Origin of the sequence: Acinetobacter sp. YH12086, from assembly GCF_013419345.1 — a bacterium.
In the GTDB taxonomy this organism is placed as follows: domain Bacteria; phylum Pseudomonadota; class Gammaproteobacteria; order Pseudomonadales; family Moraxellaceae; genus Acinetobacter; species Acinetobacter amyesii.
In genome coordinates this window covers 576,717-664,559 of the sequence record NZ_VPAF01000001.1, presented here as the reverse complement: position 1 = coordinate 664,559, position 87,843 = coordinate 576,717, and the positions used below count along the sequence as shown (strand labels likewise).

Annotated in this window: 85 protein-coding genes, 1 rRNA gene and 1 riboswitch; of the genes, 45 read left to right on the top strand and 41 right to left on the bottom strand. The window is 39.1% G+C overall.

Going from position 1 to position 87,843, the window contains the following annotated elements; all coding sequences use genetic code 11:
* Positions 1-4 precede the first annotated feature (4 nt).
* Positions 5-119 (top strand): 5S ribosomal RNA (gene rrf, locus FTU29_RS03230).
* A gap of 252 nt (positions 120-371) precedes the next feature.
* On the top strand, positions 372-812 hold the full coding sequence (locus FTU29_RS03225; RefSeq protein WP_180107217.1) for a hypothetical protein: 441 nt from the start codon (positions 372-374) through the stop codon (positions 810-812).
* Positions 813-823: 11 nt separating this feature from the next.
* On the opposite strand, the gene FTU29_RS03220 is transcribed toward FTU29_RS03225, so the two are convergent.
* The 10 genes from FTU29_RS03220 to FTU29_RS03175 all read right to left on the bottom strand — a co-directional run bounded on the left by FTU29_RS03220 (position 824) and on the right by FTU29_RS03175 (position 9,759).
* Complete coding sequence (locus tag FTU29_RS03220; RefSeq protein ID WP_180120330.1) at positions 824-1,255, bottom strand: roadblock/LC7 domain-containing protein; 432 nt, start codon at positions 1,253-1,255, stop codon at positions 824-826.
* A gap of 10 nt (positions 1,256-1,265) precedes the next feature.
* Entirely contained in the window at positions 1,266-1,802 is a 537-nt protein-coding gene (locus FTU29_RS03215; RefSeq protein ID WP_180120328.1) for an ATP/GTP-binding protein, read from the bottom strand.
* A 9-nt stretch (positions 1,803-1,811) separates the two neighbouring features.
* Positions 1,812-2,771, bottom strand: a complete 960-nt coding sequence (locus FTU29_RS03210; protein WP_180120326.1) for a hypothetical protein — start codon at positions 2,769-2,771, stop codon at positions 1,812-1,814.
* A 52-nt stretch (positions 2,772-2,823) separates the two neighbouring features.
* Positions 2,824-3,183, bottom strand: a complete 360-nt coding sequence (locus FTU29_RS03205) for a hypothetical protein (protein WP_078193877.1) — start codon at positions 3,181-3,183, stop codon at positions 2,824-2,826.
* 481 nt (positions 3,184-3,664) lie between these two features.
* Positions 3,665-4,249, bottom strand: coding sequence for a lytic transglycosylase domain-containing protein (locus tag FTU29_RS03200; RefSeq protein WP_111884299.1), 585 nt, complete (start codon positions 4,247-4,249; stop codon positions 3,665-3,667).
* 342 nt (positions 4,250-4,591) lie between these two features.
* Positions 4,592-5,077, bottom strand: coding sequence for a GNAT family N-acetyltransferase (locus FTU29_RS03195; protein WP_180120325.1), 486 nt, complete (start codon positions 5,075-5,077; stop codon positions 4,592-4,594).
* Between the two features lie 88 nt (positions 5,078-5,165).
* Positions 5,166-6,365, bottom strand: coding sequence for an acyl-CoA dehydrogenase family protein (locus FTU29_RS03190; protein ID WP_180120322.1), 1,200 nt, complete (start codon positions 6,363-6,365; stop codon positions 5,166-5,168).
* Positions 6,366-6,394: 29 nt separating this feature from the next.
* The gene (locus FTU29_RS03185) at positions 6,395-7,681 is read right to left on the bottom strand and encodes an acyl-CoA dehydrogenase family protein (protein ID WP_180120392.1); all 1,287 of its coding nucleotides are present in this window, start codon (positions 7,679-7,681) and stop codon (positions 6,395-6,397) included.
* A gap of 241 nt (positions 7,682-7,922) precedes the next feature.
* On the bottom strand, positions 7,923-9,296 hold the full coding sequence (locus FTU29_RS03180; RefSeq protein WP_180005577.1) for an AarF/ABC1/UbiB kinase family protein: 1,374 nt from the start codon (positions 9,294-9,296) through the stop codon (positions 7,923-7,925).
* Positions 9,297-9,453: 157 nt separating this feature from the next.
* Positions 9,454-9,759, bottom strand: a complete 306-nt coding sequence (locus FTU29_RS03175) for a hypothetical protein (RefSeq protein WP_078193872.1) — start codon at positions 9,757-9,759, stop codon at positions 9,454-9,456.
* A 311-nt stretch (positions 9,760-10,070) separates the two neighbouring features.
* Here FTU29_RS03175 and prmB point away from each other — a divergent pair, with 311 nt between their 5' ends.
* The 3 genes from prmB (at position 10,071) to FTU29_RS03160 (ending at position 13,049) form a co-directional block, all read left to right on the top strand.
* Complete coding sequence (gene prmB, locus FTU29_RS03170) at positions 10,071-11,081, top strand: 50S ribosomal protein L3 N(5)-glutamine methyltransferase (protein ID WP_180120320.1); 1,011 nt, start codon at positions 10,071-10,073, stop codon at positions 11,079-11,081.
* Between the two features lie 13 nt (positions 11,082-11,094).
* Positions 11,095-12,189, top strand: a complete 1,095-nt coding sequence (aroC, locus tag FTU29_RS03165) for a chorismate synthase (protein WP_168378684.1) — start codon at positions 11,095-11,097, stop codon at positions 12,187-12,189.
* Between the two features lie 647 nt (positions 12,190-12,836).
* Positions 12,837-13,049, top strand: a complete 213-nt coding sequence (locus FTU29_RS03160) for a hypothetical protein (RefSeq protein ID WP_180094097.1) — start codon at positions 12,837-12,839, stop codon at positions 13,047-13,049.
* Positions 13,050-13,153: 104 nt separating this feature from the next.
* Here the strand turns inward: FTU29_RS03160 and FTU29_RS03155 are convergent, their stop codons facing one another.
* Complete coding sequence (locus tag FTU29_RS03155) at positions 13,154-13,681, bottom strand: hypothetical protein (RefSeq protein WP_180120318.1); 528 nt, start codon at positions 13,679-13,681, stop codon at positions 13,154-13,156.
* Positions 13,682-13,855: 174 nt separating this feature from the next.
* The gene (locus FTU29_RS03150) at positions 13,856-14,629 is read right to left on the bottom strand and encodes a hypothetical protein (RefSeq protein ID WP_180120316.1); all 774 of its coding nucleotides are present in this window, start codon (positions 14,627-14,629) and stop codon (positions 13,856-13,858) included.
* Between the two features lie 230 nt (positions 14,630-14,859).
* Positions 14,860-14,950: riboswitch (glycine riboswitch) on the top strand.
* Between the two features lie 134 nt (positions 14,951-15,084).
* Between FTU29_RS03150 and FTU29_RS03145 the strand changes: the two genes are divergently transcribed.
* On the top strand, positions 15,085-16,326 hold the full coding sequence (locus tag FTU29_RS03145; RefSeq protein WP_180120314.1) for a D-amino acid dehydrogenase: 1,242 nt from the start codon (positions 15,085-15,087) through the stop codon (positions 16,324-16,326).
* Between the two features lie 75 nt (positions 16,327-16,401).
* Here FTU29_RS03145 and FTU29_RS03140 read toward each other — a convergent pair whose 3' ends face one another.
* Positions 16,402-17,052 (bottom strand): hypothetical protein, encoded by a 651-nt coding sequence (locus FTU29_RS03140; RefSeq protein ID WP_180120312.1) that lies wholly within the window; start codon positions 17,050-17,052, stop codon positions 16,402-16,404.
* 100 nt (positions 17,053-17,152) lie between these two features.
* Here FTU29_RS03140 and ispF point away from each other — a divergent pair, with 100 nt between their 5' ends.
* Positions 17,153-17,641: a 2-C-methyl-D-erythritol 2,4-cyclodiphosphate synthase gene (gene ispF, locus FTU29_RS03135; RefSeq protein ID WP_078193864.1), complete on the top strand. Its 489-nt coding sequence runs from the start codon at positions 17,153-17,155 to the stop codon at positions 17,639-17,641.
* Here ispF and FTU29_RS03130 read toward each other — a convergent pair.
* The 3 genes from FTU29_RS03130 to FTU29_RS03120 all read right to left on the bottom strand — a co-directional run bounded on the left by FTU29_RS03130 (position 17,629) and on the right by FTU29_RS03120 (position 20,320).
* Positions 17,629-18,147 carry a protein tyrosine phosphatase family protein gene (locus tag FTU29_RS03130; RefSeq protein WP_180120309.1) on the bottom strand — a complete coding sequence of 173 codons (519 nt, stop codon included), beginning with the start codon at positions 18,145-18,147 and terminating at the stop codon, positions 17,629-17,631. The two genes, ispF and FTU29_RS03130, sit on opposite strands and share 13 nt — an antisense overlap.
* Positions 18,148-18,204: 57 nt before the next feature.
* Positions 18,205-19,296 (bottom strand): 3-deoxy-7-phosphoheptulonate synthase, encoded by a 1,092-nt coding sequence (locus FTU29_RS03125; RefSeq protein ID WP_143221612.1) that lies wholly within the window; start codon positions 19,294-19,296, stop codon positions 18,205-18,207.
* Between the two features lie 127 nt (positions 19,297-19,423).
* Positions 19,424-20,320 carry a sulfite exporter TauE/SafE family protein gene (locus FTU29_RS03120; protein WP_180120307.1) on the bottom strand — a complete coding sequence of 299 codons (897 nt, stop codon included), beginning with the start codon at positions 20,318-20,320 and terminating at the stop codon, positions 19,424-19,426.
* A gap of 754 nt (positions 20,321-21,074) precedes the next feature.
* Between FTU29_RS03120 and lpxB the strand changes: the two genes are divergently transcribed.
* On the top strand, positions 21,075-22,247 hold the full coding sequence (lpxB, locus tag FTU29_RS03115; protein WP_180120305.1) for a lipid-A-disaccharide synthase: 1,173 nt from the start codon (positions 21,075-21,077) through the stop codon (positions 22,245-22,247).
* Between the two features lie 10 nt (positions 22,248-22,257).
* On the opposite strand, the gene FTU29_RS03110 is transcribed toward lpxB, so the two are convergent.
* Entirely contained in the window at positions 22,258-23,202 is a 945-nt protein-coding gene (locus FTU29_RS03110; RefSeq protein WP_180120303.1) for an AraC family transcriptional regulator, read from the bottom strand.
* 181 nt (positions 23,203-23,383) lie between these two features.
* On the opposite strand from FTU29_RS03110, the gene FTU29_RS03105 reads away from it, so the two are divergent.
* Entirely contained in the window at positions 23,384-24,589 is a 1,206-nt protein-coding gene (locus FTU29_RS03105; RefSeq protein ID WP_180120301.1) for an alkane 1-monooxygenase, read from the top strand.
* 460 nt (positions 24,590-25,049) lie between these two features.
* Here the strand turns inward: FTU29_RS03105 and FTU29_RS03100 are convergent, their stop codons facing one another.
* The 7 genes from FTU29_RS03100 to FTU29_RS03070 form a co-directional block, all read right to left on the bottom strand.
* Positions 25,050-25,994 carry a phosphatidate cytidylyltransferase gene (locus tag FTU29_RS03100; RefSeq protein ID WP_078191012.1) on the bottom strand — a complete coding sequence of 315 codons (945 nt, stop codon included), beginning with the start codon at positions 25,992-25,994 and terminating at the stop codon, positions 25,050-25,052.
* Positions 25,994-26,644, bottom strand: a complete 651-nt coding sequence (locus tag FTU29_RS03095) for a lysophospholipid acyltransferase family protein (protein ID WP_180120382.1) — start codon at positions 26,642-26,644, stop codon at positions 25,994-25,996. The genes FTU29_RS03100 and FTU29_RS03095 overlap by 1 nt, the downstream gene beginning before the upstream one ends.
* Before the next feature lie 61 nt (positions 26,645-26,705).
* Entirely contained in the window at positions 26,706-27,134 is a 429-nt protein-coding gene (locus FTU29_RS03090) for a hypothetical protein (protein WP_180120299.1), read from the bottom strand.
* A complete protein-coding gene (locus tag FTU29_RS03085; RefSeq protein WP_373423557.1) occupies positions 27,131-28,483 on the bottom strand; it encodes a phosphatase PAP2/dual specificity phosphatase family protein in 1,353 nt (450 codons plus the stop codon). The genes FTU29_RS03090 and FTU29_RS03085 overlap by 4 nt, the downstream gene beginning before the upstream one ends.
* Positions 28,484-28,501: 18 nt before the next feature.
* A complete protein-coding gene (locus tag FTU29_RS03080; protein ID WP_180120295.1) occupies positions 28,502-30,256 on the bottom strand; it encodes a bifunctional alpha/beta hydrolase/class I SAM-dependent methyltransferase in 1,755 nt (584 codons plus the stop codon).
* A 47-nt stretch (positions 30,257-30,303) separates the two neighbouring features.
* Positions 30,304-30,939, bottom strand: a complete 636-nt coding sequence (locus FTU29_RS03075) for a CDP-alcohol phosphatidyltransferase family protein (protein ID WP_180120293.1) — start codon at positions 30,937-30,939, stop codon at positions 30,304-30,306.
* 81 nt (positions 30,940-31,020) lie between these two features.
* Complete coding sequence (locus FTU29_RS03070) at positions 31,021-31,923, bottom strand: acyl-CoA thioesterase II (RefSeq protein WP_180120291.1); 903 nt, start codon at positions 31,921-31,923, stop codon at positions 31,021-31,023.
* A 154-nt stretch (positions 31,924-32,077) separates the two neighbouring features.
* Here FTU29_RS03070 and ybaK point away from each other — a divergent pair, with 154 nt between their 5' ends.
* On the top strand, positions 32,078-32,545 hold the full coding sequence (gene ybaK, locus FTU29_RS03065; protein ID WP_180022788.1) for a Cys-tRNA(Pro) deacylase: 468 nt from the start codon (positions 32,078-32,080) through the stop codon (positions 32,543-32,545).
* A gap of 112 nt (positions 32,546-32,657) precedes the next feature.
* Here ybaK and FTU29_RS03060 read toward each other — a convergent pair whose 3' ends face one another.
* Positions 32,658-33,149, bottom strand: a complete 492-nt coding sequence (locus FTU29_RS03060) for a hypothetical protein (RefSeq protein WP_180107185.1) — start codon at positions 33,147-33,149, stop codon at positions 32,658-32,660.
* 355 nt (positions 33,150-33,504) lie between these two features.
* Between FTU29_RS03060 and FTU29_RS03055 the strand changes: the two genes are divergently transcribed.
* The 15 genes from FTU29_RS03055 to FTU29_RS02985 all read left to right on the top strand — a co-directional run bounded on the left by FTU29_RS03055 (position 33,505) and on the right by FTU29_RS02985 (position 51,551).
* Entirely contained in the window at positions 33,505-33,774 is a 270-nt protein-coding gene (locus FTU29_RS03055) for a hypothetical protein (protein WP_111884321.1), read from the top strand.
* 584 nt (positions 33,775-34,358) lie between these two features.
* On the top strand, positions 34,359-36,143 hold the full coding sequence (locus FTU29_RS03050) for an IucA/IucC family siderophore biosynthesis protein (protein ID WP_180120289.1): 1,785 nt from the start codon (positions 34,359-34,361) through the stop codon (positions 36,141-36,143).
* A complete protein-coding gene (locus FTU29_RS03045; protein ID WP_180120287.1) occupies positions 36,136-37,593 on the top strand; it encodes a lysine N(6)-hydroxylase/L-ornithine N(5)-oxygenase family protein in 1,458 nt (485 codons plus the stop codon). Before FTU29_RS03050 ends, FTU29_RS03045 begins: the two co-directional genes overlap by 8 nt.
* Positions 37,593-39,428, top strand: coding sequence for an IucA/IucC family siderophore biosynthesis protein (locus FTU29_RS03040; protein WP_180120285.1), 1,836 nt, complete (start codon positions 37,593-37,595; stop codon positions 39,426-39,428). The genes FTU29_RS03045 and FTU29_RS03040 overlap by 1 nt, the downstream gene beginning before the upstream one ends.
* Before the next feature lie 54 nt (positions 39,429-39,482).
* Positions 39,483-40,115, top strand: coding sequence for a GNAT family N-acetyltransferase (locus FTU29_RS03035; RefSeq protein ID WP_180120283.1), 633 nt, complete (start codon positions 39,483-39,485; stop codon positions 40,113-40,115).
* Entirely contained in the window at positions 40,112-40,504 is a 393-nt protein-coding gene (locus tag FTU29_RS03030) for a hypothetical protein (RefSeq protein WP_180078912.1), read from the top strand. The genes FTU29_RS03035 and FTU29_RS03030 overlap by 4 nt, the downstream gene beginning before the upstream one ends.
* Positions 40,480-41,751: an MFS transporter gene (locus tag FTU29_RS03025; protein ID WP_257226891.1), complete on the top strand. Its 1,272-nt coding sequence runs from the start codon at positions 40,480-40,482 to the stop codon at positions 41,749-41,751. Before FTU29_RS03030 ends, FTU29_RS03025 begins: the two co-directional genes overlap by 25 nt.
* A gap of 15 nt (positions 41,752-41,766) precedes the next feature.
* Positions 41,767-44,013 (top strand): TonB-dependent receptor, encoded by a 2,247-nt coding sequence (locus FTU29_RS03020; RefSeq protein WP_180120279.1) that lies wholly within the window; start codon positions 41,767-41,769, stop codon positions 44,011-44,013.
* 111 nt (positions 44,014-44,124) lie between these two features.
* Positions 44,125-45,345: an MFS transporter gene (locus FTU29_RS03015; protein WP_180120277.1), complete on the top strand. Its 1,221-nt coding sequence runs from the start codon at positions 44,125-44,127 to the stop codon at positions 45,343-45,345.
* Between the two features lie 235 nt (positions 45,346-45,580).
* Entirely contained in the window at positions 45,581-47,752 is a 2,172-nt protein-coding gene (mtlD, locus tag FTU29_RS03010) for a bifunctional mannitol-1-phosphate dehydrogenase/phosphatase (RefSeq protein WP_180120275.1), read from the top strand.
* 190 nt (positions 47,753-47,942) lie between these two features.
* Positions 47,943-48,617: a 2'-5' RNA ligase family protein gene (locus FTU29_RS03005; RefSeq protein ID WP_373423556.1), complete on the top strand. Its 675-nt coding sequence runs from the start codon at positions 47,943-47,945 to the stop codon at positions 48,615-48,617.
* Positions 48,614-49,135, top strand: coding sequence for a bifunctional adenosylcobinamide kinase/adenosylcobinamide-phosphate guanylyltransferase (gene cobU / locus FTU29_RS03000; RefSeq protein ID WP_180120273.1), 522 nt, complete (start codon positions 48,614-48,616; stop codon positions 49,133-49,135). Before FTU29_RS03005 ends, cobU begins: the two co-directional genes overlap by 4 nt.
* A complete protein-coding gene (gene cobT, locus FTU29_RS02995) occupies positions 49,132-50,184 on the top strand; it encodes a nicotinate-nucleotide--dimethylbenzimidazole phosphoribosyltransferase (RefSeq protein WP_180120271.1) in 1,053 nt (350 codons plus the stop codon). The genes cobU and cobT overlap by 4 nt, the downstream gene beginning before the upstream one ends.
* Complete coding sequence (locus tag FTU29_RS02990; RefSeq protein WP_180120269.1) at positions 50,185-50,808, top strand: histidine phosphatase family protein; 624 nt, start codon at positions 50,185-50,187, stop codon at positions 50,806-50,808.
* Positions 50,805-51,551 carry an adenosylcobinamide-GDP ribazoletransferase gene (locus tag FTU29_RS02985; RefSeq protein WP_180120267.1) on the top strand — a complete coding sequence of 249 codons (747 nt, stop codon included), beginning with the start codon at positions 50,805-50,807 and terminating at the stop codon, positions 51,549-51,551. The genes FTU29_RS02990 and FTU29_RS02985 overlap by 4 nt, the downstream gene beginning before the upstream one ends.
* A 69-nt stretch (positions 51,552-51,620) precedes the next feature.
* Here the strand turns inward: FTU29_RS02985 and FTU29_RS02980 are convergent, their stop codons facing one another.
* Both FTU29_RS02980 and FTU29_RS02975 read right to left on the bottom strand, forming a co-directional pair.
* The gene (locus tag FTU29_RS02980) at positions 51,621-52,331 is read right to left on the bottom strand and encodes an LrgB family protein (protein ID WP_180023606.1); all 711 of its coding nucleotides are present in this window, start codon (positions 52,329-52,331) and stop codon (positions 51,621-51,623) included.
* The gene (locus tag FTU29_RS02975) at positions 52,328-52,780 is read right to left on the bottom strand and encodes a CidA/LrgA family protein (protein ID WP_180120265.1); all 453 of its coding nucleotides are present in this window, start codon (positions 52,778-52,780) and stop codon (positions 52,328-52,330) included. Before FTU29_RS02975 ends, FTU29_RS02980 begins: the two co-directional genes overlap by 4 nt.
* Positions 52,781-52,877: 97 nt before the next feature.
* On the opposite strand from FTU29_RS02975, the gene FTU29_RS02970 reads away from it, so the two are divergent.
* Together FTU29_RS02970 and FTU29_RS02965 are read left to right on the top strand one after the other, a co-directional pair.
* On the top strand, positions 52,878-53,777 hold the full coding sequence (locus tag FTU29_RS02970; RefSeq protein WP_180120263.1) for a LysR family transcriptional regulator: 900 nt from the start codon (positions 52,878-52,880) through the stop codon (positions 53,775-53,777).
* Between the two features lie 149 nt (positions 53,778-53,926).
* Entirely contained in the window at positions 53,927-54,406 is a 480-nt protein-coding gene (locus FTU29_RS02965) for a helix-turn-helix domain-containing protein (RefSeq protein WP_078191046.1), read from the top strand.
* An 82-nt stretch (positions 54,407-54,488) separates the two neighbouring features.
* Here FTU29_RS02965 and FTU29_RS02960 read toward each other — a convergent pair whose 3' ends face one another.
* The 4 genes from FTU29_RS02960 to tusD are packed head-to-tail and all read right to left on the bottom strand — an operon-like array spanning position 54,489 to position 55,915.
* A complete protein-coding gene (locus FTU29_RS02960) occupies positions 54,489-54,800 on the bottom strand; it encodes a TusE/DsrC/DsvC family sulfur relay protein (RefSeq protein WP_078190987.1) in 312 nt (103 codons plus the stop codon).
* Between the two features lie 48 nt (positions 54,801-54,848).
* Positions 54,849-55,136: a DsrH/TusB family sulfur metabolism protein gene (locus FTU29_RS02955; protein WP_078190986.1), complete on the bottom strand. Its 288-nt coding sequence runs from the start codon at positions 55,134-55,136 to the stop codon at positions 54,849-54,851.
* A gap of 14 nt (positions 55,137-55,150) precedes the next feature.
* A complete protein-coding gene (locus FTU29_RS02950; protein ID WP_180035730.1) occupies positions 55,151-55,501 on the bottom strand; it encodes a hypothetical protein in 351 nt (116 codons plus the stop codon).
* A 45-nt stretch (positions 55,502-55,546) separates the two neighbouring features.
* Positions 55,547-55,915: a sulfurtransferase complex subunit TusD gene (gene tusD, locus FTU29_RS02945; protein WP_078190984.1), complete on the bottom strand. Its 369-nt coding sequence runs from the start codon at positions 55,913-55,915 to the stop codon at positions 55,547-55,549.
* Between the two features lie 301 nt (positions 55,916-56,216).
* On the opposite strand from tusD, the gene FTU29_RS02940 reads away from it, so the two are divergent.
* The 5 genes from FTU29_RS02940 to FTU29_RS02920 all read left to right on the top strand — a co-directional run bounded on the left by FTU29_RS02940 (position 56,217) and on the right by FTU29_RS02920 (position 61,588).
* Positions 56,217-56,813 (top strand): phosphatase PAP2 family protein, encoded by a 597-nt coding sequence (locus FTU29_RS02940; RefSeq protein ID WP_180120261.1) that lies wholly within the window; start codon positions 56,217-56,219, stop codon positions 56,811-56,813.
* A 517-nt stretch (positions 56,814-57,330) separates the two neighbouring features.
* Positions 57,331-58,338 (top strand): SDR family NAD(P)-dependent oxidoreductase, encoded by a 1,008-nt coding sequence (locus tag FTU29_RS02935; protein WP_078193831.1) that lies wholly within the window; start codon positions 57,331-57,333, stop codon positions 58,336-58,338.
* Positions 58,339-58,533: 195 nt separating this feature from the next.
* Entirely contained in the window at positions 58,534-59,928 is a 1,395-nt protein-coding gene (gene fumC, locus FTU29_RS02930) for a class II fumarate hydratase (RefSeq protein WP_078193830.1), read from the top strand.
* 362 nt (positions 59,929-60,290) lie between these two features.
* The gene (locus FTU29_RS02925; RefSeq protein ID WP_078193829.1) at positions 60,291-60,782 is read left to right on the top strand and encodes a hypothetical protein; all 492 of its coding nucleotides are present in this window, start codon (positions 60,291-60,293) and stop codon (positions 60,780-60,782) included.
* 203 nt (positions 60,783-60,985) lie between these two features.
* Positions 60,986-61,588 (top strand): nitroreductase family protein, encoded by a 603-nt coding sequence (locus tag FTU29_RS02920; protein ID WP_180120259.1) that lies wholly within the window; start codon positions 60,986-60,988, stop codon positions 61,586-61,588.
* A 155-nt stretch (positions 61,589-61,743) separates the two neighbouring features.
* Here FTU29_RS02920 and FTU29_RS02915 read toward each other — a convergent pair whose 3' ends face one another.
* Entirely contained in the window at positions 61,744-63,531 is a 1,788-nt protein-coding gene (locus tag FTU29_RS02915; protein WP_180120257.1) for an acyl-CoA dehydrogenase, read from the bottom strand.
* Between the two features lie 122 nt (positions 63,532-63,653).
* Here FTU29_RS02915 and FTU29_RS02910 point away from each other — a divergent pair, with 122 nt between their 5' ends.
* Complete coding sequence (locus FTU29_RS02910) at positions 63,654-64,640, top strand: GlxA family transcriptional regulator (RefSeq protein ID WP_180120255.1); 987 nt, start codon at positions 63,654-63,656, stop codon at positions 64,638-64,640.
* A 7-nt stretch (positions 64,641-64,647) separates the two neighbouring features.
* On the opposite strand, the gene FTU29_RS02905 is transcribed toward FTU29_RS02910, so the two are convergent.
* From FTU29_RS02905 to FTU29_RS02885, 5 genes are all read right to left on the bottom strand, one after another.
* Entirely contained in the window at positions 64,648-65,847 is a 1,200-nt protein-coding gene (locus tag FTU29_RS02905) for an MFS transporter (RefSeq protein WP_373423555.1), read from the bottom strand.
* Positions 65,831-66,277: a MarR family winged helix-turn-helix transcriptional regulator gene (locus FTU29_RS02900; RefSeq protein WP_180120253.1), complete on the bottom strand. Its 447-nt coding sequence runs from the start codon at positions 66,275-66,277 to the stop codon at positions 65,831-65,833. Before FTU29_RS02900 ends, FTU29_RS02905 begins: the two co-directional genes overlap by 17 nt.
* A gap of 191 nt (positions 66,278-66,468) precedes the next feature.
* Positions 66,469-67,245 carry a DUF805 domain-containing protein gene (locus FTU29_RS02895; RefSeq protein ID WP_180120251.1) on the bottom strand — a complete coding sequence of 259 codons (777 nt, stop codon included), beginning with the start codon at positions 67,243-67,245 and terminating at the stop codon, positions 66,469-66,471.
* A 139-nt stretch (positions 67,246-67,384) separates the two neighbouring features.
* Complete coding sequence (locus FTU29_RS02890) at positions 67,385-67,939, bottom strand: thermonuclease family protein (RefSeq protein WP_078193824.1); 555 nt, start codon at positions 67,937-67,939, stop codon at positions 67,385-67,387.
* Positions 67,940-68,156: 217 nt separating this feature from the next.
* A complete protein-coding gene (locus FTU29_RS02885; protein ID WP_180078891.1) occupies positions 68,157-69,074 on the bottom strand; it encodes a LysR family transcriptional regulator in 918 nt (305 codons plus the stop codon).
* 93 nt (positions 69,075-69,167) lie between these two features.
* Here FTU29_RS02885 and FTU29_RS02880 point away from each other — a divergent pair, with 93 nt between their 5' ends.
* From FTU29_RS02880 to FTU29_RS02860, 5 genes are all read left to right on the top strand, one after another.
* Positions 69,168-70,409, top strand: coding sequence for an acyl-CoA dehydrogenase family protein (locus FTU29_RS02880; RefSeq protein WP_180120249.1), 1,242 nt, complete (start codon positions 69,168-69,170; stop codon positions 70,407-70,409).
* Positions 70,410-70,519: 110 nt separating this feature from the next.
* Positions 70,520-71,641, top strand: coding sequence for a phosphotransferase family protein (locus tag FTU29_RS02875; RefSeq protein ID WP_180023619.1), 1,122 nt, complete (start codon positions 70,520-70,522; stop codon positions 71,639-71,641).
* Positions 71,638-72,336: a histidine phosphatase family protein gene (locus FTU29_RS02870; protein WP_180120247.1), complete on the top strand. Its 699-nt coding sequence runs from the start codon at positions 71,638-71,640 to the stop codon at positions 72,334-72,336. The genes FTU29_RS02875 and FTU29_RS02870 overlap by 4 nt, the downstream gene beginning before the upstream one ends.
* 19 nt (positions 72,337-72,355) lie before the next feature.
* The gene (locus tag FTU29_RS02865; RefSeq protein WP_078193819.1) at positions 72,356-73,099 is read left to right on the top strand and encodes an SDR family oxidoreductase; all 744 of its coding nucleotides are present in this window, start codon (positions 72,356-72,358) and stop codon (positions 73,097-73,099) included.
* 294 nt (positions 73,100-73,393) lie between these two features.
* A complete protein-coding gene (locus FTU29_RS02860) occupies positions 73,394-74,440 on the top strand; it encodes a fatty acid desaturase (RefSeq protein WP_180120245.1) in 1,047 nt (348 codons plus the stop codon).
* Positions 74,441-74,504: 64 nt separating this feature from the next.
* On the opposite strand, the gene FTU29_RS02855 is transcribed toward FTU29_RS02860, so the two are convergent.
* Positions 74,505-75,869, bottom strand: a complete 1,365-nt coding sequence (locus tag FTU29_RS02855) for an alpha/beta hydrolase-fold protein (RefSeq protein ID WP_180120243.1) — start codon at positions 75,867-75,869, stop codon at positions 74,505-74,507.
* A gap of 226 nt (positions 75,870-76,095) precedes the next feature.
* On the opposite strand from FTU29_RS02855, the gene FTU29_RS02850 reads away from it, so the two are divergent.
* Together FTU29_RS02850 and FTU29_RS02845 are read left to right on the top strand one after the other, a co-directional pair.
* Positions 76,096-76,812 carry an SGNH/GDSL hydrolase family protein gene (locus FTU29_RS02850; protein ID WP_180120241.1) on the top strand — a complete coding sequence of 239 codons (717 nt, stop codon included), beginning with the start codon at positions 76,096-76,098 and terminating at the stop codon, positions 76,810-76,812.
* A 39-nt stretch (positions 76,813-76,851) separates the two neighbouring features.
* Positions 76,852-77,460, top strand: a complete 609-nt coding sequence (locus tag FTU29_RS02845) for a uracil-DNA glycosylase family protein (protein WP_180120239.1) — start codon at positions 76,852-76,854, stop codon at positions 77,458-77,460.
* Positions 77,461-77,563: 103 nt separating this feature from the next.
* On the opposite strand, the gene FTU29_RS02840 is transcribed toward FTU29_RS02845, so the two are convergent.
* Positions 77,564-78,001 (bottom strand): hypothetical protein, encoded by a 438-nt coding sequence (locus FTU29_RS02840; protein ID WP_180094024.1) that lies wholly within the window; start codon positions 77,999-78,001, stop codon positions 77,564-77,566.
* A 161-nt stretch (positions 78,002-78,162) separates the two neighbouring features.
* Here FTU29_RS02840 and FTU29_RS02835 point away from each other — a divergent pair, with 161 nt between their 5' ends.
* Positions 78,163-78,807 carry a class I SAM-dependent methyltransferase gene (locus FTU29_RS02835; protein WP_180120378.1) on the top strand — a complete coding sequence of 215 codons (645 nt, stop codon included), beginning with the start codon at positions 78,163-78,165 and terminating at the stop codon, positions 78,805-78,807.
* 92 nt (positions 78,808-78,899) lie between these two features.
* Here FTU29_RS02835 and FTU29_RS02830 read toward each other — a convergent pair whose 3' ends face one another.
* A complete protein-coding gene (locus tag FTU29_RS02830) occupies positions 78,900-80,456 on the bottom strand; it encodes a phospholipase D family protein (RefSeq protein ID WP_180120237.1) in 1,557 nt (518 codons plus the stop codon).
* A 125-nt stretch (positions 80,457-80,581) separates the two neighbouring features.
* On the opposite strand from FTU29_RS02830, the gene FTU29_RS02825 reads away from it, so the two are divergent.
* From FTU29_RS02825 to FTU29_RS02815, 3 genes are all read left to right on the top strand, one after another.
* Positions 80,582-81,697, top strand: a complete 1,116-nt coding sequence (locus tag FTU29_RS02825; protein WP_078193885.1) for an S-(hydroxymethyl)glutathione dehydrogenase/class III alcohol dehydrogenase — start codon at positions 80,582-80,584, stop codon at positions 81,695-81,697.
* Between the two features lie 291 nt (positions 81,698-81,988).
* Positions 81,989-83,008, top strand: a complete 1,020-nt coding sequence (locus FTU29_RS02820; protein WP_180120235.1) for a flavin reductase family protein — start codon at positions 81,989-81,991, stop codon at positions 83,006-83,008.
* Between the two features lie 35 nt (positions 83,009-83,043).
* Positions 83,044-84,213 (top strand): acyl-CoA desaturase, encoded by a 1,170-nt coding sequence (locus tag FTU29_RS02815; protein ID WP_180120233.1) that lies wholly within the window; start codon positions 83,044-83,046, stop codon positions 84,211-84,213.
* A 95-nt stretch (positions 84,214-84,308) separates the two neighbouring features.
* On the opposite strand, the gene FTU29_RS02810 is transcribed toward FTU29_RS02815, so the two are convergent.
* A complete protein-coding gene (locus FTU29_RS02810) occupies positions 84,309-85,892 on the bottom strand; it encodes an ATP-binding cassette domain-containing protein (RefSeq protein ID WP_180120231.1) in 1,584 nt (527 codons plus the stop codon).
* Between the two features lie 700 nt (positions 85,893-86,592).
* Between FTU29_RS02810 and FTU29_RS02805 the strand changes: the two genes are divergently transcribed.
* Positions 86,593-87,675: a 3-deoxy-7-phosphoheptulonate synthase gene (locus FTU29_RS02805; protein ID WP_180120229.1), complete on the top strand. Its 1,083-nt coding sequence runs from the start codon at positions 86,593-86,595 to the stop codon at positions 87,673-87,675.
* The last annotated feature ends 168 nt before the right edge of the window (positions 87,676-87,843 follow it).

The following is an 87,843-nucleotide window of genomic DNA, read 5'->3' as shown; positions in this document are numbered from 1 at the left end:
TTGTGCTGGCGACAATAGCAAGAGTGAACCACCTGATCCCTTCCCGAACTCAGAAGTGAAACCTCTTAGCGCTGATGGTAGTGTGGGGTTACCCATGTGAGAGTAAGTCATCGCCAGCTCATTATTCTAAACACCCCCTGACTAGTCAGGGGGTGTTTTTTTATGTGCGGGGAAAAAGGGAAAGTTATCAAAATAGAAAAATAATAAGAGAAGCAAATTCAAAAAATAGGAAAACGAGAGATATTTAAAGAAAATAAAACTAAAATACTCAATCCATCTATATCATTTTAAAATCTTTTGCTAATGAAAATGTGTAATAAATCAATATAATAAAATCGTTTGTTTCATTAATAATATATAGGGTATTTAAGATGTTTTTAAAAAAATTATTAACTATAGTTTTATTTGCATTTGTTTCTTTAAATACTACAGCTGGTGTGTATCAGGATAAACTAAGTGAATGTTTGGTAAATAAAATTTCAGCAGAAGAGAGTCAGAACTTAACGGCTTGGATTTATTTGGCATTTTCAGCACATCCAGAAATTTCTAAGTATAGTAAAGTGACGTCCGCTGAGATGCAAAAGATTGATAAAAATATGGCAAATTTATTTCAAGATTTATTTACTAAACGTTGTAATGCTGAAATCAAAGCTGTTACAGAAAATGAAGGAACAAATGCTTTGGGTAAAGCATTTGAACTATTGGGGAATCGTGCAGCTGAGAACCTGATGAAAAATCCAGTTGTTGAAAAACGTATTGCATCATTTGCACAATATTTTGATGAAGATAAAATGCGTGACTCGATGAAATAAATTGAATCGGACTAGGCGAATGTATTTGACAGTTGATATTCGCTTAGTTCATTACTCACTCTTTTTAAGGAATATAATAATTGCCCTAATAATACATTTTTTGATGTTAAGACAACTAATATCATGGGGTGTAGAGGATGAGAGATAGCTGTGAGTAATGCTTTACCATTTTCAGCATCTAATGTAATGGTTTGACAACCAATTAAATTAATCTCGTTAGTAAAAGCTTGAACCATTGCTAAGATCGAACTGCTTACAGCTGCAAGTTTTCCAGAATTTTCAATATTTTTCTTTTCTATAGATTTTAATTCAAAACCATCAGTTGAACATAACATCATATATTCAATACCGGACACATCAGAAATTAACTCCTTCATGAGTTTATGTGCATGTTCAATAAGCTGTAGTGGTGCTGAACGTGTTGTACGAATTGCTGTATTCATAATATCTTCATTAGATTGAAAGTTGAACTTCGGCTTTTGCAATAAGTGCTTCTAGAATAAAAAGAATGTCTTTTTTATTTCTAGCATCGATATAAAAAATCGGGTGATGTATCTGTTGTGAATCCTGCCATTCTTTATAAAGTTTGGTAGATTTATACTGCGTACTGTCTAAATGTGTAATCGCGATGATGATGTTTTCATTATTTTCAGAAAAATAATTTAAATAATCATTCAGCTGCTGAATTGGATGGTCATGTGTATGATCAATCAAAATAATTGTACCAATCGCGCCGTTACAAATGGTATTCCATATAAAGTTAAATCTTTCTTGGCCCGGCGTACCATATAAACCAAGTTTAGTACCATCGGCGAGAGTAAGTTCACCATAATCGATTCCAACAGTAGTCAAAATTTTTTGATGCGCATTTTGATCAGTATTAAGCGCTTCTGTACTCAGTACAGGAATATCAGAAATACTTTGAATAGCAGTGGTTTTTCCGGCACCCATCGTTCCGGCAAATACGATTTTGTATTGCTGTAAAATCATAATGAAATTTTAGATTCCTAATTTTTTTCGAAGACTACGGAAAAAACTCTGTAGTGGATTTGAAGATTCTTGAGCTGTTTTTTGGCTATGATATACACTCGCCATAGCTGGTATCTCTTCTATGATTTCAGCAATGTGGCATGCAAATAAATAGCGATTGATAATGTTTTGGCTCAAATGTATTTGTTCAGCAATATATTGAGTAGAACTACCTTCCATAAAAAAAGCGGATATTTTCAATAGTGATTGTCGCTCAGCACAATGTATAGGCTGTGGCCAATGCAAAAGTTTATAGTGGCTTGTGTAATTGGGGGGAGTACCATCTACGTAATCCCAAACAAATTGCCATAATCCATGCTGTAAATTTATTGATTCCAACCCATATTTAAAAGCAACAACTGTATTTGTATCTGCTGGAATGAGTGTGATTTCAGAATTTTGTGTGATTTGAATATTTTGTTCTATCCAAAACTCATTGCTTAAGTTATCAATGAGTAAGATTGGTTTTTGATCTAAAAGCAATAGTTGACGTTGATGTTTATTTAAATCTTTAAAAGCCTGTGAGATCTGGAGTGCATTTAATTTAGGTTTTATGTCTTTAACAACAATAGGATTGGAGACATTTACAGGATTAGTATCACGGAACCTTAACGCAGCTAAATGCTCTAACCAATGCTCAAAATGATTGGTATTTGTTAGGGGTAAAAACAGGGTATCGTGTTCGATTTGATTTGCTTTCAATTCATTTTTTTTAAGTCTAAGTATGATTAAAGCTTCGTGCCTTATTTTATTTATATTCGGCAGGTCGATAAAGTCATCATTGATTAATAGGACTTGGAGTTTCGAATCTGCAATGTTTGTCCAATGAATAGTAAAAGTTTCAGATAGCTTATTTGAAATAATAGATTTAATGTCATTGATAACATTTAGATTTAAGCCAAAGACAGAAATATATAATGTGCTATTCACGAAATGGTCCAGAAAAACTGGGTTATTTCTGGTGAAATAACCCAACTTTAAATTAAGAAAAATCTAATTCTTTTTCGAAATGTTTAAGTTCATGGCGCGCCATAGCAAGGTTTGATTTACTACGGTCTAAGACGAGGTAAAGAAATAATGCTTCATTTGAGTCGAGTGGGCGGATTAAGTGATATTGTTTACCCAGAGTAATTAGAATGTCTTCGATAGAGTCATTTAAATTCAACGCTTTGGCAACTTTACGCTTTGAGCGTACAACTTCAGTATTACCAGCAGCAGCTAATTCTAAATCGATGTCGTTATTGCCTTGTGTCGCCATAGCAAGGCCACTTTCGCTGTCAACCAAAGCTGCAGCAATAAAACCGTCAATGTCTGTTAAAGCGTTTAAAGATAATTTGGCCATTATTAACCCCAATAAATTATATGTTAATCAGTAATATAGTTTTACTGACCTATATGATATTAGCTAAAAATAATGAATAAACAATGCTAAAAAAATCAGCTGGTTGATTATTGTTAATAATAAATAAAGTAAAAATGGTCTTTAAATGATTCTTGGCTGCTAATAGTTGTAGGATTGTGTAGAATATTTAAACTTTTTATAGAATTGTTGTATATGAAATTCAATTAAGGTTGTTGTTTTATAAGAGTTTTTTTATTAATAGATTTAATGTATTATTTCATTAATTTAATATGCAAAAAACGATTATGTAAGATGAAATAAATATTAAAAATATATGCTGTTTGTTTGTTTATTACTCATTAAAATACATCATATAATATTATTCTAGAATCTATATTTGTGATTTAAGTCTATTAAATTCAAGTATTTGTGATATATGTTAAAAGTTCAATCATGGGGTAATAGGATTGAACTTTACTTCTTATAATGCACTTTTTAAATTATTTCGATGTTGTTTCACTTGTTTTGCATAACGTTTGCCTTGTTTTTTCATTTTTCGATTGGTGTTATAAGCGGTAGGTCCGACATTATAGTAGGCTAAAGCTTTTGGCATGCTGCCAGCGGCATTTTTATATTTAGTTAAAATAAATGACCCACAATTAATATTGGTTAATTCGTCATATAAATCCCCAGGGCATGTTGCTTGCCAATAACGTGGCATCACCTGAGTTAAACCGACTGCACCTGCAGGTGAACTGACATAAGGGCGGAAAGTTGATTCTTGGCGAATAACAGCAGCCAGTAGTAAAGGATCTAAGTTGTATTGATCAGCAGTTTGCACAATGTAGGGTGACACTCGATTTGCAGTTTCAGGATTGACTGAATAGGCCTTTTGGATCCCTGATGAAAGTTTAACAGCACGTTTTTCTACAGAGCCACCACCGAGTGATGAACATCCAGAAATCAGGGTTACAGATATAATAACAGTTGAAAACTTTAAGCTGTGAGCGCTTAGGAGCGACGAAAGACGAGTTGAAAGGCGAGTTTTATTCAGTACATTCTGCATTTATATTCACTTTAAAATAATCATGGCTAAGTGTAATTTCTAAAGTGATAGTATGAACTGGAGACTCAGAGGTCAATATTTTCTTAAGTTGCTCTATACAGTGTAATTGTAAAAATTGATGGAAATGTACTCAAATTACATGATTGTCTAAGTGAAGAGAGAAAAGCAGATCGTGTTAATTGAGTTAGTATTTCTCTCTTTACATTCTTACTTACTTAAGATTGTGGGTTATTCAAAAGCGGAGATCTTTAATTATAAAAAACTTGAATATCCACTCATTAAATATCTCTATTTGAAAAAGCTCTAAAACCTTTTCAGCGAAATTAATTAAATCTAAGTTTATTAAAGCGTTTTAAGCATCCAAATTTCACATGCTTGGCTATGACCTGTATTGCCCTTGGGAGCTTGTAAGTGTTGAAATCCTACTTTTTCATAGAGTTTCACCGCTTGCCCAAGTGTATGTGTGGTTTCTAAATAACACGCTTTAAAATTATGATCTTTGGCAAATTGAAAACAAAGTTCTAAAATATCTTTGGCTAAACCATGACCACGTAATTCAGGCAAAAAATACATTTTTTGGATTTCTAAAATGCTTGAATCTCCAGCTAAAGGAGAAAGGCCGCCACCACCTAAAATTGTACCGTGTTGATTTTCAATAACCCAATATTGTGCATTTGCTTGTGCATAAACGTGATATAAATCATCTAAAATTGGATCTGCAACGGCAAATCCTGATTCAGGTGCTAATCCAAATTCTTTGGAAACTGTGCGAATGACATTGGCAATGCTTGCATTATCTTCAATTTGAAGTGGTCGGATTTGAAACATAATGATCGAAAAACAAAAAGATGGATTGTTTATAGACTGATCCTATAAAAAAATCCATCTCTAAGTTTAAAATTACTCAAGCAAAAAATTATTTTAATTCGCTTGAACTTTTACCCAGTTCACGACGTGCAACGATTAATTGTTGAATTTGTTGTGTGCCTTCAAATATATCGAGGATTTTTGAATCACGTGCCCATTTTTCCAATAATTCATCTTCGTTATAACCAACTGCAGCTGCGAGCTCTACACATTTTAATGTGATTTCATTACCTACACGGCCTGCTTTTGCTTTAGCGATGGATGCTTCACGTGAGTTAGGTTTTTTGTTGTCGGCCATCCATGCGGCTTTGAGCATGAGTAGACGTGCTGCTTCCCAGTCTGCTTCCATTCGGTAGATTTGTGCAGCAATATTCGAGCTTTGTAAGATCGGTGTTGAATACTGCTCATCTAATTCATCTTTAAAGATTTCTTTAATTCGCTCTAAAGATGCCTTTGCACAGCCTATAGCCATCGCAGCAACGAGTGGGCGAGTATTATCAAAAGTTTCCATAACCCCAGCAAAACCCTTTGCTACATCAATTTCAGCATTGCCTAATAAGTTTGCAGCAGGGACACGACAATCTATAAAACTAATGGCAGCAGTATCAGAAGCTTTAATACCCAATTTATGTTCTAGGCGTTCTACAGTCATTCCTGGTGTACCTTTTTCAACAACAAAGGATTTAATCGCTGCTCGACCTAATTTTTTATCTAGCGTTGCCCAAACCACCACGGAATCAGCACGCTCACCCGAGGTGACAAAGATTTTTTCCCCATTGAGAATGTATTCATCGCCATCTTTCGTCGCTGTTGTCCTAATAGCAGCAGAATCAGAGCCGCAATTGGGTTCTGTAATGGCCATAGCGGCCCAAGTTCCTTTTAAGCGTTCTAGTTGTTCATCATTGGCTACTGCGGCAATAGCCGAGTTTCCAAGCCCTTGTCGAGGCATACTGAGCAACAGACCTGTATCTCCATAGCACATCTCGATGATACTGAGGGCTGTTGACATATTGACACCGTTTTTATTACCCGTGTCTGTGTCGCCACGTTTATTGACGGCAGCACCTGCATTCATGCCATCACCGCCATCATTCATACCGTCGACGAGGGAAGACAACATGTCTAACTCTTTAGGATAGGCATGTTCGGCTTTGTCATATTTACGTGAAATAGGACGTAGAACATTTAAAGCGACTTCATGGGCTTGGTCGATCAGCAATTTAAATTTTTTCGGATTTTGTAAGTTCATGGACATTTCCTTGTTTTTATTTTGCTGAATTACGCATGTAAGCCAGATTGAAGAATCGTTGTGGCACGTAAGTCTCGATACCAACGTTCTACGGGATGTTCTTTGGTAAAGCCGTGACCACCTAATATTTGCACGCCATCGGTCCCAATTTTCATCGATTTTTCAGCACATAGCACGCGGGCTAAATAGGCTTCACGATGAAATGGCTTGCCAGCTTCGGCTAGACTTGCTGCGTTTAGGATGAGCATATGCATGGCATCAATTTCGATTGCCATATCTGCAATCATAAATGCCACACTTTGACGGTGTGAAATTGGCTCTCCAAAAGCTGTACGTTCGTTGGCATATTGAATGCAATACTTTTTCACTGCAGTTGCGGTACCAACAGCCATGGCACACCACATTAAATTGCCAAGATCGATAAATGATGTGTAGTTGAAATCTTGATCGCCTAAGCGTTGGGCAGGGGTCTGATCAAATTTTAACGTTACCGTTTCAGTGGCTTTCAAACCCATAGCAGGTGTTTTTTTTGCGCTAATGCTCTGGTCACGTTGCACAATAAAAACTTCAGGCTGCCCATTGAGCATGGCACTCACCAAGAGCACATCTGCCTGTTCACCTAAAAGGACTAAGGTTTTCTCCCCACTGATTTTATACTGCTGGCCATCAGCAATCGCGTGAGTTTTAAGTTGATAGGGATTAAATGCCGCTGTTGCCTCTTGAACCGCAAAGCTTGCACGTAGGGCTGAATCATCTGCAAATGCCGCTAAGTAGGTTGCTTGAACAGATTCTGAACCCCATTGGGTGATGGCGTTGATACAGCTAAATGTCGACAGTAAACCTGCTGTTAAACTAAAGTCACCTTCAGCCAATTGTTCAGCAATTAAGATATTGCTAATGATATTTTTTTCTGCCGCGACGCCACCCAAATCTTCAGGTAAGGCATAATAATTTAGACCTAGATCTTGGATATGTTGCCATAACACTTCTGGAAATGTTTCCTCTTGATCGGCTTGATGAGCAAGTGGATACAAGACTTCTGTGGCAAACTGCTGCATCGCATCAGCAGTCATTTGTTGTTCTTCAGTCAGGTTTAAATCAAATAATGATTTTTGTTGATTAGGCAAACGTTGCTTATGCACATCTTTGTTGGTCTGAAATACTTTTTGCGTTTGGCTCAAGGTTTTAAAACCAGCTTTTGAGCTCTGATACAAAGATTTTTCAACAAATTTGCGCAGTTTAAACTGATCGAGTACATCACTACCGGCAATTTTAGTTAAAAGTGAGAGTCCAAATCCTTGTGCCTTGTTTACCATATTGGTCATTGTTGTTTTCCATTTGCGTTGTTCTTATTTAATGCTGACATGCCAAAGATAGAAAAACCATGTCATAAATGACATGCATGATTGTCAAAGATAAACGGCGAGATTAGGTGGAATTCGATTGCTAAATGATTAATTAAGAATAGAAAAGTAAAAAGGCTTAAAAGTATTGTTATTTTAAAATTGACTTAGCTGACATTTGAGTCAGCCAAGTTTTAAGGTCTGTATTGAATGATTATTGATATTTTTGAATCATACGACGAACATTGGTTTTTGCTTCAATGACGGTCATAAAGGTATATGCACCGATAAATTTACGGCTAATAAACATAAACTCTTTAGGTGGAACTGAGAAATAGCGAGATGCCATCGATTTTGACGCTTGTTGCATCACACGGCTATGTAATTGGCTTTTTTTCCAGTCATAGCGTTGTTGTTCGTCCATAACACCAGCAGGGATGTTTGGGTTATTTTCAGTGCTACTAAATGCCTCTGTCGCTAACAAAAAGACTTTAGCCATATCAGGTTTAATACTTTGTGGAATACCATCAAAGAACTCATAACCTGTCATCGCTTTGACCATTTGCTCAGAGCTGTGATGGTAACCCGCGGTAATCAAATTACGCGCAACGCCTAATAGATGCTCATCGAACTGACGGATCGCACCAAAGTCGAGGAGAACAATTTTATCTGGCACATCCGCACCATTGCCTAAACGGACCAAATAGTTTCCGAAGTTAGGGTCGGTTTGCATTTCACCCCATTCAAAAATTTCGCGTACGGCAATTTCAAGTGATGCTTCACCTAAGGCATTACGGCGCTCTTGAGGAAGTGATAGCATTACAGGGCTATTAATCGGTACACCACGTTCAAAGGTCATACACAGTACTTGAGGTGTTGAATAACCTTCAATGATTTGCGGCACGATATAGCGTGGGTCTTCTTTTAAGCGTGCAGCAAAACGGCGAGTGGTATCTGCTTCGATTTTATAATTTACTTCACGATGCATCATTTCACGAACTTCATCAAACCACTGATCAAATTCACGGGTTTGAGGCACCATTCGTGTCAGTTTGAGCATGTTTTTGAATAGATTCATATCCGAATCGATAGCATCTGCCACACCCGGATACTGGATTTTTAAAACCAGTTCTAAGCCATCAGATTTGCGTTTTGCACGGTGAACTTGTGCCAAAGATGCTGTACCAAGTGGCTCATGATCAATCACGAGATCATCAAGCTTTGAGCCAAGTTGATTTTGTAATTGGACTTTGATGGCTGGCCATGCCAATGCAACTGTTTGATTGTTCAAGGTATTGAGGGCTTGGGTGATTTCTTCAGGCAGAAAATGTTCACCATACAACGCCATCATTTGCCCAATTTTTACAATTGAACCTTTTAATTTACCAATTTCTGCGACGAGATATTCAGCCTGATCTTTCATGGCTTTTTTACGCTTTTTCTCTTTTTCTTCCTCACTCGAAAAAATAGAAGTGGCGTTTGATGCTGCCCAACGAGTTCCCGCAAGTAGCGATGCCTTTGCGATAGATAAGCGTCGATCCATAGAAGACGTTTTCAAGTGTTTGAGCTTATCGTTCTGATCTGACATGTAAATTAAATCCTTTAATCAGCAATTCGCAGAAAAATACATTGTAGCTAATTTTAACGTTTCTTAACGTATTAAAATAGTTCAACTTACTGAATATGCAGTAAGCATTTGCAAACTTAAGCAAGATGCCACGTAGACAGGCACATTGGAAATAAAACTATAAACGATATTTGATTTTTACCGTATCGTTTTGCATCAATGCCGCTTTATGTTCTTCAATATGTTGATGAATAAGGTGTTGGACAGATTCGTCTTTAAATCCGGCAGCATAACCTTTGACAATAATAATGCTCGGTAAGCTAAAAAATAGGGTACGAGCGTTTTCTAAACTCGGATCAGGGAAAACTTGATGTTCGATCAGCAGTTGCTGAAAAAATGCCTTTTCATTTTGCACGTTTAAAGACTGAGTGTCTTCCCAATAGCTTTGACGCATAGCCATGAGGTTATTGTGCTTATAGCTCATTGGAGCCCCGCATTTAAAATTTAACTGTTTGTATGGGGATGATTTTAAGAAATTAAAGCTTAGGATCAAGTACAAATTGCTAAACAATTGAGCTTGAATTGGTTTTTATTCGTAATTTTTATCTATTAGGTTTTATAGCATGCTGAAGAAAAGCCTAAATTACACATTTCATTTCAGCGAATGTATCAGACCTCATATATACGGTTATGAAATGCTTTCAAGCGGTGAATAATGCCGTATTTTTATTATAAATAGCATCAAAACAAGGTATCATAGGGCGTTTAAAAAATTATGAACTGGAGACGCCTTAAGTGGATCGACCGACTATTAGCCCTGAACATTTACAGGAAGCAGCTGAAAACCTATCTACAATTCGTGATTATATCCGCTTTGGGGTAACAGCTTTACGTCAATATGATGCCCACTTAGGACAAGGTACAGAAGACTATTTTGCTGAAAGCTCAGCATTGGTTTTACAAACGTTATCTCTAGATTGGAATGCAGATGCGGAAATCTTAGATGCGAAATTATTGCCAAGTGAAGTTGCAGAATTTTTAGCATTGTTAGAACGTCGTATTAATGAAAAAGTTCCGACGTCTTATTTACTTAACTTATCATATTTCTTTGGTAAGCCATTTTATGTCGATGAACGTGTACTGATTCCACGTTCTCCAATCGCGGAATTGATTGAAAACCGTTTTGCGCCATATTGCTTAGGTGAAAATGGCAAAATGGGTGCTGCGGTTAATAATCTACCTGAAAATGCCAATCCAAAAACTCCTCAGCGCATTTTAGATATGTGTACGGGTTCGGGTTGTATCGCGATTGCTTTAGCATATGCATACCCAGACGCTGAAGTTGATGCAACAGATTTGTCTAAAGATGCACTTGAAGTGGCGCAAATTAACTGTGAACACCACAATAAACAATATCAAGTGGCTTTACTTGAGTCTGATTTATTCGCCAAAATTCCAGCGGAAAATCAATATGATTTGATCGTGTCGAATCCACCATATGTGGATGCTGAAGACATGGCAGATTTACCAGAAGAATTCCACCATGAACCTGAAATGGCGCTTGCTGCGGGTCAAGATGGTTTGGATCTTGTCCGTAAAATGTTGGCACAAGCTGCAGATTACCTGACTGAAGATGGCTTAATTGTGATCGAAGTGGGTAACTCAGAATGGGCAATGCGTCAAAACTTCAATACCGTTGATTTTTACTGGTTACAGTTCCAAAAAGGCGGTACAGGTATCTTTGCATTGACTGCTGCTCAATGCCGCGAATACCGAGATTTATTTATTCAATCTGTTCAAGCATAAGGAGTCGTTTGACATGGCAGGTAATAGTATAGGGCAACTCTTCCGTGTAACGACTTGTGGTGAATCTCATGGCGTTGGTTTGATGGCCATTGTGGATGGGGTTCCACCGGGTATTGAACTGACTGAAGCCGATTTGCAAAAGGATCTGGATCGTCGTAAGCCGGGCACATCTAAGTTTGCGACTCAGCGTAAAGAACCCGATGAAGTTGAAATTATTTCAGGCGTATTTGAAGGCAAAACAACCGGTACATCGATTGGTCTATTGATCCGTAACACAGATCAAAAATCAAAAGATTATGGCAACATCGCGCAAACCTTCCGTCCGGGTCATGCAGACTATACTTATACACATAAGTATGGTTTCCGTGATTATCGTGGTGGTGGTCGCTCGAGTGCTCGTGAAACTGCGATGCGTGTTGCTGCGGGTGCGATTGCTAAAAAATTCTTGTTTGAGAAATTTGGCATCGAAATTCGTGGTCATGTAACCCAAATTGGTACCGAAAAAGCAGAGAAATTGGACTGGAATGAAGTTCCGAATAACCCATTTTTCTGTGGTGATGCAGATGCCGTCCCACGTTTCGAAGCTCTCGTAACGTCACTTCGTGAACAAGGAACGAGCTGTGGCGCCAAACTGGAAATTATTGCGACGCAAGTACCAGTTGGTTGGGGCGAGCCTGTATTTGATCGTTTAGATGCAGATATTGCACATGCTATGATGTCCATCAACGCTGTAAAAGGTGTTGAAATTGGTGATGGCTTTGGTGTTGCCGAGCAGTTTGGTCATGAAACCCGTGATGAGTTAACTACGGATGGTTTCTTGGCAAACCATGCTGGCGGCATTTTGGGCGGTATTTCGAGTGGTCAGGACATTCGTGTTGCGATTGCTTTAAAACCAACAGCATCCATTACTACGCCGGGTAAAACCATTACGATTAATCGTGAAGATACTGATGTGTTGACCAAAGGTCGCCATGATCCTTGTGTTGGTGTTCGCGCGACACCAATTGCAGAGGCGATGTTGGCAATTGTGCTTATGGATCACTTCATGCGTAACCGTGCACAAAATGCGGATGTTGTCGCTCCATTTGCCCCAATTGAACCCAAGTGAGGAAACAAAGCGCTGCTTTGTTCCGAACGCGGTTGGTGAGTAGCGTTAGCGAGTCACAGTGGATAAATAACAAAGCGTTGCTTTGTTTCGAACGCGGTTAGTGAATAGCTTTAGCAAGTCACAGTGGATAAATAACAAAGCGCTGCTTTGTTCCGAACGCGATTTGGTGAGTAACGTTAGCGAGTCACAGAGGATAAATAACAAAGCACTGCTTTTTGTTCCGATGCTGTTGGTGAATAGCGTTAGCAAGTCACACTGATGAGCACATTGCTTTAAAAAAACCAGACAATTGTCTGGTTTTTTTATTTCAGTAAAATAGGCCTATGAAAATAAATAGATAAAAAATATGAATATAAGACATGCTTTACTTGATGATATTCAGCAGCTCGAAAGCTTAATGAATACAGCCTATCGAGAGAATCATCCCAAGAGCTGGACCACGGAACATCATATTGTTCGAGGAAATCGAATAAATGTCTCTCAACTCAGTCAACTCTTACAAAAAAGGATTTTCATCTATATGTGATGGAATCGTAAAATACTCAGATCATGGGGTGTATTGGTATTCAAATGCAGGGTATGAGCTGTGAAATTGGTCATTTTGCAATTCATCCAAATGAGCAACCTTAGGGCTTTGGAAAAAATTATTGCAATTTGCAGAACAACAAGTGATGTTGATGGAACCCAATGTTGAAGAATTTGTGATGTATGTGATTGATCGGCGTTTAGAATTAATAAAATATTATCAACGACGTGGCTATAACATAACAGATGAAAATCAAGCCTATCCTCTTCATCTAGAGGTGGGTCAACCGATATATGAACTGACAATTAAACAATTAATTAAACGAATAAAATAAAGATCATGTGATGTATTTGATCAATTTATAAAGCGAGATGAATAAAAAATCCCAAAAGAAAACATACACTAACTTTTGGTATTTTTATTTTAGACTATTTGAGCTTAAGAATAAGCACGTAAAAATAGTCGATAGGCATCTGAAGATTTTTGGTTTTTTAACATATAGTGTGCGATTTCACCTTGGTTGGTATTCATTATCACAGCAATATTTTTTGCGTCCCGAAATTGTTTAAGCACAGCATCTGGGATCATCACGGTATTAGAAGAATCAATCACATTTGAATTATCTAAGCGACGATAATTTGTTTGAACAATTGCAGGATAAGACAAAACTTTGCCGTCAATCACAAAAGATATTTCACTCATATCAAGCTGCTGTTGATCATAAGAATGCAGTGAAAGTGCATACTCACCTTTGTTTTTTTGCCAATCAATTGCAAGTTCAGGACATTTTTGCCCAGCTTCACATAGTAACTGACCCCGAGTAATGGTTCGTTGGATCACTTTGCTGTTTTCAACGGTATTCACACCATTTAGCTTCAAGGTTCTTGTTTCAGGTTTATTTTTAGGTACGGTAATACAACCTGTGAGTAGTAGGAGTGTAAATCCTAGAACTAAATAATTTTTCATGTGTTGTTCCATGTTAGTGTTATTTTTATGAGCAATATTTATTTTGGCGCATATTCACACAGAAAAACAAAAAAGTAAAATACATCACACTTTTCTAGTTTTGTTCGAGCACTGCTTTGATATAAGTGGTTGATATTCAAATAAATAATATTTTTCAGTGATGTTAAGCGAACTTCATAGAAATTTAGATATCTTAAGCAAAATCTGTGATTTCGCGCTATCAATCTGCTCGGGATTGGTTTGTCGAGATAATTGTTCACGTGGTTTTTCACCTAAAAAATATTTGATCCGTTCGGCATTTGCACCTGATGGATGGGGAAGTCCAGCTAAAATCTGTTGATCATTTAAATAGCCTAAGCTGCTTACATAATTTAAAACCTCATCTACACCTTTGCCTAGCGGGATATAAATTGCGTTAGGAAGCTGTTGGACCATAGGAATAAAATAATCATCAATATGTTGTTTTAATAATTCATTTTTTAGCATTGCGGGTGTTGAGCCAGCATAATTTTTTCCATTGACCAAAATGCATTGCTGTAAAACCGAGCACATTTGCACTATATCTTGATGATTGCTAAATAGCTCAGCAGTGGTCTGTATGCCTAATTGATTGTGTAATCCAATATGATCTAGCAGTTGAGTTAAATTTTTACGAATAGGGCCGCTAAAAGCGCCACTATTCTTGGCAAGTTTAAGAATGTTTTCCTCAGATACTTGCTGTTCTAAGCCGACCTTTGCTGCGATTAATGCATTACGCCATTGTTGTTGGCCTGGGCAGATGCCGACGATGACCACTTTTGCATCATGATTTATGGCCTCGAATGGTGCATAAAAACTTTGAACAGGCCCCAGAGTCTTAAGAAGGAGTAAATCACTTTGGGTTAATTCTTCAATAGAATGTGTTTTGATCACAGATGCAAAGCGAGAGAAAAGCGTAGAATCCGACATAAAACTTCAATCTTTCTAGTTATAAATTTCATTTAATATTTTAAACCTTTATTTTAAAGATGAAGTATTTAGGTGTAGGAAAAATGATTTTAAATTTATAACCTAACAACTTAAATCGATATAAAAATAATATTTAACAATATTGACCCAAATAGGACTTGAGATTTGGTACAAATATTGCTCATATCTAACTAAGGCAATATCAATAAGAATGCGAAATAAAAAACGAAAGGATGATTGCAGGAGAGAAGCACAGATTGTGCTCGCCGAAGGAGCAAGTTCCCCCAGGAAACTCTCAGGCAAAAGGACTGTAATCATATAAAAAATCTGGAGAGAAGTGGGCTAGACCTACTCACCGAAGGGGAAGGTTCACATTGCTTCGCAAAGAACCAAAGCTCTCAGGTACCAATGACAGATGGGGCAAACATAGGAAATATAATTTCCAAGGAGCCTATATGTGTCATATTGTTGTGATTGGTGCAGGTATTACTGGGGTAACGACAGCTTACGAACTCGGATTACTCGGTTATCGTGTCACCGTGGTCGATAAACATCTTTATCCTGCAATGGAAACGTCGTTTGCCAATGGTGGTCAATTATCAGCATGTAATGCTGAAGTCTGGAATCAAAAAGCAACGGTGGTGAAAGGCATCAAATGGATGTCGCAAAAATCGGCACCATTATTATTAAATCCAAGTTTTAATCTACACAAATATTCATGGCTCTTTGAGTTTATGGGACATATTAAAGATTATCGTGAAAATACTCACGAAACCGTCCGTCTCGCATTGATGGCACGTCAGCGTTTATTTGAAATTGCTGAGCATGAAAACTTACAGTTTGATTTAGAAAAACGCGGCATTTTACATTTCTTTCATAATCAACATGATTATGAGGTAGCGACTCAAGTTAATAATATGCTCTGTGAGGGTGGCTTAGAGCGTCATCCTGTGACATTAGCTGAAATCCGTGATATCGAGCCTAGTCTGACAGGTGAATACTATGGTGGTTTTTATTGTCCGGGGGATGCCACGGGCGACATCCATAAATTTACAACGCAGCTTGCTAAAGCAACAGAACGCTTTGAAGTGAAATATATGTGGGGTTTTGAGGTGACTGACTTTGAACATCATGCAAAAGGTGTCAATGTTCAGTTAAAAGCCAGTGATGAAAATATGGAACATCCTGATGCTGATACCATACTTGAAGCAGATGCTGTGGTGGTCTGTGGTGGCGTAGGTAGTTATGAACTTGCGCATAAACTCGGTGACCGCGTAAATGTCTATCCAGTCAAAGGATATTCAATCACCATAAATTTAAATGATGAACAAAGTCAGGCCAATGCGCCTTGGGTAAGTCTGTTGGATGAAAGTGCCAAAATTGTGACTTCACGCTTAGGTGCAAATCGACTACGTGTTGCAGGCACGGCAGAGTTTAATGGCTATAACCGAGATATTCGTGCCGATCGCATTCAGCCTTTAATTGATTGGTCGAATCGCAACTTTAATCTATCAACTGAACATGTGGTGCCATGGGCGGGTTTACGACCAATGATGCCCAATATGATGCCTGTGGTGCATGCAGGTAAGCGTGATCATATTTTCTATAATACAGGGCATGGTCACCTTGGATGGACCTTATCTGCGGCAACAGCTGCAATGATCAGCCAGCAAGTGCAGCAAACACATCCGATTTAACTGACCTATTGTAGACATCAAAAAAGCCTCAATGTTGAGGCTTTTTTGAAGTTTCTAAGTCATTCGAATTTGATCTTAATCATATAAACGATAAATCCCTGCAAAACGTTCACAGCCTTTTTGTTCAGTTTTTACTGAGAGTAAGGCTTTACTGTAATTGAACTGATATTTGCAGTCGTGTTCATTATCGGTGATTTGATTTTTTTGTTCGGGTGTTGTGTAAGCTAAAAATGGAATGGTTTGTGTTTCAACTCGATTGTTCGGATTACGATAGGCAATGCCTTCAATTTTGATGCTGTCTTTGCCCAGTTGATGCACCTTTAAATGTACAGGTGATGTCGCAAAATGACCATTTTCAAATTTCAGATAATGCTGCGTTAAACTTTGGTTCATCGAGGTGTAGATATTCAAATCTTCATGGCGAAGCTCAAATTGTTGTTTAAAACACTCCAAGTTTTTGCATTGCTGAACTCGGCTATACCATAATTTTTGCGTATCTATCAGTAAGCGTATTGGGGCATCGGTAATCAACTGCGCTGTTAAAAAAAGCCCATCTAGCTTTTCACGCTGTTCTTTAAAACGGTCAGAACAATAATTTTTTTTTGCCTGAGTATTGGCATGATCACAGTCTATCTTTTCTGCATGCGTAAACGTCGCTAGGCCAGAACCTATTAGCAGAACTAGTCCGAATTTTTTGATGATATTTATTTCAGTTTTCAACAGCATGATCGCTTATACTTTCACTATGTTGCGCTTGCCCACACTATAGCGAAATAGAAAGCGTGAATACAAGATTTCAATCATTATTTTCTCAAGGAACTCAAGCATGATAGCTCAAATTCGTATCGGTCAGGGCATGGATGTGCATGCATTTGAAGAAGGTGACTTTGTAACGCTTGCTGGTGTTCAAATTCCACATACACATGGACTCAAAGCACATTCAGATGGTGATGTGGTATTGCATGCGCTTTGTGATGCATTATTAGGAGCTTTGGCACTTGGAGATATTGGTCAGCATTTTCCAGATACAGATCCAAAATTTAAAGGTGCCGATAGTCGAGTACTTTTAAAACACGTCTACCAAATGATTTTAGATCGTGGATATGTACTTAATAATGCTGATATTACCGTGGCTTGTGAGCGCCCTAAACTAGCAAAACATAATTTAGAAATGCGTCAAAGTATCGCAAATGTTATGGATGTTGAAGTTACACAAATTAGCATCAAAGCGACCACCACCGAAAAATTAGGGTTTACCGGTCGCCAAGAAGGTATTCTTTCTACTGCAACTGTACTGATTTCTCACGCAAAATGATCTGGATGGATCAGCGCATGTTGTAAATCTTGAGTTGCTTTACGGCCTTGGAGTTGTAAGGCAACCGCATGGATTAAACCTGTCCAAGTTTCATTGGGTTCCCAAATTTGATGCATAAATTCTTGAGCCTTTGGCATATCAACATCCATATAGTATTGACGGTATAAATACATCAAACTGCTGACACGGAAGTTTTTCGCACAGTGTAGCCAAACCGTTTGCCCTTGAACCAAATGGTCAATCATATCGAGTACTAAAAGGCATTGATCATCTGAAGGGGTATCCCAAGAGATTGGAACTTGGATATAGTTCAGGCCTAGATCTAGGCAAATGCGGTCTTCATGCTCGATGGATGCATCGGTCAGGGCTAAATTGATAACCGTTGAAACACCATATTCTTTAATCGTTTGAAGCTCAGAAGGAGATGGTTGTCCTGACGTTAATAAATGTTCATGTATATATTGGAAGTTTTCAATGTGACTTAACGCATTTTCGATTTCATTCATCTGACAAATAATCCTTCAAAGTAAAACGCCATCTCGAAGATGGCGTTTTTCATTCACTTAGCGTGTCGGTAACACGTCTTTAAGTGCTTCATGCATCTCTAACAAGACTTTTTCAGTCGTATCCCAATCGATACAGCCATCAGTCACTGATTTACCATATTCGAGGTCACATAGGTTGGCAGGAATATCCTGACGACCACCTTTTAAGTGACTTTCTACCATAATACCCACGATTGACTTGTTTCCGTCAAGGATTTGTTCAGTAATATTTTTCAGAACAAGGGGTTGTAGGTACGGGTCTTTGTTTGAGTTTGCATGACTGGTATCAATCATGATTTTGCCACTAACTTTTGCTTTGGCTAATGCCGCTTCGGCATCTGCAACTGAACCTGCGTCGTAGTTTGGTTTACCGTTACCGCCACGAAGTACAACGTGTGCATATGGGTTACCACTGGTACGAATAACAGAAACTTGACCTTGGTCGCTTAAGCCCAAGAAGCTATGACCATGTTTAACAGATTGCATGGCATTGGTCGCAACGGTTAAACCGCCATCTGTACCATTTTTAAAGCCCACAGGTGAAGACAGGCCAGAAGACATTTCACGATGTGTTTGGCTTTCAGTGGTGCGCGCACCAATTGCTGACCAAGAGATAAGATCTTGGTAGTACTGTGGTGAGTTTGGATCGAGTGCTTCGGTTGCACAAGGCAAACCTTTTTCATTCAATTCAAGTAAAAGTTTACGACCAATACGTAAGCCTTTTTCGATGTTGAAAGAATCGTTCATGTCAGGGTCATTAATTAGACCTTTCCAACCCACAGTGGTACGTGGTTTCTCAAAATACACACGCATCACGACATAAATCGTATCTTGGATTTTGTCACTTAAAACTTTTAAACGGTCAGCATAATCATGTGCAGCGACTGTGTCGTGAATTGAACATGGACCAATGACAACAAAAAGACGTTTGTCATTTCCATCTAAAATATTACGTACAGTTTCACGGCCCTTAAGGACTGTTTGATAGGCAGTTTCAGTCAGAGGTAGCTCTTTTTTTAGTTCTGCAGGAGTAACAAGTGGCTGAATGCTTTTTACATTCACGTCATCAATGTCGTTTTGGGTAATAGAATTTGACTGTAAAGTATTCATTGCCGTCACTGGTTTGATTATACAAAAGGTTGTTTCGTGAGCCGAATATAACATGAATATAGCATTCAAATGTTATAAAAAAGATCAATAAGTCTCTGAAAAAAAAGTGATGAATCGGGCAGTTAATTTAAACCTGCTGACTATTCACCGTCGGTGCGATCAACATTGCAGTTGTTTGTTTTTCGACAGGTTTTGATTTTACTGGATTAATGATGAAATTCATGCCTAAAACAAACAAGGTAATGCCTAAGACTTTACGAATAACTTTTTCAGGTAAACGTGAGCTGATCAAAGTTCCGACAACAATCGCTGGAATAGAACCCACCAATAACCAACCCAATAAATGAAAATCGACATTACCTGAGCTCATATGACCCAAGCCTGCAACCAGTGTAAGAAGCACGGCATGTACGACGTCAGAGCCGATAATACGAATCATCGGTAAGTTCGGGAACATAAGCACCAAAGCCATAATACCGAAGGCACCTGCACCAACAGACGATAGAGTAACGAATACGCCTAAAATAATCCCCATGATGATGATATATGCACGCTTATTTTTAGCTTGGAAATTGATACGTTCAAGATCCGCACTCATATCATCCAACTGATCAGTTTTTCGAAATTTATTAAAGAATTTTTCGATATGACCACGGAAAATAATTGAGATACCAGTAATCGTCAGCATAAAACCCAAAAACATGGTTAACACGGTTTTGTAATGTGTCGATTGGCTTAAATAGTTTTCAAGTACCCAATGGGTCGCAAAAGACGCAGGGATACTGCCGACTGCAAGCCAAATAACAATGGTCCAAACGATATTCATTTTACGGGCATGAACTAAAGAACCACAAAATTTTGAAATTGCGGCATACAGTAGATCTGTACCGATCGCAATGTGGGGTTCAATTTTATACAGGCTGATCAGGATAGGGGTCATCAATGAACCACCGCCAACGCCGGTAATACCTACGCAGAAACCTACAATTACACCTGCCAGAATGAACTCTAAAGGACCGACCATCGCTGAATGCCAAATATCATAAAACGTGCATATCTTATGACTAATTGATATAAGTCGTTGTCTCGATTAGTGATTTACTTGTGAAAAAAATAGATAAAGAATGTTTTTAATTTTGGAATAAATGAATTTTATCTAAACTAAGTTATTGATTTCGGTTTTCTCAAGTAGTTAATAGTTCAAATGGAGATTATGCTGCAGTGAAATCATGTATTTAGAATATAAGGTGATGACTATCTGAAATGCATATCTAATACCAAAAAACGCACCGTAGGTTTATTTTTCTAGTCTTTAATTAGTTATTTATCGATATATGCGACTGTGAACTTAAAGTCCATTCCTGCAAAATCTATACTCCTTAAAAAGATAAGGTTTCGCCATTATTCGAATATGAGTAGAAGGACACTAACTAGACATTTTAAACATGCGTCATAACGACCTATTGTCACTTGGTTAAATAATGAAAGACTGCGATGTGGGGCTGAATTGCTCGAATTGACAGATTATTCAGTTGATAAACTTGCGGAAAGCACGGGTTTTAAAACCGCAGTGCTATTTCGTAAATTGTTTAAGAGTAAATACGGTAGAAATCAGAACCATTAGTATAAAAATTTTAGTTAGTAGCTAAGCAGCAGTGAGGAATATTTCTAAAATGGTGAATTAAAGCTGTGCAGCTTTTTTTTGGAAATCTATTAACTTTGTGAAGGACTCGTATAGAATCTATAACTAAAGAACATTAAGTTAAAAGGACAGACTTTTGCAAAATCGGAAACTTAAAATTGGCATCGTGGTTGGGGAAGTATCCGGGGATACATTAGGCGCCAAGCTTCTCCGTAGTTTTCGAGAGCAAGGGATCGATGCGGAATTTGAAGGCATTGGTGGTCCGCAAATGATTGCAGAAGGCTTTAACAGCTATTATCCGATGGATATTTTATCGGTGATGGGGATTGTTGAAGTCTTAAAAGATATTAAAAAACTCTTTGCTGTACGTGATGGTCTGGTTGAAAAATGGACTGAAAACCCTGTCGATGTTTTTGTAGGGATAGATGCACCGGATTTTAATTTGCGTTTATCTAAGAGCATGAAGCAAAAACAGCTACCAATTAAAACAGTGCAATATGTCAGCCCTTCAGTGTGGGCATGGCGACAAGGCCGTGTGCATGGCATCAAGGCGAGTATCGATTTAGTCCTTTGTTTATTTCCTTTCGAAAAAGCATTTTTTCAAAAATGGCAAGTTCCGGCTGCATTTGTCGGACACCCATTGGCAAGTCAGTTGCCTTTAGATAATCCACTCGTTGCGGCTAAACACGAGTTAGGCTTAGATGAGCATCAAAAACACATTGCATTACTTCCGGGCAGCCGTCGCGGTGAAATTGAGCGTTTGGGGCCTTTGGTACTGTCCGCCGCACAGATTTTGACGGAGCAGCATCCAGACTATGTGTTCCTGATTCCTGCAATTAATGATGCACGTAAACAGCAAATCGAATTGTTGCTCAAGCAGTACCCTGAAGCATTACAAGCCAAAGTTCGCTTGATGGAAAACACCGATACCGAATCTAAAATTGGTCGTCAGGTGATGAACGCATCGAATATTGTCGCTTTGGCTTCGGGTACAGCGACTTTAGAAGCGATGCTTTTACACCGCCCAATGGTAACCTTTTATAAGTTAAATTGGCTGACCTATCATGTGGTGAAATTGCTGATCAAAATTCCGTATTATTCATTGCCAAATATTATTGCGGGCAAAAAGGTGATTCAGGAACTTATTCAACATGATGCAACACCTGAAAAATTAGCAGCAGAAATTGAAAGCTTAATGGATGTTGAAAAATCGCAAATTCAAGTAATGCAGCATATCACCATGCATAAACAACTGCTTTCAGGCAACAGTGAAAACCCTGTGGAAGCGATTTTAAAGCTTTTAAATTAAACCTTTAAGGTCACTCATTTTTTGCGATCTGATGCTGCTGTCGATACTGGCTCGGGGTTAGATCATAAAACTTTTTAAAAGTTTGGCTAAATGCCGTTTCAGATGAGTAACCGATACGATGGGCAATTTGCTGAATAGTCAGTTGCCCCGTTTGTAAGTGCTGTGTTGCTAGTCGCAAACGATGTTGCTGCAAATAGGCGAGTGGTGATTCACCGAGCATTTGAGTAAATAAGCTGGCAAATTTAGAACGCGACATACAACATTGTTCTGCCAAACTTTCGACGGTCCAAGCATGCTGCGGTTTTTCATGAATCGCGGCTAAAGCATTGGATAATTCAGGATGACTCAAGGCATGCAACCAACTGCTTGAATCTGACAAGGCTGCAATATAATCACGCACACATTCGATAAATAAAATACTCACTAAATGATCCAAAATTTTGTCGCGGCCTGGACGGATCTGATGCGCTTCAACTGCCAGAAAATGTAAGCCAATTTGCAACCATTCCGGTGCGGTACTGCTCATGATATGTGGTGTATGTAACAGCGTGGGGAGTGCATTTACTAAAGGCTTTGCCATAATGCTATCGACATGCCCACGGATCGCGAGTACAAATAATTCTTCTACTTCTGGAGATTCGGCAGAATTTAATTCAATGATTTTATTTCGTTGCTCTTGAAACAGTGGCGTGATGTTCACTGATTCGACCAAGACATCAGACTGTATAGATTTGCAGTGGTGGTTTTGCCCTGAGGGAATAAGGCAAAGATCGCCAGCTTCAAGCAAAACCTGCTCTTGATCTATATGCACAACACACTGACCTTGAATCACCACATACGCAACCATGGCATTGTGATCTTGAAAATGAAAAGCCCAAGGATGCTTTGATCTCAAATAAATATATTCAGATCGGTGGAGATGAATATCATCAAAAATTTTACTTAAAGCATCCATATTTCAAATATTTACTCATATTAATTTTGTACTTATTGATGGTCACTATGTGTTTAAAGGTCAACATTTATCCTTAAATGCCAAAGACGATCGCATAGTTTTTTTGGACGCTTAAAACTGTTCTGGCTGCCCATATTTTACGAATATAAACACAGAAGAAGTAATTAGGGAAGTCTAGCGCATGAATGCACCAGTAAAATTAAATGAACAGCAGCTCGCTCAGTTAGAAAGCAAAATCGGTAGTGTTTTAGATAAAAAACGTTATGGTTGGCTATTGAGTCCAGGTTTACCAGTCATTGGTATGGGGATTTTGGCGGGTTATCATTTTGGTCCCAAACCGACAAAAAAACTATTTGCCATGGGCGGGCCGCTTCTACTGCATGTCATTATTCCTGCACTGGATGCACTGATCGGTGATGATGCCAATAACCCGACAGATGATGACATCAAAGTTTTAGTGAATGATCCCTATTATGATCGTATCGTCAAACTATTTATTCCACTGCAAATGGCAGCGAATGCTTTTGCAGGCTATGTGGTTACCCGTAAAGATGTTTCATTATTAGATCAAGTTCTACTTGGGATTTCGATGGGTGCCATCAATGGTGTTGGCGTAAATACAGCACATGAACTCTGCCATCGACCACATAAAAAAGACCATTATTGGGCACATGCGACGCTCGCACCTTTAGGTTATAGCCATTTCCGCATTGAACATCCTTATGGGCACCATAAACGTGCGGCAACGCCTGAAGATCCTGCATCTTCAAAAATGGGTGAAACCTTTTATGAGTTTTGGCCACGCACGGTATTTGGTGGAATTAAATCGGCGGTGCAGATTGAGAAACAACGCTTAAAACGTAAAGGTTTAAGTTTCTTTTCGAAGGACAATGAACTGTTTCATGGTTGGGCGATGAGTGCAGGTTTTCATGCCGCGATGCTGAAAATGTTTGGTAAAGGCGTGACACCGTATTTAGTTACACAGGCCTTTTATGGAATCAGCCTTTTTGAAATTATTAATTATATTGAACATTATGGCCTGAAGCGTGAGCAAAAAGCGGATGGAAGTTATGCGCGAACCATGCCTGAACATAGTTGGAATAACAATAATATTGTGACCAATCTATTTTTGTATCAATTACAACGACATTCAGACCATCATGCATATCCGACTCGCCCTTTTCAGGCATTAAGACATTTTGATGAAGCGCCAGAGTTGCCTAGCGGCTATGCCACTATGCTAATTCCTGCTTTAGTCCCCTCTATTTGGTTTAAGATGATGGATAAACGGGTCTATGATCACTATCAAGGTGATTTAACTAAAGCCAATATTCATCCTAAACGTCGCGTAAGCCTTTTTAAAAAGTTTGCGGTTTCAGACGTTTAAATCGAATACCTGATGAGAAGAATCCCAAGCTTGTTTGCTTGGGATTTTTTATTGTGCGTATTATTAACCGATGCTACGCAGTAACATCAGAAGCGCACGTTGATTCAAATAAAAGAACGATACACGGTAACATCATCCGCAATTGTTTGAGACAAGACTTATTGTAATCAAAAATGTTTCTGCGATACTTTGAATAATTAGACGTTAGTGAACGAGTTTTGTCGGTGAGGTGCATTGCACCGCAAGATGGTTTCCTTGCGAAGCTTCGCTTCTCATTTTGCCGAATGAGAAACAACGTTTCGTAAGAGTATCTCCAGCCGAAGGCTAAGATCTTTATTCAATCCTTAGATGTATGACTCCGTCGAATAGACTTAAAAATCATCTTTAAAATGTAAAAGTAATTCTACGTGCGTAACATCATTTAAAATCCCAAATTTTCTGTTTAAAACTTAGTCATTTCTTAAGACCACCAATAGCGCAAAATGTGGAAAAAAATCGGTGCTGAAAAGCAGATGGAATCAATTCGGTCGAGCATGCCACCATGGCCTTGGATGAGTTGTCCCCAATCTTTTACACCACGATCGCGTTTAATGGCTGACATGACAAGACCACCAAAGAAACCGAATATACAAACAATAAAACCAATACATGCAGCCTGTAGATAGCTAAAGGGTGTAAGCCATGACATAGCAACACCTAGTGCAGTGGCTAAAGCAATGCCTCCGATTAAACCCTCAACGGTCTTAGATGGTGAAAGTATCGGTGCGACTTTGTGTTTTCCAAATAGCTTGCCACAGACATATTGTAAGACATCGGAGGCTTGTACCACCATGATCAGCCAGATCGCTAGCCAAATTTTTTCACCTTCAAATCCGGGAAGTTTAAGATTTAATAGCGCAGGCACATGCGAAATACAGAATACGCTGATCATCAGACCCCATTGAATTTTTGAACTGCGCTCTAAAAATCGCGTGGTATCTTCAGCTTTGAGTGTAGCGATAGGGATAAGAAGAAATACATACAGCGGAATAAAAATAGAATATAACCCATACCAGTCGATATACACCAAGTAATACTGGTATGGAATGACAAAATAAAAAGCGATCAATAAAGGAAGATAATCACCGCGACGGGTTGGCAGTAAACTGATAAATTCACGTAAAGCAAAGAGTGAAATCAACGCAAACAGGATCACAAAGGCAATTTTGCCTAATGAAATTGCTACACCAAGTACCAACAACATGACCCACCATGCATTGATCCGCGCATTTAAATTGTCGATAACTGGTGCAGGTGCATAACCCGCTTTAAATTTTAGTATTGAGCCAATGGTTGAGGCAATAATTAAAATAACTGCAAAGATACCAAACAATACATAGGTCATTTGCGCATTGGTGAATTCCATTATTGATACTCCAATGCTTTTAACTTGAGTAGTTCTTCCTGAGCGTAGTTTAAAAACTCAGTTTTACTCTGTTCATTATGGGCTTCTAAAGGTTTGCCAAAAATAACGGTAGATAATAATGGCAATGGTATAAGCGCGCCTTTAGGCATGACACGTTTTAAATTTGAGATCCATACCGGTACGATTTCAACATCAGGAAATTGATTTTTGAGATGAAATAAGCCGCTTTTAAACTCTAATAATTCAACGTCATCATTTAAATTTCGAGTACCCTCAGGAAAGAAAATAATTGAGTCACCTTGCGCTAAAACGGTTTTGATCGGTTCTAAGGGATCTTGATTTTGCTCTCGATTTCGTTGAATAGTGACGCCAGTAAACGTGTCTTGAATGAGAAAACGTCGAAAGCCATCTTTTAGCCAATAATCCGAAGCCGCTACAGGACGCGTCTTCCGTCTGAGATCTGTCGGCAGTGATGACCAAAGCAAAATAAAGTCGATATGGCTATTATGATTTGCATAATAAATACGCTGTTTCATAACCGGTTTGCACCCGACCCATAGACTCCGCGCGCCCGTGAGCAGCCGCGCCCCACGACGAGTGAGAAAGGCAATATAGCGAGCAATTGAACGGCTTAAAAAATTACCTTTCATTGGTGAGTGAGCATTCCCTGAAGTGTCTATTGGATTTGGCATGGCTTCAAATTATTGTGAATTATTTATACAGTAAAAATATGCAGATGAATGCGATGTATTGCAAGCAAAGCACAAATATCTGCCATTTAAATAAAGCCAGACAACCTAATTCACGCAGCTCCCATGCGCGACCACATTTCTTTGCAGGCATTAATTTTAAGTTTATTAAACTTAAGTCCAGCTCCTTGGTGGTTTGTTCAAGGTTTTGAGTTTGGCTGTATTCAGCGACAGTGGCTAAAAGTGCCGAATCAAATTTGATTCTCAGGCTTAAATAATGTTGTATTCCGAGCAAAACTAGACAAATTAATATATATAGCAAATCGAATAGCATCACATTACCAAACTGGATAATGAGCCAGAGCGTGAGGATCGCTGCTACATAAGCTGAAATGAGCAATCCAGTGGTGGATTGTAACAACTTTGATAGCACCACAAGTTGTAAATTCATGGTGCAAGTCCTTTAAGTTTTAAACGATAAGTATTTAAATGTTTTATTTGAGGTGCTTTAAGCACGACCCAAGGACGGTTATGGCGAATAATCCGTAAAACATCTTCGACTGAATATTCAGGATGTTGTTTCAATAATAATGCGGCAACTACAGCACTACTTCGTGAATATCCCAAAGCACAGAAGACCAAGATGTTTTGTGCTTCATCATTGTTATTAGATTTCAAGAATAGTTCTAAAGACTCTACAGCATTATGTAGCTGATTGGCCTGTAAAGGAATCAGGTCTAAACTCAAGTTTTGGGCATATGAGCACTTTGGATAAGTGGGTAATTCTGCGCAACAATCGAGTAAAGCATCATATTGCTGCATGACGTGTTTGGACGGATAGCGACCTAAATAAATATAACTCTGATTGATTTTGATGATTTTAGAATCTTCAGGATGGCGATAAGTCCAGATTCGGCTATTGATCCAAGCAAATACAAAGTAAGGCGCAAACAATATTTTTGCAGCAATGGTCATATCACCATGACTGAGTTTTTGAAAAAAATGCGGTCGATTGAATAAATATGCAAACGAAACTAAAAGCAGACTGCTTGCAGGATAGAGCAGCCAAAGCCACCAACCTTTTGCATGTGCGATTGCGCTACAAAATAAGGCAGCAAACAGATAAAGGATCCCGATTTTAATGTGCTTTAAGCTTAGCCGACTTTGTTTATTTTGAACCCATGGCGCAGAGCCAGCCATCGGGAATAGCCATAAACATAAGGCACCGACCAATAAACCTGTTGGAATATCTATAAAATGGTGCTGCCAAGTGGTTAGAACTGAGAGACCAATCAAAAAGGACCAACCATCTACCAGATATTTTAGTTTGCCTGTGCTATGCCGACGGAAAAAATCCCAAAGTATCACCAGTAGCACAATGTGCAGGGAAGGTGCTTGATTAAACGGTTTATCAAAGCCCATCAAGACATCAAACCATAGGCCGAAAAAACCTGTGAGTTCGGGGCGTTCAAAGCTAAAACGTAGCGGGAAAATTAAAAAGCAGCTGATTGAAAGGATTTGTGCCGAAAATAGTCGCAGGACATGTTGTTTTAATTCAAACTTATTCCAACAAAGTAATAAAGACAAACCATAGAACAGATCAATCGACCAATAAGGCACAATACTCCATGGCCAAAGTGGAATATATTTTTCCCATTTAAAGACGATAACAGGTACAGACGCTAAACCCGCAGCGTATTGATTGGCAAAACCATAACTTAAGAAGAAAAAAGGTGCCAGAAATGCCAAACACAGTAGGCCGTATTTCCAAGTTCCTGTATCCGTATCCAGTTTATGCATAAGATTGACCATCCAAGCTTAAATTTTTTGTGCAACGGAAACTGTGAAAATACCAAACTCATCAATGACTTGATCGACTTTCTTGAAACCGGCTTGCTCAACCAAGGCATCCATTTCTGCTTGTGAGCGCAAACGCATGACCCATGCATCTCCTTGGCGATGTGAGGTCAGGGCACGGGCGATAAACTCTTGTTGCGGATGCCAAATTTGACCCGTGTAGATGAGATAACCATTTTTCTCAATGGCCTGGCTTAAGCCGGATAAGGACTGTCTAAGTAAATCATTATCACTAAATAATTCGTATAAACCTGAGACCACGGCTAGAGTGGGTTTAGGTTCAACACTGGCTAGTGATGTGGTATCAAATGCATCCGCTTCTACAAATTTGGCAATCTGGCTTAAACCTCTTTGCTCAATCATTGCTTGACCCGCTTGTACATTGATCGAGCTATAGTCTCTAAGCAGGATGGATTCAGGCTGTTGAGGCAGTTTTTGTACAGCATCTAAAATATATCGGCCATGGCCTGCAGCAATATCCATAATCCGTACCGCGTGTTGGGCATCATTTAACTTAGAAGCATATTTCGTTAATAGCGCTTCAATATTTTGTTTTCTAACGCGAATACCACGCCAACCAATTGCATTTAAATATTGTCGATCGATGATTTTACCCAGTGCATTTTGGCTTTCTGATTGATCTCTGTAGACAAAATCTAAGGTACTGCCGGAGTCATATCCTGTCTCTTCACCAATTTTTAAACCTTTAGAAAAGAGACTACCAATTTTAAGATTTTGTTTGGTTAAGCTCCAAAATGCATGTTTTAAAGAATGTTTTGGAAGCGTTGAACTTAAGTTTTCTGCAACAGCACAGCTTGGGCCAATTTTATCGGCATCTAAAAGTTTAGGTGCGGAATAGGGTTGTTTAAAACATTGTTGAATAAAGCGATGGATTTTATCTGTGGCGATTTTGCGATGTTTTTCACCCAAAGTATCATGATAAAAACCATCTAAGACGTGAAATTCCTTCAATGGATGAGGGAGTTTTTGATAAAACGCCAATTGGGGTTTTTGATGCACCACGTAGTCAGATCCCGAACATAAAACCTGTGTAGGAACAAAAATATTTTGTGCATCTTTAACGATTCGATCTGAGGCTGCATATAGCCCCAGCAGCATACGGACCGATATGGCCCGAGCGATTTTCGGGTCAGTGTCATAACTCTGTGCACGTGCAGTATCGTGCGTCAGCATTTTGGCTTTGACATAACTATTAATAAAAAAGTTGCCAGCGAATTTGTTGAGGAGTGTTAAGCCGGGTTTTGCAAAAGGCACATAGAGTTTGATGTCAAATGCAGGCGAGGCAAGGCATAAAGCACGGATTTTAGGGGCATAATCATGCACCCATGTCGCGGCTAAAACAGCGCCAACGCTTTGAGCTACAATTGCTATATTTTCTGATCGGATTTGGTAAGTCTGTTCAATATGCTGAACAAAATATTGAATGTCTTGAACGCATGCGGAAAAACTAGGAGCATCACCACGTTCACCTGGGGTATTGCCATGGCCTCGCGCATCCCAAGCGAAAAAATCAAAATCAGGCAAATTCAATTCATTGACCAAATGCGCCATTCGTCCCGAATGTTCATGGCCACGATGAAATAAGATCACCGCTTTTTTCTTACGGTTGCTTTTTAAACTGCTATTTTCCCAATGTTGATAAAACAAGAATGTTCCATCATGGCTCGTAAAGGTATGCTGAGTATTGTTATACATTGTGTTGTTCTCAAAATAATAAATCGACTGACGATCTAAACTGAAATTTATTGTGGGTTGATAATGCTATTTTTAATGCGGTTATAAATCGTGATAAGTAATAAAAAGATGATAATAATCAAAATACTATTGCAAATAAGAGACAATGTATTTAAACCGAAGTTAAATATAGAAGAAGTCACGATCACGATACAGATGATGCTAAATACAAAAGCACGGTCACTTTTTCCCATTGGACCATCGTAGCGACGTTCTTGACCCACTAATGGCGCCATCACACCTGTATATTCAGCAAGTATGGCGAGAAAACAGGTCAAAATTAGCAGTTCGGCTTGAATAAAAGCAAAACAAATTAAACTAAAATAGAGTGCTGAGTCGGAAATCACATCACATAATTCATTATAAAAAGCACCGAGTTTGGATTGTTGGTTGAACTCACGTGCCAGCATGCCATCTATGGCATTGAAACCCATACGAATAAGCATCCATACGGGGAAAATCAACAGTAAAATACCAATACCGTTGTGAGAGAAATAGATATAAATAAAAAATGCCACAGCTAGCGAAATGAACATTGCCAGTAGGGTTACTTGATTTGCTGTAATACCAAGATGATGAAGTGATTTAACCAAAGGTCGAAGCAGTTTTTGAAATGCGGGTTTAAGTTGGTAGATCGAAGGCATATTATTGTTATAGCGGTATGATTTGCATGAATTTTATACGCTTGATGCTTAACTTAACAAGAATTTGAATGTTAAAGATTGTCACAAGGCTGACGATTCGCCTGTATAACGCATTAAATTTTCTTGTGTGGTGCTTGCGACTAATTTTCCATCTTGCCACATTTGCCCATGAGTAAGCCCACGTGATTGCGAGGTTCGAGTGGTATTCATGTCATAGAAAATCCAATCATCCACCCGAAAGGTATGATGAAAATACATCGAATGATCAAGGCTGGTTGCGATGAGTTCAGGAGACAGATAATTTAAACCATGTGTTTTGAGCGCCGCAGAATATAAATTATAGTCTGAATAGTATGCTGCAATGGCCTGATGTATATGAAGTTGGTCAAATTGTGCATCCAAGGCATCATGGAGTTTTAAATATTCTGCATATTGATTTTGATTTAAGACAGAAGCTTGACAGGAAGGTGGCCAATCTGTGAGCACGTATTCAATTGGTTTAGATATAAGCTGAAAAGGCTGTAAAAATGTGGCCAGATATTCAGGTGAAATAGATGATTGGATTTGCGCTTTATGGAATTGCTCTTCTTTGAGCATACTTGGTGGAAACTGTTGGATCAGATCTGGTTCGGGTATTTGATACTCCATACCCGTTTCGTTTTTCATATAGGACAACATCACCATATATATTGGTTTGCCATGCTGTATGGCGGTCACTTGTCGTGTAGAAAAACTATGGCTATCACGTAAATTTTCGACTTTATATAATACGGGATGATTTGCAAGACCCGCAGAAATAAAGTTGGCATGTAAAGAGTGGAGTGGGAGTGTGCAGGTAAAGGATGCACTGACTATGCTCTGAGCAAGTAATTGCCCACCAAAAATATGGTCACCAAACAGAGGTTTGCTCTGTGCCAAAAAGTAGCCCTGATCTTTGGGAACTACAGATAATAATTGGGTGAGGTCTTGAGTCAGCGTTGTCATATTTTTTTGAAATTTTTGCTTTGTTTAAATGTATTCAACTCAAACTTATTGCACAAGTCATGTTCTTGAAAAATATAAAAGTGTTCGCCGGTCTTTCTAGAATAGGCTTATAATCGAGTTTTCCTAGTTGTCCGAATGGAATGACGATAAAGCAATGACACCTGCATGTAAACTCTTAAAATCTAATAAAATCGACTTTACAATTCATGAATATGATCATGACCCAGAAGCAAAAAGTTTTGGTTTAGAAGCTGCGGAAAAACTTGGCTTAACGGTCGAAGAAGTCTTTAAAACATTGATGGTTACGGACGATAAAAATTACTTTGTTGCCGTATTGCCAGTTGAATATCAGCTAAATTTAAAAAAAGTGGCCACAGCATTTGGCTGTAAAAAACTCAAAATGGCTGACCCAAAAGATGCAGAGCGTTTAACCGGATATTTGGTAGGTGGTATTAGTCCAGTTGGACAGAAAAAACGCTTAAAAACTGTGATCGATGCTTCTGCACAGAACTTAGCTAAAATCTATGTGAGTGGCGGTAAGCGTGGTTTGGATATTGGTTTAAAACCTGAAGATTTAGCAAAAGTTTTGGGTGCAAACTTTGCTGATGTGATTGATGTTTAAGTGCGGTTTTTGACTACTTAAATTTAAGTGAATTTAGAGGGAATACCTCCCACTTATAATCTATAAAATAACAGAAGCCGCATTGAGCGGCTTTGTGGTTCGATGTCGCATCTTAATTGGGGATATTTGAAGGAGAAATCACACATGAATATTCGAACTCTCCGGGTTTAGTCTCTTTAAGTAAGTTTTCCCAAGAACTATTCTTTGTTTTAATCCAACTATAAATATCTTCATAAAATTCAGGATTGAGATTAGCTTTTTGAATATATGATTTATTTAGAAGAAATTTTGTCATCAAACACATTGAATTCAGCTCAATTGGATTTCTATTTTTTTCTAAACTAAAATTATTTTTGGCTTCAACTTCGTATTTTCTCAACATAGTTGCTTTGAGTAGTGTTGATTTAAATAATTCCATAGTTAAATCATTAGGAGGTGTTTGATTCGCTAAGGCAAAGAGATTTCCATCAATTCTCAACATAGACGGGAAAAAATTTGCCTGTACATCTAATTCTTGCTGAGGAGACGGTGAAGATTTACATCCTGTTGTTAAAATACTGCTAAAAATGAGAAAACTTATAAACTTTAAAATTTTGTTATGCATCTAGGTGAATTCCTTGTTCAGCTAAAACTTTTAACATTTTAATCTTGGTTAATTCGTATTTTGTACATACTAATACGGCTCGTTTCACTTCAACTGATTATTTATAATTTGGAAGTTCTAGCTAAGACTACACTTTTGTTGTTTCGTTTTTAGCTTTGAGTAACGAAAATGTATGTAGTCGCAGAAGTAGAATTTAGTAAAACTTCATGTTAGAGGTTAATTCATTAATAGTGCTTAATTATATTTAAATGTAAAAATACCTATAAAAAATAGGTATTTAAAATCCGACTAAAACAGTTGTATTTTAATTTAAAAGCTGTAATTTGAAAGAGCGATCTAATAAAGAGACAACAAAATGCCTTATTCAAATACTAAAGCGATTATTGAGCAAATCTATAATTTTGTATTAGAAAAACACAGTTTAGCATCTAAAAGTCGATTTATGCAGTTATCGATCTTCTTTAGAGAATTGCATGAAGGGGATGACTCAAAATTTACCGCAGATAGGTCTTTTTATTACAAAGGAATCTTTAACAACAAAGAAAAAAGTATATTTGCAAATGCTGCACCTGACTTTTTTGATAAGCACAAGTTTTTGGATTGGGTTGTTAAATCAATTGATTGATTTCAACCAAATCGTTGGAGTACATAATTCATGCTGTATAACCAGTCTGAATAGAAGATATAGATCAGAAATCAGTAGGTGTTTGTTATGAAATACATGCTAATTGGCAATAAGGATGTATGGCCAGTATGGTGTTAGTAAAGTCTTCAATGATTAAAATTTAACTGCACATTTAGTTCCTTGATTTAAATAAAAGCTTGGTTAAAAGCAGAATATAAAAACCCATGTAAAAGACATGGGTTTTTAGTTTAAGTTGCACAATGTGATAATTTGGCTAAAAAATAAGCAATATGATTTATTTGTTCAATGCTAAATGAGAAAATTATCATTTAGTTCCATTTCAGAAAATTGTATAAATAAAAACAGAAAAGTTCATATTAAAAAAATTAATTTTTAAATACATAGAGATAAGACCAAATTTGCAATCCTGTAGCAAATCTTCACAAAAATGCAATTATTAACAATAATGATTATCATTAACATGGTTTCGCGCTGGCCAGCGTACTAAGCATTACTTGCACAGTTAAAGAAACATAATTACATGACAAAGCTTGGAAAAGCTTAAAAATAGAGGATATGGTCAGATGAAAGAGCTTGCTAATCGCTTGGCGATGCAGCATCTTGTCAATGCATACTCACAAGAAACCGGTAAAGGTATTTTGCTGGAAAAGTATCAACAGAATTCATCACAATTGACGTTTAGCCAAGGCTTGACGTTGTTATGCATCCCCTTAGATTGCATTCAATCACAGTTATTTGTACCACTATCTTATGTCAGCCTTGTTGGTAGACATCGTCTTGCAGATATCCCATACGTTTTTAATAAAGGACAGAAACAGTCATTTAGTATCACCGCGATCGCGAGTTTATTACTTGAACAGCTCGTACAAGAGTCAGGTCATACACTGGATGCTTCATCATTATTAGAGCGTTGGATCGAAAGTCGTGAAGCGCTTATTCAATTTTTGACACTACGTGAACATGATTTTGAGGCTTTGGTCCAAGCGGAACAAAGTTTCATTGAATCGGAACAAGCTTTAATTTTAGGGCACAGCATGCATCCTGCACCGAAAAGTCGGGTCGGTTTTGTGCATGAAGATTGGGAAAGGTATTCGCCAGAAGCCAAAGGTCTCAGCCAACTGCATTATTGGTTGGTGGCTCCAGAATATATTCAAGAAGGTTCAGCTTTAGATCAATCAGTATCAGCGCAATTGAAAAGCGAATTGCAATGGCATTTATCAGAAACAGATCAAGCACTACTGAATGCTTATTCGCATTATAAGTTATTGCCTTTGCATCCTTGGCAAGCACGTTATTTACAGTCAAAAGCATGGTTTAAAAGTTTAAAAACCAAATTAAAAATTATCGATTTTGGCGAGAAAGGTTGGGCTTTTTCCCCAACGACTTCGGTACGCACCATGGCAAGTTTTGCAGCGCCGTGGATGTTAAAACCATCACTATCTGTAATGATCACCAATTCAATCCGAGTCAACCTTGCCAAAGAATGCCACCGTGGTGAAATGACCCATCGACTTTGGCATTCAAGTCTTGGTGAGCGTATTTTACAACAATGCCCAACGCTCAAAGCGGTGAATGATCCTGCGTGGATGGCATTGAGCATAGATGATGAAATCGTCGAAGAAACTATTTGCATCTTCCGTGATCAGCCTTTCAGTGAAAAGCAGCAGGTGAGTTGTATTGCGTCATTGTGCCAAGAGCATCCTGCACAGCCGAACAGCCGTTTTAATGCCTTATTTGAACAAATCGAAAAACAACAACCTGAACTTGATCAAAGCGCCATTGCGATCAATTGGTTTAAACAATTCTTAGCTATCAGTCTAAAACCATTAATGTATTTGTACCATCAATACGGAATGGCCTTTGAATCACATCAGCAAAATGTCTTACTTGAGCTTGAACATGCAATGCCTAAATATCTATGGCTGCGTGACAATCAAGGCTTTTACTATATCGAAGAACTTGCAGGTGAGGTCTTAAGCGCATTTCCAGAGTTGCAAGAAAAAGCGCATGCCGTGGGTTCCAAAGCCTTTGTCGATGAGCGCTTTAGCTATTATTTCTTTGGTAATACTTTATTCGGCATTATCAATGCAATTGGTGCAACTGGATATGTCACAGAGCAAGTGTTGATATCGATATTGCAAAATGAACTGTTGGACTTACATCGGGCATATCCAGAAAGTTCATTGATTCATTCATTACTGTATCAGCCGACCTTGCCGTATAAGGGTAATCTGTTGACGCGCTTGTATGAGCTGGATGAATTGATTGCCCCAGTCGATCAGCAATCGGTTTATGTACAGTTGCCAAATCCTTTATATGTGGAACAGACGGATGTGCAATATGCTTGATTTTATTGGGATAGGCTTAGGGCCATTTAACCTCAGTTTGGCGAGTTTGCTACATAAGCAAAATCATTTGCAGTATCAATTTTTTGAAAAGAAACCACAGTTCGACTGGCATGCGGGTATGCAATTGCCCAATACAGTACTGCAAGTGCCGTTTATGGCCGATCTGGTTTCCATGGTCGATCCAACCAGTCCTTTTAGTTTTTTAAATTACTTAAAGGCGCAGCAGCGTTTATACAAATTCTATTTTTTAGAACAAGCTCAGATTCCTAGACGTGAATATAACCATTATTGTCAGTGGGTTGCAGACCAACTAGAGCATATTCAGTATCAATCAACAGTAAAAGCCATTTATGCTCAAGAGCAAGGCTTTGAAGTCATGGTTGAGCAAGATGGACGCTTTAGGCGTTATCAATGCCGAAATCTGGTCATTGGTTCGGGGAATGTTCCGCATTTACCACAGTGTCTAAAAGACATTCAACAACAATATCCAGAGCGTTGCTTACATTCTGCAAATTATTGCAATGCAGCGTTAAATCACTTGAAAGGTAATGTAGTTGTACTGGGATCAGGCCAGTCTTCGGCCGAAGTCTTTATGGATTTGTTTGATCGTCAATATATGCAGGATCAGACCACAACAGCGCAGTTTAAATTGCATTGGCTGACACGCTCAAATGGGTTTTTCCCGATGGAATATGCACCACTTGGATTGGAGCATTTTAGTCCAGATTATACCGCGCACTTTTATCAACTGAGCCCTGAAAATAAAGCCGAACTATTGAAGCAACAAAGTTTGTTATATAAGGGCATCAGTGCAAAAACCATCCGTGATATTTACCAAAAACTATATCACCGGAGTATTGGTCAAAATATTCAACAGACGCATTTACATGCTCAGGTGGGTTTGGTCGATGCCGAGCCTCATGGTGCGGGCATCCGTTTGCAGTTTCAGCATAAAGTCACGGCAGAACAATTCTATCTCGATGCGGACTTTGTCGTGGCTTCAACGGGATATCACAGTCCAGAGTGGCAATATCTCAAATATCTAAAACCACTGATTCAATGTGATGAATTCGGTCGATGGAAAATTAGTCAGGACTACCGCGTACAGCATGACGCTGTTGGGGAAATCTTTGTTCAAAATCAGGAAATGCACAGTCACGGTGTCGGGACTCCTGATTTAGGGTTGGGTGCTCACCGTGCAGCGATCATTGCCAATCAATTATTGGGTTTTAACTTATACGATTTAGGTGATCAAGCTCAAAGTTTCCAACATTTTTCACCCAGTGAAAATGCTGAAATGCACAGTATGGGCATTGTGAAGAAATCAGCGCCAACCAATATCCAAAGACCTTTATCCGTAAAAAAAACCATTGCCAACTATGCAATGAACCGCAATACGACTATGCCGAATAAGCAAGAACAGAATGCGGTTAAACTCGAGAAATTATAATGACATTTGCAAAATTAAAGATAAATCAAACGCAGTGGCGCCGTGCAGGGCAAAGACTGATTGAAATGGCAATTGCTGAGTTTTTATATGAAGAAATTATTCAGATTCAGCAAGTGGAAAATAACACTTGGCAACTTAAACTGGATGACAAAACCTATCAATTTGAAGCGACTCAGTTTCTGCTTGGGCACTGGCGTATTGTTGAAGGGAGTGTTCGAGAGTTAAGTGAATCGACAACAGAGCCCGCATGGAATCTGCATGAATTTATTCGTGCTTTTTCAAATCAAGCTGAGGTGAAACCATTTACCAAGGCATATTTGATTAAAGAAATGAACAATACATGGTTAGCAGAAGCCCATGTTTTTGATGAACAGCGATTGCTGAGTCATGCTGTCTTGTCAGCGCCACACTATCAAATTGAAGGCATGTTACGTGGACACCCATGGCTTATTATGAGTAAAGGCCGTATGGGCTTTGGCTATGATGATTATTTAAGCTCCGCACCAGAGATTTCTCCAACGGTCAAAGTTCTGTGGTTAGCTGTTCATCGTGATTTAGCTGAGTTTCGTTCGACCGAGGCTTGGGATGCGAAAAGCTTATATCGCCATGAATTGAACTCTGCACAATTACACGATTTTCAACAGCAATTAGCGGACAAAGCCTTAGACGCTGCTGAATATTACTTTATTCCTGTACATGCATGGCAATGGCATCAGTGGTTAATCCCGACCTATGCCAATGAAATCGTTGATCAGCGCATTGTCGAATTGGAAATTGGACAAGACGACTATGTGCCAATGCAATCAATTCGTACTTTATGCAATACCAGTCATCCTGAACGTCATTATGTGAAGTTACCTGTCAGTATCTTTAATACGGCGGTCTATCGAGGTTTGCCTTCAAAACGAAATTTGGCTGCACCTGCGGTGACCGCTTGGCTGAAGGACATTCAACATCATGATGCAGACCTGCAAAAAACACAGGTGGCATTTTTGGGCGAAATTGCGAGTCTCACTTTACAACAGCCGTGTTTTGATCAGATAGACGGTGCGCCTTACCAATTTAAAGAATTGTTTGGTTGCTTATGGCGTGAAAGTGTAGAGCCTTACATCGGTGAACATCAGTTAGCACTTTCCCAAGCAGCATTGTTGCATCGAGATCTAAATGGTCAGTCTATTTTATCCGTGTTGATTCAGGCTTCAGGTTTGACGCCTTTGCAATGGCTGAAACGTTTTGCTGAAGTCTGCGTAACACCACTACTGATTTGCTTATACAAATATGGTTTAGCTTTTTCTCCGCACGGTGAAAACACCATGTTGATCCATGAAAATGGCTTACCGAAAAAAATGGTGCTGAAGGACTTTATTGATGATGTCAATTTAGTTGATGAAGATTTTCCTGAACTCGAAAATTTACCACCTGAAGGGCAAATTTTACTGCGCCATCCTGCTGAAGAACTTAGTCACTTTATCTTTACAGGTTTATTCATGGTGCATTACCGCTATATCTGTAATGTCTTCCTTGAAGATTATCCAGAGCATACAGAACTTGAATTTTGGCAGACCATCTCCAGCGTGATCGATGAATTTCATCAGGCGCATCCTGATTTGGCAGATCGTATTGAAAAATTCAGTATGTTCCGTCCACGTTTCGAGAAAATTTGTCTGAACCGAGTACGACTGTTTACCACCAGTTATAACGACGAAGCAGAACGACCAGTACCTGTATTTTTAGATCCAATTGCAAACCCTGTAAGTCCAAACACTTTAAATCAGTGGGCGAAACAACTGCATATTGCTAAGCAGAAAATGACAACCAACCGTATTGCGTCATAAGCAGATTTTTGAGCTAAGAACAGAAAATATTAAACAAACTTAAAGGACGAGATCATGACAACGTTATCACGACAACTACCTGATTTTTATGAATACTATGAGAATGAGACGCAATACTACTTACGACAAATGCAATATCCAGAAGATATGGCTTTGGTTCATAAATGGATGCATGAACCGCATGTGATTCCACAATGGCAGCTCAATAAGTCAGAAACTGAACTAAAAGTGTATTACGAAAAAATGCTGGCAGATGATCATCACCGAATTTTGATCGTAGGAGTCAATGGTGAAGATGTGGGCTACACAGAGATTTACGAGGGAAAACGGGATCGATTAGGTTTGTACTACGACGGTGATGAGCTTGATCTAGGTTGGCATTTGTTATTTGGTGAAAAGTCCGTTTTTGGTAAAGGCTATTTACGTCCTGTCATGCGTTTATTGAGCTTTTATATCTTTGAAAATGCCGCATCAGCCAAGATTGTGGGAGAACCTGATCATAGTGTGAAGCCTTATGCCGTCGTAGTTGAAGACATGTGCTATGAAGCACAGCGCCTAATCCCAATGCCTGAAAAGACCGCCATGTTGTATTACTGCTTTAGAGAAACTTTTTATGCAAAATTTGGTCATTACTTAAACGACTCCAAGGCATTTCAGCATCAGCAACTAGCTAAGGCAGTGTCATGAGTTACAGCTGCACCCACATGCACATACTGGACATGCGCTTTTCAGCGCATGTTTCAGTGGAAGAGTTTGAACAATGGTTGACTCAAGTTGAGCGCTTTTTTCTGAAAAGTCAGCCCTTTGTTTTGGTAATGCAAACGGCTGAGGGAACGACATTTCCTGAAGAATATCGGCAAATACAGGCCGTTTGGTACAAGAAGTTTAAACATCTCTTTTTTCAATATTGTTTGGGTCTGGTGCGTATTGCGCAAGATCCAGATGACTTCAAACGTTTAAATACACCCGCACTGCATGCAGCGTGGCGTGTGCCTTATTACGTTTCATTAGAACAATCTGATGCGCTGCAATGGGCAGTGCAGAGGTGGATATGCAACAACACTCAAGAAAATTAAATCATGCAATTTCGCCATCTCAAATTTCAGTCCTGAGTTTGAGCGTCGTGATTATTTTGTACTTAGCACATGCATTGCCTTTGTATTTTTACAATGTGGCTTTGCCTGCTATTTTACGACATCAAGGGGTAGATTTACGTTGGATTGGCATGTTATCGCTGCTTTACATTCCATGGGCATTCAAGTTTTTTTGGGCGCCTTGGATCGATCAGCTCTATGTCAAAAAACTCGGTAAACGTAAAACATGGCTATTATTTACGCAAATCGCATTGGTACTGGGGGTATTGGTTTTAGCCTTTACGCAGTTTTCTTATGGGCTGACTTTATTTGTCATTGTTGGTTTATGGATTTCAACGTTTGCGGCAACGCAAGATATTGCGATTGATGGTTATACCGTAGAGAAATTTACCGAAGGCAATTATCGTCTGGGCAGTATGGCACAGAGTATTGGGGTGGCCGTCGGTAGCATGCTTGGTGGCGCTGCGACTTTATGGATTTACCAATATTGGGGTTGGCAGCCAGCGCTCACAACTTTAGCGCTGCTGACATTTTTAACCATGTTTGCTGTGTTTTTTATTCAAGAAGAACCACAAACTCAAATTGCCAAAGCCAAACCAAGCCTACGACAAGCTTTTAAACGACCAGAGATTCGTTGGGCCTTGCTGCTCATCGTTTGTTATCGCGTGGTGGAAGCACCCGCTATGGCAATGCTGAATCCCATGTTGATCGATCAAAAATGGTCACTGTCTCAGATCGGGGTGTTGATGTCTGTGGTCGGTGCTGGTGTCGGTCTGATTGCTGCCGTTAGTGCAGCTTTATTGCTGAAAAAAATCAAAGCAACGCAATTGTTGGTCTGGGCAGGATGGTTACGTACATTGCTATATGCCGTCATTGGGGCAGCCGTTGTATTGGGGTGGTTGAATCAATGGCATCTGCTTTTAGGTCTATTTGTCGTGTTGATGCTAGCCATTCGTTATATCGCCATGACATCACTCTATGCCTATTTCATGCAGACCAGTTCTAAAGAACAGGCGGGTACCGATTTCACCATATTAGTGTGCTTTGAATTGCTCGTTTACTTCATTGGCGGTGCATTTTCAGGCTTTCTCGCAAAATCATTAGGCTATGGACATTTTTACTTGGTATTGGCAATCGGCTCAGTAATCAGTGTCTTACTTAGTCAACGCATTGTTTTAAAAACACAAAATTTAAAAACTCAAACTCTTCCGACTCAATCGGAACTCTAAGAAATGGAAAAGAATATGAAACGTTTAGCTCTACCGATGCAACTGACTTGTCTCAGCTTAGCAATTTGCACTCAGCTTTATGCGCAAGACGTCACGACAGACACTGCACAAACTACAGAAGCTACTAAAATGGCACCGATTGTTGTGACGGCAACTCGTTCTGCGAAAAGCATTGCCGATATTGCGGGTACGGTGTACAGCATTCCTAAAGAAGAAATTGAAAAACAAGCCAATGCAGGTAAAAGCACAGCCGATATTGTCGGTTTATTGGTGCCATCACTGACTCCATCGAGTGGTACAACGTCTAACTATGGGATGACCATGCGTGGACGTGTGGTGCAATACATGATCGATGGTGTACCGCAAACGGGATATCGTGATGGATCTCGACAACTGGCGAGTATTAGCCCGTCGATGATTGAACGAATTGAAGTGGTCTCAGGTGCAAGTAGTATTTATGGTTCAGGTGCGACAGGCGGTATTATCAATATCATCACCAAACGAGGTGGATCTGAGCCGCTGAGTTTTGAAACAAAAGTCGGTGTCACTTCTGGTAATAACTTTAAGTCTGATGCGCTGGCTTATGAAGCTGCACAAACCATGAATTTTAATCAAGGCAATTTACGCGGAACTTTAGGTGCAAGCTATACCAAACGTGGTGAAATACAAGATAGTCATGGCAACCGTATTGGGCCTGAAATTGCGCAAACTGACCGTCAAGATACCGATACTTTAGATTTAAATGGTCGTGTCAGTTGGAAAATTGCCGATGGTCAAACGCTGAGTTTCGGTGCGCAATATTATAATGATGAGCAAGATAGTGACTATGGTCCAGACTATGGTCCAAATTTAAATGCGCTGCGCTCACAGCCCGTGGGTGGAAAGCTGCCGTTGTCTTTAAATGCGGTAAAAGGCTTACAACTTGCTGAACAACCACAAACTGAACGTTATAGCATCAATGCGCAATATGAAAATCAAGATATTTTAGCGCATCGTCTAAACGCTGAAACCTATTATCGAAATGAAAAGGCGCGTTGGTTCCCATCTGCACGTCAAATGGCACCTGAACTTTTCTTGGTGTATCAGTCAGAAACCGATATTGATGTGTTAGGCGCACGTGTTGCTCTACAAAAAGATCTTAACTTAAATGGTCGTGAACTGGGGCTAACCTATGGTGTGGATTATGAAAATGAAAAAGATCAACAAAATATCCAAATGTATGACAGTGCTACATTTATTCAAAGTAATGGTCTGAGTTATCAGCCGTTTAATTACTATGCCTTTGGCCCAGATGTTGAAACAGAAAAACTTGGCGTATTTGCCCAAGCGCAATATGAATTAACCGACCGACTTGGCTTACAGGCCGGCATTCGCCATGAGCGGGTAGAGAGTGATGTCGATTCATCTGTGCCTTATATGGAAGCCATTACTGCAGATTTAACCCTAGGTTATGTGGCGAAAACGCTGAATGGCGGTAAAGTAAAACATGATGCAACGCTGTTTAATGTTGGCGCGGTGTATCACTTAACAGATGCACAGCAAGTGTTTGCGAATTTCTCACAAGGTTCAAACTTGCCCGATGTGCAACGTATGCTGCGTGATGTGCCAGCAAATTCTGTGATTAATAGCCAAACCATTGACCCGATTAAAGTCAATAACTATGAACTCGGTTGGCGTGTACAAAATGCCGGTGGTTTAAATGCAGGAGTGACGGCTTTTTATAATGACTCAGATAAAAGCCTGAAATTTGGTGCGCCGAATTACACCATTGATGTTATTGATACCGATGAACGTATCTATGGTGTCGAAGCCAATGCCAGTTATGAAGTTCAACCAAATTGGACGGTTGGGGGCACAGTTGCATATACCACGGGCCAATTTAAAAATACCCAAGGTGACTGGCAAGAATTGGATGCCATTCGTGTGGCACCTTTAAAAGGAACAGCATTTTCAGAATGGCAGTTTGATAATGACATGAGCCTACGTGTTCAAGCTTTAGCGATTGGCGGTACTGACAAAGCCCAAAAAGACGCTGTGAAATATGGATCTGCTCCAGCAGCGGCAATTAAAGGCTTTGCAACGATGGACGTGATTGCCAATGCAAAAGTAGGACCGGGTAATGTGGGCTTTGGTGTCTACAACGTGTGGAATACGGATTATAAGTCGGTATACAGTCAGTCGGTTGAAACTGTCTATGGCCCAATTTCTAGCCTAGCGGCTCAAGGTCGCACCTACGGTTTAAGTTATACGGTGAAATACTGATTTAAAGCCTGAATCAGGTTTAAAGCACGGTATCGTGACTTACAAAATAGAGGTGGCTTAAGTCACCTCTATTGTTTATAACGTAGCCATTAAAAATGGATAACAAAAATAATGGATCGAAATAACAAACTGTTTATTGCTGCCAGTCTTGCCAATGGTGCAAGTTTCTCGATGATATTGCCGCTGTTGGCGCCATTGGTTCGAGAGTTAAAGCTTTCTGAACTACAAGGCGGTGCGATGGTTTCCGTCGGTGCGCTGCTGATGGCTGTTGGTGCCATTTACATTTCAAAAAATCAATCTAAGTTTTCGATTTATCAACTCTTGAGTATCGGTTTTGTGGGCATGGCTGTGACATGGGGGTTATTTACAGCCGTGTTGATGTATGGCCTTTCTGTTCAGATAGGGATGTTGCTGCTATTTAGTTTATTAATGTTGTCACGCGCAGCGACTGGGGTATTTATGGCGATGCCACAGATTGCCTTGCAAACTTATGTGATGACCCGTTTTAGCAATGAGCAGCAGCGTTCACAAGCAATGTCAAAATTCGGTGCATTAAATAGTGCAGGCGTGATCATTGGTCCATTTCTAACAACCTTGCTGCTGGGCTTTGGTGGAATCATGACGCCGCTTTGGGCAGCAATCATTATTTTAGCGTTGATTTCTGTGGTCTTGGTGTTCAGCTTTGACCGACATACCGAACAGCATAGCGTTGAAAAGCCAGTGACAGAAAAGCATGAGTCACCATCTACAGATTTGAGCATTCAGCAATGCTATCCATGGTTAATGTTGGGATTCAGTCTCTATCTTGCCATCGTGACCGTAAATTTAACGGCCGGGTTTTATATTCAAGACCGCTTTAATATGACTGCTGCAGAAGGCGCAGTGCATTTTGCAGAATGTTCTCTCGTCGTGGGTATCGCTTTGGTGATTATGCAAACGCTGATTTCTAAGTATTTAAATTGGTCCGTATATCGCTTACTGTGGGTTGGGCTGTTTAGCATGGCAGCAGCCTTGCTGATTTCGGTTTTCACCACTGAATTACAGATATTTCAAGCTACATATCTTTTATATGGTATATCGGTTGCATGTTTAATCCCTGCATTTACAACGGGTGCAGCGCAAACGGCGCCCAGTGCGTTACAGACTAAGGTGGCAAGTTGGTGTACAGCCACTCAGGCTTTGAGCTTTGTGGTCGGGCCACTGATTAGTACGGGTTTATACCAGTGGCACAAAGAATTTCCGTATTATTTTTTATTTTTAGTGATGCTTGGTTTAATCGTATTCTTTTTATTTCAAACCAAAACTCAAACCGTGAAGCGAGTAACTGAGTGAAATATGCAAAGACTTGTAGACTTACTTCAATAGGTCGGTGTGAAAATAGGACTATCCTGACAATAGATGGTTTTGATTACATGATGTTACTTGATCGGTGATTGATCTTACAAAATAGATGTTTAAAGCAAGCACTTTGATTAAAAAATAATCACAATTGTTTCATTAATTCTCAAAGTACTGAATCAATAGTTTTCTCCGTTATTCTTTTCACATAAAAAATAACGGAGGTTAAATGCTTAAATTTAATAATGATTTGGTTCTGGGCGCCATTTTTGATATGGATGGAACAATGTTTGATACTGAACGTTTACGGTTTCAAACATTGAAACAGGCATCTCTTGAATTGACCGGTGTTGAGTTTTCCGAATCATATCTCATGAATTGTTTGGGGCTAAGTGCACAAAGCGCGCATCGATTGGCCCAAGCCGAATATGATGAAAACATTCCATACGCAGATATTCGCAAACGCGCAGATGAATTAGAACTGGAGCATGTTCGTCAGTTTGGTGTACCGATCAAAAAAGGCTTGGTTCAAGTATTAGAACGCTTACGCAAGTCAGGACTGAGGATGGCCGTGGCAACATCGAGTCGCCGTGCAATCGCAGAAGAATATCTCATCAATGCCAATGTGTATAAGTTCTTTGATGTCTTAGTCTGTGGCGATGAAGTTGAAAATGGTAAGCCACATCCTGAAATATTCATGCGTGCTGCCGCAAAGCTGAATTTAAATCCTGCTGATTGTTTGATGTTTGAAGACTCGGAAAATGGTGTGACTTCGGCCTTTGAGGCTGGCGGTATTACCGTACTGTTTAAAGATATTAAATCGCCCAATCAAAACATGCTGTCCAAAGCCAAATATTATTATGAATGTATGTATGACTGTTTGACGGAACTTGACCCGTTCACTGCGCATTTAGAGATGCCGCATGTGCAAGAGGCTTTTCCACAAACCCTTAATCAGCTCACTGTTGGTATTCATGGTTTTGGGGCGATTGGTGGTGGTTATTTAGCACAAATTTTGTCGCATTGGGATGGTTATACACGCCCGAAAAAAATTTATGCATCGACTCGTAACCCTTTATATCGTTCTGCGGTCAATGCATTTGGTACCTATTGTATTCGCTATGGTCAATTGTCTTATGACGAACGCATTGAAAACATGGCAGTCATTGATGCTGAAAATATTCAGCAGATGCAAGAGATGTACACAGAGTCAAGTTTGGTTGCCATCTGTTTGCCTGAAAAAGCGATTGCAGAAGAGGCCAAAACCATTGCACAAGGCCTGTATGCACGACATATTGCACATGATGAGAAAGCCATCGAACCTCTAACGATGCTGATCATTTTGAACAAAGTCGGAGCAAAACAATTATTAATGTCACATTTAAAACAGGCTTTAACTGAGCTTGCTGGAGCGGTTGTTGCAGAGAAAATCATGCAACAACACTATTTTTGCGATACCGTGGTCAACCGCATGGTATCTAAGTTAAGTGACCAAAACTTATATCGTCAGCTCCGTATAAAATATAATATCTTCAAACAATTTCAATTAGATGAAGTTGAAGTGGATGCTCAATTAGACTTAGAAGATGCGACGAAATTAAATCCTGATCAGGAACGTCAAGCCACTTTATATGTTGAGGATATGCGCCGAAATTTCCACCCAAGTCATATATTGCAAAGCATGGATTTAATTTTATTTAACGCAGAATCTGACATGCCGATCTATGTAGAAAATAACAGTCCTTTGTTAGAAAAAATGCGTCAAATGATTTTGGTCGATCATATTGAAGATATTCAATTAATTAAAAATCGCTTGTGGAATGGTGTACATGCCATGTTGGCTTGGCAATCTGCACTGTTAAATCATCAAACCATAGGTGTGGCACTTGCAGATCATCGTGTTGATCAATTTATGCATGAACTCATTGACGAGGTGCAGGCTGGTTTAGCACGACGCTTACCAAATCGTGCTTATGATTTAACACGACTGGCAGAGAGCTTTATAAACTCTTGTGAACATGCGTACAAAGACCCATGTGCGCGTGTGGCACGAGATCCTTTACGTAAACTTGCATTTAATGAACGAGTGTTGGGCTCGTTGGCGACCAATGTGAAATATGGACTGGAGACAACACATCTACAGCAAGGGATTGTCTATGGTTTGATGTATGCCGTGAGTGTAAATCAATGTTCGATGGATCAGGTTGTCAACTTTATCCAGTTGCAATTTTTAGAACTGAAAAAGACAAACGAGCTTGAACAACTGGAACGTATTAAACAGATTGAGGCCAATGTAATGATACAGTTGCAGCATTTTTCTGATCAGTCCACAGAGCAGTTTACATCTTGGAAAAACCATGCTGTAACGCAAGATCAGAAAGATACTGCGAAATTTGCCTAAAATATAATGCTTATCTGTGCGCAATATATATTGAATCAAAATGCTGAGTATGACTCGGCATTTTTTTCTTACAAAGATGATTTAGATGAATGAATTTCAGCTTTAAATGAATATTACTAAATCAAAATTGGGCAAAGTCTGTTTTGATTCATGCTTTAATAAAGCAGATTGAATTTAAAGTGATTTATCTGTGTTTTTAAAACCCTCAATGCAAGTCGTACCGACGCTCAATCAGGATTATCCCGATTGGCATCAAGGTCGTCAGCACTATGCTTTGTGGTATATAGAAATACAGGATCCTGAATTATTGGCGTATCTCACAGCACTTCGAGCGCAGTTTTCAGATCTTTTATACACACCGAATACGCGCCAATTTCATATCACTGTGTTTATTTGTGGCTTTTTTGAAGAGTTAAATAAAACCCAATTAATCGATCATGTTGAACAACGATGGAATGATAATTTCTCAGCAGATGAATTGGCACTGCACCAACAACAACTTCGACGGTTATCGCTATCTAATATTCGGTTACGTACAGGTCAGATCAATAGCTTTCAAAGCGCGCTATTTATTGAAATTGTGGATGTAGATCGTAAGTTAGACCATCTACGTCAAGCTTTGAATTTAACTTCGAATGAAATTGCACCAATCGAATATTGTCCGCATATCACATTGGGCTTGTATAAACAGGCATGGAATAGCGATGATATTTTTGAAAGAATCCAACAAATTGAACAGCACAGCTTTGATTTTGAAAGCGAGCAACTGACTTTTGGTCATTATCAGGCTCAAGTACTACAAGGGATATTAAGTCCTTATTATCAACATCAGTTCAGACAAAATATAGAGATGGCACAGTCATGATTCATTTCATTTTGGGTGGGGCACGTTCAGGTAAGAGCCGACTTGCAGAACAAAAAGCAAAAGAAAGTGCTCAAGCCGTGATCTATGTGGCTACAGCACAAGCATATGATGAGGAAATGCAGGAGCGAATTCAGCATCATCAAGCCGACCGCCCAGAGCATTGGAGGCTGATTGAAGAGCCTTTGTATTTATCCGATCGCTTAGTTGAAATAGACCAAGCTCATCAAACCATTCTTATCGATTGTTTAACGCTGTGGATGAGTAATTTATTGATGCATGAACAAGCAGACTTTCAACAGCAACAATGCCAAAAATTACTTACGGTGCTACCGACATTAAAGTCAGACATTATTTTAGTCAGTAACGAAACTGGACTAGGCGTTGTTCCCATGGGACAAATCAGTCGAAAATTCGTCGATGAATCTGGGCGCTTACATCAAAAAATTGGTCAAATTGCTGGCCATGTGGTGTTTTGTGTTGCAGGTTTTCCAATGATCTTAAAAGGAGATAAAGCATGAACTGGTGGCAAGAACCCTGTCAAAATCCGAGTATCGAAGCTAAGCAACAGGCGGTAAATCACCAGTTACAGCTAACTAAACCTACGGGCTCGCTTTCAGAACTTGAAAATGTAGCGGTGCAACTTGCATCATTACAAAACACGGATCAGCCTAATATCGATTTCCCATGGATCACCATCTTTGCAGGTGATCATGGCGTGATGGAAGAAAATATTTCGGCCTACCCACAAGCTGTCACACGCCAAATGCTACAAAACTTCACGACCGGTGGTGCATGTATTAGTGTCATTGCACGTGAGTATCAAGCCAAACTACAAGTGATTGACTGTGGTTCGGTAGGCGAAGCTTATGAATATGCAGGGGTAGAGCGCTACTGTATTGCAGCGGGTACAGCAAATTTTGCTAAAACTGTTGCGATGAGCGAATCACAATGTATTGAAGCGATGAATCTTGGCCGTAAAAGTGTTGAAGATGCTATCGCTGCAGGTGCGTCAATTTATGTCGCAGGGGAAATGGGCATTGGCAATACCTGTTCTGCTTCTGCTGTTGCATGTTTTTTATTTAATGAGCCGGCCGAAAAATTGACAGGTGTTGGTACAGGTATTCGTGCTGAACAATTGGCACATAAGAAACAAGTGATTGATCAGGCCTTGGCTTTACATCACGACTATGTCGGCCAAGATGTCTTTAAAGCCCTATGTGCTGTTGGTGGCTTAGAAATTGCCGCGATGGTTGGAGCATACATTCGCTGTGCGCAATTGGGGCTAGCAATGGTCGTGGATGGATTTATTAGTACGGTTTCTGCCTTGGTCGCTGTTCGTTTAAATCCTGCTGTACGTGAATGGATGCTTTTTGGTCATCAATCGGCTGAATATGGGCACCAACGTTTACTTCAAGCCCTTGAAGCTGAACCACTCTTAAAGTTGAATTTACGTTTAGGTGAAGGCAGCGGTGCCGGTGCAGCCTTGGGTTTAATTCGTTTGGCATGTCGTTTACATAACAATATGGCAACTTTCGCGCAAGCTGCTGTGATTGGTGAAAAAGTTTAAATGGAACATTTCCGTTTAGATATATTGCGTCATGGTGAGACTGAACTGAGCCATACCTTACGTGGCTCTACAGATGATGCTTTGACGCAAAAAGGTTGGCAGCAGATGCAGCAGACCATAGATGATGTATTGAACGTCATACATACACATGGTTTAGCGAGCTGGGATGTCATCATCACTTCTGACTTACAGCGCTGCCGTTTATTTGCTTTAGATTTGTCTCAACAACTTAAATGTCCAATGTTTGAAAATGCGAAGTTTCAAGAAATGCATTTTGGCGACTGGGAAGCGGTATCAACCAAGCATATCTATGAAAACACTCCAGAGTTACTCGCACAGTTTTGGCAAAGTCCCAGCACATTTACGCCACCGAATGCAGAAAGTCTTCAGCAATTTCAACAAAGGATCTTAAGCGGTCTAGATGAGCTAGTCTTGCAGGCTCAACAGCATCATTGGCAACGCGTTTTATTGGTTTCCCATGGTGGCGTGATTAAATTATTAAAATGTATGGCACAGCAAAGTCACTTAGATGATTTATTAAAAATGACTGCTGAATTGGGACAATTAAATTCATTCATTGTGCAAAATCGTACAAATATTCGTCTTTTGGAGCAAAGTGAATGACACCTTTTTGGATTGCTCTACAGTTTCTCACGACTTTCCCTATTCAACTTAAAGCGATGCCATCGAAACAGCAAAATGGACAGTCTTTGTTGTTTTATCCAGCGGTGGGATTGTTGATCGGTTGCATTCTTGCCTTGCTTGCTTTTACATTGCATAGTCTGCCGATTATCTTACTCAGCAGTATTTTGCTGGTAGTTTGGATTTGGCTCACAGGTGGATTACATCTAGATGGTTTAGCTGATACGGCAGATGCGTGGGTCGGTGGCTTTGGTGATGCCGAGCGTACACTTAAAATCATGAAAGACCCTGCATGTGGGCCGATTGGTGTGTTGAGCCTCCTCGTGATTTGCTTACTCAAATGGTCGGCACTTTATGTTTTGCTACAACAACAAATGTATTTGGCATTAATTGTATTTCCAGTCTTGGGTCGTTTAGCCCCATTATTTTTGTTTTTAACAACTCAGTATGTCCGTGAAAAAGGCTTAGGCTCATCGATAGCAGAAACTATTCCACGAAAGTCGGCATACCTGGTCTTTATACTCTGCCTAAGTGCATGTTTGTATTTTAGCTGGACTGGAGTGGTCAGTATTCTTACATTTATTTGTACTTTATTGTATTTACGATGGAAATTTATTCAGCGTATAGGTGGCGTGACGGGCGATACAATTGGTGCTGCGATTGAAATCACAGAAGTGACGAGTCTTTTAGCGTTTGTCATAGCACTACATTATGTAATTGCTTAGTTTTTTTTACAGTGAAATGATTTAACTCCTGATTTAAAAAAAGCCCAGTATTGCACTGGGCTTTTTATTTTATCCTAATAGATAAATAATCAAATGAATAAGTGATGGCCCAAGCAATACCATAAAGACCCCAGCAAGTACCATGCTCAAGCAGGCTGCAACACCTTCTTCTTTATGACGTGATAATGCTTTACTTGTACCAAATCCGTGTGCAGCATTGCCAAGAGCCGCACCTTGTGCAAAGCGTGAATGCAATTTAAGCCCAGCCAAAACTAGGTCAGCCATAGCCACGCCGGCAATCCCAGTAATCATGGTAAATAGAATCACCAATTCTACTGAACCTCCAATATTCGAGGTAAGTTCCATGGCAAAGGGCGTAGAAATGGAACGTGCCATTAAGCTATAAGACGTTTCTTGGTCAAACTGAAACAACTGTGCCAAATAAAAAGCACTAATAATCCCAGCTAACATACCAATCACGATGCCCAAACTAATGCTAAGCGCATGCTGACGGATAATTTGCCGATATTCATAGATGGGAATAGCAAAGGCCACAGTGGCAGGGCCGAGCATCCATACAATCCATTGGCTTTCTTGCATATAGGTGTCATATGAAATATGAAAGCAAAGCATGAGTATAATCAGCACAAACGGGACGAATAGTGCAGGGGAAAGAACCATATACGGTAACTTACGATGTAGCTTTTTCGCCAAAATATAACCGATTAGGGTCAGGACGAAAAACAATACAGAGATGCTGTTCAACCCAAAATCGTTCATAAGGTTTTTCCTGCTGTGTTGACATCATGATCTGTCGCAGTTTGGTGTTTCGCTTTAAGTTTTGCCTCGAGTTTAAAGCCCCAATAAACCGTAAATGCTGTAAACACCATGACACAGACGGTACCCAGTACCACGGCTAAAATTAACTGCCAGCCAGAGCTGAGTAATAAATCTTGATATTTAATTAATCCAACTACACAGGGGATAAAGAATAGAACCAGTTCAGCCAAAATAAAATCTGAGCCTTGTTTGACCCACTGCATTTTAAATAAACCACTCAACAATGCAGCTAATAGCAGCAATAAACCAATCACGCCAGCAGAGATCGGCAAGTTAAACCATGATTGAATGCAAGAGCCGATCCACCAGATCAATATCAATAAACTTATCTGCGCTAAAGTTTTAAGAAACTGGGTAAATTTGGAAGTAGATTGTGGAAACGTATCCATGAGACAACAGCAGAATAGGAGATGACGCTATTTTAAAAGTGCATAACCTGTATAATTATGAATAATTAATTATTAATTATGCTTGAATGGAATAATAATGGACATTAAAAGCCTAAAAGTCTTTGTGACCATCGTGCAAAAACAGAGTTTCAGTCATGCAGCTGAAGCGCTTTTTGTCACTCAGCCGACGATTAGCAAATTAATTCGTCAGTTAGAAGATGAGATCGGCGTGCCTTTATTTCATAAAGGTGAAGCAGGGCGTAAAAGGGAAGCGCAGCTCACCTATATGGGAGAGCAGATTTATCAGCATGCTTTAGTGATATTGAATGAACAACAACGGATGCTTGATACTGTCACCCAAGTTCGTGCCTTAAAACAAGGTAAATTGACTCTAGGTTTACCGCCATTGGCATCGGTGATGTTTAGTCAGTTAATCGCGCTGTTTCATAAAAAATACCCGAATATTGAATTGAGCTTTTTTGAGGTAGGGGCAACAGGTATTGAAAATGCCATTTTAAAAAAACAGGTCGATGTCGGGATCATTTTGGGTCACTTGAAACCGGTGTTAAGTGGTATTCCAGTGATGGAGTCACCTTTATGTTTATTATCTAAAAAAAACTCACAGTGGCGTAAGCGAAAAAACGTTTCGTTGATTGAATTAAAAGAAGAATCCTTTTTATTGTATGACGATACCTTCACACTCAATGACATCATTATACAGGCGGCAAATTACGTCGGATTTGAGCCCAATGTAGTGTGTAAAAGTAGCCAGTGGGACTTTATCGCCAAAATGGTAGATTCAAATGTCGGGATTGCACTTCTGCCTAAAATTTATTGTGAACAACTTGATGCGGCAAAATACCATGTGGCTGAATTAGAAAATCCAAACCTAGACTGGAAGCTCAGTATGGCCTGGAATACCACTGTTGCCATGAGTCCCGCAACGCGTGCTTGGCTAGAAATAATTGAAGACAATAAAGACAAAATACATTTTTAGTTTATTCGCAGATCAATCCGATGAAATAAATAATAGGAAATGAAGGTGGATTTATGATTTGTACATCAAAGATTATTGAAAAGGATTTTGCAAAATCAACAGGCATGAATTAAATTGGGTGTCGGTCGTTATTTTTGATGGTTCATAAAATGAAATGGGATGATATTGGTCAACAACCGTGTTCAATCGCTCGTGCGCTTTCAGTGCTAGGGGATCGTTGGACCATGTTGATTATCCGTAATGCATTTATGGGCATTCGACGTTTTGATGACTTTCAACAAAATCTCGGTGTGACGCGTCATGTGTTATCTGACCGATTAAAGCGTTTGGTTGAAGAAGGTATTTTAACCAAAGTTGCTTATGTCGAGCGTCAGGAACGTTTTGAATATCGACTGACGCAAAAAGGCTTAGACTTGTATCCAATCCTTTTAGCTATGACCCATTGGGCCGATCAATATATGGATCAGGGCTTGGGATCTCCAGTTGAATATGTGCATCAGGCATGTGGGCAAAAATTTAAACCGGTTTTAGTGTGCTCATGTTGTGCTGAACCGATCCAAGCCAAACAGGTCAAACCTATATTTACCCAAGCCTATTACATCGCTCTCAACCAATTAAAACCTGCCTAAGCTGTTTTATGGCTTTCTTCAAGATGCTGATTTGCATCTATTTAGCCAAAATAGCCTAAGCAGTATTTAGATTGCTTTAAAATTACAAACAATTTGCAGGCTTAGGGATGCCCGCTAAACGACTTAAATGCCGAGCGACCAAACCCGTGTTAAATTTGTCTTGTAACACCGCATTATTAATATCAGCGCTCACCGTTTTCATTAAAAATTTAATGAGTGGGCGAGTTGCCGGCGAGTGACCAAACTGTTGATAAAACTGTCGCACAGCTTGTAAAACTTCAAAATGCCAAGGGCTTAACTCAAGTTCTAAACTTTTAGCCAGTTCTTGGGCAACAGTTTCATTCCAAATAGTGTAATCCACCAAATGGCCATCTTGGTCTAATTCAAGATTCATATTCATTCCAAAAGAGAAGATAGTAGTAATGGATCGCTTTTACTCAAATTATTTGAGTGAAATACATCTTTTAAATCTCAGGCATAGATCAGCAAAAGCGGCATAGTCGATCACTTTCATATGACTATAATTCATACTTTTACCTAAAATCTCAGCATCATTTTCAAGTACATAACATGTGCCAAATTGCTGAATTTGTTCATCTGCAATATGTAAGACTGCTTCACCCATCAGGATGATTGCATCTTCAGGGTTGATTAAACTGGCTAACTGCTGGATGTGCTGTAAGGTATTGGCATAGCTGGCTTGGACTAAATACAGCGTAGAATTTGACATCATCATTCCTCTTTTTACCAATACAATACATGATCAAATTGTTGAATCAATTCAGTATTGAATTGAACAAACTCAAGCTCTTGTTCACTGTTGATCACAAATGGATGCTGTGAATTTTTTTGTTCAATATAAATCGGGGTGAGATCATAAAACTCAAAGCTATCAACCATGTTTGAAGCAAGTTTAAATGCATGCTTGAACTGACTAAACTCTTGTTCTGCTTGAAGTAAGCTTAGGGCAGCATCTTTAAGCAACACTTTAACGTCACAACCGAAGGTTGCAAGCACCATGGTCGCAGAAAGACTTTCATGTACTTGTAAGCTTGCAAGATTTGCATGGGTTAAAACAACCAGTACAGATTTCACGTAATTTTCCTTTTCAATGCTACAAATGCGCGGCAATCAAAATACTTAGAATTGCAATAAACGGTCAGCAGCTTGGACGGCATCGGCAAGTTCGCCTAGGCCCACAAGTTCAAATTGCTCAGCTAGATTATGTTGCTGAATATTGTGACGCTGTGCATTTTCCTGATCTGTGATCCCACGTGCGAGAGCTGCACTTACGCAAACAGGTAAACGAATGCCGAGTTTTTGCCATTCACTACTGAGTTTGCGTTGATCATCTGGCACCCATTGCAGGGCATTTGCCACATTTACACCATCTTGATAGAAAAAAACTCGAAAGTTTTCGCCTTTTTGCTTCAGCGCTTGGGCAAGACCCAAAGCATGCCAAGCCAATATCGAAGTGGGTGAGGAGGTAATTAGTAATAGAGTACTCATCGAAATTCACTAAATGAATAAACGGTCTAGATCGACAGTTTGTTCTGAGTTCAGAAGAAAAAGCTAGTATACAATGATTTACTCAATGATCTGAATATTTGCAAAGTTTTGCTTATTTAGGCAGCGAAGTCATTGCCAATTTTTCTTCAAATATAACTTTTGGTTTATTTGGGATTCAGCCTCAAGCCATCACTTTTCATAAATAAATTGTGCGGTTACATACTGAAAAATCTTTATATGAATAAAACGCAATTTTTGATTTTACAGAGTGCTATGATCTTTTCATTTTTTAAACCAACTCATGAATATAGAGAAATTTAACTTAAGTTTATTTAATTCAATCAATGCTTCGGACAATGCTTTAGATTTCACCATTTCTTTCGCTATATTTATAGCCAATGATCTATTTTATATCGTGATTCTCTTGATGTTTTTGGCTTGGTTTAAAGGCAATTTTGACACCAAAAAACAAATCGTTAAAGCCACTGTGTTTACAATCGTCGCTTTTCTTATCAGCCAAGTGATTTCAAGTTTCTTTTACTATCCTAGACCCTTTGTCTTGGACGTTGGACGCACGATTATAGAACATTCACCGAATGGATCATTCCCGAGTGATCACATGCTGTTTTTTAGCACGATTGCATTTTCTTATATATTTTCAAAGCAAAAAGCTGTCGGCTATGTATTTCTCGCATTCGCTTTTCTTGTGGCGTGGTCGAGAGTCTATTTGGGTGTGCATTATCCAATGGATATGGCAGGCGCGTTGATCATTGCTGTTTTGCTTAATTTTGTCGGACTGTCTTTATGGCGAAAATATGGGTTTTATTTGGTGAGCATGATCTTAAAAGTTTATGAATTTTTATTTTCAGCCATGATCAAAAAAGGCTATATCCGCTAAATTAAGTTGCTTAGATATTTGCGATTTCAAAAGTTTGTTGCTGCTATAGTTACATTGCCAATATCTTGCCAGATGAATATTTATGATGATTCATCTGGCGTTCACATCCTGCTTCTCGACCTCAAAAATAGTCAGACTGCTCAATTCTATTTGCTCATTCGATCAAGATCATTTCTAATATTTTGTTGCTGTCTAATATGCTTCGCAATGTAACTATTATTAAATATCTTCTTCAAAAAGCCTTCAACTCAAATGCCACGAAAACTTGTGATGTCTTCAAAATTGATCGTTAGCTAGGTCATTTGTCGTAAATCAAATACAGTTAATATCCATAACTGCAACACAGTCAAAATTCTAAAGCAGTAAGATAAAACAAGAATGCTCTTGCAGATTGTTCGGCTCATGAAAAATGCTGAGGCGAAGTTTCAAAATTTAGATCTGTAGATAAGTTGGTGACGACACCGAGATGATGCCAAAGATTTGTAAAAGCTTGATAACTATAAGGAGTATCTAAACAATGATTTTAGTGACTGGTGGTTTAGGCTTTATAGGCTCACATATAGCCTTGAGTTTAATGGCTCAAGGTCAAGAAGTCATTATTGTGGATAATTTATCCAATGCGAATTTACAAACACTTGAACGACTAGAATTTATTTCAGGTATGTATGTGCCTTTTGTCAAACTCGATATTCGCAATACTCCCGCACTCAATAAAGTATTTGAACAATATAACGTCGATGCTGTCATTCATACGGCAGGCTTTAAGTCATTGGAAGAATCCGTCCTTAAACCACTTGAATATTATAATGATAATGTCAGTTGTATCATGAGTTTGCTGCGTGCTATGCAGCGAACAGGTGTACGAACACTGATCCATTTATCAAGTTTAGCGGTATATGGACAGTCGTCGGCAGAATTAACAGAAGACACAGAAATCAATTTTACCTATCCAAATCCCTATGTGAAATCTCAACAAATGGTGGAAGAAATTATACGGGATACAGCACGTACTGATAATGAGTGGAAAATTGCGATTTTGCGTTTAGGAAACGTCGCAGGTGCATTCGAACATGCAGTTTTAGGTGAGTTTGTTGCGCCATTGCCAAAAAATATTGTGCCGCTTGCGATGCAAGTCGGGGCTTTACAACGAGACTTTATCGAACTTCGCAAACAAGCCAAAACTGAAGATGGTACTGTGGAACGGAGTTTCTTGCATGTACTCGACTGCTGTAAGGCGGTGTGGCAATGTTTGCAATGGTTGTCACAGCAACAGTTTGCCTGTGAGGCCTTTAATATTTCAGGTGAGTTGGTTTCGATACAGCAACTGTTGGATACGCTTTCAGAAGTGACACAGGCGGAGATTAAGACGGTCGAATCTAGTTTTTACCCAAGCCATGAATATGACCAGCTTGGGGCAAGTACACAGAAAGCGAAAAGTACTTTTGATTGGCAGCCTGAACAAGATTTAAAGAAAATGCTAGAAGATGAATGGCGTTTCTATCAACAAACATTAAGAGGGAATTAACTCGTCTTGTATTGGGTAAATTTAATCATCGTGCATGATTTTCTTTATAAAATCACGATAAAGATTATCTAAACCACTTATAATTGATAATGGTTATTATTTACAAGTCTAGGCAAGTTACCTAAACTGTATTTATCAGCAGAATTTGATTCTGCATAGACGTTGAAGTTTATAGATAAGGATATGAGGTCATTTATGCAAACACGTATTGAACATGACACAATGGGCGATGTTGAAGTACCTAGCGATGCGATGTGGGGTGCACAAACACAGCGTAGTTTGCAAAACTTTAAAATTGGTGGTGAACGTTTACCACGTCCAATGATTCGTGCAATGGGTCTCGTTAAAAAATCAGCAGCGATTACTAACGCAGCATTGGGTCAAATCCCTCAGGAACTTTCTGGTTATATCGTCAATGCAGCCGAAGAAGTGATCTCAGGGCAGTGGGATGCACAATTTCCACTGGTAGTTTGGCAAACGGGTTCAGGTACGCAAAGTAACATGAACTGTAATGAGGTAATTGCCAATATTGCCAATCAAAAACTGGGTAATCCGTTGGGCTCACAAAAACCTGTCCATCCAAATGATCATGTCAATCGTGCTCAATCGACCAACGATTCTTTCCCAACTGCAATCCATGTGGCTGCAAGTCTACAAATCAATGAGCTTTTAATTCCTGCAGTAACAAAACTGCGTAATACCTTAGAAGCTAAATCTAACGATTTTAAAGATATTGTTAAAATTGGCCGTACACATTTACAGGATGCAACGCCTTTAACATTAGGCCAAGAGTTTAGCGGCTATGTTTCACAGCTCGATCATGGTTTGAAGCGTTTAAATCAAGCTTTAGAAGGACTGTATGAATTACCACTAGGTGGTACAGCGGTCGGCACAGGTCTGAATGCACATCCTGAATATGCTGTAAAAGCGGCAGCAGAACTTGCGAAACAAACGGGTCTGCCATTTGTAACTGCACCCAACAAATTTGAAGCACTTGCAGGACGTGATGCTGCTGTATTTGCATCGGGGGCGTTAAAAACACTTGCTGTAAGTTTAAATAAAATCGCCAATGACGTGCGCTGGTTAGCCAGTGGCCCACGCTGTGGTTTTGGTGAGCTACGCATTCCAGAAAATGAACCAGGTTCAAGCATCATGCCAGGTAAGGTTAATCCAACTCAAAGTGAAGCTATGACGATGGTGGTTGCTCAAGTACTTGGAAATGACACAACCATTAATGTTGCGGGGGCATCGGGTAACTTTGAATTAAACGTGTTTATGCCGGTTATTGCCTTTAACTTATTGCAATCTATTCAACTCCTTGGTGATGCATGTAATAGCTTTAATGACCACTGTGCAGTAGGCATTGAGCCAAACCGTGAAAAAATCGATCATTTCTTACATGATTCATTAATGTTAGTTACGGCACTCAATCCTGTAATTGGTTATGAAAATGCTGCGAAAGTTGCTAAAACTGCATATAAAGAAGGTAAAACTCTAAAGCAAGTTGCGGTAGAACTCGGTTTAGTCACTGCAGAGCAATTTGATGAAGTGGTTCGTCCTGAGCAAATGGTTTCACCCAATACCAAATAAATAGTTTTGAGATCATTCATCTAGAGTGTTTGAAAATAAAAAGAGAGGCTGACTCATACTCAGCCTCTCTTTTTATTGGATAACTTTTTAATTCTTTTTTATCGCTAAATACTGGCTAACACATATTCTTTTGAATCATAGTCATCTTGAAATGTATGTATAGAAACCAGACGATTTATTAAAAATAGGGGAACGAACAAAATGAAGAAAGGCCTGATGATGAAGCGAGTAATTCATTGGATTGGGCTTTGAATTCATTGACACACTTGTTAAAATGCCTTTCTTTTTCTGTTTTCGTTGCTATTTGACATTTGTTTGAATAAATATTTGCAAGACAGTGTTTTATTTAAGGATTTCCCCCAATGCTCACCATCTATTTGACAGATGTCCAAAAGAACGTTCAATTTAAAGACTATCCGGGCGAGCATCCTGTTAAATTTGTTTTGAATTTTAAAAAGATTTTCCCAAGTGTTATGGAGCTTTTGCTACCAGTTTTGCCTGAAAATGAAAATCTAGAAGAAATGAGCTGGGAATCGACAACGACAGATTTTGAAAAATTTAAATTGCTACTCAGTGGTTGGGGCGTAATCGAACTACGCTTGAATGCTATTGCTCAATATAAAGACCGTGCTTATGCAGATAACTTGGTAAAAAAAGCTCAGCAAAAGCGTAAAGAATATAAAAAAGCACAGTCAAAATTACAAACTGTTGAACTAGATTATCTATTCATGCACGAAGTTCATGGTTTGATTGATGCTGAGTTGGTCGAGCTAGGTGAAAAATTCTATCTACCGACGTTACGTGAGCTTTGGAAAAACCAAGTGTCAGCGAATGTACTAGAAGCAAAATTCTAAACGTCAAAAAGTTAGTCGAAAAATCCTCCGCTTAGGAGGATTTTTTATATGTACAGCAGAACTTCAGATTTACTTCGACAAGTGACTGTTTCATAGTGACCCATCAAGCAGGAGAAGCATTCCAACATTTGGAAAGTTGCGATACTTATCATTCCAAATGTTTCTGACTCATCTGCACATTTTATTTTAAAGGACCATTTTATATGTCAAATCAGTTTATTGACCTGATAAGCAAACGTCGCACTATTTATGCTATTGGGGACAATGTAAGCCAAAGCACAGAATATTTAACTAATTTGATCCAAACAGCGATTAAACAAAGCCCGTCTTCATTTAATTCACAATCTTCTCGTGCTGTTATTTTATTTAACGGTGAAAGCGAAAAATTTTGGGGCTTAGTCGCTGACAAATTAAAATCTTATGCAAAAGATGAAGCAAGTGCTGCGAAGACCACGGCTAAAATGGCAAGTTTTGCAGCAGGTTTGGGTACGGTTCTGTTCTTTGAAGATTTAGATGTGGTCAGTGGTCTACAAGCACAATTTCCGTCTTATGCAGAAAACTTTCCGATTTGGGCAGAACACTCAACTGCCATTGCCCAATTTGCGACTTGGACAGCGTTGCACACCGAAGGTTTAGGTGCATCACTACAGCATTACAACCCAATTGTGGATGAACAAGTGCATGCTGAATGGGACATTCCTGCGCATTGGAAACTTCGTGCTCAATTAGTTTTTGGTTCAGTGGAAGGTGAAGCGAAAGAAAAAGGCTATATGGATGATGCAGCTCGTTTTAAAGTCTTTCAATAATTGCAGTGTATAACACACAATTTCGATAAAAAAGGAACGAAAAATAAGTTCCTTTTTTTATTGCAGTTTTATTGAGATAGATAGGGTTGGACAAGATTTTCATCCGTGAAAACCTTGTCCAGATTAGCCCATTGAGGACTGAGCTAAACGGGTGGCTAGAACCAACTTTCTTGCATGTTGAGGCAAGTATCATCAAGTTCTAGCAATAACTTGGCTTGATGTTCTATTTCAGGTAACTCCCAGCGGATATAATATTGCGCGGCTTGTAATTTACCGGCTAAGAATTGTTGATCTTCAGCTAAATCTGAATGTTCAAATTTCACTAGGGCTTGATTAGCCATTTCAAGCCATAACCATGAAATGATGACTTTGCCCATCATGTCTAGATACAAGGCAGAATTACCCAGCGCCTGATCGACACGACCTTGTGCGAGGACTTGTCCCAAACTTTGTGTGGTTTTCTTCACGGTGTTTAAATGCCCTGAAAAAATCGCTGCAAGCGCTTCCGTTTTTGGATGTTGAGCTTGATCAATCGTATTTTGCATACGTTGTAATAACAGCATCAAACCTTTGCTGTTGTGCTGCCAAAGCTTACGACCCAACAAATCCAAAGATTGAATCCCAAATGTACCTTCATGGATCGGATTTAAGCGATTGTCGCGATAGCATTGTTCAAGCGGATATTCACGGGTATAGCCAGCGCCACCTAAAACTTGAATGGCTAAATCATTGGCTTTTGGTCCATAGGCGGAAGGGAATGATTTGACGACAGGGATAATCAAATCTAATAACAGTGCACTGTCATCATTGTTAGCGGCTTGATGTTCATCAATTAATCGTGCAGCAAATAAACATAACGCAAGTGCGCCTTCTACATAGGATTTTTGCGCCAAAAGCATCCGTTTAACATCTGTATGTTGAATGATATTGACAGGTTTCGCAGCAGGATTTTTATCTGAAACTAAGCGGCCTTGTGGACGGTTTTTGGCATATTCGAGTGACTCTAAATAGCCACGGTATCCAATCATGGCTGCACCTAAGCCGACACCGACTCGTGCTTCATTCATCATCTTAAACATATATTTAAGACCAGCACCTGCTTCACCAATCAGATAGCCTGTACATTGGTCTTTTTCACCAAAGCTCAGTACAGTCGATGTTGTACCTCGGTAGCCCATTTTATGTAATAAGCCGGCCAGTTGAACGTCATTGGCGCCTGCAAGTGAACCATTGCTCAGGGTTTTAAACTTCGGAACAATAAACAGCGATATACCTTTCACGCCCTGAGGTGCATCTTGGATGCGAGCAAGGACCAAATGGACGATATTTTCAGTGATGTCTTGGTCACCCCCTGAAATAAACATCTTTTGGCCTTTGATGAGGTAGGTACCATCGGCTTGTGGTATGGCTTTTGTGGTCAAATCACCCAAAGATGAACCCACATCAGGTTCAGTCATGGCCATCGTTCCAGCAAAGCGACCACTGAACATATGCGGTACAAACCTATCTTTTTGTTCAGTCGTACCGAAAGCTTGAATTACATTTGCAGCCGCAGCGGTTAGAAATGAATAAGCCACTGACGATGGATTTGCTGACATGAAATAAGCATTTGCAGCCATGTTAATTAAAGTCGGTAGTTGCATACCGCCTGCATCATAATCATGCTGCGCACAAAGTAGGCCGGCATCTGCAAATTGCTTCCATGCCGTTTTGACTTCTGTAATAGTTTTAACCTGTTGACCATCAAAGGTTGGTTCGTTTTGATCGGCTGTTGCGTTATGGGGTGCAAAAAAGTCTTGAGCAATACCTTGTGCAGTTTCTAGGATGCTTTTGAAGGTTTCAGCATCATGCTCAGCAAAACGTGGGTAATGCGTTAAGTCTTGCGCTTTAAACACGTCAAATAGCAAAAAATTTAAATCTTTGTCATTGATTAACTGCGCCATTGCTCAATCTCTAATCGGGTTGAATTTTATGCCTTAAGCCTAGCAGTTGATTTTTGGATATAAAATTGTCAATAATGACACTTAATAAGTCAAAAATGACATTTTGATAATTTGAACTTTAAATGAAGAAAATCATAATTTTAGCATTTGATGGTGCTTTGGCTTCTGCGATTACTGGGGTTGTTGATCTCTTTGCAATGGCGGGGGTCAGTTGGAACCGGATTCAAAAACAAAATGTGCAGCGGCTATTTCAGGTTAAAATTGCCTCACAACATGGTCAAGCTGTGCAATGTATCAATGGCATCAAGCTTTATGCAGATTTAGCATTTTCTGAAATAACAGATGCAGATGTCATCATTGTCCCAACTATTGGGGCGCCGATCTTAGATGTTTTAGCGCAAAACGCAGCACTGATCGAATTATTAAAAACTCGGCAATTGCAGAGCGGACTGATCGCAGGAAATTGTACGGGTAATTTTTTTCTGGCAGAAGCAGGGCTTTTAGATGGTAAGCAGGCAACGACGCATTGGGGCTTTCAGCAAATGTTTCGTGAACGCTATCCCTTGGTGAAACTGAATGCAGATCAGCTCATTAGCCATGACCAAAATATCTATTGTGCAGGCGGCGGCTTAGCATGGTTTGATTTGGGACTACACCTAATAGAACGTTTTTATGGTTTTGAAACGGCAATCCATACGGCAAAATCATTTGTATTGGATTATCGTCGTGATAGTCAGTTGTCCTATTCATTATTGAAAATATCTAAACCGCATCAGGATGGTTTGGTGCAAAAAGTTCAAGATTGGTTAGAACAATATTATCATGAAAATATTGTCTTAGATGAACTTGCGGCGCAGTTTAATGTGACAACGAGGACATTGATTCGACATTTTAAAGCGGCTTTGGATATTCCTCCCAATCAATACTTACAATCAATACGGATTGAAGCTGCACGAAAGCGTTTAGAAGAAACGGGACACGCTTTAGATCTGATTATGCGAGAGGTCGGCTATAGTGATCCAAGCTCATTTCGACGGTTATTTCAGAAAAAAACGGGGCTGAGCCCCTTAGAATATCGTCGACGTTTCAGCCGACGATTTGATGTTTAAATACAGTTTAAGCGGTTCGAACGGCATAACGACCATGTAAAATGTAGTAGGCACCCATACATGCAAAGGCAGCAAATGCGCTATACAAATACAATTGTGAGTAACCAATATGGTCGAGCAATTTACCGATAAAGTATGGTCCAAAGCCTAAGCCTGCATCCAAAAAGATAAAGAAAGTCGAAGTGGCAAAGCCCATTCGTTCAAGCGGTGCACTTTTCACGGCAACTGTTTGGCAGACCGACTGAATATTGCCATAACCGAGTCCAAGTAAGCCGGCACAAAGTAAAAGCATCCATGAACTCTGAGTGATGCTGAGCAGTACCAATGCTACGCCCATAATCACAAAAGCAGGGTAGATCACAATATTTTCACCTTTACGATCCATCAAAGGGCCAGTAAATGGGCGAGAAATTAAAATCGCAATGGCATACATCAAAAAGAAAAACGAGGCTGTTTCAACCAAATCGATTTCTTTGGCATAAAAGTTAATGAAAGACAAAACGCCTGAATAGCAGATTGAAGCGAAAAGCATGATGAATGATATCGGTAATGCTTTAGGCTCTACAAATTGAGCAATCCAACTTGGTTTTTTGACGGCTTCAACAGTATCGAGGGGTTTATTGATTTTGGGTAAATCGGGCACTTGAATCAGTAAGGCAACCAATAGGCAGCTCAATGCGATAATCGTAGAAACAATAAAAATCGCGTGATAACCAATGTGTAACATCATCCAAATTGCAAGAAATGGCCCAATAGCCGTACCTAACGTACTACTCATGCTGTAGTAGCCAATGCCTTCACCGCGACGTGTCGCTGGTAAGATTTGGGCAATTAAGGTACCCAGCACTGTTGATGCCATACCCATCATAAAGCCATGCATAAAGCGTATGAAGAGCAACATGCCGACGCCAGACTGAATGAAGTAAAAACCAGAAAAAATTAAAAAGCCAATTAAACCAACGATCAGTGTCGTTTTACGTCCAAAGCGTTCTAGGAACTTGCCTACCAATAAACGCCCGACCAATGTGCCGACAATGAACAAGCCTGAAACTAAACCTGCTTGGGCTGTAGTCGCACCCAATTCAGCCACCGCATAGCCCACGATCACCACAACCAAGAGATAAAAGGTTAAAACCAATTGGAAGTTAATGGCGCTGACTAAAATAAAATTTCGAGTCCAAAGTGGTGCGTTATCTTGCATGATCATCACCTACAGTGTTTTGTTCAAGTTCTTGCATGACACGGTGTAAAATTTGAATGGAGCGTTGGATATCTTGGCTAGCTAATGGCGCGATCAGGCGCTGCTCAAAGGCATCTATGTCTTTTGCACATTGCTGAAATAACTCACGTCCAGTCTCGCTGAGCATCATTTTCTTTTGACGTTTATCGTCAGTTTGCACATGTGCCAAAATATCCATCTGTGCAAGAATTTTGACACGCTTAGTGATGGATGGCTTGGATACATTTAAATATTCCGCCATTTCAATAGATGTACAAGCGGTTTTTTCACGGATGACAAACATGACTTGCCAAAGCGAATAGTTCAATTGATAGGGCAATAAAATCGTGTTGATTTCATCACTCATCAAACGCGCACAGCGTAGAAGTGAAGAGCGGAAACCTAATGTGGAATTCATGATAGTTAACTAGGGTAACTAAATTATCGCAACTTTACGCCTAATTTATTTTCAATTCAAGTGAACAATTCAAAGCATAAAAATCAGGTATAAAAAAAACCTGTGTGCGCACAGGTTTTCTTGCATAACATTTCATTTAAAGCTTATCGTTCAATGTATATCATTGAATTGATACCTTAAACAATACGTGTTTATTCTACAGAAGCTTCTGCAGCTGCAATTGCAGCATCTTCCGCTGAACTGTCTGCATTTTCTGAAATTTCTACACTTTCACCATCTGCATAAGCAAGTTCTTCACCTTCTGATTCAGCTTGCTCTAAATAAGCCGCAAGTTGTTCATCTGTTAATTCTTCAGGTTCACCTTCAGACATCATTGCTTGTTCTTGTAATTGCGCTTGTTCTAAATTGCTCATCATACTTTGCATATTGAACATCAATGGGATCATGACCAATAAATAAACAATCATCAGGATTAGATACAATGACCCAATAACTTTCTCTGTTTGTTCCGTTGGACGCTTAATACCAAATTTATTTTCACCTTCGGTGCCTTTTGCAGCCATCACATAAATGCTAAAGATGGTACCGACCAGTGGGATGAGAAAAATTAAACAGAGCCAACCACTTTTATTTAGATCATGTAAACGACGAATCGTAATGCAGATCATTGCGACAAACATTGCAACGATGGAAACGACAATCAGAGCGATCGCACTGAGTCCTAAGAATGAATTAAAAAGTGCATCAATACTACGTTCTGCTGAATTGAAAAATGCAAAAAGACCCAGCGCGACGCTGATGCCCAATAGACAGGTATAAATCATGCTAATGATAAATAACCACGCTAAATAGGACAGGCGGCCAAAACGTCCTTCAGGAGACAGTGGATGATCGGCTTTTTGAATTTGAGGTTGAATATTTTGATCTTGTTGAAACGGATTCAATTCGCTTGAAGTAAGTTCAGTCATTATTATTCCAATTTTAATTATCTAATTTATTATCTATGCCCCAAAGGGCAGCATTATTGTATAGCGAAGTAAAAAAAGGTCAAATATTAGACATGGCTAAGTCATCAAATATTCCTTAGCCATGCTGCAATGTGGTCTGTTATTTATGTAATTTACGATACTCTTTAGGGCGCATTGGACGACTGGCTTTCCACAAGCCTTTCTTTTGTTTACGTGCTTTGCTTTGTAAATTCATCATATAGTGCAAATGCTTTTGGTCACGGATGTATTCTTCGTACACCCACGCAGCACCACGTTTTACCATTTCTTCATTCATGCATTTACGATAGCGATAAATAACCCCAACGCAGCGGCCATAACGGTCTACATCAGTTATTTTTACGCGGACAAATTTCTTATAAACCATGGATTTGATCAGGCGTGCAGACTCTTTACCGTAAGCTTGTGTCGATTCTGGCGCATCCACATAAGCAAAGCGAAGTTTGGTTTTAGAACGTCTCAGATTCATCCGATAGCAGGTGAGGGTGTCGCCATCACTAATGTCGGATACACGGCAGAGGTAAGATTTTCCTTTCTTAAAAGGTTGAAAAAAATCCTTTAAGAAAATGGTGACTTTATAGAGAACATAGACTGTGATCAAGCACAGTACTGCACCTAAAGCCATGAGCCAATTCGCGGAGAGATTTGAAAGCATACATAATGATATGAACGAAGTCATATCGCATAAAAACAGGAATTTAGATTTTATAAGAACTCATGATTTATGGCTGTCGAATAAACCGACGGTCAGTTAAAAATACCTTAAATAATCAGCATTTGATCTATAAATATACAGCAAGTTTCATCACGCAGAATTAAATCTAAATCCATGTAAATAGCCTAAGCAAGCTGATATATCATCATAAAATAGCCTAAGCAAAAATTTTAGAAATTTGGCTTCGCAAAAAAACATGCCGTGAATTTAATTCCAAATCATTATGCCAATACATCCCTAGTTTAATTTTCGGCAAGTCTACAGGTACATCAAAAATATTCAGTTCGGGAGCAACCTGTAAATGCGTCAAAATATTTTGCGGAATCGTTAATATTGCCTTGGGTTGCTGTGCCAAAATTTGTAGCGCAGTAGAGTAATGCTGACAGCGTAAAAAAATCTCTCTAGAGTGTTTTTTACGATTTAAATAAATATCCTCGACTAATACACCTGCACGTCGGGAAGAAACCCCAATGTGAGGAGCAGAAAGATAAATAGACTCATCCATCTTAGGGTGTTGACTACAAATCACGAATTGGTCTTCAACCAAGGTTTGAAAATTGATCTTTTCACCAAAGTTTTGCTCAAGGTCAATCGCAAAATCGATTTGCTGTGCAGCAAGATCAGCCACAATGGTTTTGCGATCTAATTTGATACTGGAAAATTGGATCTGAAACTGTTGCTGTTGAAAGTGTTCAACTAACTTGGGAAAAATGATCGGTTCAATTTCATCATGTACCGCAATTTTCAAGCTCTGTACCATTGAAGGAGTAAATTGTTGTTTTTGGATAGAAATGCTTTGAATCGCAATAAGCGCATTTTTAATTACAGGATAAATCTGCTCAGCAAATGGGGTCGGAAGCATTTTTGCTCCAGCACGTACAAATAAGTCATCTTGTAAATGTTGTCTTAACCGTTGAAGTGCATGACTCGCTGCAGACTGAGTAATACACAAAATTTTTGCAGCTTTTGAAATGCTTTTTTGTTCATAAATTGCGATATACAGTGGATATAAATTGATATCCATACGGTGAAACACACCCATATCGATGACGGTATTTTTATGAATACTATTCATGTTCATCTATTGAATTAAATCATTTTGTTCATATTAGATTTCAGGTTATGGTGTTGTAAAGCGTAAAGAACATAATATTTAAAGGATGTTGTCATGTTTGAACTTTCAGCACGTGCACAAGATTATATTGAAAGAACAAAAAAATTTATTAAAGATGAAATTGAGCCTGTAGAAACTGAGTTTTGGGCAGAAGTTCATGAGTTGAACCAAGGTGGTGATTGGACCAAATGGCAATGGCCAGCACAGTTAGAGGTTTTAAAGGATAAAGCCAAAGCTGCAGGCTTATGGAATATGTTCTTACCTTGTCCCGAACTTGGGCAAGGCTTATCTGTACAAGAATATGCACACATCGCAGAACTTTCAGGCCGTAGCCTACTTGCACCTACGGTATTCAATTGTAATGCACCTGACAGCGGCAATATGGAAGTGATTTGGCGTTATGGCACGGAACAACAAAAGCAGCAGTGGTTAACACCATTACTGGACGGCAAAATCCGTTCAGTATTTTGTATGACAGAACCTGCTGTTGCTTCAAGTGATGCCACCAATATGGAAGCTACAGCTGTCGTTGAAGGCGAAGAAATTGTATTAAATGGCCGTAAATGGTGGTCTTCAGGTTTAGGTGATCCAAATGCCAAAATTATTATCTTTATGGCGCATACACCAGATGAAAGCAAAGACCGTCATCATCAGCATTCTATGGTTTTAGTACCTGTTGAAACTGCTGGAGTCAAAATCGAACGTATGTTACCTGTGTTTGGCGACTATGATGCGCCACATGGACATGGTGAAATTAGCTTCACAAATGTTCGTGTTCCTGTTGCAAACTTTATTGGCGGCGCAGGTCAAGGTTTTGAAATTGCACAAGGTCGTTTAGGCCCAGGCCGTATTCATCATTGTATGCGTTGTATTGGTGCTGCCGAAAAATCGCTAGAACTGATGATTGACCGCGGTATGAGCCGTACTGCTTTTGGTAAAGAAATTTTAAAACTCGGTGGCAATTTAGAACGCGTAGCGGAAGCACGTGTTGCGATTGATCAGGCACGTTTACTGACCCTTTATGCAGCATATAAAATGGATACTCTAGGGAATATGGCTGCATTAACCGAGATTTCTGCAATTAAAGTAGTTGCGCCGAGTGTCTTAGAAAAAGTTGTCGATATGGCGATTCAAATCCACGGTGGTGCTGGGGTTTCTCGAGATACACCGCTCACAGGTTTCTTTGCGCAAGCACGTTCACTACGTCTAGCTGATGGCCCTGATGAAGTGCATAAAGGTATGATTGCTAAATTAGAATTGGCAAAGCGCGGTTACAGCAGCCGCCGTAAAAAATAAACAAGTTGTAGTCACATATTTGGCATGGCAACCCCGAGTTGTCCATGCTATAAATCTATAGAAAATTATATTTTTATCATCATGATAGATTCAAGTTTAGGAAGAAAAGCATGTCAGTGATCGATGTAGGCGGTTCAGTTCGTGAGGGTGAAGAACTGGATGTACGTGCCGTAGGCAATTGGTTGATTGAACATGGCGTTGAAATAGAAGGGCCTGTTGAAGTCACTCAATATTCAGGTGGCGCATCAAATTGGACTTATCGCTTAAAATACGACAATGCTGATTTAATCTTACGTCGTCCACCGAAAGGCACCAAAGCCAAGTCTGCACATGATATGGCACGTGAGTATAACGTACAGAAAGCATTATCTGAATTTTATCCAGTACTCCCTGAGATGGTGGCACTATGTCAGGACGAATCAGTGATTGGCTGTGATTTCTATGTAATGAAACGCGTAGAAGGTATCATTCCACGTGCAAACTTACCCAAAGAATTAAATTTTGATGAAAGCCAAGTTCGCGAATTATGCATCAATGTGATTGATAAACTCGTTGAGCTGCATCAAGTGCCATACCAAGGCACAGATTTAGAAAAAATAGGCAAGGGCGACGGCTACTGTCGTCGTCAAGTGGAAGGTTGGGACGCACGTTATGAAAAAGCCAAAACCTTAAATGTTCCTTCTTTTAAATATGTCCGTAATTGGCTCAAAGACAATATTCCTGCTGACTCTAAAACCTGTGTAATTCATAATGATTGGCGTTTTGACAACGTCATTTTAGATCCAAATGATCCTACCCAAGTGATTGGCGTATTGGATTGGGAAATGGCAACGCTTGGTGATCCATTGATGGACTTAGGTTCGGCTTTGGCGTATTGGGTTGAAAGTGGCGATAACGCAATTTTTAAAGCCACACGCCGTCAGCCGACCAACTTGAAAGGCATGTTTAGCCGTAAAGAAGTTGTTGAATATTACTTAGAAAAAACTGGTCTACAAACAGACAACTGGACATTTTATGAAGTGTTCGGCATTTTCCGTTTAGCAGTAATTGCACAGCAAATTTATTACCGCTACTACCATAAACAAACCAATAATCCGGCATTTAAAGATTTTTGGATTGTGATCCATGCTTTACATATTCGTGCATTAAAACTTATTGGTTTGCAAAAACTTGAAGCCAATGACGTGGCACAAAAATATATTGAAAAAATGAAGGATATTTTAGGGAAATGACCACGATATATTTAATTCGGCACGGTCAGGCTTCTTTTGGTGCCGAAAGCTATGACAAGCTTTCTCCCAACGGTGAGCTACAGGCTAAGGTGCTGGGACAGTATTTCGACCGTATTTTAAAAGAAAGTCCTTATGTGGTTGCGGGCTCAATGCAACGTCATCAACAAACAGCCAATCTTGCATTGGCTGAATGCTTTCCAGAAGCACAAGTTGATACAAATAACGCGTGGAATGAATTTAATCATCAGCAAGTTTTTGCTCAATATGAACCTCGATTTAACCAGCCGCATTTATTAAAAGAAGATGTATCTAAGCATGAAAACCCGCGTGCTTATTTATCCAAAATTTTTGAAGGTGCCATTGAACGTTGGACAGGCGGAGAATTTCATCATGAATACGATGAATCTTGGCCACATTTTAAAAATCGAGTCGAAACAGCGCTAGAAAAGTTATGCACTCAACTGGCTGAAACCAAACCACGTTATGCCGTTGTTTTTAGTTCAGGTGGAGTGATCTCGGTTGCCGTAGGTAAAATATTAGGGCTGAGTCCTGAAAAAACATTTGCACTTAATTGGGCCATTGCCAATACCAGTATGACAACACTGCGTTTGGTTGGAAATGAACCGCAATTACTCAGTTTAAATGAACACCATTTTATAAAAGCAGTTGATCCAAATTTATTGACTTGGATCTAAGATAAACAAAGGAATTATCATGGCTAAAACAATTTTAATTACAGGTGCAAGCTCAGGGATTGGTGCAGGAATGGCACGCGAGTTTGCACAAAAAGGCTACAACTTAGCCATTTGTGCACGTCGTTTAGAGCGTCTAGAAACGCTAAAAAATGAACTGGAAAGCCAATATGGCATCAAAGTGATTGCGAAAACCCTCGATGTCACAAATTACGATCAAGTGTTTGAAGTGTTCCGTGCCTTTAAAGCAGATTTTGGCAGTATTGACCGTGTTATTGTCAACGCAGGTGTTGGTGAAGGCCGTCGTATTGGTAAAGGTAATTTTGAAATTAACCGTGCGACAGTTGAAACCAACTTTATCTCTGCTTTGGCGCAATGCGAAGCTGCAGTTGAAATTTTCCGTAGCCAAAATGCAGGGCATTTGGTGGTGATTTCTTCGATGAGTGCTATGCGCGGTATGCCTAAACATTTAACGGCTTATGGTGCAAGTAAAGCAGGTGTTGCAGCTTTAGCTGAAGGTATTCGGGCAGAGCTGATTGATACCCCAATTAAAGTGACGACTATTTTCCCTGGTTATATTCGTACAGAGATCAATGAAGGTGCGAAAAAACTGCCATTTGAAGTCGATGAAAAAACTGGTTCACATCTTTTAGCAAAAGCCATTGAGAAAGCACCGGTTAAAGCCTATGTACCACAATGGCCGTGGTTGCCTTTAGGTCTTGCGATGAAAGTATTGCCATTGAAGATCGTGAATAAATTGGGTTAAACCTTTATTCAATAATAAAGCTCCAATTTTGGGGCTTTTTTATTCTCAAGTGATATTCGTCATCCTCTGTAGGTTAAAAAGGAATACATCAAACCTGTGATGAAAAGACAGTAAAAGTAGCCGATTTTGCAAAGAAAAAATGGAGTAAATACTCAGATTATTTATAAATAAGATATTGAAAATAAATAAAATGTTGAATATTTGAACAGACGATGATTTGTTCTCAAAATAGCGATTTCCTTTTTTTTAATTTGCTTTAATGTACAACTGTTCTTTAATTTTTAGGTTTGTACTATGTCTATGTCTTCCGATATGACAGATCAACAGCGAATTAACAAAGTCAGAACTGTCGTAACGAAAGCTGGTGAAGACTTACGTCAGCAATATCCCATTTTAAAACATCAAAACTTTATTGGCGCTACCATCCTTATTTTTTCGCTACTGGGAATGTTGTGTTCAGCTTGGGCGTTTGCCGTTGGCATTTTACCGGCATGGGCTTGTGTGATTTTGGTGGCGATGTTTGCTTCACTGACACATGAATTAGAACATGACCTGATTCATTATATGTATTTTAAAAAGACGCCGTGGGCTCACCATCTCATGTTAGCTTTGGTGTGGTTAGCACGTCCCAATACCATTAGTCCTTGGGCACGTCGTCGTTTGCACCTCAACCACCATAAATATTCAGGTTCAGAATACGATTTGGAAGAACGGGGCATCAGTAATGGCATGCCGTGGGGATTACGTCGAATATTGGTCATTAGCGATCAATTGATGACGGTTTATTTGCGCCCATTTCAAATGTTTAAGATGATTAGGACATTCATTGAAAAACAACCTGAAAAAGAACGTAAAACGGTATTGTTCTCTCAATTGACTGGATTTTTCCCTTTAAGTTTTGTTTATTACGGCATTTGGTATGTATTTGTCATTTATCATGTGGTGAATGGTATTGCTCCAATGTTAGGACAAAGTATTAGTTGGTCAGTCAATTTAGTGAAATTAATTCCAACGATTAATTTTTTAGCTGTGATTTGGATTATTCCGAACTTTATACGTTCTTTCTGCTTACAATTTATCAGCTCAAATATGCATTATTATGGTGATATTGACCCACGCGATGTCATTAAACAAACTCAGGTGTTAAATCCGTGGTGGTTGTTCCCAATGCAATTATTTTGCTTTAACTTTGGTTCGACCCATGCCATCCACCATTTTGTGGTCAAAGAGCCGTTTTATATTCGACACCTAACTGCAAAAACTGCACACCAAGTCATGCGTGAGGTTGGTGTACGTTTCAATGATTTTGGAACCTTTAAACGCATAAATCGCTGGAATTAAATCAGTACTAGCTTCAAAAAAAGCCCTCAATTGAGGGCTTTTTTATGATCTAAACGTTTATAAACTACTTTTGCGCAAAAAAATGTTTGAGTGTATCTTGCAAGGCAACTTGCCATACCGCGTAGGAATGTCCGCCTATATACGATTTGTAATGTACATCATGACCTTTATTTTTTAAGTCGGCTGCAACAATAGGCGAAGTCTCTAAAATACTCAGTTCATTATTATTGCGTGAGCTTTCATAACTATTAGCAGTAATAAACCAATGCTGTTTAGGTTGCGAGGTTTTATCACGAATGATTTTACTCATGCCATTTGGGAGGTCTGTCGCTTCATTTTGCCACCAAAATGATCCAGATAAAGGTACGACGTGACTAATTTGATTTGGATTTTCTAAGGCTAAATAAGCTGAACTTAAACCGCCAAGACTTGACCCAAGTAGTACCGTTTTCTTCGAATCGACTTTTGCAGGTGCATTTTTTTGAATCCAAAGCATCAGTTCATCACTAAAAAATGCTGAAAATTTTGCATTGGGTGTTAATTCTTTAGGTCGTTCCTGATCATTCGGTGGAGAAACAAAAATGGCTTGAATTGGCGGTAACTGACCTTGCTCAACTAATATATCTAATGCCTTTGGCACATTCAGCAACTCGTTATATTGCTGACCATCAAAAAATATAGCGGTGATATAGCTTTGATTTTTCTTAGCTTTAGATTGGTAAATTTGGATTTTACGTGAGTTATTCAAAATTTTGCTGTCTAGAACAAACTCTTGTAATTGGGGCTGTTTAACATTTGGATATTGTTTTGGATCAATAAAAGGCGGGGCATCTTTAAGCGCCACTAAATTTTCATTACGCAAGCCTGATGTATCATTACTTGCGAGATAAGTGTTTTTGTTGAAAGGATCAATCCGTTGCACTTGTATCACAGCACGACGCTGCGTTCTTGATTCTTTAAGTTTAGGATTCAGATGCGGACAATAATTTGACAGATAACCTTCTAAGTTCGGTAAGTCGACAGCAAAGCTATAACTGCCAATATAACGATGATCAATAGTCGATTCTTTAAACCAAATATCGGTATTTGGTAGGCGTGTTAACCATTCATGGTCATTACTCGGCCCACCAATAAGGCGTACATTATGCTGCGCACCTTTCCATAAAAAAATTATACGGTCATGTTTTTCATCATAGTTTTCAATGATTGGTGTACCTATAAGCTCTACACGTTTCCAAAAATCTTTGAGAATTTGAGCATGTTGTTTTGGATTTTGATTTAACTGATGTTGTAGGTTTAATAATATTTGGCTTTGCGCTTTGACATCTTCACATGCAGCAGCATAAGGGAAATGTTTTTTTTCTGTTGTATCGGTTAAAGCGGGTGAATTTTGAGTTTGGGCAAAAGCAGAAGAAACAGCAATGCTCATAGAACAAGCCAAAAAAAGTGGGGAAAGTTTTTTCATTGAAATAATAAAATAAGCAGGATGAAAACTAATAAATGATAATCATTATTAATATAAAAAACTAGCAATATGCCGCAGAATGATGCTTTTAATAAAAGAAAATGTTGAAAATAACAATAGAGTCAATGCTTTGTTTTTTAAACTAATTAAAATAATGCAGTCGACAAGCTCTCAATCATTGCTAAATATTATGCTACTCAAAGTATCAACACTGCTGCTGTTACCTGCATTACTGGTCCAAGGTTACCTTGTGAAAAAAAATACCCCACGTTTAGCAGAACCAGTTGGAGAGCGTTGTGGAATTCTTGGTCAGGGTAATCGGCCATTATCGCTATTAATACTAGGTGATTCAGCAGCAGCAGGTGTCGGCGTCGAGCATCAGTCGGATGCGCTATTGGGACAATTGCTTAAAATCTTATCGCCTGATTATCAAGTTCACTTTTGCCTTGAAGCCACAACGGGGCATAACAGCCAACAAATCATCAATGCTTTGGACAATGTCACTATGCAGAACTTTGATGTCGTGATCAGCTCTGTTGGTGTCAATGATGTCACAGCTTTAAAACAGCCAGACCAATGGTTGAACCTCCAGCAGCGTTTATATCAAGCTGTCGAGGAAAAGTTTCATCCACAGCTATTGATCATTTCAGGTGTGCCACCAATGGATGCGTTTCCAGCTTTACCGTTTCCATTGTCATGGCTGTTTGGACAATATTCTCAGAAGATGAATGCGCTGTTAAAAAATTTTATTAAAACAAAGCCTAATACGAGGCTAATTGAATACGATTTACAAGAATATCGTGAAAAAAATTTACAAATGGCAAAAGACGGCTTTCACCCGAGTAAAGAAATTTATCAGTTATGGGCTGAAAAAATAGCGAAACATATCACTGAACAATTTTCATAGATAATATATGATTCAATCACTTGGTGAAGTTACATCTATATGAGTAAAGATATTTCAGACGTGAATCCGCAAATCGAAACGCATCCTTTAGCGCCATTTTTGCCATCAAATGGGAAACTCTTGATGCTAGGGAGTTTTCCTCCACCCAAAACACGCTGGAAGATGGATTTTTACTATCCAAATTTCCAAAATGACATGTGGAAAATCTTTGGCCTATGTTTTTTTCAGGATAAAAATCATTTTCTCAATCTAGAGAGCAAAACTTTTAAAGAACAGCTCATTCGAGATTTTTTAAATGAAACAGGCATAGGCATTTTTGATACGGCCTATCAAGTGATTCGTTTGAAAGGCAATGCATCAGACAAGTTTTTACATATCTATCAGCCAACCGACATTGCGAAGCTGCTTACACAGATGCCGAATTGCCACAGTATTATGACGACGGGAGACAAAGCGACTGATACTTTGATGCTCTCGATGCCAGAAAATACTGAAAAACCACACATTGGGCATGCTGTTCGTACCGAATTTACAGGCAGAGATTTGACTTTATACCGTATGCCGTCTTCATCTAGGGCTTATCCACTGGCACTTGAAAAAAAAGCCGAAGCCTATCAAAGCTTATTTAAAGATATAGGCTTACTTTAGGGAAGTTTACGTTATTGTGAGATACCTTGAAATATATGTCTCATTTAAACAGGCAAACATTCAATACTCAAAACGTGGCATCTTATGGATAAACATCAATTCCTTAGACATCATATTCAACATAATCCCAAAGGTTTAAACGAGCTTTAATTTCTTTGCGAATATTCGGCAGCATAGGTAGTAAAGTGCCATCGATCCATAAACTCAGTGTCTGAGATGAAACTTTTTTGTTTGCATCATCTACAATTTGTGCGCCTTTCACGATCACCAAAGTTTCTTCGCTAGCTGCAGTTTCAATGCCTTTAAATAAAAGCTGTAATTCATGACCTGTATCTTGGATTAACCATTCCAACTCAATTTGGATATTGTGATTAGATTTAAGCACAGCTTGCCCTTCAATCATGTCATTGTCAGATAAGCAGTCATGCTCAACCCGAACTTTCGACAAAAACCATTCTTGATGACCAAGGTCAGAGAGCGTTGTAAAAGGTGTTAAAATATCACTTAAATTAAATTGGCGGCTTAAATCAAAAAATTGCATTAGAAAACTTTAGGAGGAGATAAAACAAAATAAGAGGTGGATGTTAAAGCATCATCAAGTGTGAGTAAAACCTTTGCTTTTATTGAGATATTTTATGTATAAATAGCATTCAATCTATCTAAATTAAGTCTAAGAAAATGAATTGCGAAAATAATATTCACATAAATGATGTGCACAGCCCCATAGACTTAAAAGATCCAATCCAAGCTAAACAATGGGCTGCTGAAGTCAATCTTAAACGTCCGTGGCGTTATGACATCTTTCAAATGTATGTCGACTCTATTTTGGCTTTCAACCCGAATGCGCACGTGCTTGAACTCGGTTCAGGCCCAGGCTATTTGGCTGAGTTTTTAATCAATCATTGTCCGAATATAGATTACACTGCATTTGATTTCTCCGAAGCTATGCATGACTTGGCAAAAGAAAAACTAAGTACAACTCAACGCTTAAAATGTAATTTTATAACAGGGGATTTCAAACAATCGGATTGGGAAAAATCTCTTCACTTCAATGAAAAAAGTATCTTTGATGTGATTATTATTCATCAGGCCTTACATGAATTGAGACATAAGGCGTATGCAGCAGAGTTTCATCGGACTGTAAAAACGTTGTTAAATACACAAGGCGTGTATTTTTTATGTGATCATTTATATGCACCACATGCACAGCAAAATCATGAGTTGTATATGTCAGTTGAGGAACATTTAGCCGCGCTGAAAGCAGCCAAATATGGGCAAGTGGAATTTCTTGGCGAAATCAATGGCTTGGTTGTTTTCAAAAGCCAGCACTCATATAAACGAGACTGACTAAGACCGTTTTTGACTTGATCGAACTTATCAGATTATTTCAATAAATAGCCTCGACGAGGGCAATTCAATCATTTAGCAGTACGTTGTCATTACATCATCCATTCAATCGGGAGGTATGACACTGCTTTTATACTAAATCGTTGGAATCGAGTTGTTTCAGGTTCATGGGTATAGGTTTTGGTTTTTCCATTTTTTTGATGCTCTAACCAAATAATTTCGCCGTTTTCATCCAGTTTTAATTCATACGCAATTTGCGGTAAATATTGGTTTAATGCGGCAGAAATATCGTTTTGTAATCGATCAGACTTAACGACAAGGCCAACTTCCGAATTTAAATTTGCGGAACGTGGATCAAAGTTAAATGATCCAATAAACACCATTCCGTCGATATCGAAAAATTTTGCATGCAAACTAGAGGCATTTTTGCCTTTTGCAGGGATGATATTTCCAGTCATGACCTCATACCATGTGCGTTTTGAACGCTCTATATAAGGTTTAAATTCATATAGTTTCACGCCATTTTCGAGTAAGTCTTTGCGATATTTTTGATAAAACGCATGAACGACAGCGACGTCATTGGCTAAAAATGAATTGGTTAACACACGGACTTCTACATTTTTACCTGCAAGACCCGTTAGAAAGTCAGTGCCTTGTTGCGTGGGAACGAAATAAGCTGAAACCAACTCCATGTGTTCTTTGGGCTGTCCCATTAAGGTGGAAAATTGGTTATAAATTAATTCTTGCTCTTTAGCCTCACCACGAATTTTATTCGGACTATCCGCAATGAAATGTGCTTCGGCCCAATTTACCGGTCTAAGTTTAAGCTGAGCCGCCAGTTGTTGCTGTGCATAGTTAATGCGCTGTTGATCTTTAGTCAACGTTGTAGAGTTTTCTTGGTACGTTTGTCTTAATTGATTTAAGTCTTCTTTTGTACCTGCACCAATCCATTGCTGAACAGAATAACTTAAATCATCATTCCAAAAGTTCAAAAACACTTGATTGGCTTGTTGAATGGCTTCCCCATAGAAAAGGATATCCAAATCTGTAAATTGAAAACTTTCACTGGCATCAAAATATTCATTACTGATGTTACGACCACCAGTTACTCCCATAAAACCATCGGCAATAATTAATTTATTATGCATACGATGGTTAATATGCTTTAAGCGAAATGCATAATCAATGACACGTAATTTTCTAAATTTATAGGGATTAAACAGTTTGATTGAAATATTGGGATGAGCTGAAAGGGATTGTAAGGTCGGATCGAGTTTCGTCCCGTTTTGATCATCAATTAGTAGCCTTACTTTTACCCCACGGTCAGCGGCATGCAGTAATTCTTGAAACATCAGATGCCCAATAGCATCATTTTCCCAAATATAATATTGCAAATCGATGGTGTATTTTGCGTTTCGAATCAAATGCAGGCGAGATGCAATACTTAAGAAGGCATCATCTAAGGCTAAATAAGCCGTTTGTTTTTGTTGTAATTTTTCTAAATCCGAAGCAGACGTAATCCATTTTTCTGCATGTGATTGTATAGGGACATCTTTTTTTGACTGATTGCTAGGTAAGCTGCATCCAGTTAATAGGATGATCGAAACAGTTAAACCGACAGTACAACTTATTTCACGTAATTGTATCATTCGAATAGCATTAATCATTCCTTTAAAAATTCATCATAACATCATGTTTTAAGGTTGTATCTAGGCTTAAAAAGAGGTTACTGTAACTCATCTGTTAATATAAGCCATACAGGATGTTTTTAGACATGAAATCACGTGCAGCCGTTGCTTTTGGACCGGGTCAGCCTTTAGAAATTGTTGAAATTGATGTGGCACCACCTAAAGCAGGTGAGGTTTTAGTCAAAATTAGCCATACAGGTGTGTGTCATACAGATGCATTTACATTGTCGGGTGATGATCCTGAAGGCGTATTTCCAGCAATTTTAGGGCATGAAGGTGCAGGTGTTGTGGTTGAAGTCGGTGAAGGTGTGACTTCAGTGCAACCGGGTGATCATGTAATTCCGCTTTATACCGCAGAATGTGGTGAATGTTTATTCTGTAAATCGGGTAAAACAAATCTTTGTGTATCTGTACGAGCAACACAAGGGAAAGGTTTAATGCCTGATGGCACAACACGTTTTTCTTACAATGGTCAGCCGATTTATCACTATATGGGCTGTTCAACATTCTCTGAATATACTGTGGTTGCAGAAGTTTCTTTGGCAAAAATTAACCCTGAAGCGAACCACGAACATGTATGTTTGTTGGGTTGCGGCGTAACAACAGGTTTAGGTGCAGTTAAAAATACCGCTAAAGTTCAGGAAGGTGATTCAGTTGCAGTCTTTGGTTTAGGTGGAATTGGTTTGGCTGTGGTACAAGGTGCTAAAAAAGCCAAAGCAGGTCGTATCATTGCGGTAGATACCAATCCTGACAAATTCAAACTGGCTGAAGAGTTTGGCGCTACAGATTTTGTTAATCCAAAAGATTATGATCGTCCAGTTCAAGAAGTGATTGTAGAAATGACGGGCTGGGGCGTCGACCATTCATTTGAATGTATTGGCAATACCAATGTGATGCGCTCTGCTTTGGAATGTGCTCACCGTGGTTGGGGGCAATCTGTGATTATTGGTGTAGCTGGTGCAGGTCAAGAAATTTCAACGCGCCCATTCCAATTGGTTACTGGTCGTACTTGGAAAGGCACTGCTTTCGGTGGTGTTAAAGGTCGTTCACAATTACCGGGTATGGTAGAAGAAGCCATGTCAGGCGAGATCAAACTTGAACCATTCGTGACCCATACTATGGGGCTGGATAAAATCAATGAAGCCTTTGATTTAATGCATGAAGGTAAATCAATTCGCTCTGTTGTACATTTTGAAGATTAAACATTTATTTAAATTTTTTTGATTAAACGACTAATCATTTAAATATTAATGCGTTAATTTTCACTGTTTTAAAAACTAGGCTTTGGCCTAGTTTTTTTATTTGTGTCGTTATAACAAATCAAAACTTCAAATTAGGATTTGCAAAAAGTGACAGATTGTTAGACATAAAATGATAAAAAATGCCAAATGATAGATTTTGTCCCGAATTCACATGGTGGGAAATTAGCACTAAACTTAAGGTAAGCATAATTTAAAAACAAATGTATATTAATGCATTATCCGAGGCAAAAAATGACAACTACAAGTTATAAGCCTGAGTGGATTCGGGAAGATTTTATTGATTTTATTGCAGAAAAATTTGATGCAATTTGGGCCTACAAACGTGTTAAAGCGCAATTGGTCAAATCACGTTGTGTAGGGATCGGATTTTATGAACTGATTTTTTTAGCGAATCACAACTTTAAAGCAGAAAATTATCGACCAGGCCAATGTGTTCTGGTGACAGTTGTAAAGGATGGTGTACGGCATCAACGTAGCTATAGCATCGTCGAAATCAATACATCTGGTCATGTAGTAATCGCAGTCAAACAACAAGGCAAAGTGTCCAACTGCCTGACGCAATTAAAAACAGGTGATGTTGTTGAATTATCGCAACCGCAAGGTGAGTTTGGCCTAAAGCTAAATTCGGATCGACCAATTTTACTGCTTGCTTCAGGTAGTGGCATTACCTCAATCATGACTTTGTTTAAACAAGCAATTCAGCTTGGACGTCCGGTTGACCTGATTTACTTCAATCGAGATGATGCTTACTTGGATGAATTGATTCAACTAGCGAAGCAATCTAACCGTGCGCATTTACATGCGATTAATACGCTGAAAACCAAATTGCATATCACACCAGAGGTGCTAAATCACATGGTCCCTGATTTTAAGCAGCGAGATTGCTATGCCTGTGGTGCAGCGCCAATGATGCAAAGTATTGAGCAACTGTATCGTGAGTTCAAGCTTTCAGAGTATTTAAATACTGAGTACTTTCAAATGATTGCTGATGATTCAGTGCCTGCTCAACCTGTCACTTTTAGTTTAGCCCAACAAGATTTTTTAGCAGAAGGTAACTTACTTGAAAGTGCTGAAAAAGCCGGTTTAAAACCTGCGCATGGTTGTCGGATGGGTATTTGTAATACTTGTTCGTGTACGAAATTGCAGGGTTCAGTGAAAAACTTACTCACTGGCGCAATTGATCATGCGAATAACACACAAATCAAATTATGTGTCTCTCAGGCAATTTCACCTGTACGTATTCAACTCTAACCCAAGCCGCATAAAAACAAATCAGGGGCATTAACATGAATCAATCGATATATATTCGTCCGAATAGTAAGTCACGTTATTTATCTCCAGAACAAACTGCTGAATTTGGCGAAAAAGTTGAGCAAATTCGCCGTGAAATCATGCAGAGTGTAGGTGAAAAAGATGCAGCGTATATTTATAAAATTCGCAATTTTGTCCGTTATAGCGAGATCGCATCTCGTGGCATGTTGATGTTTGTAGGTTGGATTCCACCAGTTTGGTTAATGAGTACGGGTTTATTGGGTATTTCTAAAATTGTAGAGAACATGGAACTCGGTCATAATGTGATGCATGGTCAGTTTGATTGGTTAAATGACCCGAGTTTAAATGGTGCTAATTATGATTGGGATACCATTGCCACAGGTCAAGACTGGAAATATACCCATAACTATGTGCATCATACCTATACCAATATTGTCGGTATGGACCATGATGTCGGCTATGGCTTAATCCGTGTAAGTGAATCGCAAAAGTGGGAGCCACGTTTCCTTTTTAATATTCCACTGGCTGCCCAACTCATGGTTTTCTTTGAGTGGTATGTCGGCATTCAACGTTTACATTTAGAAGATGTTATTGCGTATAAAACCAAAACTTGGAAAGATGTATGGCATGAAGCAGCCGATGTACGTCAGAAAATTAAGCGCCAAGTGATTAAAGATTATGTGTTTTTCCCGCTTATTGCAGGTCCCAATGCGATTCCTGTATTTGCAGGAAATGCGGTAGCCAACGTGATTCGTAGTTTATGGGCTTCCGCTGTCATCTTTAATGGCCATTTTACTGAAGATGCGGAAAACTTCGAGATGGACAATACTGAAAATGAAACTCGAGCAGAGTGGTATCTCCGTCAAATTCGTGGCTCCAGTAATTTTAGTGGAACACAATGGTTGCATATACTCAGTGGTAATTTGAGTCACCAAATTGAACACCATTTATTCCCTGATATGCCTGCAAACCGCTATGCAGAAGCCGCACCTAAAATTAAAGCACTTTGTGAGGAATATGGTATTCACTATAATGAAGCCAGTTTCATCAAACAGTTTGCCAGCGTTTGGGTTCGCCTCGCGAAATGCTCAGTGCCGAATGACTGGAGAGCCGAGCTCAAGGAACGCTCAGCATCACTTCAGCAGCGCCTAAAACAAAAAATCATAAAGAAAATCGGGCATTAAAACACAGTATCGAATGGATGATTTCTAAAGCATTAAATTCGCCAAAGTAGCGTTCATCTACTTTGGCTTTTTTAGATATATCTAGCGAGCGAGAGTTATTCAACTAATTGCACGCTATTCTGAATGCCACAAGATTCTACAAAATATGCATCATGTGAAACGAGGATCACCGCACCTGTATAATGCTGAATGGCTTGAGCCAATAACATTCTAGACTCTATATCTAAGTGATTTTCAGGTTCATCTAACAATAAAAGCTCAATATTCGGTGTTAAATAATTTAAGCCCAACAAGGTCACTTTTAAACGCTCACCACCACTTAAACAGTGAAATGGCAGTTCCGCTTTTTGACCACGGATTCTAAGTTGACCGAGTTGATTACGCCATTCCGTTGACGAAACCTCAGGATTAAACTTTGCCAAATTGTCCAAAACACTCAGTTCTGGTGATAAATTACTCAAGTTTTGGTCTAAATACAGGGTATGCACAGACAAAAACGTTTCATGGCTAGACTTTGATGTGATCTGACTCAGATACTTTAGAAATGTAGATTTACCAATACCATTTTTTCCTTTTAAATGAATTTTTTCACCTGCCTGTAAGGCCAAGTCGAAAGGCTGGTGCTGAGATGTTTTGCGATGAAAATGTTTAACTCTTAAGATTTCTCCTGTTTTTTCAGCGTGATGTTGAAAAACGAATTGCTGCTCTTTAACATGCTCAAGTTGTTGCTGTGACTGAATCAGTTGAGATCTCTTTTCTTCCAATTGCTTCTGCTGTTGCGTTTGAACTGAAGCGAGGCTCTGACCGGCTTGTTCCTTTTTAAAATCGAGTAACACTTTGGCTTGGGTGCTTGACTTGCGTAGTGTATGACCTTGTTGTTCTCGTTTTTGCGCTTTCAGCTGTGTTTCGTGTTGTTGTAATTTGAGTTGTTTTAACTCACGCTGATGCTGTAAAGCATTACGCTGTAAGGCTTTATTTTGCAGATCATTTTGTTGAACGTAGTCTTCATAGTTGCCAGTAACATGACTGAGTCCAAACTCATTTAAAGCATAGATATGCTCTACATGTTGCAGCAATTCTCGATCATGACTGACGACGAATGCACCCGCAGGATGGTTTTTTAAACGATCGATGAGCCATAAGCGTGAGGATGCATCTAAATGGTTACTAGGTTCATCTAAAAGTAAATAGTGGTCAGTTTTTAAAAATAATGCACACAATGCCAATTTGGTTTTTTGCCCCTCACTCAGCTGAGCGACTGGGAAATTTAAATCTGTTGGTAGTGAAGCTTGCTTAAGTTGTTGCTGCCATAGTGCAGGACGGTGCCATTGGTTTTCAGTCAGCTCAAAGTCTTCAAAACTTGCGCTGCCTATTTCGATACGTTGAAATGCGTCATATAAGTCTTCAACACCGAGTGCAGAAGCAATCGTGTCAGCTTCTAGTCGAGAAAATTGTGATAAATAGGCATTTGGTACATTCCATAAAATTTCACCTTCATAGGGGAGATCTTTCAGATTTTGCTCATGTAAGATTTTAAGGATGCAGGATTTTCCTAAACCATTGCGACCAATACATGCCGAAAGTTGCTGTTGATTGAGGTTAAATTTCAGGTTTTTAAAAAGTGTTTTTGATGGATATTCCAAGCTAAATTTGGAAATTGTACAAGCCGTTTGAGTCATAGATGCACCTTGCGATAGCAAAGATGCGCAATACAAATAACTAATTTTATTCTATAAAAAAGACAATATTTGAGAAAATGCAGTCGAAGTCATTAGCCATGTGTTTGCACATCAAAAAAATGGATTTGATGATGAAAAAAACAGGGCTTACTTCATTGGCAAATACTCGAATTAAAAATAAATGGAAAAAAGCTTAAGACAGCCTAATGTTGTGCAGTCTAATAAATGTTCATTTATTAATCAATACATCAAATTTTAAAAATAGGTCGCAATTATTTACAGCAGCGTTATTTAATACAACAAAATAGCAAAAAACTATTGTCAAACCGATGAATACAGCGTATTTTAATTTTCAGACAGATACTTTTTGATGAAATCAAGATGTTAAAGCAACCTTTAATCTCAAACGCATATTATTACTTCTGGCAGTTTAGATAATTGCCTGAACGCGTTCGGGCATGAAAAAGGTTGCCCACCAAGTTTATACCTGATCGGCAACCCTGATCAGGTTTTTTTATGTCTTGATTTTTATAATATTTTTGGAGAAATCTCATGTTTACAGTAAATAATTCATATTTTAGCAACGGTTATTGGTTTTACTTTAGTCAGTCTATGTCTAAAGCCTTGAAGTCCCAAAGTCCCATAACGCTCAGATAAAAGATCGGACTGTTTATACTTACAGTCCAAAGGAATAGAACCAATGAATGCGCTAAATACAGCTTTACAACAAACTCAAAATTCAGAAATTCAGAAATCTACACGGCCAAAAGAAACGCTTTTGAGCTTGCCACATCAACTGAAACAACAATTACCTTTATCAGTTCATGCTGCAGAACAAATTGCTGCACATCGTGCAACTATTCAAAATATTTTGACGGGTCAAGACCCGCGTCTAATGATTATTACAGGTCCATGTTCAATCCATGATCCGATTGCTGCTTTGGAATATGCTGAAAAATTAAAACGATTACAGGCACAGGTATCAGATCAAATTTTTCTTGTGATGCGTGCATACATTGAGAAACCACGTACTACAGTGGGCTGGAAAGGCTATATGTATGACCCAAGTTTAGATGGTTCATCTAATATGCAGTTGGGCTTAGAAAAATCGCGTGAGCTATACTTACAAATTATTGAAATGGGTTTGCCAATTGCCTCTGAAATTTTAAGCCCAATGGCGACGGGTTATTTTGATGACCTTTTGGCATGGGGTGCAATCGGTGCGCGTACCAGCGAATCACAAATTCATCGTGAAATCTCAAGTCATATGCCATACAGTATTGGTTTCAAAAACGGAACAGATGGATCAATCCAAATTGCTCTAGATGCCATTCAATCTGCTTCGCATCCACACCAGTTCTTAGGTATGAGCCAAACTGGCTTACCGTGTATTTTAGAATCCGTTGGCAACCCGCAAGCACATTTGATTTTACGTGGCTCAAATACAGGTCCAAATTATAGTTTGGCTGAAATAGACAAAATTCGCAGTAAAGTAAAAGGTGATTTACCGGCTTTAGTCATCGATTGTAGTCATGGCAATAGCCATAAAGACCCAATGAAGCAACCTGAAGTATTACGCACAATTGTTGCGGAGCGTGAGCATACCCAAGTGCGTGGTGTGATGTTGGAAAGTCATTTAGTGGATGGTAATCAAAAAATTAGTTGTGACATGACTTATGGTCAATCTGTAACAGATGGATGCTTAGGTTGGGACAAAACCATTGATTTGATTCAACAGGTTGCGAATGAACTTCGTGCATCACAAATCAAACGTAGTGCTTAACAATCCAGAGCATACTCAGTCTGAATTAATGTAGCCCAAAGCCTTAGAATATTGATTGTTCTAAGGCTTTTATTTTGAAAAATCCTTTGTTGCTTACTTCAATATAAAAATTGAAATATGGCCTATATTTTAAAATATATACTGATAATTCAGTATTTTATGTTTGAG

What these genes read in the sequence shown, in the direction of transcription:
- FTU29_RS03225 (WP_180107217.1), top strand. Translation starts at nt 372, where the DNA reads ATGTTTTTAAAAAAATTATTAACTATAGTTTTATTTGCATTTGTTTCT.
- FTU29_RS03220 (WP_180120330.1), bottom strand. Translation starts at nt 1,255, where the DNA reads ATGAATACAGCAATTCGTACAACACGTTCAGCACCACTACAGCTTATT.
- FTU29_RS03215 (WP_180120328.1), bottom strand. Translation starts at nt 1,802, where the DNA reads ATGATTTTACAGCAATACAAAATCGTATTTGCCGGAACGATGGGTGCC.
- FTU29_RS03205 (WP_078193877.1), bottom strand. Translation starts at nt 3,183, where the DNA reads ATGGCCAAATTATCTTTAAACGCTTTAACAGACATTGACGGTTTTATT.
- FTU29_RS03200 (WP_111884299.1), bottom strand. Translation starts at nt 4,249, where the DNA reads ATGCAGAATGTACTGAATAAAACTCGCCTTTCAACTCGTCTTTCGTCG.
- FTU29_RS03195 (WP_180120325.1), bottom strand. Translation starts at nt 5,077, where the DNA reads ATGTTTCAAATCCGACCACTTCAAATTGAAGATAATGCAAGCATTGCC.
- FTU29_RS03190 (WP_180120322.1), bottom strand. Translation starts at nt 6,365, where the DNA reads ATGAACTTACAAAATCCGAAAAAATTTAAATTGCTGATCGACCAAGCC.
- FTU29_RS03185 (WP_180120392.1), bottom strand. Translation starts at nt 7,681, where the DNA reads ATGGTAAACAAGGCACAAGGATTTGGACTCTCACTTTTAACTAAAATT.
- FTU29_RS03180 (WP_180005577.1), bottom strand. Translation starts at nt 9,296, where the DNA reads ATGTCAGATCAGAACGATAAGCTCAAACACTTGAAAACGTCTTCTATG.
- FTU29_RS03175 (WP_078193872.1), bottom strand. Translation starts at nt 9,759, where the DNA reads ATGAGCTATAAGCACAATAACCTCATGGCTATGCGTCAAAGCTATTGG.
- aroC (WP_168378684.1), top strand. Translation starts at nt 11,095, where the DNA reads ATGGCAGGTAATAGTATAGGGCAACTCTTCCGTGTAACGACTTGTGGT.
- FTU29_RS03155 (WP_180120318.1), bottom strand. Translation starts at nt 13,681, where the DNA reads ATGAAAAATTATTTAGTTCTAGGATTTACACTCCTACTACTCACAGGT.
- FTU29_RS03150 (WP_180120316.1), bottom strand. Translation starts at nt 14,629, where the DNA reads ATGTCGGATTCTACGCTTTTCTCTCGCTTTGCATCTGTGATCAAAACA.
- FTU29_RS03145 (WP_180120314.1), top strand. Translation starts at nt 15,085, where the DNA reads ATGTGTCATATTGTTGTGATTGGTGCAGGTATTACTGGGGTAACGACA.
- FTU29_RS03140 (WP_180120312.1), bottom strand. Translation starts at nt 17,052, where the DNA reads ATGCTGTTGAAAACTGAAATAAATATCATCAAAAAATTCGGACTAGTT.
- ispF (WP_078193864.1), top strand. Translation starts at nt 17,153, where the DNA reads ATGATAGCTCAAATTCGTATCGGTCAGGGCATGGATGTGCATGCATTT.
- FTU29_RS03130 (WP_180120309.1), bottom strand. Translation starts at nt 18,147, where the DNA reads ATGAATGAAATCGAAAATGCGTTAAGTCACATTGAAAACTTCCAATAT.
- FTU29_RS03125 (WP_143221612.1), bottom strand. Translation starts at nt 19,296, where the DNA reads ATGAATACTTTACAGTCAAATTCTATTACCCAAAACGACATTGATGAC.
- FTU29_RS03120 (WP_180120307.1), bottom strand. Translation starts at nt 20,320, where the DNA reads ATGGTCGGTCCTTTAGAGTTCATTCTGGCAGGTGTAATTGTAGGTTTC.
- FTU29_RS03110 (WP_180120303.1), bottom strand. Translation starts at nt 23,202, where the DNA reads ATGGATGCTTTAAGTAAAATTTTTGATGATATTCATCTCCACCGATCT.
- FTU29_RS03105 (WP_180120301.1), top strand. Translation starts at nt 23,384, where the DNA reads ATGAATGCACCAGTAAAATTAAATGAACAGCAGCTCGCTCAGTTAGAA.
- FTU29_RS03100 (WP_078191012.1), bottom strand. Translation starts at nt 25,994, where the DNA reads ATGGAATTCACCAATGCGCAAATGACCTATGTATTGTTTGGTATCTTT.
- FTU29_RS03095 (WP_180120382.1), bottom strand. Translation starts at nt 26,644, where the DNA reads ATGAAAGGTAATTTTTTAAGCCGTTCAATTGCTCGCTATATTGCCTTT.
- FTU29_RS03090 (WP_180120299.1), bottom strand. Translation starts at nt 27,134, where the DNA reads ATGAATTTACAACTTGTGGTGCTATCAAAGTTGTTACAATCCACCACT.
- FTU29_RS03085 (WP_373423557.1), bottom strand. Translation starts at nt 28,483, where the DNA reads ATGCATAAACTGGATACGGATACAGGAACTTGGAAATACGGCCTACTG.
- FTU29_RS03080 (WP_180120295.1), bottom strand. Translation starts at nt 30,256, where the DNA reads ATGTATAACAATACTCAGCATACCTTTACGAGCCATGATGGAACATTC.
- FTU29_RS03075 (WP_180120293.1), bottom strand. Translation starts at nt 30,939, where the DNA reads ATGCCTTCGATCTACCAACTTAAACCCGCATTTCAAAAACTGCTTCGA.
- FTU29_RS03070 (WP_180120291.1), bottom strand. Translation starts at nt 31,923, where the DNA reads ATGACAACGCTGACTCAAGACCTCACCCAATTATTATCTGTAGTTCCC.
- ybaK (WP_180022788.1), top strand. Translation starts at nt 32,078, where the DNA reads ATGACACCTGCATGTAAACTCTTAAAATCTAATAAAATCGACTTTACA.
- FTU29_RS03060 (WP_180107185.1), bottom strand. Translation starts at nt 33,149, where the DNA reads ATGCATAACAAAATTTTAAAGTTTATAAGTTTTCTCATTTTTAGCAGT.
- FTU29_RS03055 (WP_111884321.1), top strand. Translation starts at nt 33,505, where the DNA reads ATGCCTTATTCAAATACTAAAGCGATTATTGAGCAAATCTATAATTTT.
- FTU29_RS03050 (WP_180120289.1), top strand. Translation starts at nt 34,359, where the DNA reads ATGAAAGAGCTTGCTAATCGCTTGGCGATGCAGCATCTTGTCAATGCA.
- FTU29_RS03045 (WP_180120287.1), top strand. Translation starts at nt 36,136, where the DNA reads ATGCTTGATTTTATTGGGATAGGCTTAGGGCCATTTAACCTCAGTTTG.
- FTU29_RS03040 (WP_180120285.1), top strand. Translation starts at nt 37,593, where the DNA reads ATGACATTTGCAAAATTAAAGATAAATCAAACGCAGTGGCGCCGTGCA.
- FTU29_RS03035 (WP_180120283.1), top strand. Translation starts at nt 39,483, where the DNA reads ATGACAACGTTATCACGACAACTACCTGATTTTTATGAATACTATGAG.
- FTU29_RS03030 (WP_180078912.1), top strand. Translation starts at nt 40,112, where the DNA reads ATGAGTTACAGCTGCACCCACATGCACATACTGGACATGCGCTTTTCA.
- FTU29_RS03025 (WP_257226891.1), top strand. Translation starts at nt 40,480, where the DNA reads ATGCAACAACACTCAAGAAAATTAAATCATGCAATTTCGCCATCTCAA.
- FTU29_RS03020 (WP_180120279.1), top strand. Translation starts at nt 41,767, where the DNA reads ATGAAACGTTTAGCTCTACCGATGCAACTGACTTGTCTCAGCTTAGCA.
- FTU29_RS03015 (WP_180120277.1), top strand. Translation starts at nt 44,125, where the DNA reads ATGGATCGAAATAACAAACTGTTTATTGCTGCCAGTCTTGCCAATGGT.
- mtlD (WP_180120275.1), top strand. Translation starts at nt 45,581, where the DNA reads ATGCTTAAATTTAATAATGATTTGGTTCTGGGCGCCATTTTTGATATG.
- cobU (WP_180120273.1), top strand. Translation starts at nt 48,614, where the DNA reads ATGATTCATTTCATTTTGGGTGGGGCACGTTCAGGTAAGAGCCGACTT.
- cobT (WP_180120271.1), top strand. Translation starts at nt 49,132, where the DNA reads ATGAACTGGTGGCAAGAACCCTGTCAAAATCCGAGTATCGAAGCTAAG.
- FTU29_RS02990 (WP_180120269.1), top strand. Translation starts at nt 50,185, where the DNA reads ATGGAACATTTCCGTTTAGATATATTGCGTCATGGTGAGACTGAACTG.
- FTU29_RS02985 (WP_180120267.1), top strand. Translation starts at nt 50,805, where the DNA reads ATGACACCTTTTTGGATTGCTCTACAGTTTCTCACGACTTTCCCTATT.
- FTU29_RS02980 (WP_180023606.1), bottom strand. Translation starts at nt 52,331, where the DNA reads ATGAACGATTTTGGGTTGAACAGCATCTCTGTATTGTTTTTCGTCCTG.
- FTU29_RS02975 (WP_180120265.1), bottom strand. Translation starts at nt 52,780, where the DNA reads ATGGATACGTTTCCACAATCTACTTCCAAATTTACCCAGTTTCTTAAA.
- FTU29_RS02970 (WP_180120263.1), top strand. Translation starts at nt 52,878, where the DNA reads ATGGACATTAAAAGCCTAAAAGTCTTTGTGACCATCGTGCAAAAACAG.
- FTU29_RS02965 (WP_078191046.1), top strand. Translation starts at nt 53,927, where the DNA reads ATGAAATGGGATGATATTGGTCAACAACCGTGTTCAATCGCTCGTGCG.
- FTU29_RS02960 (WP_078190987.1), bottom strand. Translation starts at nt 54,800, where the DNA reads ATGAATCTTGAATTAGACCAAGATGGCCATTTGGTGGATTACACTATT.
- FTU29_RS02955 (WP_078190986.1), bottom strand. Translation starts at nt 55,136, where the DNA reads ATGTCAAATTCTACGCTGTATTTAGTCCAAGCCAGCTATGCCAATACC.
- tusD (WP_078190984.1), bottom strand. Translation starts at nt 55,915, where the DNA reads ATGAGTACTCTATTACTAATTACCTCCTCACCCACTTCGATATTGGCT.
- FTU29_RS02940 (WP_180120261.1), top strand. Translation starts at nt 56,217, where the DNA reads ATGAATATAGAGAAATTTAACTTAAGTTTATTTAATTCAATCAATGCT.
- FTU29_RS02935 (WP_078193831.1), top strand. Translation starts at nt 57,331, where the DNA reads ATGATTTTAGTGACTGGTGGTTTAGGCTTTATAGGCTCACATATAGCC.
- fumC (WP_078193830.1), top strand. Translation starts at nt 58,534, where the DNA reads ATGCAAACACGTATTGAACATGACACAATGGGCGATGTTGAAGTACCT.
- FTU29_RS02925 (WP_078193829.1), top strand. Translation starts at nt 60,291, where the DNA reads ATGCTCACCATCTATTTGACAGATGTCCAAAAGAACGTTCAATTTAAA.
- FTU29_RS02920 (WP_180120259.1), top strand. Translation starts at nt 60,986, where the DNA reads ATGTCAAATCAGTTTATTGACCTGATAAGCAAACGTCGCACTATTTAT.
- FTU29_RS02915 (WP_180120257.1), bottom strand. Translation starts at nt 63,531, where the DNA reads ATGGCGCAGTTAATCAATGACAAAGATTTAAATTTTTTGCTATTTGAC.
- FTU29_RS02910 (WP_180120255.1), top strand. Translation starts at nt 63,654, where the DNA reads ATGAAGAAAATCATAATTTTAGCATTTGATGGTGCTTTGGCTTCTGCG.
- FTU29_RS02905 (WP_373423555.1), bottom strand. Translation starts at nt 65,847, where the DNA reads ATGATCATGCAAGATAACGCACCACTTTGGACTCGAAATTTTATTTTA.
- FTU29_RS02900 (WP_180120253.1), bottom strand. Translation starts at nt 66,277, where the DNA reads ATGAATTCCACATTAGGTTTCCGCTCTTCACTTCTACGCTGTGCGCGT.
- FTU29_RS02895 (WP_180120251.1), bottom strand. Translation starts at nt 67,245, where the DNA reads ATGACTGAACTTACTTCAAGCGAATTGAATCCGTTTCAACAAGATCAA.
- FTU29_RS02890 (WP_078193824.1), bottom strand. Translation starts at nt 67,939, where the DNA reads ATGCTTTCAAATCTCTCCGCGAATTGGCTCATGGCTTTAGGTGCAGTA.
- FTU29_RS02885 (WP_180078891.1), bottom strand. Translation starts at nt 69,074, where the DNA reads ATGAATAGTATTCATAAAAATACCGTCATCGATATGGGTGTGTTTCAC.
- FTU29_RS02880 (WP_180120249.1), top strand. Translation starts at nt 69,168, where the DNA reads ATGTTTGAACTTTCAGCACGTGCACAAGATTATATTGAAAGAACAAAA.
- FTU29_RS02875 (WP_180023619.1), top strand. Translation starts at nt 70,520, where the DNA reads ATGTCAGTGATCGATGTAGGCGGTTCAGTTCGTGAGGGTGAAGAACTG.
- FTU29_RS02870 (WP_180120247.1), top strand. Translation starts at nt 71,638, where the DNA reads ATGACCACGATATATTTAATTCGGCACGGTCAGGCTTCTTTTGGTGCC.
- FTU29_RS02865 (WP_078193819.1), top strand. Translation starts at nt 72,356, where the DNA reads ATGGCTAAAACAATTTTAATTACAGGTGCAAGCTCAGGGATTGGTGCA.
- FTU29_RS02860 (WP_180120245.1), top strand. Translation starts at nt 73,394, where the DNA reads ATGTCTATGTCTTCCGATATGACAGATCAACAGCGAATTAACAAAGTC.
- FTU29_RS02855 (WP_180120243.1), bottom strand. Translation starts at nt 75,869, where the DNA reads ATGAGCATTGCTGTTTCTTCTGCTTTTGCCCAAACTCAAAATTCACCC.
- FTU29_RS02850 (WP_180120241.1), top strand. Translation starts at nt 76,096, where the DNA reads ATGCTACTCAAAGTATCAACACTGCTGCTGTTACCTGCATTACTGGTC.
- FTU29_RS02845 (WP_180120239.1), top strand. Translation starts at nt 76,852, where the DNA reads ATGAGTAAAGATATTTCAGACGTGAATCCGCAAATCGAAACGCATCCT.
- FTU29_RS02840 (WP_180094024.1), bottom strand. Translation starts at nt 78,001, where the DNA reads ATGCAATTTTTTGATTTAAGCCGCCAATTTAATTTAAGTGATATTTTA.
- FTU29_RS02830 (WP_180120237.1), bottom strand. Translation starts at nt 80,456, where the DNA reads ATGATACAATTACGTGAAATAAGTTGTACTGTCGGTTTAACTGTTTCG.
- FTU29_RS02825 (WP_078193885.1), top strand. Translation starts at nt 80,582, where the DNA reads ATGAAATCACGTGCAGCCGTTGCTTTTGGACCGGGTCAGCCTTTAGAA.
- FTU29_RS02820 (WP_180120235.1), top strand. Translation starts at nt 81,989, where the DNA reads ATGACAACTACAAGTTATAAGCCTGAGTGGATTCGGGAAGATTTTATT.
- FTU29_RS02815 (WP_180120233.1), top strand. Translation starts at nt 83,044, where the DNA reads ATGAATCAATCGATATATATTCGTCCGAATAGTAAGTCACGTTATTTA.
- FTU29_RS02810 (WP_180120231.1), bottom strand. Translation starts at nt 85,892, where the DNA reads ATGACTCAAACGGCTTGTACAATTTCCAAATTTAGCTTGGAATATCCA.
- FTU29_RS02805 (WP_180120229.1), top strand. Translation starts at nt 86,593, where the DNA reads ATGAATGCGCTAAATACAGCTTTACAACAAACTCAAAATTCAGAAATT.